At 65.5% G+C, this 99,328-nt stretch carries 73 protein-coding genes and 4 pseudogenes; 34 read left to right on the plus strand and 43 right to left on the minus strand.

Annotation, left to right across the window (positions count from 1 at the left end; all coding sequences use genetic code 11):
- Positions 1-2,416, plus strand: a 2,416-nt coding sequence (locus EYW47_RS32060; protein WP_205710193.1) for a type VI secretion system Vgr family protein, incomplete at its 5' end; no start/stop codon positions are given.
- A gap of 1 nt (position 2,417) precedes the next feature.
- The gene (locus EYW47_RS32065; protein WP_133198833.1) at positions 2,418-3,059 is read left to right on the plus strand and encodes a hypothetical protein; all 642 of its coding nucleotides are present in this window, start codon (positions 2,418-2,420) and stop codon (positions 3,057-3,059) included.
- 129 nt (positions 3,060-3,188) lie between these two features.
- On the opposite strand, the pseudogene EYW47_RS42185 reads toward EYW47_RS32065, so the two are convergent.
- The 13 genes and pseudogenes from EYW47_RS42185 to aroQ all read right to left on the minus strand — a co-directional run bounded on the left by EYW47_RS42185 (position 3,189) and on the right by aroQ (position 19,832).
- A pseudogene (locus tag EYW47_RS42185) lies at positions 3,189-6,064 on the minus strand (CHAT domain-containing protein).
- A gap of 136 nt (positions 6,065-6,200) precedes the next feature.
- On the minus strand, positions 6,201-7,316 hold the full coding sequence (locus tag EYW47_RS32075) for a diguanylate cyclase (protein ID WP_133198834.1): 1,116 nt from the start codon (positions 7,314-7,316) through the stop codon (positions 6,201-6,203).
- A 95-nt stretch (positions 7,317-7,411) separates the two neighbouring features.
- Positions 7,412-8,455: a chemotaxis response regulator protein-glutamate methylesterase gene (gene cheB / locus EYW47_RS32080; RefSeq protein ID WP_133198835.1), complete on the minus strand. Its 1,044-nt coding sequence runs from the start codon at positions 8,453-8,455 to the stop codon at positions 7,412-7,414.
- Positions 8,455-10,932: a hybrid sensor histidine kinase/response regulator gene (locus tag EYW47_RS32085; RefSeq protein ID WP_133198836.1), complete on the minus strand. Its 2,478-nt coding sequence runs from the start codon at positions 10,930-10,932 to the stop codon at positions 8,455-8,457. The genes cheB and EYW47_RS32085 overlap by 1 nt, the downstream gene beginning before the upstream one ends.
- Positions 10,929-11,687: a chemotaxis protein CheW gene (locus EYW47_RS32090; RefSeq protein ID WP_133198898.1), complete on the minus strand. Its 759-nt coding sequence runs from the start codon at positions 11,685-11,687 to the stop codon at positions 10,929-10,931. Before EYW47_RS32090 ends, EYW47_RS32085 begins: the two co-directional genes overlap by 4 nt.
- Positions 11,688-11,712: 25 nt before the next feature.
- Positions 11,713-13,443, minus strand: a complete 1,731-nt coding sequence (locus tag EYW47_RS32095) for a CheR family methyltransferase (RefSeq protein WP_240764011.1) — start codon at positions 13,441-13,443, stop codon at positions 11,713-11,715.
- Positions 13,440-14,060 carry a chemotaxis protein CheW gene (locus EYW47_RS32100; RefSeq protein WP_133198837.1) on the minus strand — a complete coding sequence of 207 codons (621 nt, stop codon included), beginning with the start codon at positions 14,058-14,060 and terminating at the stop codon, positions 13,440-13,442. The genes EYW47_RS32095 and EYW47_RS32100 overlap by 4 nt, the downstream gene beginning before the upstream one ends.
- 133 nt (positions 14,061-14,193) lie before the next feature.
- A pseudogene (locus EYW47_RS32105) lies at positions 14,194-15,339 on the minus strand (methyl-accepting chemotaxis protein); the annotation flags it as partial.
- Positions 15,340-15,348: 9 nt separating this feature from the next.
- Positions 15,349-15,867 (minus strand): annotated as a pseudogene (locus EYW47_RS42740) (MCP four helix bundle domain-containing protein); the annotation flags it as partial.
- 266 nt (positions 15,868-16,133) lie between these two features.
- Entirely contained in the window at positions 16,134-16,808 is a 675-nt protein-coding gene (locus EYW47_RS32110) for a TetR/AcrR family transcriptional regulator (RefSeq protein ID WP_133198839.1), read from the minus strand.
- 235 nt (positions 16,809-17,043) lie between these two features.
- Entirely contained in the window at positions 17,044-18,432 is a 1,389-nt protein-coding gene (locus EYW47_RS32115; protein ID WP_133198840.1) for an MFS transporter, read from the minus strand.
- 60 nt (positions 18,433-18,492) lie between these two features.
- Positions 18,493-19,380, minus strand: a complete 888-nt coding sequence (locus tag EYW47_RS32120; RefSeq protein WP_133198841.1) for a shikimate dehydrogenase — start codon at positions 19,378-19,380, stop codon at positions 18,493-18,495.
- The gene (aroQ, locus tag EYW47_RS32125) at positions 19,377-19,832 is read right to left on the minus strand and encodes a type II 3-dehydroquinate dehydratase (RefSeq protein ID WP_133198842.1); all 456 of its coding nucleotides are present in this window, start codon (positions 19,830-19,832) and stop codon (positions 19,377-19,379) included. The genes EYW47_RS32120 and aroQ overlap by 4 nt, the downstream gene beginning before the upstream one ends.
- 361 nt (positions 19,833-20,193) lie before the next feature.
- On the opposite strand from aroQ, the gene EYW47_RS32130 reads away from it, so the two are divergent.
- The 3 genes from EYW47_RS32130 (at position 20,194) to EYW47_RS32140 (ending at position 25,386) form a co-directional block, all read left to right on the plus strand.
- Positions 20,194-22,131 (plus strand): bifunctional sugar phosphate isomerase/epimerase/4-hydroxyphenylpyruvate dioxygenase family protein, encoded by a 1,938-nt coding sequence (locus EYW47_RS32130; protein WP_133198843.1) that lies wholly within the window; start codon positions 20,194-20,196, stop codon positions 22,129-22,131.
- A gap of 158 nt (positions 22,132-22,289) precedes the next feature.
- Entirely contained in the window at positions 22,290-23,468 is a 1,179-nt protein-coding gene (locus tag EYW47_RS32135) for a porin (protein ID WP_133198844.1), read from the plus strand.
- 334 nt (positions 23,469-23,802) lie between these two features.
- Positions 23,803-25,386, plus strand: coding sequence for an inorganic phosphate transporter (locus EYW47_RS32140; RefSeq protein ID WP_133198845.1), 1,584 nt, complete (start codon positions 23,803-23,805; stop codon positions 25,384-25,386).
- Here the strand turns inward: EYW47_RS32140 and EYW47_RS42515 are convergent.
- The 5 genes from EYW47_RS42515 to badH all read right to left on the minus strand — a co-directional run bounded on the left by EYW47_RS42515 (position 25,322) and on the right by badH (position 30,209).
- A complete protein-coding gene (locus EYW47_RS42515; protein ID WP_133198846.1) occupies positions 25,322-25,687 on the minus strand; it encodes an enoyl-CoA hydratase-related protein in 366 nt (121 codons plus the stop codon). The two genes, EYW47_RS32140 and EYW47_RS42515, sit on opposite strands and share 65 nt — an antisense overlap.
- A gap of 30 nt (positions 25,688-25,717) precedes the next feature.
- A complete protein-coding gene (gene aliA / locus EYW47_RS32150; RefSeq protein ID WP_133198900.1) occupies positions 25,718-27,373 on the minus strand; it encodes a cyclohexanecarboxylate-CoA ligase in 1,656 nt (551 codons plus the stop codon).
- 29 nt (positions 27,374-27,402) lie between these two features.
- A complete protein-coding gene (gene aliB / locus EYW47_RS32155; RefSeq protein ID WP_133198847.1) occupies positions 27,403-28,554 on the minus strand; it encodes a cyclohexanecarboxyl-CoA dehydrogenase in 1,152 nt (383 codons plus the stop codon).
- Between the two features lie 74 nt (positions 28,555-28,628).
- A complete protein-coding gene (gene badI, locus EYW47_RS32160; protein ID WP_133198848.1) occupies positions 28,629-29,411 on the minus strand; it encodes a 2-ketocyclohexanecarboxyl-CoA hydrolase in 783 nt (260 codons plus the stop codon).
- 30 nt (positions 29,412-29,441) lie between these two features.
- A complete protein-coding gene (badH, locus tag EYW47_RS32165) occupies positions 29,442-30,209 on the minus strand; it encodes a 2-hydroxycyclohexanecarboxyl-CoA dehydrogenase (protein WP_133198849.1) in 768 nt (255 codons plus the stop codon).
- A 239-nt stretch (positions 30,210-30,448) separates the two neighbouring features.
- Here badH and EYW47_RS32170 point away from each other — a divergent pair, with 239 nt between their 5' ends.
- Positions 30,449-30,865, plus strand: coding sequence for a MarR family winged helix-turn-helix transcriptional regulator (locus tag EYW47_RS32170; protein ID WP_133198850.1), 417 nt, complete (start codon positions 30,449-30,451; stop codon positions 30,863-30,865).
- A 19-nt stretch (positions 30,866-30,884) separates the two neighbouring features.
- Here the strand turns inward: EYW47_RS32170 and EYW47_RS32175 are convergent, their stop codons facing one another.
- The 3 genes from EYW47_RS32175 to EYW47_RS32185 all read right to left on the minus strand — a co-directional run bounded on the left by EYW47_RS32175 (position 30,885) and on the right by EYW47_RS32185 (position 35,505).
- Positions 30,885-32,120 (minus strand): J domain-containing protein, encoded by a 1,236-nt coding sequence (locus EYW47_RS32175; protein WP_133198851.1) that lies wholly within the window; start codon positions 32,118-32,120, stop codon positions 30,885-30,887.
- A 117-nt stretch (positions 32,121-32,237) separates the two neighbouring features.
- Complete coding sequence (locus EYW47_RS32180) at positions 32,238-34,151, minus strand: cobaltochelatase CobT-related protein (protein WP_165976735.1); 1,914 nt, start codon at positions 34,149-34,151, stop codon at positions 32,238-32,240.
- A 16-nt stretch (positions 34,152-34,167) separates the two neighbouring features.
- A complete protein-coding gene (locus EYW47_RS32185) occupies positions 34,168-35,505 on the minus strand; it encodes an AAA family ATPase (protein ID WP_133198853.1) in 1,338 nt (445 codons plus the stop codon).
- A gap of 368 nt (positions 35,506-35,873) precedes the next feature.
- On the opposite strand from EYW47_RS32185, the gene EYW47_RS32195 reads away from it, so the two are divergent.
- Complete coding sequence (locus EYW47_RS32195; protein WP_133198855.1) at positions 35,874-36,974, plus strand: porin; 1,101 nt, start codon at positions 35,874-35,876, stop codon at positions 36,972-36,974.
- A 334-nt stretch (positions 36,975-37,308) separates the two neighbouring features.
- Complete coding sequence (ilvD, locus tag EYW47_RS32200; RefSeq protein ID WP_133198856.1) at positions 37,309-39,168, plus strand: dihydroxy-acid dehydratase; 1,860 nt, start codon at positions 37,309-37,311, stop codon at positions 39,166-39,168.
- A gap of 138 nt (positions 39,169-39,306) precedes the next feature.
- On the opposite strand, the gene EYW47_RS32205 is transcribed toward ilvD, so the two are convergent.
- From EYW47_RS32205 to EYW47_RS42745, 5 genes and pseudogenes are all read right to left on the minus strand, one after another.
- Positions 39,307-40,494 carry a pyridoxal phosphate-dependent aminotransferase gene (locus EYW47_RS32205; protein ID WP_205710194.1) on the minus strand — a complete coding sequence of 396 codons (1,188 nt, stop codon included), beginning with the start codon at positions 40,492-40,494 and terminating at the stop codon, positions 39,307-39,309.
- 58 nt (positions 40,495-40,552) lie between these two features.
- Positions 40,553-41,956 (minus strand): amidase family protein, encoded by a 1,404-nt coding sequence (locus EYW47_RS32210; protein ID WP_133198858.1) that lies wholly within the window; start codon positions 41,954-41,956, stop codon positions 40,553-40,555.
- Positions 41,953-43,356, minus strand: a complete 1,404-nt coding sequence (locus EYW47_RS32215) for an aspartate aminotransferase family protein (RefSeq protein ID WP_133198859.1) — start codon at positions 43,354-43,356, stop codon at positions 41,953-41,955. Before EYW47_RS32215 ends, EYW47_RS32210 begins: the two co-directional genes overlap by 4 nt.
- Positions 43,357-43,417: 61 nt before the next feature.
- Positions 43,418-44,821 carry a tryptophan 2,3-dioxygenase gene (locus EYW47_RS32220; RefSeq protein WP_133198860.1) on the minus strand — a complete coding sequence of 468 codons (1,404 nt, stop codon included), beginning with the start codon at positions 44,819-44,821 and terminating at the stop codon, positions 43,418-43,420.
- Between the two features lie 142 nt (positions 44,822-44,963).
- Positions 44,964-45,416: pseudogene (locus EYW47_RS42745) on the minus strand (beta-ketoacyl synthase N-terminal-like domain-containing protein); the annotation flags it as partial.
- 351 nt (positions 45,417-45,767) lie between these two features.
- Between EYW47_RS42745 and EYW47_RS32230 the strand changes: the two are divergent.
- Entirely contained in the window at positions 45,768-46,001 is a 234-nt protein-coding gene (locus EYW47_RS32230; RefSeq protein ID WP_133198861.1) for a hypothetical protein, read from the plus strand.
- Between the two features lie 516 nt (positions 46,002-46,517).
- Here EYW47_RS32230 and EYW47_RS32235 read toward each other — a convergent pair.
- From EYW47_RS32235 to EYW47_RS32255, 5 genes are all read right to left on the minus strand, one after another.
- Positions 46,518-47,213, minus strand: a complete 696-nt coding sequence (locus EYW47_RS32235; RefSeq protein WP_133198862.1) for a dienelactone hydrolase family protein — start codon at positions 47,211-47,213, stop codon at positions 46,518-46,520.
- Between the two features lie 175 nt (positions 47,214-47,388).
- On the minus strand, positions 47,389-48,078 hold the full coding sequence (locus tag EYW47_RS32240) for an alpha/beta fold hydrolase (protein ID WP_133198863.1): 690 nt from the start codon (positions 48,076-48,078) through the stop codon (positions 47,389-47,391).
- Between the two features lie 43 nt (positions 48,079-48,121).
- Entirely contained in the window at positions 48,122-48,811 is a 690-nt protein-coding gene (locus EYW47_RS32245) for a dienelactone hydrolase family protein (protein WP_133198864.1), read from the minus strand.
- Positions 48,812-49,005: 194 nt separating this feature from the next.
- Entirely contained in the window at positions 49,006-51,879 is a 2,874-nt protein-coding gene (locus tag EYW47_RS32250; protein ID WP_133198865.1) for an ATP-binding protein, read from the minus strand.
- A gap of 162 nt (positions 51,880-52,041) precedes the next feature.
- Positions 52,042-52,683 (minus strand): cysteine hydrolase family protein, encoded by a 642-nt coding sequence (locus EYW47_RS32255; RefSeq protein ID WP_133198866.1) that lies wholly within the window; start codon positions 52,681-52,683, stop codon positions 52,042-52,044.
- A 149-nt stretch (positions 52,684-52,832) separates the two neighbouring features.
- On the opposite strand from EYW47_RS32255, the gene EYW47_RS32260 reads away from it, so the two are divergent.
- From EYW47_RS32260 to EYW47_RS32275, 4 genes are all read left to right on the plus strand, one after another.
- A complete protein-coding gene (locus EYW47_RS32260; protein WP_133198867.1) occupies positions 52,833-53,390 on the plus strand; it encodes a winged helix-turn-helix transcriptional regulator in 558 nt (185 codons plus the stop codon).
- A 197-nt stretch (positions 53,391-53,587) separates the two neighbouring features.
- Positions 53,588-53,893: a hypothetical protein gene (locus tag EYW47_RS32265; RefSeq protein WP_165976736.1), complete on the plus strand. Its 306-nt coding sequence runs from the start codon at positions 53,588-53,590 to the stop codon at positions 53,891-53,893.
- Positions 53,894-54,420: 527 nt separating this feature from the next.
- Positions 54,421-54,990 (plus strand): YdeI/OmpD-associated family protein, encoded by a 570-nt coding sequence (locus tag EYW47_RS32270; RefSeq protein ID WP_133198868.1) that lies wholly within the window; start codon positions 54,421-54,423, stop codon positions 54,988-54,990.
- Positions 54,991-55,559: 569 nt separating this feature from the next.
- Positions 55,560-56,135, plus strand: a complete 576-nt coding sequence (locus EYW47_RS32275; RefSeq protein WP_165976737.1) for a cytochrome b — start codon at positions 55,560-55,562, stop codon at positions 56,133-56,135.
- A 102-nt stretch (positions 56,136-56,237) separates the two neighbouring features.
- On the opposite strand, the gene EYW47_RS32280 is transcribed toward EYW47_RS32275, so the two are convergent.
- Positions 56,238-57,146, minus strand: coding sequence for a LysR family transcriptional regulator (locus EYW47_RS32280; protein WP_133198870.1), 909 nt, complete (start codon positions 57,144-57,146; stop codon positions 56,238-56,240).
- 139 nt (positions 57,147-57,285) lie between these two features.
- On the opposite strand from EYW47_RS32280, the gene metE reads away from it, so the two are divergent.
- Positions 57,286-59,571 (plus strand): 5-methyltetrahydropteroyltriglutamate--homocysteine S-methyltransferase, encoded by a 2,286-nt coding sequence (metE, locus tag EYW47_RS32285; protein WP_133198871.1) that lies wholly within the window; start codon positions 57,286-57,288, stop codon positions 59,569-59,571.
- Between the two features lie 70 nt (positions 59,572-59,641).
- Here the strand turns inward: metE and EYW47_RS32290 are convergent, their stop codons facing one another.
- Together EYW47_RS32290 and EYW47_RS32295 are read right to left on the minus strand one after the other, a co-directional pair.
- Positions 59,642-60,568: an alpha/beta hydrolase gene (locus EYW47_RS32290; RefSeq protein ID WP_205710195.1), complete on the minus strand. Its 927-nt coding sequence runs from the start codon at positions 60,566-60,568 to the stop codon at positions 59,642-59,644.
- Positions 60,569-60,609: 41 nt separating this feature from the next.
- Positions 60,610-62,193 (minus strand): BCCT family transporter, encoded by a 1,584-nt coding sequence (locus EYW47_RS32295; RefSeq protein WP_276322974.1) that lies wholly within the window; start codon positions 62,191-62,193, stop codon positions 60,610-60,612.
- Positions 62,194-62,462: 269 nt separating this feature from the next.
- Here EYW47_RS32295 and EYW47_RS32300 point away from each other — a divergent pair, with 269 nt between their 5' ends.
- On the plus strand, positions 62,463-63,338 hold the full coding sequence (locus EYW47_RS32300; protein ID WP_133198873.1) for an AraC family transcriptional regulator: 876 nt from the start codon (positions 62,463-62,465) through the stop codon (positions 63,336-63,338).
- 91 nt (positions 63,339-63,429) lie between these two features.
- Here the strand turns inward: EYW47_RS32300 and EYW47_RS41105 are convergent, their stop codons facing one another.
- Together EYW47_RS41105 and EYW47_RS32305 are read right to left on the minus strand one after the other, a co-directional pair.
- Positions 63,430-63,588 carry a hypothetical protein gene (locus EYW47_RS41105; protein ID WP_165976734.1) on the minus strand — a complete coding sequence of 53 codons (159 nt, stop codon included), beginning with the start codon at positions 63,586-63,588 and terminating at the stop codon, positions 63,430-63,432.
- 58 nt (positions 63,589-63,646) lie between these two features.
- Positions 63,647-63,958, minus strand: a complete 312-nt coding sequence (locus EYW47_RS32305; protein ID WP_165976738.1) for a cupin domain-containing protein — start codon at positions 63,956-63,958, stop codon at positions 63,647-63,649.
- Between the two features lie 403 nt (positions 63,959-64,361).
- Between EYW47_RS32305 and EYW47_RS32315 the strand changes: the two genes are divergently transcribed.
- The 8 genes from EYW47_RS32315 to EYW47_RS32350 all read left to right on the plus strand — a co-directional run bounded on the left by EYW47_RS32315 (position 64,362) and on the right by EYW47_RS32350 (position 78,969).
- Positions 64,362-64,835: a VOC family protein gene (locus tag EYW47_RS32315; RefSeq protein WP_133198874.1), complete on the plus strand. Its 474-nt coding sequence runs from the start codon at positions 64,362-64,364 to the stop codon at positions 64,833-64,835.
- 381 nt (positions 64,836-65,216) lie between these two features.
- Positions 65,217-66,860, plus strand: coding sequence for a methyl-accepting chemotaxis protein (locus tag EYW47_RS32320; protein WP_133198875.1), 1,644 nt, complete (start codon positions 65,217-65,219; stop codon positions 66,858-66,860).
- A 502-nt stretch (positions 66,861-67,362) separates the two neighbouring features.
- Positions 67,363-68,715: an efflux RND transporter periplasmic adaptor subunit gene (locus EYW47_RS32325; RefSeq protein ID WP_133198876.1), complete on the plus strand. Its 1,353-nt coding sequence runs from the start codon at positions 67,363-67,365 to the stop codon at positions 68,713-68,715.
- 18 nt (positions 68,716-68,733) lie between these two features.
- Entirely contained in the window at positions 68,734-71,910 is a 3,177-nt protein-coding gene (locus EYW47_RS32330; protein WP_133198877.1) for an efflux RND transporter permease subunit, read from the plus strand.
- Positions 71,907-75,221 (plus strand): efflux RND transporter permease subunit, encoded by a 3,315-nt coding sequence (locus EYW47_RS32335; RefSeq protein WP_133198878.1) that lies wholly within the window; start codon positions 71,907-71,909, stop codon positions 75,219-75,221. Before EYW47_RS32330 ends, EYW47_RS32335 begins: the two co-directional genes overlap by 4 nt.
- Complete coding sequence (locus EYW47_RS32340) at positions 75,218-76,864, plus strand: efflux transporter outer membrane subunit (RefSeq protein WP_133198879.1); 1,647 nt, start codon at positions 75,218-75,220, stop codon at positions 76,862-76,864. The genes EYW47_RS32335 and EYW47_RS32340 overlap by 4 nt, the downstream gene beginning before the upstream one ends.
- A 344-nt stretch (positions 76,865-77,208) precedes the next feature.
- A complete protein-coding gene (locus EYW47_RS32345) occupies positions 77,209-77,658 on the plus strand; it encodes a YMGG-like glycine zipper-containing protein (protein ID WP_133198880.1) in 450 nt (149 codons plus the stop codon).
- Between the two features lie 111 nt (positions 77,659-77,769).
- Complete coding sequence (locus EYW47_RS32350; protein ID WP_133198881.1) at positions 77,770-78,969, plus strand: BamA/TamA family outer membrane protein; 1,200 nt, start codon at positions 77,770-77,772, stop codon at positions 78,967-78,969.
- 81 nt (positions 78,970-79,050) lie between these two features.
- Here the strand turns inward: EYW47_RS32350 and nfsB are convergent, their stop codons facing one another.
- Positions 79,051-79,704 (minus strand): oxygen-insensitive NAD(P)H nitroreductase, encoded by a 654-nt coding sequence (gene nfsB / locus EYW47_RS32355; RefSeq protein WP_133198882.1) that lies wholly within the window; start codon positions 79,702-79,704, stop codon positions 79,051-79,053.
- A gap of 271 nt (positions 79,705-79,975) precedes the next feature.
- Here nfsB and EYW47_RS32360 point away from each other — a divergent pair, with 271 nt between their 5' ends.
- From EYW47_RS32360 to EYW47_RS32375, 4 genes are all read left to right on the plus strand, one after another.
- Positions 79,976-80,395, plus strand: a complete 420-nt coding sequence (locus tag EYW47_RS32360) for a secondary thiamine-phosphate synthase enzyme YjbQ (RefSeq protein ID WP_133198883.1) — start codon at positions 79,976-79,978, stop codon at positions 80,393-80,395.
- Positions 80,396-80,555: 160 nt separating this feature from the next.
- Entirely contained in the window at positions 80,556-81,269 is a 714-nt protein-coding gene (locus EYW47_RS32365) for a dienelactone hydrolase family protein (protein ID WP_133198884.1), read from the plus strand.
- A 218-nt stretch (positions 81,270-81,487) separates the two neighbouring features.
- Positions 81,488-82,786 (plus strand): TAXI family TRAP transporter solute-binding subunit, encoded by a 1,299-nt coding sequence (locus EYW47_RS32370; RefSeq protein ID WP_133198905.1) that lies wholly within the window; start codon positions 81,488-81,490, stop codon positions 82,784-82,786.
- 290 nt (positions 82,787-83,076) lie between these two features.
- Positions 83,077-83,781 (plus strand): glutathione S-transferase N-terminal domain-containing protein, encoded by a 705-nt coding sequence (locus tag EYW47_RS32375; RefSeq protein ID WP_133198885.1) that lies wholly within the window; start codon positions 83,077-83,079, stop codon positions 83,779-83,781.
- 95 nt (positions 83,782-83,876) lie between these two features.
- On the opposite strand, the gene EYW47_RS32380 is transcribed toward EYW47_RS32375, so the two are convergent.
- Together EYW47_RS32380 and EYW47_RS32385 are read right to left on the minus strand one after the other, a co-directional pair.
- Positions 83,877-84,560, minus strand: coding sequence for a DUF4410 domain-containing protein (locus EYW47_RS32380; protein ID WP_165976739.1), 684 nt, complete (start codon positions 84,558-84,560; stop codon positions 83,877-83,879).
- Positions 84,561-84,683: 123 nt separating this feature from the next.
- Positions 84,684-85,322 (minus strand): HAD family hydrolase, encoded by a 639-nt coding sequence (locus tag EYW47_RS32385; protein WP_133198887.1) that lies wholly within the window; start codon positions 85,320-85,322, stop codon positions 84,684-84,686.
- 182 nt (positions 85,323-85,504) lie between these two features.
- On the opposite strand from EYW47_RS32385, the gene EYW47_RS32390 reads away from it, so the two are divergent.
- Positions 85,505-85,783, plus strand: a complete 279-nt coding sequence (locus EYW47_RS32390) for a hypothetical protein (RefSeq protein ID WP_133198888.1) — start codon at positions 85,505-85,507, stop codon at positions 85,781-85,783.
- A gap of 80 nt (positions 85,784-85,863) precedes the next feature.
- Here the strand turns inward: EYW47_RS32390 and peaD are convergent, their stop codons facing one another.
- The 4 genes from peaD to peaA all read right to left on the minus strand — a co-directional run bounded on the left by peaD (position 85,864) and on the right by peaA (position 90,465).
- Positions 85,864-86,994 (minus strand): quinohemoprotein amine dehydrogenase subunit beta, encoded by a 1,131-nt coding sequence (peaD, locus tag EYW47_RS32395; protein ID WP_133198889.1) that lies wholly within the window; start codon positions 86,992-86,994, stop codon positions 85,864-85,866.
- Positions 86,995-87,023: 29 nt separating this feature from the next.
- Positions 87,024-87,347 carry a quinohemoprotein amine dehydrogenase subunit gamma gene (gene qhpC, locus EYW47_RS32400; protein ID WP_028221350.1) on the minus strand — a complete coding sequence of 108 codons (324 nt, stop codon included), beginning with the start codon at positions 87,345-87,347 and terminating at the stop codon, positions 87,024-87,026.
- Position 87,348: 1 nt separating this feature from the next.
- The gene (peaB, locus tag EYW47_RS32405; RefSeq protein WP_133198890.1) at positions 87,349-88,797 is read right to left on the minus strand and encodes a quinohemoprotein amine dehydrogenase maturation protein; all 1,449 of its coding nucleotides are present in this window, start codon (positions 88,795-88,797) and stop codon (positions 87,349-87,351) included.
- Positions 88,798-88,869: 72 nt separating this feature from the next.
- A complete protein-coding gene (gene peaA / locus EYW47_RS32410) occupies positions 88,870-90,465 on the minus strand; it encodes a quinohemoprotein amine dehydrogenase subunit alpha (RefSeq protein WP_205710196.1) in 1,596 nt (531 codons plus the stop codon).
- 401 nt (positions 90,466-90,866) lie between these two features.
- Between peaA and EYW47_RS32415 the strand changes: the two genes are divergently transcribed.
- From EYW47_RS32415 to qhpG, 6 genes are all read left to right on the plus strand, one after another.
- Positions 90,867-92,360 (plus strand): aldehyde dehydrogenase family protein, encoded by a 1,494-nt coding sequence (locus EYW47_RS32415; protein ID WP_133198891.1) that lies wholly within the window; start codon positions 90,867-90,869, stop codon positions 92,358-92,360.
- Between the two features lie 80 nt (positions 92,361-92,440).
- Entirely contained in the window at positions 92,441-92,764 is a 324-nt protein-coding gene (locus EYW47_RS32420) for a high-potential iron-sulfur protein (protein WP_133198892.1), read from the plus strand.
- Between the two features lie 303 nt (positions 92,765-93,067).
- Positions 93,068-95,014, plus strand: coding sequence for a sigma-54-dependent Fis family transcriptional regulator (locus EYW47_RS32425; RefSeq protein WP_205710197.1), 1,947 nt, complete (start codon positions 93,068-93,070; stop codon positions 95,012-95,014).
- A 34-nt stretch (positions 95,015-95,048) separates the two neighbouring features.
- Positions 95,049-96,788: an ABC transporter ATP-binding protein gene (locus EYW47_RS32430; RefSeq protein WP_133198894.1), complete on the plus strand. Its 1,740-nt coding sequence runs from the start codon at positions 95,049-95,051 to the stop codon at positions 96,786-96,788.
- On the plus strand, positions 96,778-97,491 hold the full coding sequence (gene qhpE / locus EYW47_RS32435; protein ID WP_133198895.1) for a subtilisin-like serine protease QhpE: 714 nt from the start codon (positions 96,778-96,780) through the stop codon (positions 97,489-97,491). Before EYW47_RS32430 ends, qhpE begins: the two co-directional genes overlap by 11 nt.
- Positions 97,488-98,804, plus strand: a complete 1,317-nt coding sequence (gene qhpG, locus EYW47_RS32440; protein WP_133198896.1) for a flavin-dependent monooxygenase QhpG — start codon at positions 97,488-97,490, stop codon at positions 98,802-98,804. Before qhpE ends, qhpG begins: the two co-directional genes overlap by 4 nt.
- Positions 98,805-99,328 lie beyond the last annotated feature (524 nt).

A 99,328-nucleotide genomic window follows, 5' to 3' on the forward strand; every position in this document is an offset into this window, starting at 1 on the left:
GCAAGGCGACCAGATGGGCACGGTCATGCATGGCCGCTGCGGGCAGCAGGTGCTCGTGGAATATGTCAACGGCGATCCAGACCGGCCCATCGTCGTGGCGTTCGTGCCGGATCGCGATAACACGCCAGCCTGGAAACTGCCCGAGAATCAGGCGCTCTCGGGGTTGGTCACGCGCAGCCTCGGGCACGGCACCACGACCAACCATCTCGCGCTGGACGACACCGAGAACCGGCAGCAGGCCCAGCTCGCAAGCGACCATGCGAAATCGAGTCTGAGCCTGGGCTATATCACGCGCGTCGAGGGCAATGCGGGGCGTCAGGACGCCAGAGGCGAAGGGTTCGAGCTCCGCAGCGACAAGCCAGGCGCACTGAGGTCGCCTGGGCTGCTACTGACGACCGAGGCGCGGCCCGCCGCACGCGGCAGGGTCACGGAGATGGGCGAGACCAGTGCGCGGCTCACAGGCGCGCGTGACGTCCACGAGGGCATCGCACAGCAGGCGCAGCGGGACGACGCGCAGGACGCAATGGGCGATCAGGCCGAAGTCACGGAGGCTATGAAGCGCGCCAATGCAGAACTACGCGGCAAGGGCAGCGGCAGCGCGGATGAGTTTCCCGAGTTCGAAGCGCCGCACCTGACGCTATCCAGCGCGGCGGGTATCCAGTCGACAGCGGCGGAGAGCACGCATATTGCGAGCGATAAAGATACGGCGCTGACTGCGGGCAGGCACGTATCCATCGCGACGGGTAAATCGTTCTTCGCATCGGCGCGCGAGAAGATCGCCGTCTACGCACAGAAGGCAATCACGCTGATCACGCCCGGGAGGGTGCGCGTCGAGTCCCGCACAGCCGACATGGAAATGATCGCGCAGGAAGTGCTCAAGCTCATCTGTCGCGGCGGCTGGATCAAGCTGGCGTCGCCCCAGGGGATCGAACTGCACGGCGGCAATTCAGTCGTGCGGATCTCGAACGAGGGGATCACCGGCTATACCGGCGGGCCCTTCCGGATCCATGCAGCAGACCATGCGACGGATGACCCGGTGAGCAGGCCCATCGATCTACCGGCTACGCCTGAGAACCCCGGCAAGCTCGCCGCCCATCATGTGCTGGTCGAAAATGGGGGTGGATTCGCCGTTCCAAATCAGCCGTACCGCATCACGCTGGACGATGGGCAGGTTATCCAGGGTCTCACGAACGAACTGGGTGAATTGCAGATGGCGACGAGTAACGTCGTGTCGTTCGGCATGGTCGAATTCATGTCCGAGAGCATCCCGGATGACGTGATCGGCATGACAAAGATATCTGTCTACCGGGACGGAAATCTGCCGCCTCCGCCACCACCACCCGTCCCCGCGCAGCGTACCGCGCAGATCGGCGGCACAACTATCAACACACCTAATGAAGGCGCGACCACGCAGGGACAGCCCGCTCGCTATATAACGTGTGACCCGATGAATTTCGGGTTACGGCGCTATCGCATCCTGAATGACGCGAAGACTGAACAATCGCCCGCAGACCGAAGGCGGTCGAGTATTGAATATCCAGTTGCCAGGCGGTACACAGCAACGGTAAAGCCGAAGCTGATGGATATCAACTGGATCGACCTGGATGGCAAATCGTCAAAGGAGATGACGAAGGTGCTCGTGTCTGCGGTGCAGGACGCCCTGTGCGTCGCCCTCCAGGATGGCCCGTTTGGTCTGCCTGCTGGAACTTCAACCGACGTTAAGTCTGGTGCAATGCCAGCTGTAAAGATCGTCTCACCGGAAGATGTCCCTAAGTACGGCATGCAATCAACAGATGAGGGGGGGTTTATTGCGACCTATTGGTTTGTGGCTGTTGCCCAGTTTCGCATCAAGAACATCATCGACAGGTTGAGGAGTGACCATAACGATTTCTGGATCACGCAGCTCGCCGTAACGCTGTATCACGAGGCGAGGCATTGTCAGCAGAAATACTGGATTATTTCCCTCTTCAATACCAATCCAGACGACTATCAAAAATTTCCGAACATGGAGAAGTACTACAAGCAGACCGTAGACGAGCATGTCTATGCCATCGCGTCAAAGCACCCCTTCCCGAAGGACGAGCGGGTGCGCATTGAAATGCATCGCATGCTGGTATTCGAATACTACTGGTCAATTGTCAACCGACCCAAGGTTGCGGCCTATGATTTTGTTGCCAAGGACCTCGACGTTGTACAGGATGAGGTATGCAAAATGCGAAACGTCAAACCGGAGGTCGCGCAAAAGATGGCGCTCTATAACCCTGGATACCGAAGCCATTTCCATGAAGAGGATGCGTATGCGTCTGAAAAGATTGTGCGCGATTACTGGTTCAAGCCTGATACTCAGTTTCTGTGGAACCCCGGCACTTGCACAGACGACTATGTCAACACCCTTAAAGTTGTTGGAGCAATCTGAGATGAATCGAACCGTTACCGATGTTCAGCGCCATACCATCTTCCGCATGCTGGATGAAGTCATGGTAATCATGCGTGACGACAAGCCATTCAATCCGGACAGTGGCGTATTCGGGAGAGTGGATTCTACGCATACGCTGCCGGGATACCCCGGGGCCAGGTATTCGTTCGATCACGCTGATTTGCCGACAGCAACGATAGAGCTCGTGACTGCTTCCAATCCCCTCGACTATTCCGAAGACCGCATGACGGTGCCAGTCGTCCCAACATATTTCAAGCTGGATTTCAGCCCGTCAATCTATGGCATCACCGAGGACATGCTCAAGAAACGGCTCGATCTTGCCGATTACTGGATTGATCGGGATGGAGTAAGGCAAGAAGGGAACGAAACGCCGCCTCCAGGGCCTGGCTTGCTGCTAAAACCCTACCGATACCGCGCGAAGGCGCATGCGGATAGTCGATTCCCCGTCGATGTCGAGATTGTCTATGGCCTTCCGACAGGAGATGAACCGAAAAGCCAACTATTTTTCCTCACCATCGAGCGCGCCTATGCGCTCGTCACGCCTGAGGACCGCAAGAGAATGCGCGAGGAAAAGGAGCAACGCGTGCGCGAGCTGTACGGCAAACCAGAGGCCACCAAATGACCCAGCGCCTCGAACAAACGATTTCGCAGATCAATCGCGCTGCATCGGTGGCCCGCACAAATGTGCCTCGTATAGAAACCGGAATAAGCCCGTAGTTCTCTACATCCGCGTCGAACACACCACCTTGCCTCAGCGCGCAGCGTCCCCCGCCAGCTCATAGGCACCCCAGTAATACGGATGCCGATACACCTGCCCATCCTTGCCGGCAAGCATGTCACGTTCGGCCTGCGCAAGCGCGCCGGCTTTCGAAAGCGCGGGATTAGCCGCATAAGCCTCGAACACGCCCGCGGTGATCCGCGCCGCCGACTGCGACTCCACGGCCCACTGCGTAACAAGCAGCGAGCGCGCGACAGCGCGGAGATGGCGTCGCCCGCGTTCCCCGTCGCGAGCCCCGTATTGCAGGCCGAGAGCACGACCCAGTCGGCGTTCAGGCGCAGCGTCACAATGTCGTCCGCGGTGAGAATCGAGTCGGCGAGTCCATGCCCTTCGTAGGCAAGCGCCAGCCCGGACTTGCGCCAGCCCGGCACTTCGCCCGGCGAGATTCCGTGCGTGGCGAACAGCACCACGCGCTCGTTCGCCAAGTCCGCGTTCATGACCGCGCTGCGCGTGGCGCGCGTGCCCCATAGCACGCTGTCTTGCGGTGCGCCGAGCGCCGCAGCAATCGAGCGCGCTTCGGCCAGCGTTTCGGGAAGCGGCGCCACATGGTGGTAGTCGAACGCGCGCGTGCCGGCGTCGAGCGGGAACGCGCGCGACGCAGCCAGCGTAGCGGCCGGCGCACCCTGCTCCGCCGGATCGGCGTCGAGGCCGTCGAAGCTCGGATCCGCGAACGCCAGCAGCGGCCTTTGCGCATGCGGCGCCGGATACGTGCGCGCGAGCACGAGCGCCGCCGCGCTCGGTATGCGCACCGGCATGGTCTTCTCGATCCACCACGACGCGCCGCTCAGGCTCGCTGCCGGCTGCGTCACCAGCACGTCGAACGGCACGCTCGCGAGCAAGCCGCTGGTGGCCAGATAGACCGTGTCCGCGCCTGCGAATTCGGCTTCGATCGGTGCGATCAGCGCGCTGTACAACGCGGCTGCCGCGTTCAGATCGAAGCCCGCCAGTTCGCCTGGCCGCGTGGGCGGCACGCCCGCGTCGAAGCTCGCGCGCAAGGCCGCGATTTGCGTCTTGAGCGTCTCATGTGTCACCGCGAGCCGGATTGCGCGGAAAGCGCCGCCCGGATGCACCACGAACGCATAGCTCGCGTCCCGGCCCGCATAGAGATCGACGTAGACCTCACCCGCATGGAGCACCGCGCCCACCTCGCGCGGCGCAGGGATGGCCGGCGACACCAGTTGCCGATAAAGCGGGAACTGCGCGGCGATCTGCTTGCGCAGCGCCGCCAGTTGCGCGTTGGCCTCGCGTTGCGCGCGATCTTCGCGCGCGAGTTCGGTGGGTGTGTCAGGCGGGGCGGACTCGTCACCGTTGTCTTGCTCAGAAAGTCCGGCGTCGGCGCGCGCGAGCGCAAGCCGCGCCGTGTTCTGCCTGTAGCGCAACGCCTGCTCGCGCTCCACGAGCTCGCGCAATGCCGGCGTGCCGGCGGCAAGACGCGCTGCACCGTCGTTCATGGCGTCTTGCGTCGCGTCCATCTGAAAGTGCTCGGCAATGCTAAAGGCCAGCGCGGTGTCGTCGCCGCCGCGCTCGACCAGATAGCGCATCGACATTTCGAGCGCGCCATCCTCGACGTAGGCGCCGCGCGAAGTGGCGTCGTTCCAGCCCCCCTGCATGCCGACGATCGGGGAGACATAGGCGATCACGTCCGCCTCCTTCGCGGGCGTGACGGGATCCTGCAGGCGGTAGAGCATCTGCATCGCGGTGGGATACTTGTAGAACGGGCCCTGCGCGCCCTGGACGCGCAGCTCGTAAGCAATCAAAGGCTCGATGCGTTTGCTGGCCGCCTGCCATTGTCCGCGTGCGGCGAGGCTCAGCGACTCGCGATCATTAGCGCTGCTCCCCTGCTCGGCAAACGGATTGAGCGACATGATCCGCTCATAGGCATCGGCGTCGCCGCGATAGTCGCCGATACGGCCCATGGCGAGCGCGATAAGCAGACGCTGGCGCAGGCAATCGCCGTATTCGGCCGTGATCTTCGCGGGGTCCACGCGCTCCTCACCGGCGAGCGCTGCGTCGATGGCGCTGAGCGCGCCGTCGTAATCGTTGTTCGACTCACGCGCGATCGCAAGGCCGCGTTCGAGCCGCGCGCGCTGGATCACGCTGGCCCGCATATCCGGGCGATGTTCCGCGTCCCAGCTCAGTTCATTCGCATAACTGAGCGCCTCGGCGGGCCGGTTGTTCTGCGCGAGAATACGGATCAACTCGACGGCACTGTCGTAAAGCTCGTTCACCGCCGCCTGGTGGCGCTTTTCGCTGAGCGTGGGATCGTTGAGGTTGTGCCAGGCGAGGTCGGTAATTTGCTGGTACTTGAGCAGCGCGAGGTCATTGCGGTTCGCGGCAAGCCGCTCCTTCTCTGCTTGCGCCGCGAAAAAAGCGTAGGCGGGTTCGCGCGGCAGGGTTTCGAGCTCCGCAGGTGTGGTCTGCCGCGCAAACGTGCGAGCGAGCGCAAGATAGCGGTCACACTTCCTGTAGTTGTGTGATAGCGCATAAAGGAAAGCGAGATTGGAGGCCGCGAGCGAGCGCCGCCCGGCGCCGATCTTCGAGTCGTCCACGATCTGCTCGCGCACGCGCACCGAATCGGCAATCATGCCGGCCCGAAAGTACTCCGTCGAAAGCGAGTCGAGCAAGGCATAGCGTTTTTCGCCGTCCTCGATACCCGCCAGCCTGGCGTGGATCGCGCGTTCATGCTCGCCCACCGTCTTCCATGGCGTTGCCGTGGAAGACCCGGCAGCCTGGGTACTATGGGACGTTTGCGTACGTGCAGGCGAGCACGCAACGCATGCCAGGCCAGCAAGGCAAAGCGCGGCGGCAATCAAGACAGCATTGACGAGATTCAGCGTGCGGTGCGCCATCGCGCCTGCCCTCCCGAGCGCGCCCGCATCGAACCCGGACGTCGCGTGCGGTGCGCGATCCCGACGATTCAAACACTGCCGCAGCGGCGCTTCAAGCCGCCTCTGTGCGCTTGCGCACAGATGGCCGGCCTACCCCTCACTCCCGCCCCGTCACCGCCGTCGAGTACGCCACGCGATTGCGCCCTTCGCGCTTGGCCCGGTAGAGCGCCGCGTCGGCCGCTTCGATCAGCGCGGTTTCCGCAAGCGTTTCGGTAGGCGTGAGCGTCGCCGCGCCCACGCTGATCGTGAGATGCTCGCTCACCGCCGAGCCCATGTGCGGCAGCCCGAGCCCCGCCACATCGCGGCGCATCTTCTCGGCCAGCAGGCGCGCGAGCGCGCTGCCCGCGCCCGGCAGCACGACAGCGAACTCCTCGCCGCCGAAGCGCGCCACGAGGTCGCGCGGCTGGTTCACCTCGCGGCGGATCGTGGTGGCCACCGAGCGCAGCACGTTGTCGCCGGCCACATGGCCGTAGGTGTCGTTATAGGGCTTGAAGTAGTCCACGTCGATCATCAGCAGCGAGACTTCGGTGTTCTCGCGCTGCGCGCGTCGCCATTCCGCGCCGAGGAATTCGTCGAAATAGCGGCGGTTCGAGAGACCCGTGAGGCCGTCCGACTGCGTGAGGCGGCGCAGCTCCAGGTTCACCTTGAGCAGTTCCTGCTGCGAGCGGCGCAGCGCGCGATAGGCCTCGTCGCGCTGGAGCATGTTTACATAGGAGCGCGAATGATATCTGACGCGTGCGATGAGCTCCATGCTGTCCGGCAGCTTGACGAGATAGTCGTTCGCGCCCGAGGCGAAGGCCGCGCTCTTGATCGACGGCTCCTCCTTGGTGGAGAGCACGATGATGGGCACGTCGCGCGTGGCGTCGTTGGCGCGGTAGGCGCGCACCAGCGTGAGGCCGTCGGTGCCCGGCATCACGAGGTCCTGCAGGATCACGGTCGGGCGCACCTGCTCCGCCATGCGCACGGCCTGGTCGGGATGTGCGCAGTAATGGAAGTCGATGTCGCGCTCGCTCGCCAGCGCTCGCCGCACGGCCTCGGCGACGATTGCCTGATCGTCCACCAGCAGCACCATCATCGGCGCCTCGGCGCCGGGCAGCGGCTGCGCGAGCGCGGTGCGCACGGCGGCAAGCGCGGCTTCGAGCGAGGCCTCGTCGGGCCCGCCTTCGGTCAACGCGGTTTCGGCTGCGGTTGATGGGTTCGGCTTCTCAGTCATGGTTTCTGTCGCTTTTACGGTCGCTGTTTCAAATGCTTGACGTCCAGGTGCTTGACGTCTATCAGGCGCTATTACGGTCTTTTCGCAGGCGCTCTTTAAGGTGCGGGCGGGCTCGTCATGCCCAGCATGCCGTGCGCGCCCACGCGGCTCACGAGTTCGCCGGCAATCGCGGAGAGCGGCAGGATCGCGCGCGCGGCGCCCAGCGCGGCGGCCGCCTTCGGCATGCCGTAGACGGCGCACGTCGCCTCGTCCTGGGCAATCGTGTAGTAGCCCTTAGCACGCATCGCCTTCAGGCCGATGGCGCCATCGCGCCCCATGCCGGTGAGCAGCACGCCGATCGCCTCGCCCGGCCAATGCTCGACGACGCTATGAAAAAACGTGTCCACGGACGGACGATACGGCGTCTCGGCCGGCTCGAGCGTGTAGGCGAGGCGCCCGGAGGCCGTCATGCGCAGATGGTCGTTGGTCGCCGCGAGCAGCGCCTCACCCGCCACTGCCCGGTCGCCTTCGCGCGCGACGCGCACCTTGAGCGCTGTTTGTCCGTCGAGCCAGTCCGCCATGCCGAGCGCGAACGACTGGTCCACGTGCTGCACGATCACGATGCCCGCGCTCAAGCTGGCCGGCAGCTCGCCCAGCACCGCCGCGAGCGCCGTGGGACCGCCCGCCGAGGCGCCGATCGCCACCAGCGGCGTGCGTGCGTCGGGGGCCGCCGCGAACGCCTCGGGCGCGCGCACCGCCTCGACCGTGCCGTTCACGCGGCCGATCTGGTCGATCTTCGCGAGCAGCAGGTCCATCGTGCTGCGCGCCGCGGGACCCGCGAGCGTGGGCGTGTCGACCGCGTCGAGCGCGCCCGCGCCCATCGCCTCATACACGCGCCACGCGTTCGCGCCCACACTGCTCGTGACGATCAGGATCGGGCACGGCGAGCGCGCCATGATGCGCCGCGTGGCCTCCACGCCGTCGATCCTCGGCATCACGAGATCCATCAGGATCACGTCGGGCGGCTGGGCGGCGCAGAAGTCCACGGCCTGCTCGCCATCGGCGGCCACCCACAGCACGCGATGCCCGGGCCGCGCCGCGATGGCGTGGCGCAGGGCCTCCACGGCGAGGGGCATGTCGTTCGCGATACCGATGTTCATCAGGTCGCCTCTCCGATCAGGTCGTTCACTGCGTCGAGCAGCGCTTCGTCGTGGAAGCTGCCCTTGGTGAGGTAATAGTCGGCGCCGGCGTCGAGGCCACGGCGCCGGTCGTCCTCGCGGTCCTTGTACGAGACGATCATGACCGGCACGCCGCGCTGCTGCGGATCGTTGCGGATCATCGTGACGAGCTCGATGCCATCCATGCGCGGCATGTCCACGTCGGTGATGACGAGGTCGTAGTGGCCGGTGCGCAGGGTGTTCCAGCCGTCCATGCCGTCCACGGCGACGCTCACCTGGTAGCCGCGTTTTTCGAGCAGCTTGCGCTCCAGCTCCCGCACGGTCAAGGAATCCTCGACCACGAGGATGCGCTTGCGTTCGCGCGCGGCCGCCTGGGTGCCGCGCGCCACGCCCGCGAGCTGGCCTTCGCGCACGAGGCGCGCGACCGAGGCCACGAGATCCTCCACATCGACGATCAGCGCCACGGCGCCGTCTTCGAGCAGCGCGGCGGCGGCCACGTCGCGCACCTTGCCAAGGCGCGCGTCGAGCGGCTGCACGGCAAGCGTGCGCTCGCCCGCGAAGCGGTCCACCACGATGCCGCAGAGCGCCACTTCGTGGTCGGCGCCATGGCCCGCACCGATGAGCACGACGCACACGTCGCCCGAGCTCGCCTGCGCCCCGCTCGCGCCGAGCAACTGGCGCGCGGTGACGAGCCCGACGGGCCGCCCTTCGTAGATGATGTGCTGCTGGCCTTCGAGCATCTCGATGGCTTCGCGCGGCACACGCAGCGCGCGCCGCACGTGCGCGAGCGGGAACGCATAGGCCTCGCCTGCCACCTCGACGATCAGGCTGCGCAGCACCGAAAGCGTGAGCGGCAATTGCAGCACGAAGCGCGTGCCGCGCCCCGCCGCGCTTTCGATGCGCACGGTGCCGCGCACGGTCTTGGCGAAGTTCTGCACGGCGTCCAGACCCACGCCGCGCCCCGAGACGTCGGTCACGCGCTCGCGCATCGTGAAGCCAGGCAGCAGCAGGAACTCGAGCAGCTCGGGCTCGGACATGGCCGCCACGGCCTCGGGCTGCGCGAGGCCGCGCGCGACGATCGCGCGCCTGAGCGCCGCCAGATCGACGCCCGCGCCGTCGTCGGCCACAGCGATCAGCAGCTTGCCCGCGCTGTGGCGCGCTTCGAGCGTGAGGCGCGCTTCTTCGGGCTTGCCGGCGCGGCGCCGCCGCTCGGGGTCTTCGACGCCGTGATCGAGCGCGTTGCGCAGCAGGTGGCCGAGCGGCGCGTCGAGCATTTCGAGGATGTCGCGGTCGACTTGAGTCGTCTCGCCCTCGATGACGAGGCGCACGCGCTTGCCGAGCGAGCGCGCGAGATCGCGCACGATGCGCGGATACGCGTGCGCCGCGTCGCCGAACGGGCGCATGCGGCATTGCAGGGCTTCGTCGTAGAGCCGCTGCGCGAGCTGCGTGCCGCGCCGGTCGATGCGGTCGAGATCGTCGAAGCGCTCGCCAAGCTGGCGCTCGAGCGCGGCAAGCTGCTCGCGGATGCCCGCGAGCGAGGCGCGCGCCTCGGCGCCGAGCGTTTGCTCGTGGCGCTCGTGGAACTGGCCGAGCGCGGCGAGCACCTCGCCCTGCGCGCGGCGCACCCGCAGCAAGGTGTTGGCGAACGGACGCATGCGGCGCGACTCCACCAGCGATTCACCCGCCAGGCCCAACACGCGGTCGAGCGTGCCGGCGCGCACGCGCAGCATGCGGTCGCGGTCATGGGTGGCGTGGGTCGCGGAGGGTTGTGTGAACGCAGGCGGGGAAACGGGGGCGTCGGTGGCGGCTTCGGTGGCGGCTTCTGTGCCAGCGTCGCCACCGATCTCGCGGGCTAGTCCGCCGCCAGCGTCTGCGGAGGCGGATTCGCCGTACGCCGTGCCTTCGCTCCACGCCGGCGAACCCAAACCCGGCGTGCCCGCAAGGCTCGCGGCCAGCAGCGCCTCTGCGTCCGGCAATCCGGATGGCGCCGGATCGTGCGCGCCGTGCGTGCCGCGCGCGCGCCCACCCGCCGCGCCCCGCCCCGCCTGCGCGTGTGCAGGGGCAACGGAATGCGCAGCGGCGCCAGCCAGCCGCTCGACAAAATCGTCGACGGCCTCGCGCGCGAGCGGCGGCGCCGACGCATCCCCCGCCGCCAGCAGCAGATCGATGCCCACCAGCAGCGCGTCGATGCGCGCCGCATCGATCGTCACGGCGCCGTGCTGTGCGGCGACGAAGCAATCCTCCATCGCGCTCGCCACGTCCACGGCCTCGGGCAGCCCGACGATGCGCGCCGCCCCCTTGAGCGAATGCGTCGCGCGCATGCAGGCCTCGAGCGTGGGCGCGTCGGCGGGCGTGGACTCGAGCGCGAGCAGGCCCGCCGAGAGCGTGCGCGTCTGCGTCTGCGCCTCCTCGCGAAAGAGGTCGAGCAGCGACCGGCGGCTCAGTTCGTCGTCGCTCATCGCAGGCTCCGGGTCAGCGCGCCGAATAGCGCATCGGGATCGAGCACGCCCACCGAGCGCCCGCGCCAGGCGAACACGCCGCGCACATGGCGGCCCGCCGCGTGCGCGAGCGTGGCGGGCGCGCTCAGCAAGTCGTCCTTGCCGAAGTAGGCCACGCCTTCGACATCGTCGACGGGAAACGCCGTCGTCTCGCCGCCCCACTCGGCCACGAGCAGGCGCGGCGTGGCGGCCCGCGCGCCCGCTGCGCCCGCTGCGCCCGCGCCAGGCGTAGCGAATCTCGCTGCTGCGGCCGCCGTTGCGTCCGCGGTTACATCGATACGCAGCAGCTCGGCGAGCGAAGCCGCGAGCGTGAGCACGCCGCGCACGTTCACGACGCCGAGCACCGCGGGGCTGCGCCGGTGCGGCAACGAATGAATCGCGCGCGCCTCGCCCACATAACGCAGCGCCTGCGCGCCAAGCGCGAGCCACTCGGCCCCCACGCGGAACACCAGCGAGCCCTCCTGGCGTGCCGCGCCCGCTTGCGCGGCACGGCCGCCCTCGGGTTCGGGCGCGCGCGCCGCGCGCTGCGCGGGACGATCGAGCATGCGCGCGGCGGCCGCCTCGAAGACGGGGCAGTTCAGGCAGCGCACATATTGTGCGAGACGTTCGCACGAGCCGTCGCCGCGCGTGCCGATGCGGTTCCAGCAATCGTCGAGCGGCGCGGCGCCCGCGCCCGATTCGTGAATCGCGTCGTGTTCGTGCTCAATTGCGTGCATGGCGTTCAGGTGCGAAAAAGTCGCGTCACGCATCTACACCTCCGTGGCCCGGGCTGCGCTGCGCCGCGCGTTCGGCGCGACGCATCAGGCGACGCGCGCCATCCGCGTCGCCCTGCACTTCGAGCAGCGCGGCCAGGTGCGTGAGCGCCTCGTAATGGCCGGGCTCCAGATACAGCGCCTTGCGATAGTGCTCGAGCGCAAGCGCGGCGCGGCCCTGGGCATCGGCGATCAGGCCGAGCAGATACCACGCCTCGGCGTCATGCGGCGACGCCTGCGCGACTTGCACGGCGGCGCGGGCGGCTTCGTCGAGCGCGCCGGCGTCGGCAAGGCGGCGCGCGGACGCCAGCGTAGCGGCGCCTGGCGTGGCAACGCCTGGCGTGGCCGCGCCTGGTGTAGCTGCGCCCGGGAGTGTGGCGATCGGCGGAGCGACGCCCAGCGTAGCTGCGCGCGGGAGCGTGGCGCCTCGCGGAGCAACGCCCGGCGGAGCAACGCCCTGCGTAGCTACGCCCGGCGTAACGGTGGCGCGCCCCGCTGAACCTGGCGCTACGGCACCGTGAATAGTGGCCCCCTCCACCAACGCGCCTCGCAACTGCGTGGGTGCGGCTGCACCGTTGGCCGACGCGCGCACGGTGGCCGAAGGCGCCCATAGCCCGGGGGAAGGCGCGCCGGCTGTCGCCACGCCGAGGCTGCTGCCCGCGCGCGCGGGCGCCGCAAGCGGCACGGCAGGCAACGGCCACCGCGCGTCTGACGCCACCTGTGCCGCCCCCACTGTGGGCATCGTCACACCCGGCAAACCATGCGCCCACGCGGACCGCAAGGTATCCGAAACATGCGAGCCGCGCGCGGCGCCCACGTCCGGCGCGGTGAAACCGAACGCGAGCGGAATCTGCGCCGACATCCACTCATGGCGCATCAGGAGCCCCGTCTCTGCCGGCCCGACAAAGATCATGCCGCCATCGGCAAGCCGCGCGCGCAGCAGGCCGATCGCGCGGTCCTGCGCTTCTCGATCGAAATAGATCAGCACGTTGCGGCAGAAGATGAAGTCGTAGCGCACGGGATGCGCCGCGAGCCAGTCGAACAGGTTCGCACGCTCGAACGACACGGCGCGCCGCACGGCGTCGGCGAGCTGCCAGCCGTCCGGCGTCGCATGGAAATAGCGCTCGCGAAACGCCAGCGCGTCGCCGCGAAACGCGTTGCGGCCATAGACGCCGCGCGCCGCGGCCTCGATCGAGGCCGCGCTGATGTCGATGGCGTCGATGCCGAATTGCTCGTGCGCGAGGCCCGCGTCGATGAGCGCCATCGCCGCCGAATAAGGCTCCTCGCCGGTCGAGCACGGCACGCTGAGCACGCGCACGAGCTCGCCGGGCTGCGCCGCAAGGCGCTGTGCACCGCCGCGCGCGAGCGCCGCAAACGCCTCGCGCTCGCGGAAGAACCAGGTTTCGGGCACGACGAGCGCGTCGATGAGCGCCTGGCGCTCAGTGGTGTCGGTCGTGAGGCGCGCCCAGTAGGCGTCGCGCACCGCTTCGGGCAGGGCCGCGCCGCCTGCCCACTGCGCCGGCATCGCCGCTGCGCGCGATGCACGCGCGCCGTGCCGCTCGGGCGCGCCGTCCTGCGCGCCCGGCGCCACGACGAGGGCCGCGCGCGCGGCCACCGCACGAGCGAGCGCGTGGGCGCCCAGCGATTCGGCATCGATGCCGGTCTCCTGCACGAGCCAGGCGGCGAAGCGCGGGTCCACGTACTGTTGGGCGGCCATCATGGCGTGCGCCCTGCCGGTATCGAATCGCTCTGCATGGACTCGCCGGGCGCGGCCGCCTCGCGCCAGGTGGGCGGATCGGGAAAGAGCAGCGCGCGCACCCGCTCGTCGAGCAGTTGCTCGACCTTCACCCATTGCACGAAGCCGTGCGCGTCGCTCGCCACGGGGCCGAGCCAGCGCGCCTCGGGCGTCGCAATGCCGCTATCGGCGAACGCTGCGGGCGCGAGCGTCTGGGTGCGTGTCGCGCATTCGAGCAGCAGCGCGATGCGGCGCGGCCGCGCGCCATGTTCGGCCGATGCCGCAGCCATGGCCGCCGTCGTGCCCACAGTCGTGCCCGCGGTCGTGCCCGCAGTCGTGCCCAGCGTCTTGTCCAAAGCCGCCGGCGCTTTATCGTTCACGAGCACGAGCCGCGTCGACATGAGCGCGCGCGCCGGCCTGCCGAGCGCGAGCATCGCCATGTCGACGACCGGCACCGGTGCGCCCTCGTGATCGATCACGCCCGCGATATACGGCGGCGTGCCCGCGAACGCGCGCACCGGCTGCAACGGCAGCACGCGCACGATCTCGCGGGCATCGAGCGCGTAACGTTCGCCGTCCAGCTCGAACACGAGAAACAGCATCGCGGCTCCGTTCAGTGGACCGACAAGCGGAAAACCGACAAGCGGCGGCCCGCAAAGCGGCCTCCGCCGCGGCGCGCACCTGCGCCGATCGCGCCAAGCGCGCCGCTCATGCCCCTCAAGCCTCCCACGCCCCTCACGCCTCGATCCTGAAACGCGACACGCCAGTGCGCAGCTCGTTGGCCACGAGCGTGAGGTTGTCGATGGCCTGCGAGGACTGGCGCAGCGACTCCGCGGTCTGCTGCGCCGCTTCGGAAAGCTGCGTGAGCGCCTGGGTGATCTGCTCGGCGCTGGTGGCCTGCGCCTGCATGCCGTCGTTGACCACCTGGAAGCGCGGCGCGAGCGTCTGCACCGCGCCGATGATCTGCGAAAGCTGCGCGCCCACTTCCTGCACGTCGTGCATGCCGCGGCGCACTTCCTCGGCGAACTTGTCCATGCCCATCACGCCCGCCGAGACCGCCGACTGGATCTCCTTGACGGTCTGCTCGATGTCGTAGGTCGCCACCGCCGTCTGGTCGGCTAGGCGCCGGATCTCGGTGGCCACCACGGCGAAGCCGCGCCCGTACTCGCCGGCCTTTTCCGCCTCGATGGCGGCGTTCAGCGAAAGCAGGTTGGTCTGGTCGGCGACCTTGGTGATGGTCGCCACGACCTGATTGATGCTGACGGCCTTCTCGTTGAGGATCGCGAGCTTGGCGTTGACCGAGCCCGCGGCCTCCATCACGCCGCGCATGGTGTTCTCCATATGCGTGAGGCCGCTCTGGCTGGTGGTGGCGAGCACCGCCGACTGCTCGGCCACGGTCGCCACCTCGCCCATCGTGCGCACGAGATCGCGCGCGGTCGCGAAGATCTCGCGCGAGGTCGCGCCAATCTCGGTCGTGGTAGCCGCGGTCTCGCTCGCCGTGGCCTGCTGCTCCTTCGAGGTGGCCGCCACCTCGGCCACCGAGGTCGTCACTTGCAGCGACGACTTCTGGGCCTGGGCAACGAGGCTCGCGAGCTCGTCGCTCATGCGGTTGAAGCCGTCTTCGAGCACGCCGAACTCGTCGCGGCGGTTCAGGTGCAGACGCTGCGAAAGGTTGCCCATGCGCATCGAATCGTGCACCTCGACGAGGCGCGTCATCGGCCGCGTGATCGCGCGGTGCAGCGCATAGCCGGTCACGAGCGCCGCGAGCAGCACGACGCCGAGCGCCGTGGCCAGCGTGATCTCCGTGCCCGTGACCGAGCCGCGGATGGTCTGCGCGGAGTCGTCGGCCTGGCCGCGGTTTTCGTCGACGAGCGCGTTGGCCGCGTCTTCCACGTCGTGCCACGCCGCGCCGAGCTGCAAGAACGCCGCCTGCGCGGTGGCGCGCTGCCCGGGCAACTGCCGCGCGACGGCCATCAACTGTGGCAGATAGCGCGCATAGGCATCGTGAAAGCGTTGATAGCGCGCGCGGTCGTCGCTGCGAAACACCGTGCTCTCGTATTGCTTGGCGTCCTGGTCGGCCTGGCTCAGGGCGACGGGCAATGAGCCAATCACGCGCGCGATGCCCGCTGCATCGGGCTCGACAAAAGCGGCGCGCTCGACCACGTTGTAGGTCTGTCTTGCGGAGGCGCGCAGCGAGGTCGCATAGAACAGGCCCGGCACGGAATCGCGCGTGAGGCTCAAGGCCTCGTCGTCGATGGCGCGCAGGCGGCTATAGGAGATCGCGGCCATCACGAGCATCAGCACGAACAGCAAGCCGAAGCTCAAAACGATGCGCGTTCCGAGGGTGTAGCGGCCATGGGTCTGGCGCGGGAGTCCGGCTGAGCCGGAACGGGGCATGGCTGTGCTCATTACGCGTGGCCTTAACCGGTTGGCGAGAGAAGACGCCCTGCGCCCGCGCAACGTGCGCGAGCGTACAGACGACGCAGCAAAAGCCCGTCAGCCGGGCTTCCGGGGCGTAGTGTAATGCGTCCGGGCACTTTTATGGGATGAGGGAAGAACAGGATGTGCCGCCGTGCGAGCGGCCCGACGGGAATTTCGGGATTGTTTTACGTGGTCGCGAGGGGTGGCTGGCGCCTGCGGATACCGGCAGCGGACGCCGCCGGCGCTCGCGAAGCTCAGCCGGTCTTGCGCGCGAACCGCACCACGGCGTCGACCACCATTTCGCGGTGACGCGCGCGCAGCCGGGGATGCGAGGGATCGCGCCCGAACGCCGCGCCAAAGGTGTGGCGGTTGCTCACGCGATGAAAGCACATCGAGCTGATCAGCAAGTGCAGGTCGATGGGATCGATGTCGTCGCGGAACACGCCCGCGCTCACGCCGCGCGCGAGCAGGTCCTCGATGGTGCGGATCACGCTGGCGTTGCGGCTGCGGAACGTCTTGAGCCGCTCGAGGTACTTCGCGCCATGAATGTTCTCGATCGTCACGAGGCGCACGAAGTCGCGATGGCGGTCGTGATAGTCGAAGGTGAATTCGACGAGGCGCTTCAAGCCCTCCTCGGGATCGAGCTCGTCGATATGCAGGTCCTGCTCCAGCGCCCGGATGTCGCCGTACACCTTGTCGAGCACCGCTTCGTACAGCCCTTCCTTGCTGCCGAAGTAGTAATAGAGCATGCGCTTGGTGGTGTGGGTGCGCTCGGCGATCTGGTCGACGCGCGCGCCCGCGAGACCCATGGCCGAAAACTCGGCGGTCGCGACTTCGAGAATGTTGCGCTTGGTCTGCTCCGGATCGTACTTGCGCCGGCTTTCGGATTGAGCGTCGTTGCTTTCGGCCGAAGCCGCCGGTCTTGCCATTTTTTTGTGGAGCGCGAGTGGGAAGGAATGCCGCCGATTCTAGCATGGGCGCTGGCACGCTCCGCCGGGCCAGACGCCCGGGCCGGCGGGGCTTCAGGCTGCCCCGGGATCGCGCCCAACCCGGCACTGATCGCCCGGCGAAGCCACTGGCCGGCTGACTCGCCCACCCGCCAAACCGGCGAATCGGCGAATCGGCGAATCGGCGAATCGGCGAATCGATGGTCCAGCCGCCGCCTTACAGCTCGATGCGCTTGATGTCGCCCACCACGAAGATGTACGACGCGGCGCCGACCAGCGCGATCGTGCCGATGAACGCGAGCGCCCAGACGAACGAGCCCGTCGCGCCCACGATCAGCCCGACCACAAGCGGCGTGATGATGCCGGCGAGGTTGGCCGCCAGGTTGAAGATGCCGCCCGTGAGGCCCAGCATGCCGGCCGGCGCGATATCGGAAACGAGCGTCCAGCCGAGCGCGGCCATGCCCTGCGCGAAGAACGCCACCGAGAGGATCGCGATCACGGCCACGTTGCTCTGGACGAAGTTCGCGAGAATGATGGTCGAGGCGAGCAGCAGCCCGGCGATGATCGGCAGCTTGCGCGCCACGTTGGCCGAGAGACCCCGGCGCAGCATCCAGTCCGAGAACGTGCCGCCGAACATCACGCCGATCGAAGCGGCAATGAACGGCATGATCGCGAAGAAGCCGATCTTGAGCCAGCCCATGTGGCGCTCGGTGGCGAGGTAGGTCGGGAACCACGTGAGGAAGAACACGAGCGTGGAGTTGCCCGCGAACTGGCCGAGGCAGATGCCCGCGAGCTGACGCTTGCGCAGCAGCTTGCCGGCCATGCGCCAGTCGAAGCCCTTTTTGCCTTCGCTTTTGCCTTCGCTCTTGCCATCGGCCGCTTGCGCCTTGTCCGCACCGGCCTTCGTGTCGTGCTTCGCGAGGCCGCCGCCCGCCTCGATATAGTCGAGCTCCGCGCGGTTGGCGCCCGGATGATCGTGCGGCTCGCGGTAGAAGCACCACCAGACGAGGCCGAACACGATGCCCACGCCGCCCACCACGTAGAACAGCGAACGCCAGCCATAAGCGCCCATCAGCGCGAACAGGAAGGGGCTGAAGAACGCGAGGCCGACGTACTCGCCCACGGTGTACGTACCGGTCGCGAACGCGCGTTCCTGTTGCGGAAACCATGTCGCCACCACGCGGCTATTGGTGGGGAAGCACGGCGATTCGGCCACGCCGAGCCCCAGCCGGCACACGAGGAGCGCGCCCACGCTGCCGACGAACCCCTGCACGAGCGTGCACATCGACCACAGCGTCATGGCGAGGTAGTACGTGAGCTTGCTGCCGAAGCGGTCGAGAAACACGCCACCCGGAATCTGCGCAACCACGTAACTCCACGAGAACGCCGAAAAGATCAGCCCCATGAGCGCCGCGTTGATGCCCAGCTCCCTGGTGAGCTGCGGCGCCGCGATGCCGAGCACCGTGCGGTCCAGATAGTTGATCATCGTGCCGACGGCCAGCAGGCCGAGGATGCGATAACGCGCCTTCGAGCGCCGCAGCGCGCCTTCTGCGGGCGTCGCGGCAAGGGTAGGCGCGTCGCGCCCCGTCGATACGGGTGGTGCCATGTCTCTCTCCTGACTTCCTGACTTCCTGACTTCCTGACTGATTCTGGCCGAAACGGCTATTTATTCGCCGGCGTCCTGCGCCAGCATCGATTGCAGATGCGCATACATGCGCTCGGCGTCCGGCTCGAGGCCGGTGAAGAGCCGGAATGCATCCACGGCCTGATAGACCGCCATCCCGCCGCCGCTCAAGATGCGGCAGCCGCGCGCTTGCGCTGCCTCGAGCAGCGCGGTGCGGATCGGGAAATAGACGATGTCGGCCACCCACAGGCGCTCATGCAGATACTCGGCGGGCAGCGGCAAGCCGGGCAGCTTCGCCATGCCGGTGGGCGTGGCGTGAATGAGGCCCGTGGCGGCGGCCAGCGTTGCCTGCAAGTCGCCGCCCGCGCTCACGCGCGCCGCGGGAAAACGCGCCTGCAATTCGTCGGCGAGCGCCTGGGCACGCGGTGGGTCCACGTCGAACAGCGTGAGTGCATGTGCACCCATCTGCAGCGCGGCATGCGCAACCGCCGCGCCCGCGCCGCCCGCACCCAGCTGCACGACCGATTCGAGCGACACGTCGGGCAGGCCGCGCTTGAACGCGCTGGCGAACCCAGACCAGTCGGTGTTGTGGCCGATGCGCTTGCCATCGCGGAACAGCACCGTGTTCACGGCGCCCAGCGCCCGCGCGTCGTCCGAAAGTTCGTCGAGCAAGGGAATCACGGCCTGCTTGCACGGATAGGTGATGTTCAGGCCGTCGAAGCCCATGCGCTGCGCCGCGAGCAGCAACTCGGGCAGCGCGTCGACGGCGAGGCCGAGCGCATCGAGGTCGATACGCCGGTACACATAGTTGAAGTCGAGCTCGCGCCCTTCCTTCTCGTGCATTGCGGGCGTGAGCGAGCCGCCGATACCCTTGCCGATCAGCCCGCACAGGAACGAGCGCGGCTTCGTTGCGGTGTTTTGCTGGCTCATTTCGACACCTTCCCTGCCAGCAGCGTGGCCATGCGTTCGAGCGCGAGCACATAGCCCTGGGTGCCGCAGCCAACGATGATGCCCTCGGCGACAGGCGAAACGAACGAATGGTGCCGGAACGCCTCGCGCTTGTGGACGTTCGAAATATGGACCTCGATCACGGGCTTGGCGATGGCCGAAAGCGCATCGGCAATGGCCACTGAAGTGTGCGTGTAGGCGGCCGGATTGATGACGATGCCGTCGACGCGCGTACGCGCTTCGTGCAGCCAGTCGATCAGCTGATGCTCGGCGTTCGACTGGCGGAAGTCGACTTCGAGCCGCAGCCGCTCTGCAGCTTCGCGGCACAGGCGCGCCACGTCGTCCAGCGTTTCGGACCCATATACCGCGGGTTCCCGCGTTCCCAGCAGATTCAGATTCGGCCCGTTCAGGACCAGTACCGACGGCAATTGCATCAGGCGCTCCACATTACGTAACAACTCGAAAACGACGCGACAACTACGTTTCAGGCGCGGCATTTGCGGCGCATTTGCCCTGCACCGCGGCCAATGCGCTCACCCCACGCATGGCCGCCAGTGTGCCGCGCACGCACGCTCAGGTCACCCTGGGGTTTCCGAGAATTTGTACTAACTAGTTAGTTTTATTATCCTTGCAACACTCCGGCGGCGCTTGCGTGTTCAGCTTGCTTTCCCGCTGAACGCACAGCGCGTGTCCCACCGGCACACGCAAGCCTGCGCCGCCGGCCCACTGGTTATCGCTCAACCGTTGCCGCGCCACGCCATGTCCAAGCCGCCTCTAGCTTCAGCTCTCGCCCCGTTGTCCCGCTCGATCGCGACCGTCTCGATCAGCGGCACGCTCGCGGAAAAACTCGCCGCGATCAGCGCCGCGGGTTTCGCGGGGGTGGAGATCTTCGAAAACGATCTGCTCTATTTCGAAGGCTCGCCCGCCGACGTGCGCCGCATGGCCGCCGACCTTGGCCTTGCCATCGTGCTGTACCAGCCGTTTCGCGACTTCGAGGGCGTGAGCGTCGGGCGGCTGGCCCGCAATCTCGAGCGCGTGAAGCGCAAGTTCGAGTTGATGCACGAGCTGGGCACGGACCGCCTGCTGGTGTGCAGCAGCGTCTCGCCCGACACGATCGACGACGACGCGCTCGCCATCGATCAACTGGGCGAGCTCGCGCAAGCCGCCGCACGGGCTGGCGTGGTGACGTGCTACGAAGCGCTGGCCTGGGGCCGCCACGTGCGCACGTACCGCCACGCCTGGAAGCTCGTGAACGCCGTGAATCACCCGAACCTCACGCTCGCGCTCGACAGCTTCCACACGCTCTCGCTCGACGACACGCCCGATGCGATCGCTACGATTCCGGGCGAGCGCATCGGTTTCGTGCAGATCGCCGACGCGCCGAAGCTGAACATGGACGTGCTCGAATGGAGCCGCCATTACCGCTGCTTTCCGGGCCAGGGCGACTTCGCGCTCGCGGACTTCACGGCGCAGGTCGTGAAAAGCGGCTATACGGGCCCGCTCTCGCTGGAAATCTTCAACGACGGCTTTCGCGGCGCACCGCCCGCTGCCACCGCGGCGGACGGCAATCGCTCGCTGCTGCTGCTGCAAGAGTTGACACGCGAAGCGTTGACGCGCGAAGTGCCTGGCAGTACCAACGCGCAAACCGCGCCGCTCTACAACCCGCCTGCCGCGCCGGCTCACGCGGGATGGCAATTCCTCGAGTTCGCAGTGGACGACGCCGCGCGGCAGCGCGTAGCCAACTGGCTCGAAAAGCTCCATTTCCGCCGCGCGGGGCAGCACCGCTCGAAGGACGTGACGCTCTACCAGCACGGCTCGGCGGCCATCGTGCTGAACGCCGAGCCCGATTCGTTCGCCGATGCGTTCTTCCAGCGCCACGGGCTTTCGCTGTGCGCTTCCGCCTTGCGCGTGGACGACGCGCGTCTCGCGCTCGAACGCGCGGCGGGTTTCGGCTATCAGCCGTTCTCGGGCCGCCTCGGTCCCAACGAGCGCGTGGTGCCGGCCGTCCAGGCACCGGACGGCAGTCTTAACTATTTCGTTAACGAACAACCGGGCGAGCCGACGCTCTTCGAAGCCGACTTCGTGCTCACCGATGTGGACGGCCCCACGGAGGTCGGCCCCATCACGGGCATCGATCACGTGAGCCTTTCGCTGCCGGCCGGTTCGTTCGATGCATGGGTGCTGTTCCTGAAAGCGGTGTTCGGCTTGCAGGCGAGCGCCGCCGTCCTGCTGCCCGATCCCTACGGCCTCGTGCGCAGCCGTGCGCTCTTCAGCGCCGACCGCGGCCTGCGCATGGTGCTCAACGCCTCGGTCGACCCGCACACCGCCACCGCCGAGAGCGTGCGCGCCTATCACGGCACCGGCCTGAATCACGTGGCGTTCGGCACCGGCGACATCTTCCGCGCCGTCACGGAATTCGAGGCGGCGGGTGTGCCGTTGCTGCGCGTGCCGGCCAACTACTACGACGATCTCGATGTTCGCCACGCACTGTCCGCCGAGTTCCTCGACGCACTGCGCCAGCACAACCTCCTCTACGACCGCGACGAACAAGGCGGCGAGTTCCTGCACGCCTACACCGAAACGCTCGACCAGCGCTTCTTCCTGGAACTGGTGGAGCGGCGCGGCGGCTACGACGGCTATGGCGCGCCGAACGCCGCGGTGCGCCTCGCCGCGCAAGCACGCCAGCGCTCGCGCGCCGAGCGTCAGGACGACGAACAAGACAAGAGCCTATAAGGGCCCCAGAAGCATCCCTGGCGATATCGACCGGGCAACGCGCAGCGACACGGAGCAGTCCGTGCCGCCCGCAGCGCGCGCTCGTGCAAAGCGCTGCGCCGATCAGCGATACGCCAGCAATCAATAAGCAATCCTGCAATTATTGGAGATTTACGACGATGAAGAAGACTGGCTTCGGCCCGGGTATTTTCATAGCCGCTGGCGCCGCATTGATCGCGGGCCCGGCGTTCGCGCAGTCCAGCGTCACGCTCTACGGCGCTGTCGACGACGCAATTACTTACGTCAACAACCAGAACGGTCACTCGAACGTGTACCTGCGTCAGGGCAACGTCTATGCCTCGAAGTTCGGCCTGCAAGGCAAGGAAGACCTGGGCGGCGGCACGCTCGCGATCTTCGACCTGCAAAACGGCTTCGATCCGAATAGCGGAGCGCTCCAGACCAATGGTCTGATTTTCAACCGCCAGGCCTATGTGGGTTTGCAGAACCTCAGCGTGGGCCAGCTCACGCTCGGCCGCCAATACACGCCCTACTACCAGTTCGTGGGCCCGCTCACGGGCAGCAACTGGCTCACGGGCGCGACCGGCGCGCACCCCGGCGATATCGACGGGCTCGACACCACCGTGCGCATCAACAACTCGGCGATCTACACCTCGCCTAGCTGGTACGGCGTGCAGGCGAGCGCCATGTACGCGTTTGGCGGCATTGCGGGCAGCACCGGCAAGGGCCAGACATGGAGCACCGCGCTGCGTTATGCGAACGGCCCGGTCTCGCTCGCGGCAGGCTACCTGCGCATGGACAACGCAGCGCTCACGAGCGGCTTCGACACCTCCTCGACCGCGAGCTTCGGCAAGTCGTCGCTGAACACGGGCTATGTTTCGGCGCGCGCCGTGCAGCACGTGGCCGTGGCAGGCAACTACACGATCGGCAATGTGATGCTGGGCGCATCGTATTCCAACGTCGAATACCTCGCGGGCGGCAAGTCGCTGTTCGGCACCACGGCGGTCTTCAACACCTGGGCGGCGCTCGCCACCTATCGCTTCTCGCCCGCGTTCGACGTGGGCGGCGGCTTTGCCTACACGCTGGCCTCGAAGGCCAACGGCGTCACGAGTGCCGCGCGCTATCAGCAGGTCTCGCTCAAGGAGACGTATCACCTCTCCAAGAGGACCTCGCTTTACGCGCTGCAAGGCTATCAGCATGCGAGCGGCCAGACGCTCGGCGCGAGCGGCTCGGGCGATATCGTCGAAGCCAGCCCCTCGGTAGGCGACTCGCAAAACAGCACGCCGTCGAGCACGCACTCGCAGTTCGTCGGCATGGCGGGCATTGCGTTGCTGTTCTAGACAGGCCGCCGAGGTGGGGCCGCTCGGGTCGGGCCTGACGAGGCGCAGCGCGGCCGACGAGATCCGGCCGCGCCTGACGTGTCAATCCGACGCAATTCGCCGCGCACCCGCGTCACACGGGCGCCGCGGCGCCGAAGCAGCCCGCCACTGTGTCATCCCGGCTACGGCGATTCGGCCATTGTGCGACACTGGCGCGTCTCGATCGAGCCGCCCCGGTTCTGGCGCGCCCGACGCGCCCGCCGCCATCGGCGCCTTCGACTGGCGGCGTCATGGCAGATGACGCCTTCAAGGCGCAGCGCGCGAGGCTTACGAGCCCAACCCTCAGCGCACATTCATGCCGGACGTCCCCTTATCCCAGCTACGCGCGGCGCAACCGCGCCGCCGCGGCCTCGCCGCCGCGCTCTTCTTCCTCGTCATCGCGGCGGGCGCGGCCTATGTCATCAATCATCTCGTCGTCGACCTGCGCACGGTGCAAGGCGTCTCCGCGCTGCCGTTCGTCCTGCTCGTCATCGCGCTCGTCATCGCGCTCGGCTTCGAGTTCGTGAACGGCTTTCACGACACCGCCAACGCCGTCGCCACAGTCATCTACACGAACTCGCTCGAACCGCACACCGCCGTGATCTGGTCGGGCGCATGGAATTTTCTCGGCGTGCTCGTCTCGAGCGGCGCGGTCGCGTTCGGCATCCTGCAACTGCTGCCCGTCGAGCTGATCCTCCAGGTGGGCAGCCACGCGGGTTTCGCCATGGTGTTCGCACTCCTGATCGCGGCCATCCTCTGGAATCTCGGCACCTGGTATCTCGGGCTACCTTCGTCGAGCTCGCATGCGCTGGTTGGCTCGATCATCGGCGTGGGCATCATGAACCAGTGGCTCAGCGGCCCCTCCGGAACCTCGGGCGTCGACTGGACCCAGGCGCTGGGCGTGGGCAAGGCCCTGCTGTTTTCGCCCGTGGTGGGCTTCGTGCTCTCCGCGCTCCTGCTGCTCGCGATGAAGCGCTTCGTGCATGCGCCGCGCCTCTACCGCGAGCCTGAGCCGGACAAACCGCCGCCGCTCTGGATCCGCGCGCTGCTCATTCTCACCTGCACGGGCGTCTCGTTCGCGCACGGCTCCAACGACGGGCAGAAAGGCATGGGCCTCATCATGCTGATCCTGATTGGCGTGGTGCCCACCGCCTACGCGCTCAACAAGGCCGTCACGCCCGAGCAGACCGTGACGTTCGTGGCCGCCGCGCGCGCGGCTTCGACCACGCTCGCGCACTACGCGCTCGCCACGCCGCCCGACAATCCGCGCGCGGAAGTCGAGGCCTACGTCAGCACGCAGCGGCTGCAACCCGCCACGCTGCCCGCGCTGCGCGCGCTCACCGACACCATCGGCGACCAGGTGAGCCTCTCGGGCTCGATGGCGCAGGTGCCGCAAGCAATCGTCGACAACGTGCGCAACAACATGTACGTCGCCTCAGAGGCAATCCGGCTGATGGAGAAAGCGCATACGCCCGCCTTCTCCGCCGCCGACGCCGCCACGCTGGAGGACTTTCGCAAGCAGATGGACCACGCCACCAAGTTCATCCCCACGTGGGTCAAGGTGGCGGTGGCCATCGCGCTCGGGCTGGGGACGATGGTGGGCTGGAAGCGCGTCGTCGTGACCGTTGGCGAGAAGATCGGCAAGCAGCATCTGACCTATGGGCAGGGCGCCTCCGCCGAGGCCGTGGCCATGCTGACCATCGGCATGGCCGACGTCTACGGCCTGCCCGTTTCGACCACCCATGTGCTGGCCTCGGGCGTGGCGGGCACCATGGCCGCCAATGGCTCGGGCCTGCAATGGTCGACCGTGCGCAATCTCGCGCTCGCATGGCTGCTCACGCTGCCCGCCTCGATCGCGCTTGCCGCTCTTCTATTCTGGGTGTTTCGTCAGTTTTTCTGAGCGAATTCCCGGCTACACGCGGCGCATGAATCAGCGATGCGTGAACACCGGGTCGCGCTTCTCGCGGAAGGCCGCCATGCCTTCCTTCGCATCCTCGCTCGCAAACCGCGCCCGCCGCGAACGCCTTCTCACTGCCGCCGATGACGATCGCACCAATGCTCTCGTCGGCGTCAAAACGTAGTAGCGCTTCGCCCAGCGCGTCCATCAGCGCATCGTCGAGGGCATTCGGCTGCTTGGGCCGATTGAGCGCGATCGTGCCTACCCGCCCTTCCACGCCGGTCAAAACCGGTTGCCCCTCCATCTTCGTTGCTCCTCCTGGCGTTTAAATTAATCAGGTTTGCTGATCATTCACTTCCTTCAGCAGATCGCGCAGCTTGAACTTCTGGATCTTGCCCGCCGGCGTGACCGGCATTGCGTCGAGCAGCACGAGGCGCTCTGGCCAGTATTGCGTGGCCACGCCTTGCGCCTTTAAAAACGCCGTGAGCGATGGCAAATCAACCGACTCACCAGGCGTGGGCACGACCACGGCGCAGGCGCGCTCACCGAGCCGCGCGTCGGGCCACGCCACGATGGCCACCTGCGAGATGCCGGGGTGCCGGTACAGCAGCGCCTCGATCTCCACCACGGGAATGTTCTCGCCGCCACGGATGATCACGTCCTTGCTGCGCCCGCTGATACGGATATAGCCTTGTGCATCGATGCTCGCGAGGTCGCCCGTGTCGAACCAGCCCTGCGCATCAGTCGCATTCAGGTGCGCGCGCTTCAGATAGCCACCGAACGCCGAGCAAGCACGCACGAACAGACGCCCCGCAACGCCGGCCGGCAGCGCCTCGCCGTTCTCGTCGACCACCCTCGCCTCCACGCCCGGCAGCGGCGCGCCGTCGGTGGCGGCTGAGCGCTCGTCCGCGTCGTCGAGGCGCGTGAGCGTGACCGCGCCCATCTCCGTCATGCCCCAGGCGGAAACGATCTTCGCGCCCAGCGCCGCTCGCGCGCGCTCGACGAGCGCACCCGGAATCGGCGCGCCCGCGCACAGGAACGTGCGCAGCGTTGGCACGGTCGTGCCGCTCTCCTTCACCGCATTGGCCAGGTCGGACAGAAACGCCGTGGATGCCATCGTGAACGTGATGCCCTCCCCGGCGATGAGCTCAAGCGCCGCCCGTGGCTGCCAGATGTCCTGCAGCACCGCGTGCGCGCGCAGCAGGATCGGCATCATCAGTCCATACATGAAGCCGGTCTGATGCGCCATCGGCGAAGCCATCAGCACGACGTCGTCGCGGCCGAGGCGCATGGACCGCGCATACGGCACGATGTTCGAGAAGAGCGTGTTGGCAGTGTGCATCACGCCCTTCGGCTCGCCCGTCGTGCCCGAGGTGTAGAGCAGTTGCGTGACGTCGTCGGGGCCGGGACGATGACGCGCGAGGATCTCGCTTGCGTCCGGCCCACTCTCCCATCGCGGGCCCGAGAGCAGTGTCTCGAAGCTGTTGGCCGCCGTGCCGCCATCGATCACGATCACGTGCCGCAACGCGGGCAAGACGGGTTGCAGCGCGCTCAGCATCTGCTCGTAATCGGTGCCCCGAAAGCGCCTGGGCACCACCATCACCTTGCTTTCGCCGTGCGCGAGCATGAACGACAGCTCACGCTCGCGAAAGATCGGCATGAGCGGATTGAGCACCGCGCCAATGCGCGAGCACGCGAGATAAAGCACCGTGAACTGCCAGCAATTCGGCAACTGAATCGACACCACGTCGCCGCGGGTCACGTCAAGGCGCGCGAGCCCCACGGCGACGCGGTCGGCCAGCGCCGCCAGCTCGCGGTACGTGAAGCGCGTGGTCGTGCCGTCCTCCACGCGCCGTGCGATAAGCGCGATCTTGTCCGGACACTCGGCCACACAGGCGTCCAGCTCGTCGTTGATGGTGCGCCCCGGCCACCAGCGGCGCGTCGTTACGCGCGCGCGCATCTGCTCGATCAATACCGCGTCGAACGCCATCGCATGCCCCCGTGCAAGAGAAGTGCCGCTCATGCGGGAACGGCGTCGCGCCCGGCGTTCGCACGCGCCACGATGGTCTTCATGATCTGCGCCGTGCCGTCGCCGATCTGGAAGCCGAGGACGTCGCGCAGGCGCTGCTCCAGCAGCCCGCGATCGTAACCGCCGTGGCCGAACGAGAGCAGGCATTGATGCACGACGTCGTAGGCGAGCTTGGGCCCCCACCATTTGCACATGGCCGCCTGCGCCGTGTGCGGCAAGCCGCGGTCCTTGAGCCAGAGCGTTTGCAGGCACAGCAGGCGCGCGGCCTCCACCTGGGTCGCGTACTCGGCAAGCGGATGCGAGACGCCCTGAAACGCCGCAAGCGGCTTGCCGAACGCCTCGCGCTGCGCAACGTACTCCCACGTCTCCTCGAGGCTCACGCTCGCAACCGCGAGCACCTGCAAGCCGATCAGCGCGCGCGAGAAGTCGAAGCCCTGCATCACCTGCACGAAGCCCTTGCCCTCGTCGCCTAGCCGATGATCCACGGGCACGCGCACGTTCTCGAAGAAGATCGAGCCGCGCCCGATGGCGCGCTGGCCATGACAATCGAAACGGTTGCGCGTGATGCCGGGCAAATCCATCGGCACGAGCACAGCGGAAACGCCGCGTGCGCCGTCCTCCACGCGGCCCGTGCGGGCGAACACCACGGCGGCGTCGGCCTGGTCGGCCGCCGAGATCGACGTCTTCTCGCCGTTGAGCACGTAGTGGTCGCCCACGCGCTCCATCTTGAGGCGCAGGTTCGCCGCGTCCGAGCCGCCGCGCGGCTCGGTCAGCGCGATCGCGAGCAGCGCGCGCCCCTGCGTCAGACGCTCGAGCCACGGACGCGCGATCTCGGGCGCCGCGTGCTGCGCCAGGATCTGACCGTTGAGCGAAGCGAGCAGGTTGATATAGGAAAGGCTCAGGTCGGCGCGGGCGATCTCTTCGTGGATCACGCCCGCCGCGAGGCAGCCGAGCCCCTGGCCGCCACAGGCTTCGGGCAGCTCCGGCGCGATGAATCCCATCTCGCCCATTTCGCGCATCAAGCCGCGGTCGAGCACGCGTGTTTGATCGCGTTCCTGAAAGCCCGGCGCGACGCGTCCCTGCGCGAAACGCCGCGCGTGCTCGCCGAGGGCGACGAGGTCATCGTCGATATAGGGATTCATGTCCACTCCTGGTGCTGGGTCGTTCTATTCGTTCGTCATACTAAACGTTACCAATACGCATTTACTTTGCGCATTTACTTCGCGTATTTGCGGAACTCGGGCTTGCGCTTCTCATTGAACGCCCGCACGCCCTCGCGCGACTCCTCCGTGTCGTAATAGAGCTTGAGCGCATACATGCCCATGCCCGCGATGCCGGCCTGGTGCGCGGTGTCCATGTTGAACGAGCGCTTGGCGATGGCGATGGCCGTCGGGCTCTTTTCCATGATCTCGTCGCACCACTTCTGCACTTCGGCGTCCAGTTGCTCGTGCGGCACGACCGCATTCACGAGTCCCATCGCCAGCGCCTCGGCGGCGGGATAGCGGCGGCACAGATACCAGATCTCGCGCGCCTTTTTCTCGCCCACCACACGCGCGAGAAAGGCCGTGCCGTAGCCGGGGTCCACCGAGCCGACCTTCGGGCCCGCCTGCGCGAATACGGCCTTCTCCGAGGCAATCGTGAAATCGCAGATCGTGCACAGCACGTTTCCGCCGCCCACCGCGTAGCCCTGCACACGCGCGATCACGGGCTTGGGCACGTCGCGGATGGCGGTGTGCAGTTCCTCCATCGGCAGCCCGATGGTGCCGCGCCCGTCGTATTGACCCTCATGGGCGGACTGGTCGCCGCCGGTGCAGAACGCCTTGTCGCCAGCGCCCGCCAGCACGATCACGCCAATCTCGCGCGAATAGCCCGCCTTGTTGATCGCGTGAATCAGCTCGTCGCAGGTGCGTGCGCGAAACGCATTCATCTTCTCCTGGCGATTGATGGTGATCCATGCCGCGCCGTTGCGCACTTCGTAAAGAATGTCTTCGTAGTTCATGATCGAATCCTGGGTTGTGCTGACAATCAATCAGCCGGCCATGGTCAGTCCGCCGGACACGCTCAGCACCTGCCCGGTGATGTAGCCCGCGTCGTCGCTGGCGAAAAAGACGATTGCGCCCGGCAGGTCCTCGGGCTGGCCAATGCGGCCCAGCGGAATCGAGCGCTGGAACGCTTCGAGCAGCTTCTCGGGATTGCCCGCGCCCTCCTTGTAATCGGCAAAGAGCGCGGTGTCGGTCGGGCCCGGGCAGACCACGTTCACGGTGATGCCGTGGCGCGCGTGCTCGCGTGCGATGGTCTTGGAGAACGACACGAGGCCGCCCTTGCATGCCGCGTAGACGGCCTCGCCCGACGAGCCCACGCGCGCCGCATCGGAAGCGATATTGACGATGCGCCCGCGCTTGCGCTCGACCATGCCGGGCAGCACGGCATGGTGCAGGTGCAGCGCGCCCATGAGATTGATCGCGATGAGCCGCTCCCACTGCGCGGGCTGCGTTTTCGTGAATGGCTTGAAGACGTCCCAGCCCGCGTTGTTCACGAGCACGTCCACGGGGCCGAGTTGCGCCTCGGCTTGCGCGAGCGCCGCATCCACCTCCGCTCGATTCGTGATGTCACAGCGCAGCGCGAGCGCCTGGCCGTCTTGCGCCTCGATCGACGCGCTCACTTTCTGCGCCGCTTCGAGCGAGAGATCGAGCACCGCCACGCGCGCACCCTGCGCCGCAAAGCGCCGGCAAGTCGCGCTGCCAATGCCGCCTCCGCCTCCCGTCACGACCACCGTGCAGCCTTCGAACTTCTTCATCGTGCTCCTCCATTCGTACCAGGGTTACCATTGAGCCTGTTGGCGGTCGCGCACCTTTTCTGGCCGCCCGAATTACGTCAATATATTGACGTATACTAGGCAGCACATCGATCGAAAACAAGCGCAGCCACACTAGGAGAAACCCTTTGCCAAAGCCTTCAAAAAACCACGATAAAGAAGACATTGCGCGCTTCGAGCTGGCCAATCGGCTGTTCTTCCGTCTCTACCAATCTGCCAACATGTTGCATAAAACGGGAACAAGGGCTGTGGAAGAGGAAGGGCTGACCACGCAGCAGTGGGCCGTGCTCGGCGCACTTTCGCGCGAGGAGGCTCAGGAAGGCATGAGCGTGGGCGAGTTGGCGCGCTATCTGATGGTGAGCCGGCAGAACCTCTCGGGCCTGATCAGCAGGATGGAGCGCGACGGCCATTTGAGCGCCACCCCGGACGCCCTCGACCGCCGCTCGCGCCGCGTGCGCATGAGCGAGTCGGGCCGCACGCTATGGCTGCACCAGGCCACGCCCAAGATCCAGGCGTATTACGAAGAGGTGCTAGGCAATTTTTCCGTCGACGACATGACGCACACGCTGCACTATCTGCTCAAGCTGCTGGACAACATGAAGCGCATCGACGAGCGCGGCACGGAGGAAGAAGAATAAGCGCGCGTGGGGGGCACGCTCAAAGGCGCGCGGCGAGATCTGCCTCGATCCGCCTGCGCAAATCGCGCACGACCTTTGCCGCCGGCAGGAGCCACCACGTGGGCGCCTGCACGCCGAAGTCCCAGGCGATGCGTGTCTCGCCCGCGCTCACGGCACGCGCTCGGCAGCGGAAGGTCACGGCCTGATGCGCCTCACCCGCGCTCTCGCCGTGGTGCGCCATCGAGTAGCGCAGGACCGCGCGCAGTTCGAAGCCCGCATCGCCGGGCAGGTGCTCGCCAGTTTCGATACGCCATTCGGCGCCATGGCGGCCCGTGCCGCGCAGCGCGGCGCCCACGCGCTGCCACGTTTCGTGAGCGGGCAGCGGCATGCCATGCTCGCGCCCCGCGCGATCGGCCCGATAGAAGGTCCGCTGCGCCCATGCATATCCGCCCACCAGCACCACGCCCGCGGCAATCAGCAGTCCTTGCAAGATTTCGCCGAGCCAGCGCCATGAGCCGCTTGTATCGAATACGCTAAAGACGATCTTGTGTGTCACCACAAAGAGGACGATGAACATCACGACAATGCCGCTCAACGTCATCAGCCAGCCACGCGCGGGATCGTCGAATCGCGAGAAAAAGAAGTCGCGCACGGGGTGTCGTTCGAGCGGCGCGAAGCTTGCGCTGCCATTGCCGCCATTGCCTTGGTTGCCGCCATTGCTACCATTGCTGCCATTGCCGGAGACGGGGCTTGCGGCAGCGGTTGCCTGGGCCTGCCGGAAGGCCTGCGCCTCATCGCGCCGCGCGGCGGCGCTTGCGCGCTCGCGCACGGCTTCTTCACGCAGGTGCACGAGCTCGCCGATCAGGCGTTCGCGCTCGGTCTGCAGGCGCGCAAACTCGGCCAGGCCGCGCAGCCTGGCGCTCTGCAACGCGTCGAGCTCGCCCTGCAGGCGCTCGCGGCGCAGTTGCAGGTCGCGCAACTGCTCGCGCACGCGCACGAGGTGCGCATCGCCCAGGGCCACGCGGCTCGCGGGCGCCTCGTGATGCGCGGACCAGTAGTCCTCCAGCACCTCGCGCGCTTCCTTGATCTTCTTGAACTGCTCGGAGGCCCAGTGCAGCGACGCGGGGCTCGGATGCCGCCACTTGTCGGGATGGAAGATCTGGGCGAGCTGCCGGTAGTTGTGCTTGATTTCGGCCGCGCTGGCGCCAGGCTCGAGATCGAGCCGGTAGTAGAGGCGATCGTAGTCTTCGTGGGTCCTCGGATCGGGGGCGCTCATGACCGAAGTGTCGATAGGGGGTTCAGTCGGGGTTCAGTCGATAAGCCGCATTCGTAGCGGCTTTGTCAGACAAGGTATAACACGTCGGCCCCAGCGGCAAGAATCGCGCCGGCCGCCTCACCTCCGGCGCGACGGTTGCCTCCCCGCCGGCGCGAGCATCCGGCTCAGCGTCGCGAACGCCACGGCGGGCAGCTCGTGGAGCTTGCGCACGACCACGGCCTGCGGATAGAACGCCTCTACGGCATCGTCCTGAATGCCGATGCCGACCAGCTCGATGCCCAGCTCGCCCACCTCGGCCACGCACGCACGCAAGTCGCTGCGCAAGACAGCGGGGTCGCCATCGCTCGTGGATGGATAGCCGTCCGAGAGCACGAACAGCAGGCGCCGCCGCGCCTTGCGCGCCATGAGCCGCGCGGCGGCCCAGGCGAGCGCTTCGCCATCGGGATTCTCGTGACCGCACTCGATGGCCGCGAGGCCGCTCGCGGCGTTCGAATCGCGCGCGTCGAAGCGCTTGAAGACCCGCAGATCGAGCCGCTCCATGAAGCGGTTGTAGCCGCGCAGGTCCGCGCCCGCCGCGCGAGCGCGCTCGAACTGAGCGCGCATGTCGGGCGACTCGACCGAGCTGTAGCCAAGCACTTCGCAGTCGAAGCCGAGTTGCATGAGCGCGTCGGTGAGCGCCGCCGCGCACAGTCGCGCGAGCTCGATCTTGCGCCCCGCCATCGAGCCGCTCAGGTCGAGCAGCAGCGTCATGGCGGCGGCGCGGCCGCTCGCGTGCGTGGTCACGCGAAACGGCGTGCGATAGCCGCGCGAGGCGGCCAGGCGAGCGAGCGCGGCACGGTCGATCTCGCCGCGCTCCTGCTCGCGCTTCCAGTGCGTGAGCTCGTCGGCTTTCAGCACGCGCTCGAGGTGCGTCTTGAGCGCGCCAGTCTCCGCGCGCGCCAGCGCGCGCAGCTTGCGCCACGCCGTGGCGTCGCCGCTGCCGGTGAGGTCGGTCACGACGTCGAAGGCTGTGGTGAGCGGGATCGACCGGGCCGGCTTCGGGAACGGCGCCTCGCCGCCGACCGCGCGCGGCGGCGCGGCATCGGTCTCGGAGAGCGTGGCGCCGGGCGCGGAGGTGGCGTCGCCGAGCGCTTCGCCGGCCGCTTCCAGCGCCTGCGCGCCGGGCTGGCGCTGCGCCTCGGCGGCCGCCCCGGCAGCGGCGGCATCCAGCATCAGCGCGAAATCCGGGTCGTCGTGCGCGCCGAAGTCGTCGAGCGCGCGCGCGAGCGTTTCGTCCTCGATCGCGTCGAGCGGGCGCGCCGACTGCATCATATTGTTCGCGCCGCGCGAGGCGAGCGAGCGCACGCCCGCCACGATGGCCTGCGCGGCCCGCACGCTCTCGCCGGTCGAGCGGCTCGCGCGCGCCGCCGCGAGCGGCCCGTCCGCGCCTTCCAATACGCGCAGCGCGGCCGCGAGCGTTGCCGCGTCGCGCTCGCCCGCACGAGCGGGCTCGCCCCACAGCGTGCGCTCGATGGCCCACATGAGCCGCTCGGGCCACGAGAGCGCGCCCCAGCGCCGCGAGGCGTCGCTAGCGAGTTGCGCGCGCAGCCGCGCGACGTAGCGGCGCGCGCCCGGGTAAGCGGCCACGAGCCGGGCAAGCACACGCCGGTCTTCGACGGCCTGCGCAATGCGCCCCGTCACGCCCGCCTGGGCGAGGTCGAGCCGAGGCTGTGCGCTATGGCGCCAGCGCGCCGCCAGCAGGTCGAGGTAGCCGATCAGCAAGTCTTCATCGGCTTCGGTTGATTCGGTTGATTCGGTTGATTCGGTTGATTCGGTTGATTCGGTTGATTCGGTTGATTCGGTGGATCCGCCGGCCTGGGCGGCCCGAGCGGCTTGCGTTGATTGTTCCGCGTGCGAAGGCAAGACGAAGCGCGCATGCTCCACGCGCGGCCCACCGGCGCCAATCGACACCGCAAGACGCGGTTCGCCGGTCAATACGCGCGCGAGCTTGCCGAGGCGCGCTTCGAGATCGTCGAGGCGGGTGGCATCCATGACGACTGGCTCGCCTCTAGCTCTCGCCGCTTGCAAGCGCGCTCGCGTCCGGATCGGCGTCGAAGATCGCGTGATGGCGGATGATGCTGCGGATGAGCGCCGCATCATCCGCGCTGACTTTCGCGTAGATCGACGGGCCGGCGGCGCGCTCGGCGTCGCCGGTACGCAACATCAGCTCGGCCCAATCGATCAGGCGCCGCGTGGAGAACGCGCTCGCCAAATCCTCGCGTGCGAACGCGGCGCGGCAGTCGGCGGCAATGGCGGCGAGCGTCTGCGCGAGCGCTGGCGTGAGCCGCGGCAAGGTCCGCCGCAATACTTCGGCTTCCTCATCTTTCGACAAATAGTCGAACAGGTACACGCGCCAGCGGTCGAGAAAGGCTTCGTTGAGCAGATTCGCGCCCTGATACAAGTGACGGTACGCACTCATTGCGCCCGCCGCGTTCGCCGTGGCGAAGAGGCGAAACGCGGGATGCGGCGTCACGATCTCGTTGCCGCGCTCCTTGAGCAGGAGCTTGCCGTTCGGCTCGAGCACGGCGGTCAGCACGGCGAGGATCGAAGGCTCGGCGAAATCGAGTTCGTCGATGATGAGCCAAATGCCCTCGCGCATCGCCACGGGCAGCACGCCGTCCACCCATACCGTCTCGCCGCCCTTCACGGTCCAAAAACCCACGAAGTCGCCGATGGTGGTCTGCCCGTTCATGTTCGCGCGCAGCACGCCATGGCCCGTGCGCGCGGCCACCTGCTCGATGAAGCTCGTCTTGCCCGAGCCCGTGTGGCCGATCAGCATCACGCGGCGATTCTCGACGATGTCGAGAGCGACGTCGTCGGTGCGGGCCGTGAAGAGATACGCGTCGTTGATGCGCGGCACCAGCGCTTGCGAGGCCGGCAAGCCCGCCTGAGCGACCGGCATGTCCACATTACCGATGCGCACGGTCGCGCCCGAGAGCCGTGCTTCGCTGCCCGCTACGTCGCCCTCTTCGCGGCCCTCGCCGCCGCCTTCGCTGTCGCCACCGCCTTCGCGCGCCGCCCGCTCAGCGGCCGCCGCGCGCCGCAGCTCGGCGGAGAAACGGCTGCCCGCCTCGGCGGCACGCGCCTCGTCCTCGCGGCCCGCCTCGGACACAAAGCCCTCGCGGCGCCATTTCAGCAGCTTCGCTTCGAGGTTATCGAGGTCGACGACGGTGTCGATGTCCACCTCGCCGATGGCGTCGCCGTCGCCGCCGCGGCCGTGCTCGATGCGGAACATGTTCGCGCGCTCGGAGAGCGACACGCGCCACCATTCGCGCGCCTCGCCCGAGCCGCGCGTGTAGACGCCCTCGGGGCCGTCGTTGTGAACTGCGAGAGGGGTGGCGTTCATCGGCAAAAGACCACGCGCGAGCGCGAATAAAAGGATTAACCGCTCATGTTACCCGCTGTCCTGCCGCTGCCTGCCCCCAGGGGCGGCACGCAAGAACGCCTGCCGCCACGCCTCGCGGCCGCAGGCCGCCAACGCCAATACCAGCTCCAGCACCAACGCCAATACCAGCACCAGCACCAGCACCAGCACCAACGCATGTTGTAGCGGTGCGACACCCGGACAAATTTGTTGCAGAAGTTTTAATGATTCGAAATATTATCGCCATCTTCGCGCGCAGGGCTGGATCTGCGTACTCGAAAGTTTCACGAGATGACACCAGCGCACGCACCCACGCGGCGCCGGCGAATGATTAAAACAATGGGGATCACATGAAGAAGACCACCGCGGCGCTCGGCGCCGCCCTGCTTGCAATTTCCGCGCAATCGGCATTCGCGCAAAGCTCGGTCACGCTGTACGGCATCGTCGACACGAGCATCCGCTACCTGACGAACGCCAATGCGAACAACGACAATCAAGTGCAAATGGGCGTCGGCCCGATCACCGGCAGCCGCTGGGGCCTGAAAGGCTCGGAAGACCTGGGTGGCGGCCTCTCGACAGTGTTCCGCCTCGAAAGCGGCTTTAACCTCTGGAACGGCCAGATGGCCAGCCAGAACACGCTGTTCAACCGGATGGCGTATGTCGGCTTGCAGAGCAACCAGTACGGCGCGCTCACGTTCGGCCGCCAGAACACCCCGCTGTTCGACCAGCTCGGCAACGTCTATGACCCGCTGACCGTCGGCAACTTCGACCAGGACGGCTGGCTGCCGGGCGCGCTCGGCTACGGCCTGCGCCAGAACAATTCGGTCAAGTACGACGGCCACTTCGGCGGCCTCGAAGTCGAAGGCATGTACAGCTTCGGCGGCGTGCCGGGCAGCACCGGCGCGAACAACATGTACGGCTTCACCGCCTCGTACACCTACGGCCCGGCCTCGCTCGACGCTGGCTACCAGCAGAACAGCGACCTGCACAACAACAAGTACCGCGTCGTGAACGTGAGCGGCGTCTACCAGATCGGCCCCGTCAAGGCGATGGCCGGCTGGCTGTGGGGCCAGGACAATACCGGCATCGTCGACATGTACATGGCCGCAACCGGCTCGCCGGCTGCCAACTTCTCGACGCCCGTGACGAACACCAACCGCATCGACAACGGCTTCTACGCCGGCGCCGTGTGGCAGGTCAACGCGCCGCTGACGCTGACGGCCGCCTACTACTACGACCACGCCCGCAACGCATTGAACGGGGACGACGTGACGCTGAGCACCAGCGTGCGCTACACGGCGGTCCTGCTGGCCGAATATGCGCTCTCCAAGCGCACCGAAGTGTATGGCACGGTCGACTTCACGCGTGGCACGGGCGCGGCGGCAACCGCCGACTTCCCGGGCCGCAACAACCAGACCGGCGTTGCCGTCGGCCTGCGCAACATCTTCTGATGGCGCACGCGGCCCCTCGTTCGGGCCGCACATCAGCAAGATCGGCAAGATCGACACGAACCGCACGCGCTTTCAGCGTGCGGTTTTTTTATTGATCGGCGAATTCATCGACCACTGCGAAAACACGCGGCGCCGCTCGCGTGAAAATGGCCGACAACGTGGCCAAAAACGCCCTGAAACCCGGGGGCGGCACGCCATGGCGGGCGGTGTGGGATAATTACCGTTTGCCCAGAGTGCAGCTCAAGAGGTTGTTCGCACGGGCGCGCAGGGGGCCGTCAATCCCGTGGCCCGCTACCCAATCGGCACTTTCTGTAATCACTCTCACGCAACCACGATGCCCGCATACCGTTCCAAGACCTCCACCGCCGGCCGCAACATGGCAGGTGCGCGCTCCCTGTGGCGCGCCACCGGCATGAAAGACGAAGACTTTTCCAAGCCGATCATCGCGGTGGTCAACTCGTTCACCCAGTTCGTGCCCGGCCACGTCCACCTGAAGGACCTCGGCCAACTCGTTGCGCGCGAAATCGAAGCCGCGGGCGGCGTGGCCAAGGAATTCAACACCATCGCCGTGGACGACGGCATCGCCATGGGTCACGACGGCATGCTGTATTCGCTGCCGAGCCGCGACATCATCGCGGATTCGGTGGAATACATGGTCAACGCGCACTGCGCCGACGCCATGGTCTGCATCTCCAACTGCGACAAGATCACCCCGGGCATGCTGATGGCCGCCATGCGCCTGAACATCCCCGTGATCTTCGTCTCCGGCGGCCCGATGGAAGCCGGCAAGACGCGCCTCGCCAACCCCGTCACCAAGGCCATCGAAGTCAAGAAGCTCGACCTGATCGACGCCATGGTGATCGCGGCGGACAGCAAGTATTCGGACGCCGAAGTGGCCGAAGTCGAGCGCTCCGCCTGCCCGACCTGCGGCTCGTGCTCGGGCATGTTCACGGCCAACTCCATGAACTGCCTGACCGAGGCGCTGGGCCTCTCGCTGCCCGGCAACGGCACGGTGGTGGCCACGCACGCGGACCGCGAGCAGCTGTTCAAGCGCGCCGGTTGCCGTATCGTCGAGCTCGCGCGCCAGTACTACGAGCAGGAAGACGAGCGCGTGCTGCCGCGCTCGGTGGGCTTCAAGGCGTTCGAGAACGCCATGACGCTGGACATCGCCATGGGCGGCTCGACCAACACCATCCTGCATTTGCTGGCGATCGCGCAGGAAGCGGGCATCGAGTTCACCATGGCCGACATCGACCGCCTTTCGCGCGTCGTGCCGCAGCTGTGCAAGGTGGCGCCCAACACCAACAAGTACCACATCGAAGACGTGCATCGCGCGGGTGGCATCATGGCGATCCTCGGCGAGCTCGATCGTGCCGGCAAGCTGCACACCGACGTGCCGACCGTGCATGCGCCCTCGCTCAAGGACGCGCTCGCGCAGTGGGATATCGCCCTCACCCAGGACGATGCCGTGAAGACGTTCTACATGGCCGGTCCGGCGGGCGTCCCCACGCAAGTGGCGTTCAGCCAGAACACGCGCTGGCCGAGCCTCGACGCCGATCGCGCCGAGGGCTGCATCCGCTCGAACGAGCATGCGTTCTCGCAGGAAGGCGGCCTCGCGGTGCTCACGGGCAATATCGCGCTGGACGGCTGCGTGGTGAAGACCGCGGGCGTGGATGACAGCATTCTCGTGTTCGAAGGCACGGCCCATGTGACCGAGTCGCAAGACGAGGCGGTGGAGAACATTCTCGCCGACAAGGTCAAGGCCGGCGATGTGGTGATCGTGCGTTACGAAGGGCCCAAGGGCGGGCCGGGCATGCAGGAAATGCTCTACCCGACGAGCTATATCAAGTCGAAGGGCCTGGGCAAGGCTTGTGCGCTGCTCACCGATGGGCGTTTCTCGGGCGGCACGTCGGGGCTTTCCATCGGCCACTGCTCGCCGGAGGCGGCGGCAGGTGGCGCGATCGGTCTCGTGCGCAATGGCGACAAGATTCGCATCGACATTCCGAATCGCACGATCAATGTGCTCGTTTCCGATGAGGAACTGGCGCGTCGTCGCGAAGAGCAGAACGCCAAGGGGTGGAAGCCGGTGAAGGCGCGCCCGCGCAAGGTGTCGGCTGCGCTCAAGGCCTATGCCAAGCTCGTGATGTCGGCGGATAAGGGCGCGGTGCGCGATCTTTCGCTGCTCGACGATTAAGACCGGCGCGCGCTTTGCGCACGGGTCTCAGGAAGCCGCTCTTCGGAGCGGCTTTTTTTTGGGTTCTTCCCGCGTTGCCGGGGACTCAATGAGCGTTATGGCCGGCACGGATGGCCAATGCGCCCAGAACACCCTGGATCACCACCCGAGTCCCGCGCGATGAAGGCGCTCGATAGCGCGATCGAGGACGTCGGATGAATGCCCAAGGTGAATCCGGACGTAAGCGATACGATCGCTCGATCCGGGACGACGCAACGGAGTCGTCATGCTGCCACGGCCAGGCAGCACCCCCGCTTCGAGGCAAGCGCGTCGATAAGCTTCCTCGTCGTCGCCTTGAACGAAGCGCGGCGGAACCCGGAATCGCATGTAAGAGGTGCAGGTTCCCGCGTGAACGGCGTCGTGAGGAAACCCGAGGTCGTCGGTGAGCCGCCGCGCCACCCTGCTCCGGTTGCTCGCGTAATGATGACGAAGCTGATCCAGGTAGGAGTCCGCCTCGGGGGCAGGCAGCCACTCGGCCATTGCGGCCTGAAGCGGTATCGCTGTGCCATAGCTGCGCCGGTGCGCGACGTCGACGAGCCCGGCCAGCGTGTCCGGATGCGCGGTCAGCGCACCAATCCCCCAGCCGTTGCATCGGAATTGCTTTCCCAAGGTCCGCACCGCCAGCCAGAGCGGTGCGCAGGCGTGCGCCGCCCTGTCGACAAGCACGCGCAGCGCATTCGTCGGCGCGCGCCCGGGCGCATGAAGCGCAAAGTAGGCGTCATCGATCAGAATCGCGGTCTCCCGCTCGAATGCCGCTTCGATCAGCCGCGCCGTTATCTGCGGCGACCACTCGGCGCCGGTCGGATTGTGCTGTGGATTGAGCACGAGCAGCGTGCCGGGCGCCATCGCGCGCACCAGTTCGTCCGGATCGGGCTGCCAGCCCCGCTCGGCCGTGACGCTGTATTGACGGATGTCGAACGGCAGCGAAGCGAGGATGCCCACATAGTCCCAACCGGGATCGGGCACGAGCGCGGTGCAGCGCGCGCCGTGGCGTGCGTGGAACAGTTGCGCGAAGTCCGACATCGCCGCGCGTGTGCCGGCCTGACTGACGGCGACGTCGTACGTCCCGGCTGACGGTAGATCGTGCGTCCGGGCGATATACGCGCGCAGCGCCCGGCGCAGCGCGGGAAGCCCATACGGCGCCAGCGTATAGCCATGCGCGTATGCCGGCACCTTGCTCAGCGCCTCGACAAGACCGGGCGCGGGCGGCGTCCATGTCTCGCCGAGGCTCAGATACACCAGTTCGTCAACGCGCGCATATCCGGCGAGAAGCTGCGCATCGGTCAACGGATTCGGCAGTGCGCCGGTATCGAGCACATCGTCGGGTGATTGCATGGGCGGCCCTTCAAGGACGATTGACGGATTCGAGCAGCCGCGAGCATTGCCGCGCGAGATCCAGCAGCCGGGTATCGGCGTGCGGCTGCCCGTCGAACTGGAGACCGACGGGCAGCCCGTGCCGGGTCTTGCCGGCCGGCAGGGTCACGGAAGGCGCGCCGAGCACCGCGGCCGGAGCCGTGTTGCGGATGCAGGCGAGGAAAGTCGGCATCGACGCGCCATCAAGCACCACGTGCTCGCCAACGTCGATCGACGGCGACGGGAGAATGGTGGACGGCAAGACGACGGCGTCGACGTCGTGGAGCCGGTGGGCCGCCGTTGCAGCGGCGCGCAGGCGCGCCTGCGCGGCCAGCGCATGGCGATAGGCTTCACGCGGAAATGGCGCGTCCAGCAACGGCGCGAGCACGCCGCGCACGTCGGGTGACGCGACCTCGCGAATCACGTCCTCGAAGGTGTCGGTGGAACCGCTGTCGGCCAGATACGCGGCAACGGCGGCCGGCGTCTCGGCCAACGGCACGGCGGTCGCGACGTCGAGAAGAGCGGCGCTCGGGCCGCCCAGGATCTCGTCCCCCACACTCACGAGCACGCATCCGGCACGCTCGAGCAAAGCCAGCGCGTTGGCGGCGACGCGCGCGACATCGGGATCAAGGCTATGCCATGCGTGATCGGGAACGGCAAGCCGTATCGGGCGACCAGCGTCGCGGGCCATTCGCCTGTCACCATCGGCAGCGGCAAGGATCGAGTCCAGCAGCACAATGTCGTCGGGATCGCGAGCCATGAGTCCAACGGTATCGCGCGACGGCGAGATCCGCAGCACGCCCGCATGCGGATAGCGCCCGGTCGTTGGGCGAAAGCCAACGATCCCGCAAAACGCCGCCGGAATGCGCGCCGAGCCGCCCGTGTCGGTGCCGAGCCCGGCCGGCGCAAAGCCAGCCGCCACCGCCGTCGCCGTTCCGGAGCTGCTGCCGCCGGCCAGATAATCCGTGTTCACCGGATTGCGCGCGGTAGGCGCACCCACGCAGATTCCAGTGACCCCATACGCGAGCTCATGCATGCTCGTCTTGCCAAGCAGCATCGCGCCCGCCGCCGCGAGGCGCCGCCACACCGCCGAGTCGGACGCCGGCATATGCGCGTGCAGACGCGGCGTGCCGCCTGTCGTGCGGATCCCGGCGACGTCGATGTTGTCCTTCACGACGAGCGGCATCCCATGCAGCGGCCCGGCCGGCGAGGTGCGGTCCGCCTCGCGCGCGGCGTCCAGCGCCTGTTCGTGGGCCCGCGTGATATACGCGCCGAGATCGCCGCGCGCGCGTTCATGAGCAATCAGGTCGGTCACGTACTCCACGGCGCTCAGGCGGCCGGCCCGAAGCGCGCGCGCCGCTTCGCACAGCGACCAGCTCGCGGCTTCGGCGCTCATGCGTGCGCGCTCACTGGAACGAGAAGCTCCGGATGATTCCGGGAGATATACGGCACGAGCATCGCGAGCGTGCTGCCGTAAGCGTCGACGAACGCATCGACCGTGGTCGTCTCCGTCATCACGTGTTGGCACAGCAAACCGTGGCGCGCGGTGACGAAGCCCTCGTTGAGCATCTGCAAATGAACGAGCGAACGCAGCTCGTCGCGGCCTTTACGCACGCGCGCGGTGTCGGCCGCGTTGCGCGGAGCCTCGCGCGTGAAATGGAAATAGGTCATCCCGCCCTCGCCGATCGCACGCCCCACGACGCCGACCGACGCCGCGGCGGCCGTCAGGCCGGTTCGCAGGCGCTCGCCGAGCGCGGTGAGGTGCTTGAAATCGGATGCGTCGAGATGCTTCATCGCGGCGATGCCGGCGGCAAGCGACAGGTTGTTCGCGCAATAGGCGCCCGCGTGATAGACGGGATCGGGCCCGAACGGATCGAAGATCTTCATGATGTCGGCGCGCCCGCCGAAGACCCCGATAGGCAAACCACCGCCAACGATCTTGCTGAACGTGCTCAGGTCCGGCGTGACGCCATGCTTGACCTGCCACGGGCCCACGCGAATGCTCGCGCATTCGTCGAACATGAGCACGGCGCCGTGGTCCGTGCAAAGCTTTCGCAGCGTCGCGAGATACGCGCGATCGGCCGGCACCGCGCCGCCGACGCCGAGCACCGGCTCGACGATTACGCCGGCCACCTTGCCGCGCAGCTCGTTCATCACGCGGGTGGCCGTGTCGGCATCGTTGTACGGAATGGCCACCACCGTTTCCAGCACGCTCGGCGGCACGCCGTGCGCGAGATAGCCGGCGGGCAAGCCGCCGACGGCCTGGTCGTAAGTCTGGCCGTTGGTGATGAACGCGTTCACGTTTGTCCAGTCGTGCGTGCCGTGATAACCACCGTCGATCTTGAGCACGATGTCTCGGCCCGTGTACGCGCGCGCCGTGCGGATCGCCCACATCGTCGCTTCCGTGCCCGAGTTGCAGTACCGCACGCGCTCCATCGACGGAACCAGTGCTTTCAGCAGCTCCGCGTGCTCGTACTGGAGCCTGGTCGGACCGCCCGGCAACGTGCCCAGCGCGACCTGCTCCCTGACCGCTGCGATCAGCGCCGGATGGTCGTGACCATGCGCCAGCGCGCCGTAGTTGGTCAGGAAATCCTCTCGCCAGACGCCGTCGACGTCCTTCAGCCGCGTCCCGGCGCCGCGCTCGAAGTACAGGGGAAACGGCCGATACGACGTCATCGTGCGCGTGTCGCCGCCGGGCAGCGAAGCTGCCGCCGTGGCAAAGGCGGCAGCCGAATGCGGCGCGCCCGAACGGTAGCGCTCGATGATGCCGACGGCAATGGGGTCGTTGGAAGCCATGGAGATGCTCTCCTCGTCATGAAGCCGGATGACCGGTCGAAAGGGAAAACGACGCGTGAAATCAGAATGGCGCGGGCGCGCTGGACAGCAACGTCCTCGCTGTCCAGAGCTCGGGAAAGAAACGGTGTTCGGCCGAGCGGCGCAACCATGCGACGCCGTCGGTTCCGCCCGTTCCGGACTTCGAGCCGATCATGCGCTCGACCGTCAGCAGGTGCAGCGCGCGCCATCGTCCGAAGCCTTCGGCGACGTCCATCAGCGCCTCGGCCAGGCGGAACAGCGCATTCGATGGGCCCTGCGTTCGATAGACATCGGCCCATGCTTCCGAAACGACGTCCGCGTTCCGTCGTGCGGGATCCGCGGCATCGCGGTCCAGCAGCTCGTGCCTGACCAGAAGAGACAGCGCCTCGTCGTATACGCTGCTGTCATGGAACGCGCGATACACGTCCTCGGCAATGCCCGGCACCGATGCGTATCGGGCGGCGAGCGTCTCCGACTTTCTGCCGAGCACGAACTCGACCATCCGGAACATGTACGAATCGATGCCAGACGCGCCGCCGAGTTGCTCGCGAAACGTGTTGAACTCGGTCGGCGCGAGCGTTCCCAATACGTCCCACATCCGCGACAACACGTCGAGCGTGGCAGTGATCCTGTGCAAGCCCCAGACCGCTTCGTCGATGTGATCGGACGCGAGCTCCATCCGCACGGCGCGCGCCTGCTCGTGCATCAGCTTGAACAGCAGTTCCTTTGCCTGTCCGCTTAGATAGAACACCATCTCGGACGGATGATCGGTGCGCGGCTGTTGCAGCGACAGCAGCACGTCGATGCTCTGATAGTCGACGTATTCGCCGCGCCCGCGTCCACGCTGCTGAGCCAGTGCGTACAGGCGCGCATACGTTTCCGGAACGGGATGATCGGGATCGTTGTAGCGATCGCCGAAGCGCTGCTGGTATTCGGCGAACATCGGTGGGCTTGCGTGCAGGAACAGGATGTCGTGCAGCGCCATGCGCCGGATTGCAAACAACGGCTCAGGGGAACGGGACACCGGAAACTCGGGATTGAGCGCGGCGGGCTCCGCGCAGCGCGGATGGAACTGCCCGATCATGCACCCGAGCGGCACCGCATAGCCCTTCACCCTGCGTTGTGCTTCGTCGAGCAGCACCCAGCGGTGAGCGGGCATCTCCTCGAAGACCGTGACGAGCCCCGCAATCGACGCCTTGTCTACCGGCCATTGCATTGCGGAGAACTTGTCGATCTGCTGCCGCATCAGTTTGCATAACCCGGCAAGCCCGCTCGAATCGTCGTAGGCTGCAGTCTGCATCAGCAGCGTTCCGGCATTCATCGCCGGACGAACGAACGGGCAGACGTGTCCCGCTCGACCCAGCTTCTCGTGACCACGAGACAGATAGTCATCCAGCCATGCTTGCGTTTCCGGATGGGCATGCGGTGCGGATGTCCACGTTTCCATGTGCTCTCCCGTCCCTCGTGTAAGCAACAACGATTCAGTGAAGGCCTGATAGCGGGCGACGGTCGCCAATATTCGAGCTCACGTCCACGCAAACGTTTGACCGGCGGTTCGAGAACGAGGCCGAGATCGCCTGCAATCCTCATCAATCCGCCGCGCTTCCAACGGCTCGCCGTCGCGCCCGATCTCCCCATACCAGGCAGCCATCCGGCCCGAGTCGTCCTCGACGAATCGCGCTTCGCCGAGCGGCGGAGTTCACTCCGCCCGCATTGGCGACCTCGCTGTGTGCCGCCAGCAGGCTTGCGCGCGCGAGGTGAATAGCAGCCAGCGAGGAGCTGCAGACCGTGTCCACGGACAGCGCCGGCCCGTGCCGGTCGAAATAGCGAGCGATCCGCCTGACAGCAATCGATGTGGCACTACCGGCCGCAAAACGCGGCCTCGTTTCGAAGCCCGCACTTTGCACACGCAGCAATACCTCATAGTCGTGATGCATTTGGCCGACGAACACGCCTGTTCGAGAGCCAGCGAGACTTTGCTCGGCGATAGCGGCACGCCCGAGCGGCTCGCATGTGCTCTCCGGTGGCAGCAGCTCTTGTTGGTCGAGTAAATGCTCTGTCTGTAAGCCAGAGAAATGAAACTGTGTCGAAAATTATTTCTGTGCGCAAAATTTTCGATGGTGCGTACGGTGATATTTCTCGCCGATATTTTCCGGATTCGTTAATAGTGCCACTCATTATTTCGCGCCATATGTATTATCATGACTGAAACGTCATAGATCGCTATTTATTTCCGGTCACTGCGGCCTGAATCTACCGCGCAATCCTCTACCTGTTATACCTGACCAGGTTGGCAGGTAGTCACGTCCGAGCGATAACGGTGATTATGGACATACGTTTAATCAATATTTCACCGGTCGAATTCTGGGTGCAAGTCACGAGGTTTTGCGCCAATGCCGGCTCGTGGCCTGCACGGAAGAATAAAGCACGCGCTGTGGCGTATCGCAAAGTTCCGCGAAAAGCTCAAGCATACTTTTGGCGAGGCGATCCTCCAGTATTTGCACGAGCAGGCCGACAAGGCGGACTACAAAGCAAAGGCCGGTCACATCGAGAATTTTCGATACGTTTCCGCAACCGCCCGCTTGATTCGATTGCGTGCAACGAGGTTCTTACCGTATTTCCGGTGAAAAATTATCAAAATGGAAACACTTGGCACTACTATTTCGCAAATTCATGTGGTGTAACACAGCAATACGGACATCTATGCGGTCGCCTGTAGATGTCGACAGCCATTCGCCAGCGCAGCGTAATGATTGCGTCAGATACGTGTCGGTTCACGCGTTGACGATCCTGTCCGGTGACCGATCAGGCTGATACGTTGTGCTACCGCTGCGGATCATATTTCCCTGATCGTCAAAATCGATTTCGATTGGCGGCCCACCGTTTTTAGTGGCACTGAGTGTCGTGTGCTTTTCAGTCGCCGACACGACTTTCTGTTCGGACGTGCTTCCTGCTTGAGTGTCCGGTTGACTGTATAGCAATGTCCACGTGTCACCGACACGGTAGACAGGGGCAACAGTCGTGGGCGTACGTGGAGTAGTTGCCGGTTCCTGGGCCGCGATTCGCTCGTACCTCGGTGCAGTTTGGAGTCCTATCGCACATACTTTATGCGAGCTGCTCGCCGACAAGGCGAGCAGCCAGGATCATCGGAGCTCGCGGTTCAGGAAATCGCGGGTTCGAGCGTTGGCCAGGGCGGCGGCAGCGGCATCGTAGTGAGCGCCATTGTTGCGAGAGAACGCGTGACGCTGGCCCGGGTAGCTGTAGATCGCGACATTCGGTTTGCCAGCGAGAGCCGCCTTGATTGCCTCTTGAGCCGGCTTGGAGATGAACTCGTCTTCCTCCCCCAGGTGCATCAACAGTGGCCCATGAAGGCCGCCCGCCTCACCGAGGTACTTTTCGGTGTCGCCGCCGTGGTAGGCCACGGCGGCGTCAACCTCGGAGCGAACCGCTGTCAGGAAGGCCATCAGGGCGCCAAGGCAATAGCCGAGCACGGCGACCTTTCCGGTGCACTCGGGTAGCGCGGCCGTGGTCGTGACGGTAGCTTCGATATCCCTCACGCCGGCGTCCCGATCGTAAGCCTGGTACAGACTCAGCCCATGCTGCCAGTCAGGTTCTGATCTGACGTCGAGGTCGACGCCAGGCTCTTGTCGCCAGTAGAGATCGGGTGCCACCGCGATGAAGCCCAACCCGGCCAGTTCATCGCAATGCTTGCGGATATCGGCGTTGACCCCGAACACTTCCTGCAGGACGACGACAGCCGGCGCGGGTAGATCGGCCGGCCGCGCAATATAGGCTCCGAAGGCGCCGTCCCGGCCCTCGATGACGATATGACTTTCCATCGCTTTCTCCTTCGACGACCCCATTTCCCGGATCCCCGCCGATGTCGCCGGGGCTGGCGCACATCGTCTGCGCGGAAGGTCGGGCTCTCTAGTCCTGATCCATTCAGTACATGCAGTGCTTCGGCGCGAGTGCCGGGGGCGGGGGCGGATGACCAGAAGCCTTGCCCAGGAGCACCTATCCCTGCCTGGCGGCGACCGCGGCGCAGGCCTTGCGGATCACGTCGAGAACCGCATGCGGCTGCGAGAGCATCGGGACGTGGCTGGCCTCGAGCTCGACGGTCGTGGCGCCCATGCGCCTGGCGGCGAACCGCTCCAGGTCCGGATGGACGGTTCTGTCCTCCGTGGCCACGATCGACCAACTCGGCTTCGTACGCCAGGCGATGCCTTCGTGCTTCTGGTTGAAGAGGTCGAGCGCCGGCGCGAAGTGGGTCGCATAGACGACCTTCTGCTCTTCCGGCGACAGATCCTGAGCGAACGCGGCAGGGCCGGAATGCTTCAGCCAAACGCGGCCGTTGGCCACCTCGATGTGGTTGAAGACTTCGGTCTTCGGGAATTTGTCCTGCTGGCTCTGCGAGGTCTCGGTCTCATCGGGGCCCAGGGCGGCGATATACACCAGAGCGGCGACCTTGGGGTCCATGCCGGCGTGGGTGATGACCGTTCCGCCGTAGGAGTGGCCGACCAGCACCACCGGGCCTTCGACCCGCGCGATCGTGCGCACGGTCGCGTCGACATCGCCTTTCAGCGTATCCAGGCCATATTGCGCAGCCATCACGTCGTGACCCTCCGCCTGCAGCGCTGGGATCAGCTTCTGAAAACAGGAACCATCGGCCCAGATGCCGTGGGCGAAAACGATACTCGGCTTCATAGTGCTCTCCTAAGGTGAGTGCTTCTCAGGGCTTGCGGACCGCTCACTCAAAAAGATGCTGGTTGAGGAATTCAACGGTTCGCACGTTGGCTTTCGCGGCCGCCTTGGCGTCGAAATGCGCGCCGTTATGGCGCGCGAACGCGTGCGAGCAGCCGGCATAAGTCCGAATCTCGACGCCGAGCGGCGTGAGGCTATCGCGCATCGCCTTCTGCGCGGCGGGGCCGATGTACTCGTCCTGATCGCCCAGGTGCATCAGCAGCGGCCCTCGCACCGCCCGCGCCTCGCCGAGGAATTCGTCCGTTCTTCCGCCGTAATAGCCGACGCCCGCATCGACGCCGACACGCGCAGCGACCAGATACGCAAGCAGCCCACCGAGGCAGAACCCGACCACGCCGACGCGCCCCGTGCACCAGGTCATGGCGCGCGCCTGCTCGATCGTCGCTTGCAGGTCGGAAACGGCCTGGTCGAGGTCGAGCGCCTCGTATAACGCGAGCGCCTGCGGCCAGTCGGTCTTGTCGGACAGCTCGACGCGTGGCTGTTGGCGCCAATACAGGTCGGGGCTCACGGCGATGAACCCCTTCGATGCGAGCTCGTCGCAGGTCATGCGAAGGTCGGCATTCACGCCGAACGCTTCCTGCACGACAACCACGGCAGGCGCCGGCACCGAACGGGGCTCCGCCAGATAGGCGTAAAAGGTCCCGTCGGGCACAATGACTTCGACGCTCGACGCCATGGCCGGCTCCCTTCGCACGGGCGCCGCGATCGTCCTGCGGACGCACGACACGCCACACGGTTTGAGGATGCGCTGACTGATCGCACGACGTAGGCTAGCCGCTGGCGGATGCGGGCGTGAGTGAATCGTGGTGAATTGCGGTCAATCCCCGCCGCTGGCGCAGGCGAGCTACGCCGGAATCGTGGCCGACTCGACTATCTGTCCATCAACGCTCGGGCCTCTATGAGGTCAGGCGTTTCAAATCCCTCTGTGAACCACTCAACAGTGCGCGCGAGCAACGCGTGGGATGCGTGAACGGGCTCGTCGCGGTGCAGCTTCGCGAGGCTCGAAGCCGTGCGAAGCTGCCAGGCGCACGCGCCCTGACGCAGGGCGAGTTGAAGTGATCGTTGAAAGAAATCTTCGGCGGCCGGCGCCGCGCTCGTACCAAACTGGGCGAGCAATAGCTCGCCTTTGGTGCGCAGCAACTCGGGCAGACACCACCGCTCATCGTTTCGCGACGATTGCTCGAGTGCCTCATCAACTGCACGCTGCGCCGCATGCAGTTCACCAATGCTTCCGAGAGCGGCACCGAACTCGCAGAGTGCAGCAGTGTGATATAGCGCGAACCCGGCGTTGCGAAGCTCGTTGATGGCTTGCGAAAGGAGTTCGATTCCCTCTTTTTTGCGGCCAACCTTGATATGAAGAATGCCGCTGAAGCAACGGCCCATGCTCTGCCATAGCCGCAATTCGTGCCTGGCGGAGTGCTCGAGCAACAACTGGATGTTGCGCTGGGCGGTCTCGAAGTCGCCGACGAGCAGCGCGATAGCGCACGCAGACTGACCGAGCGCGTAGCACAGCGACAAAGAATGCTGGTGGGCCAATGCCTCTTCGACGCTTGCCTGGGCTTCGCGAAACGCCTGATCGGGGTACCCTTGCACCCAGAGAATCCGCGAAAAAAAGGCTCTGCCGGCAACGAGCTGATCGAACTGAAAGCGCAGGATCTGCGTTTTATGGCTTGCAGTAGGCGGCCGGCTTAGCATCCTCTCGAAGTGCGTCCGCGCCTCGCCCTGTTCACCCAGGAAATAGAGCGATGTCCCCACCAGCCGGTCGCCGACGAACCATGCCAGAGAATCGTGCGCCTTCGCGGCAAGCTGCGCAAACTGCTTCGCAAGGGTCAGCCCGGTTTCGTGGTTATCGCCGGTGACCGTGTCGACCCAAAGCCCCCAAAGAGCACGCAAGCGATAGTCCGTGTTGTCGAGGCGCTCGGCAATCTGCAATACCCGGGTCCATACCGCCCTCGCTTCCGGACCGGGTCCGATCGAATACAAGGCGACACCGAGTGCAGTCCGGAGTTGCATTTCGATCCACTCGTCGACGCTATTCGCGGCTGCCATGGCCTCGATTGCGCGGTAAATGCGGATCCGGCACTCGTTCATCAGCGAGAGCTTCAGCCAAAGCGGAACCGACGCAATCGAGAGCTGGATACTGAGATTCAGATCGCCTCCCGCGGTGAAGGCCCAGTCGAGCGCTGCGCGGACATTGTCTGCAACATTGCCCTGCACACCGCGTTGAATGTCGTCCAACGGTTTTTGATCGGCTTCCTCCGTGCGCTGCAGAAGCTGCAGATACCAGGTCGCGTGCTGCCTCGCCACTTTTTCGATTTCGCCGAGATCGAGAAGGCGTTTGCGTGCGTACGCAACGGTCGTATCAAGAAGTCGGTAGCGGGTGATGCCGCTGTTGATATCAGCAAAGACCAGCGACTTGTCGACGAGATTGGCCAGGATGCCGAGCATCTCTGCGGAGCTGATGGAATCGTTCGCTGCTACCCTGACGGCCGCCTCCATATCGAAGTAACCCGCGAAGATGCCCAATCTCCGGAAGACGATCCGCTCGACTTCCGGGAGCAGGTCGTAACTCCAGTCGAGCGTGACCATCAACGTCTGCTGACGCGCTGGCGCGTCGCGCCGCCCGCCTGTCAGCAGCGCAAAGCGGTCAGTCAGCAGCGACGACACACCCTGCACGCCAAACGCATCAACGCGGCCCGCCGCGAGCTCTATGGCGAGCGGATTGCCGTCGAGCCTTCGGCAAATATCCGCGGCAATGGGCGCAACCGGATCGCTAAGCTGGAACGCGCTGAGACGCTCGGATGTGCGCTCCACGAAGAGTTCGATCGACGCGTAGCCCATGGCGCTCGACGCCGTCAGTGCATCCGACACCGTCGGGGTGCTCAACGGCGGGAGACGATGCAGGACCTCGCCCGCGACCTTGATCGGCTCGCGGCTCGTGGCAAGGATCTGCAGGTCGGGCACCCCTTCGAGCAGGACAGCGGCCATCGACGCAACCGCGTCGATCAGGTGCTCGCAACTGTCGAGCACGATCAGCATGTGCTTGCCGGCGAGCCACTCGACGAGGCTTGGAATCGGATTGTCCGACCGGACGCCGCTGCCGAGCGCCGTGGCCAGTGCGCTTGGCACTAGCGCCGCTCCGGTTAGCGGTGCGAGATCGACAAAGCTCACCAGCCCGCTCGCTTCGGCCCGACGTTTGTGTGCAACGGCCACTGCGACGGTTGTCTTGCCGATTCCGCCGGGCCCGACGATCGTCACAATACGCCCGTCGAGAAGCTTCGAGGAAATCGTCTCGATTGCGTTCTCGCGACCGATGAGGCGTCTGAGGCGGGACGGGATGCGCAATGCCGGCAAGAGTTCGTTTGTGGGTAACGCAGACGACGGCGCGCGCCCGATGTAATCGATGGCGGCGACGAAGCAATAGCCCCGGCCCGGCACGTTCACCACGTAGCGATGCTCGTGCCCATCGTCCTGCAGGGCTTTGCGCAGCGCCGCCACGTGGGTTTTCAGATTGCACTCCTCAACGACAGTGCGCGGCCAGATCCGGTCAATCAAATCGCGCTTGTCCACCGTTTCACCGTGGCGCTCGACAAGCGCGATCAGGACGTCGAGCGCGCGACTGCCTATCGCGACAGATTCGCCGCCCTTCAATAGTTCGCGCTGTGCCGGAAGCAGCAAGAACGGGCCAAACGCGATGCCGTCATTCGGGGAGAGAGCATTGGGGTGCACGTCGAACTCCGCCATGGTCACTGGAGACAGCGCATTCGCCCTTGAAAGGTCAGGATCGGTCGTCCGGATGAGAGACTGCTTCACTGCCGATGTGAGCGTTGACGCGTTGGCGCGTCGTCATATTTCGGCCAACGAAACGGCGATTGATTCACGAGCCATGAATCCACCTCCAGATCCTCAGACTGACAGCTTCTCGACGATTTCGTCAGTCGAAACAATGGCGCACGCATAAGCCGGCATGTTGAACTGAAGCGAGGCGTCCATCTCGGCTTGTCCAAAGCTGCCAATGGCATCTTTCACGAGCGTGACTTCGTAGCCTAGCTCTGCCGCAAAGCGAACGGTGGATTCAATGCATGTGTTAGCGCGCATGCCAATCACGATGACTTTGCGCAGACCATGCTTCTTGAGCTGAAAGTCAAGATCCGTGTTGGCGAACCCGCTTGAGAGCCAGTGTTCCTGCGCGACGATCTCACCAGGGCGCGGCTCGAAATCAGGGTGAAAACTTCCCCCCCAAGTCCCGTCAGCAAAGACACGTCCCTTGTCGGCGGCGGCGCCGATGGGCGGTATGGTCTTCCAATGATTGTGCAGATCGCATTCGCGCCAACGATGGTGAGGGGCAATGAAGACTTGCACACCAGCCGTTCGAGCGGCAGCGAGGACCTGCCGCATATGCTCTACGACATTGTTCGCCTCCAGTGTCGCGCGGCAGAGTTCGTAGAGCTTGCCTCCCTCTGACAGGAAGTCGTTATAGGGATCGACGATGAGCAGCCCCGTCAAATCAGGCTCGTAAGTCAGCCCAGACGCGGATTGATTTGCCATTTTGAGGAGCCCTCTGGTACGTTGAATGTGTGACTACAATATTTGAAGTTACACAACTTGTAAAGGGTAAAGACTTGACCGATGAACGTTAGCGATCTTGGTTCGCTGCGCCGGCTGGTTCAGAATGTGGGGTTTATTGAGGGATCGAGATGAAACAACAGGATACTGGCGAGACGCTTTGTCCCCTCGCTCGTGCGGCTGCCATCATTGCGGATCGCTGGACCATCTTGATTCTGCGCGAGCTGAGAATGGGCAACGATCGCTTCGATGGCATTCAGGCGCAGACCGGGATGTCGCCCAACTTGCTTACCCAGCGCCTCAAAACCATGGAGGACAACGACCTCATCGAGCGCCGGCTCTATCACGAGCGACCCAAGCGGTACGCCTACTGCATCACAGACAATGCGCGCGAGCTTGACGGGGTGATGCTGACCCTTCGCTTGTGGGGAATGCGGCACTGCGGGCTCGATCCAGAGGCTGAAAGCGCTGTGACGATGACGCATCGCCGGACCGGCGCGACCATCGACGCAGACTGGCAACCCGAAGAAGCCGACCTGCCCTTCAGCTTTAGCCAGGTTGAAACCCGGATCAATCCATCGTGGGCGGCCGAACGAGCCGCTCGCGCGGAGGCCTTTGCTGTAGAGCGGAAAAACCAGGTTTCCAAACGTGCCCCACGAAAGCGCAATGCCATTTCCGTCAGGGATTGACCTTTGATGCCGGGTCTTGTCTGTTGGGGATCCGCAGGACACGACCCGTTCGAGTCAGTCCCGACTCGCGAAATCACACCTCCGCTACACGATGACCATCTCGACGCAGGAGTAACGTCGTATCGACAGAACTCCGCGTTTGTAAGGTTGCTGTGCAACACTTCGATGTCACCCTTTCGTCGACGCAGGTGAATGCGATGGATCAGCCACGTACTGTCATTACCGATCCCATTCTTTTCGCCGACTCGGCGGTGTGGTTTTCCGCCTATGGATTCGGCTGGGGATACCGCGCCTTCGCGCTGCCATTTGAAGTCGTCTGCGAAGAGCTCGGCGCTCGCAATGAGACCGTACAGCAGGTGCGACTCGCGTTCGAGTTGAACAAACGCCGACTTCTAACGACCGTGCAACAATATCGAGCAGCATCTGCAACCGGCGAGCGCATCACGCTCTCGGTCGAAGATCTGCAGCGCGTCACGCCCGAATTCGACTACTTCGGAGCATAAATTTCGGCAGACTGCGCTTGGCCGGCCTCTGTCTGCCGGCGATCGGCCGCACGCGCCCCCTTGCCGATATTCATCAACGCGACGGCAACGGCCGCTGTCTGGAGCCGAGCAGTCGATCGATACTGCCACGCTCGGCCATATAGCCGGCCATAGCCGCCATTAGAGAATGTCAGGCGCTTTCTGTGAGTGGAGAGGACCCGCTTTCGTGGATACCCTCTATCCTGCGAATAAGGAAGTGTGGATCATGTCTAAATTAATGATCAGCCGGTGGCGCAATTGCACGCCCCTGAAACCTCGCTAAATTGCAGGCCAGGGGCAGAATCCAATAGCGAAGAAAAGCGGACGTGCACCAAACGTCCAGAACCCAGGCACTGCTGACATTCGAGTGTCCGTGTGAAAACCGTGCCGAGAGTACACGCTGAATTGTCGATAAATCGGGTATTCCCAAATCCGCGCAAATCGGTAATCTGCGAGGTTTCAGTGAACGAAAAAGTCTCGCTGCCTGAATGCAACCATTCGGATCCTCCATGACTGAGCCTCGTCTGACATTCCTTGACCAGAATGAATGGGAAAACTGGTTGACGCAAAACGGCGGTACCTCGACCGGGATATGGTTGCGCCTTGCCAAAAAGGGCGCCGGGCAGCCAACCTTGACTTACGAACAGGCGCTGGAAAGTGCCCTTTGTCACGGCTGGATCGACGGTCAAAAGCAGACTGAAAGTGAAGAACACTGGTTGCAACGCTTCACTCGACGCTCCGCAAAAAGTATCTGGTCCGTGCTCAACAAAGATCGGGCCGAAGCGCTGATCGCCGCAGGCAGAATGCTTCCTTCGGGCATGCGAGAAATCGAGAAAGCCAAAAAGGATGGCCGCTGGGAGGCAGCCTATACGTCGCCCAGCAACTCGGTCGTGCCGGACGACCTGCAAGCCGCACTGGATGCCAATCCCAAGGCCAGCGCGTTCTTTGCGACGCTGAACGGCCGAAACCGCTACGCCATCCTGTTTCGGATACAGAATGCCAAAAAGGCCGCAACACGGGTGCGCAAGATCGAGGAGTTCATCGACATGCTGAATCGCGGCGAAACCATTCATCCCTAGACGAGGAAGCTCGACCGCCGACGAAAGTCGCCGGACGACGCCGCGCTCAGGGCGGGCAACCCGCAGCGCTCTCCACGCCTCAGCGCTGGCGAGCGTCGATTAATGCTGGCTTACGGTTTATTTATCTCTTTGGCCGCGATTCGCGCGTGACCGGCCGTTACGAAAATCCGGCCGAGCGTCGGATTCTGGCCGCAGCCGCTTGCGCTCGCCGTCCCCGGTAATCCAGGACGAACTTTCTTGGGCTCTTCGCGGACTACCGGCCAGCGCCTCGCGCATCGCAAAGGACCTCAACGCAAGCTCAATGAAAAAGGTCCTGAAGCAAAACGTAAATGCAAATAGCAGTCATTCTCATCTTTATTGACGAGATGAGATCCAGCCGGTACGATGCGCCACAGATCGACGGGGCGATGCCACGCTAATCACACGCGGTTCGGGTGATGAGTGAGCCATGCACGGAACGCACGCCGAAGTTTCGACATGGCCTGACGAACCTGGACTAGAAGATGCGCGCGAACCGGATGCCGCCAGCGGCAATGCAATGCTGTCCTCACTCGGGCGAGGCGCCCACCTTGGCCGCACCCGACAATCGTTCGGGCAGGCCCGGCCTGGACCGGCTAAAGCTGGCGAGCCGCCCCGCCCTCGACCGCTACGACGGCGTGGCGCGATTTTTCCATTGGACGTTTGCCGCCTGCATCGTCTATGCGAGCGTGGCGGGCTATACGCTCACCCGCATCGCCAGCGGCCCCGTGCATCATTTCCTGTCCCAACTGAACATGTCGATCGGGACGGTGCTCATCGTCCTGTTTCCGTTTCGAGCGGGCTGGAAGCTGGTTCGTACCGAACCTCGCGCGATGCGGGGTGTGTCGGTCCGGCAGCAATCGCTGGCGCACGGCGTACATGGCGTGCTTTATCTCACGATGTTTGCCGTGCTCACGAGCGGCTTCCTGATGGTCCCAAACGGCTATTCGTTCCTTGGCCTCTTTGAGATTCACACGCCGTTTCAACGAGGCCCGCTAACCGACGAACTATTCACCGTGCACCGCGCAAGTTGCGCGCTGCTGGCAGGACTGGTCGTGCTGCATGTGCTCGCGGTCATCAAGCACCAGTTGATCGCGCGGAACGATGTGTTGCGCAGGATGCTTTAAGCCCGGACGCTGCGCCGGGCCTTATTTGCTCTGCTATCCTACTTATTGAATCCAGTGGCTACGACGTAACTGGCGACGACGCGGCGACAAAGCGCTCCTGGATCACCCCCGCACGCGCGGCGCCACCCAGCTCGACTCCCTCGCGAACTGCACGAACGATCTCAGATAATCAACCGCCCCATCGGCCTCCCGCGTGCCCAGAAAAATCTGCTTGGCAATGCCCTCCTTGCCGAGCTTCACGATCGCAAGCGGCATGCGCTCGGCGTACTCCTCCGCGAGCCACCTCGGCAAGGCCGCCACGCCGCGGCTGCTCGCCACCATCTGCAGCATGATGTCGGTGGTCTCGATGGTCTTGTGGCGACGCGGCACGATACCCGCCGGCCGCAGAAACTGGTTGTAGATGTCGAGCCGGTCCGTATCCACCGGATAGGTGATGAGCGTCTCGTCCACGAGCTGTTCGGGCTTCACATACCGCGCGTTCGCGAGCCGGTGGCTCTCGCTCACCACCAGCACCTGCTCATAATCGAACACAGGATCGAAGCGCAGCCCCGGCCGGTTCAGCGGATCGGGCGTCACGAGCACGTCCACGTCGTAGCCGAACAACGCGCCAATGCCGCCGAATTGAAAGCGCTGCTTGACGTCCACGTCGACATCGGGCCAGCGCGCGAGATACGGCGACACCACCTTGAGCAGCCACTGATAGCACGGATGGCATTCCATGCCGATGCGCAGCGTGCCGCGCTCGCCCGCCGCATATTGCTTCATGCGCTCCTCGGCCAGCTCGAATTGCGGCAGCAGCCGCTCGGCGAGCGAGAGCAGATACTGGCCCGCCTGCGTGAGCCGCAGGCTGCGCCCCTCGCGGTCCCAGATCGGCGTGCCCAACTGCTGCTCGATTTTCTTGACCGTGTGACTGAGCGCCGATTGCGTGAGAAAAAGCGCGCCCGCCGCCGCGGTGAGCGATCCCTGGCGCGCGACTTCGCGCACGATGACGAGGTGGATGCGTTCGAGCATGTTCCGGGGTCCCGATGCAATCAATGAAGAAAACTAATGGGTGGATGAAATAATGCCATTTTATTTCATCAGCTGATAGCTCTATCATCGCTGCCACTTCAGCTGGTTTTTTGCACTTTTCTCCTGGATGGCAGCACAGATGGTCACCACACACAACCTCGGCTTCCCGCGCATTGGCGCGCAACGCGAACTCAAGTTCGGCCTCGAACGCTACTGGAAGGGCGAGTCCTCGCGCGACGAGCTCAAGGCGCTCGGCGCACAACTGCGCGCGCGTCACTGGGACAACCAGAAGGCACTCGATTTCGTGCCCGTCGGCGACTTCGCGTTCTACGACCAGGTGCTCGACATGAGCTTCACGCTCGGCAATCTGCCCGAGCGCGTGCAGGGCTTTCATGGCGACAAGCTCGACAACTATTTCCGCGTGGCGCGAGGCCGTTCGGCGCAAGGCGCCGAAGACCATGCGGACTGCTGCGGAGGCGTCGCCGCCGGTGAAATGACGAAGTGGTTCGACACGAACTATCACTACATCGTCCCCGAGTTTACGGTCGACACGCAGTTCAATCTCGATACCTCGCGTCTCATCGAACAACTGCGCGAAGCACGCGCGCAGGGCGTGAAGGCCAAGCCCGTGATCATCGGCCCCATCACCTATCTGTGGCTGGGCAAGGCCAAGGACGACTCGGACAAGCTCGCCCTGCTGCCGCGCATCATGCCGGTGTACCGCGCGCTGCTCGACTATTTCCGCATCATGGACGTCGAGTGGGTACAGATCGACGAGCCCGTTCTTGCAACCGAGCTCGACCCGGCGTGGCGCAAGGCGTTCGAGACGGCCTATGAGGGCTTCGAAGACCGCCGCGTCAAGCTGCTGCTCACGACCTACTTCGGCCAGCTTCAGGAAAATCTCGACCTCGCTTGCAGTTTGGCGGTCGACGGCCTGCACATCGACGCCATCAACGCCCGCGAAGAACTCGCGCTGGCCGCGCAGAAGCTGCCCGCGCAAAGCGTGCTCTCGGTTGGCGCGATCAACGGCCGCAATATCTGGAAGACCGACCTGAACGTCACGCTCGAATGGCTCGCACCGCTGGCGCAGCAACTGGGCGAGCGTCTGTGGCTGGCGCCCTCGTGCTCGCTGCTGCACGTGCCCGTCGACCTCGCGAGCGAAGAAAAGCTCGATGTCGAAATCCGCTCGTGGCTCGCGTTCGCCCTGCAAAAGCTCGACGAGCTGAACGTGCTCGCCACCGCGCTCAATGACGGCCGCGACAAGGTTGCCGGCGCACTGGCCGCCAACGCCGCCGCCGTCGAAGCACGCCGCCACTCGCCGCGCGTGAACAACCCGGCGGTGAAGGCCGCGCTCGCACGCGTGGACGCAACGCTCGGCAATCGCCAGCAGTCCTATGCACAACGTGCGCCGAAACAGGCCGCGCTGCTAAACCTGCCCACGTATCCAACCACGACGATCGGCTCTTTCCCGCAGACCGCGGAAATCCGCCAGGCGCGCAGCCAGTTCAAGAGCGGCGCGCTCGACAACACGGGCTACCATGCCGCAATGCGCGCCGAGATCGAGCGCAGCGTGCGCGAACAGGAAAAGCTGGGCCTCGACGTACTCGTGCACGGCGAAGCCGAGCGCAACGACATGGTCGAATACTTTGGCGAGCAGCTCGACGGTTATGCATTCAGCCAGTTCGGCTGGGTGCAGTCATATGGCTCGCGCTGCGTGAAGCCGCCCATTCTGTTCGGCGACATCAGCCGTCCGAAGGCCATGACGGTCGAGTGGATCGCCTACGCGCAGTCGCTCACGAGCAAGCCGATGAAGGGCATGCTCACCGGTCCGGTGACGATCCTCAACTGGTCGTTCGTGCGCGACGACCAGCCGCGTTCAGTGTCGTGCTACCAGTTGGCGCTGGCGATCCGCGAGGAAGTGCTCGATCTCGAGAAGGCTGGCGTGCGCGTGATCCAGATCGACGAAGCCGCGCTGCGCGAAGGCTTGCCGCTGCGGCGCGCGCAATGGGGCGAGTATCTGCGCTGGGCTGTCGAATCGTTCCGCATCACGGCGAACGGCGTGGGCGACGAAACGCAGATTCATACGCACATGTGCTATTCGGAGTTCAACGACATCATCGCGTCGATTGCCGATATGGACGCCGACGTCATCACGATCGAGACCTCGCGCTCGGACATGGAGCTGCTCGACGCGTTCGACAACTTCAGGTATCCGAACGAAATCGGGCCGGGTGTGTACGACATCCACTCGCCGAACATCCCGACTGAGGAGCACATCGTGCAACTCATGCGCAAGGCCGCCGAGCGCATTCCGGCTGAGCGCCTGTGGGTGAATCCGGACTGCGGGCTGAAGACGCGCCAGTGGCAGGAAGTCATTCCCGCGCTCACCAATATGGTCGCGGCAGCGAGGACGCTGCGCCATTGACCGGCGCTTGAATGAAGCGAGTGAGCGCCTTCCCCTGGAAGGCGCTCACGGCAACGTGCTGCTTCTTGTCCTAACCTCTCGGGCTTCCAAGCATCGCCGCTATCGCCGTGACAAAGGCCTCGTACAGCCGGGCGGTCTCGGGGCAGCGCTCCATCGCCCGCATGCAGCCATGCAGCAATCCACGGCCGAGATGAAACTGCGCTGGAACGCCCGCCGCGCGCAAGCGCTCGACGTACCGCTGTCCGTCGTCTCGCAACGGGTCGAACTCGGCTACCGCCACGAACGCCGGCGGCAAGCCGCCGAGCGACGGCGCCGCCAGCGGCGCGAGACGCAGGTCGTTGTGGCTGGCCGAATCGGGCGCGTAGACGCGCAGGAAATACTCCACATCGGCAGTGCTCAGCAACGGCGCGTCGGCGTTTTCGCGGAAGGACGGAAGACTGTGATCCGTGCCCAGCCCGGGGTAAATCAGCGCTTGCCCACGCGGCGCCACACCGCCCATCCGCGCGATCTCCAGGCACAACGCCGCCGCCAGATTACCGCCCGCGCTGTCGCCGGCCACCACCACGCGGGATGCATCGACTCCCCAGGCGTCGCCCTGCGTCTGCAGATGCCGCCACGCCGCCAGGCAGTCGTCGAACGCGGCCGGAAATACGTGTTCAGGCGCCAGGCGGTAATCCACCGCAACGACCACCGCGGACAAATCGCGCGCCAGCGGCGCCGTGATGAACTCATGCGAATCCAGACCGCCCACCACCCAGCCGCCGCCGTGCAGATACAACACACATGGCCAGCCCTGCGTGGGCGCCTCGACCAACGGACGATAGATGCGAACCGGAATGTGCCGGTCCGGCCCGGCGATGGCATGCTCTTCAATGACAAGGCGAGCGTCGCGCTCAGGCGTGAAGTATCGGCACAGCGCATCGTAGGCATCGCGCATGGCCTTCACGCTGTCGTCCGCGGCGACAAAGCGGCCGCTCGTCTCCACGAACTCGCGCATCGCGTCGCTGAGTGGGTAGTGTTTTTGCATGATGCCCTCGCTCAGCTGACCAGTTGCTTGTCGGCCGCCACCGTGTCCGCCACTGCGTTGCGCTCTTCGATCAGGTGCCCCGGCACGTGGCCGTAGTCCTCGCGCAGCCACTTGAGCAGGCCATACGCCTTGAGCAGCAGCACGACAAGGAACGGAATGGCCGTCACGATCACCGCCGTCTTCATGGTATTGAGCGGCGCTTTGGTAAAGATCATCGCCAGCGGCACCAGCGTGAGCATGATGCACCAGAAGAGCCGGTCGCCAGGCGCGGGGTCCTCGCCTTCGGCCAGATCGCGGGTGCAGGTGGCCGACACCGCATAGCCCACGGCGTCCATGTGCGCCGCGAGGAAGATCGCCATCACGAAAAGGAAGAACGTCATCACAATGCGGCCGGCCGGCAGTTGGTCGAGCAGCATGCTGATCGCCAGTTCGCCGCCCTGGTGGCTCAACACGCCAGGCACGTTGACCACGCCGGTCATGAAATTGTGCAGGCTGTAGTTCTCCAGCACGCCGAATACGAACCACACGCCAACGCAGCCGGCCAGCAGCATCGCAAGGATAACTTCCCGAATGGTGCGTCCGCGCGAGACGCGGGTCACGAACAGCGCCACGCCCGGCGCATAGGAGATCCACCACAGCCAGTAGAACACCGTCCATTCGCGGGTGAATTTGCCGTCGCCCATGGGATCGGTGAACAGGCTCATGTCGACGAAGTGGGTCAACATCAGCCCCAGGCTCGAGAGCGTATTGCTGGTGATGAACTGGGTCGGACCAGCAAAATAGATGTAGAACGTCAACGCCACGACGCCCCAGCACACCATCTGGCTGAGCCGCTTCATGCCGCCGTCCATGCCAACCCACGAACTGATCGTGAACAGCACCGACACCGCGAGGATGATGATCAACTGGGTCGTGAACGTATCCGGAATGCCGGTCAGCGTGGCCAGAAGCCTGGAGAACGTCGTGGCGGTGAGCACCAGCGAAATGGTCAGGGCTCCGAACATGCAGAGCATGAACAGCAAGTCGATCAACCGGCCGACGGGACCGCTCGCGCGGCAGCCCGTAATCGCCTCGATCACGGAGGCGAGGCCCAGCCCCTTGTTCTTGCGCACGTGGAAGTGATAGCACATGGCCACGGCGCCAACCGCGTAGATCGCCCAGGCGCTCAATCCGGAATGGAAGAACGAATAGGCGACGCTGAATTTGAGCGCCTGCTGCGACTCGGGCGGCAGGTTCAATCCCGGCGTTTGATAGTAGTACGCCCAGTCGAGAAAGCCCCAGTACAGCGACGAGGACCCCAAACCGGAGAGGATGAACATGAAAATCCAGGAGAGCGTCGAGTACTCCGGTGCGCCCTCGCCCAGCCGGATCTTGCCGTACTTGCTGAAGGCCAGCCCAATCACGAAGATCGACGAACAAAATGCAAACAGCAGAACCGGCGATGCAAAGATCGTGGTGCACCAGTACAGAACCTGCTCCGCGCCAGAGATCGATTGTTTGGGAAAGGCCGCCAGCCCTCCCACCGACAAGAAGATGATCGACAGGCTGATCAGGGTGAGCGGCATATCGCGCCGGCTGGATCGGGTATTGCCCAAGGTGTCTCCTTTATTCGAGGCTTCCGGCGTGTCTTGCTGCCTTGTGGGTGTCCGCAGGAATTCGGAGGCTAGTATCCCGCAAGACATTTCGGCTATAGACACGCGATCCGTGAATCCTTAAAACACGAATCGTGAAGAATGCGCGGCGCAGAGCCGTGCGCCAGAGGGCAATCTCCGCCCGAACCCATGGGCATGACGCCTCGCTCGAACCGCCCCTGAAGTCGTGCTAGCTTAGGGCCTGTTCACGCTCCCCGCACCGCCTGCCCCCCATGCCCGAAGCCGCCCCGCCGCCCCTGACCGACGCCCCGGGTCTCTCCCGCGCGCTCGCCCGCCACTACCCGCGTGGCCTGCACATCGAGCCGCACTCGCATTCCTGGGCCCAGGTCCTCTATGCCGTTTCGGGCGTCATGTGGGTCGAGGCGGGCCGCGAGGCGCTCGTCGTGCCGCCGCAGCGCGCGGTCTGGCTGCCGCCGGGCACGACGCACGCGATCCATATGATGAGCGCCGTCGAGATGCGCAATCTCTATTTCCACGAGCGCGACATCGGCCACCTGAGCAAGCAATGTGAGGTGTTCCAGATCGACGGCTTGCTGCGCGAGCTCATCAAGACCATCGCCGAGCGCGAGCACGAACGCGACGAGGCCTGGCTCGCCGCCGCTTCGCAGCTCGCGGCGATGGAGCTCGCTCACGCGAAGCGCTCGTCGCTGCGCATCCCGCTGCCGGATGCCACCGGCACGGCGGGTGGATCGGGCGTCTCGGGCACGAGCGGCACAGCCGGTGCCGCAGACCGGCGCCTCGCCATGCTGTGCCGCGCGGTGATCGACAATCCGTCGAACGAGATCGCCTTCGAGCAGCACGCCGCGCAGGTGGGCGCGAGCGTGCGCACGCTCGCGCGCCTCTTCACGCGCGAGCTGGGCATGGGCTTCGCGCAATGGCGACGCCAGGTGCAGCTCGCGATTGCGGTGTCGCGGCTCGCGGAAGGCCAGTCCGTGAGCGCCGCGGCACGCGAGCTCGGCTATCTGCCCAGCAGCTTCAGCGACATGTTCCGGCGCGAACTGGGCGTGCCGCCCAGCGAATACGGCCCGGAGGAAACGCTCGGGCACGCATATGGCCATGGCGGCCCCGAGCCGGAAAACCGCACGTAAGCGCACATAAGCGCACGTCGCACGCAATGCAGAGGACGATCGTCCGCCTCGGCGATGATGGCTGCTGCGGTTTCAAATCGGCTGCAAAGCGTCACCAGACTCCGTAGAACACTCCGGCGTTCTTGTACTGATGCGTGCCGCGCTCGACGGCCTGATTCGATGCCGTCGTACGCCGGCGCAAGCGGCAGAACCAGTCGAGCAAACGCATGCGCTCGCGCACGCTCTCGCTGGAAAAAGCCGCACGGGACATGCAAATCGGAGTGCGGCAGTCAGCTGACTACCTATCCCGCCGAGGCCGACGCCAAGACCTATACACTGCCTTGCGTTTCAACTACGAGGATGCGCGCTTCTCCGCGCGGATGAGCGACATGCTCGGTCCCAACAGATGCGTAAAAGATATCCCCGGCCTCAAGGATCACTGATTGCTCAATGCCCGCTTCGCGATAGCGCATTTCGACCTGACCATCCAGTACAACAAAGACCTCTTCGCCGTCGTTGACGTGCCATCGATAAGGCTGATCTGTCCAGTGCAGCCTTGTCGTAATGCCCCCCATGTTAGCAATATCGAGTGCACCCCAAGGACGCGTGGCAGTGAAGGTCTTGCTACGAATAATTTTCATGGTGATCCGGTCGGCCGCTACCCATGCGAAATGAGCTTTCAGAATATCATGGCGACGCCGCAGCACATGCGCCGCGCCGATGCCGGTTACGCTGCTCTATCCGCACCGGCAGCATCTTTCCCGCCGCTTTCAGGTATTTGCCGACTGGCTCGTGAATCTCGTGAAACGCGAGTGCTGCACGCAAGGCAAAGACGACTGAGCCACGCGCATGCGCATGCCGATAGGGCGCCTGTCGCGTGGCCGCTACGCGATAAGTCAATCGGGGTCATACCCGCGGCAGCTAATTTCGTAAATGAGCGGGATTTTTCGTCCTGAAGTGTCTATTTTGATAGTCTTCGTTCGTCGTTCGAATGCACCTCGTGGCTCGCCCGCGCATTTGATCCAAATTTATTGGAGATACGTCATGACGATTCAAAAGATCACGCCTTTTCTCTGGTATTCCACGCAAGCCGAAGAAGCTGCGGCTTTCTATACGAAAATCTTTCCGGACTCGCGCATTGTCCGGGTCACGCCGGTACCAAGTGCCGGCTCCACCAAGGTCGTCGACTTCGTGCTGTTTGGGCAGCCGTTCTTTGCCATGAGCTCCGGGCAGCCCGAAGCGTTCAACCTCTCGATCTCCCTCATGGTCAATTGCGCCGATCAGGCCGAGCTCGACCGTTATTGGAATGCGCTACTCGAGGGAGGCGGCGCACCGCTCGAGTGCGGCTGGCTCAAAGACCGCTTCGGCATAGCGTGGCAGATCGTTCCCGACGATCTCATGCGCATGATGGCCGACTCCGACCCGCTCAAGGCCGCTCGTGTGGCCAACGCCATGATGTCGATGGTGAAGTTCGATGTGGCCGCACTGAGAGCGGCTTATGCGGGCACGGCGGGCTAAATGCGCCGCTGCCCGGCACTGGAAACCGCTCAGTAACCCAAAGCGGCTCACCCCTGGGCGTTCATCGCCCGGCGCATGGCCGCTGAGCACGATGCGCGCCTCGAAATAATCGATGTCTCTCGTGATCGATGCGAGCACACCCGTTTCCCGGGTGGCTCCTCGATCTGGTCACAGCCAATCGGCTTGGTCCCCGACGCCAATAATAACTATTAAGGGACGCTATAAAGCGCACTCGACTGCCGCCGTTTACCCCAGAGTAAGGAGTCGTTCGTCGGCAGCCTCCACAAAGGGATGCGCCGATATTCAAGCCGGCAGTCCGCTTAAAGCTACCCATAACACGCTATTCGAGAGCTGCAAGCGGTGATTCCATCTGAGGGACCCATGAAATTCTCGAATTTGCCCATTGCAGTCAAGCTATACAGCGCGTTTGGCCTGGTCGTCAGCGTCCTTGTGATACTGGGTGTGGTTTTCTATTCGTTCTTTACATCAGTGACCGAAGCGAACCGGTGGAACATTCATACCTGGCAGGTCATCGATGAAACACGCGCATTAACAGAAAGTCTCGTCAATATGGAAACCGGCCTGCGCGGCTACGCGATAGTCGGCGACTCAACCATGCTGGAGCCCTATGAAAAGGGCACCGATGCCTTCAAGCAGCACCTTGGAGAGGCACGGTCGCTCACTAGCGACAACGCGAAACAGCAGGAGCGGCTGAATCGACTGGAGGCACAGGAGGCCAGTTGGGCATCCAGCTTCGCCGCGGACCTGCTTTCCAGGAGAAAGGCCGTCAATGCAGGCCAGCTTACGCTCGACGCCTTGATTGGCGGGTTCAAGCAGGACTCGGGCAAAGCCCAAATGGACGCCATGCGCGCGACGATCCAGGAGATAGCGGGCAACGAGGCGTCGCTCCTCACGGTTCGCGCCGCGGAAGTCGAATCCCTGCAGACCCGCACCCAGGCCGCGCTCGTCATTGGCACGCTCGTGGCGGCGGTGATCGGCGCACTGCTGGCCGGGTGGATTGCACGTCTCATCGCGCGGCCGATACGCGAGGCCGTTCATCTCGCGCAGAGCATCGCCAAAGGCGATCTGACCTCCACCGTCACGGCCACGAGCAAGGACGAATCGGGCGCGTTGTTACAAGCGCTGTCCAGCATGCAGACCCGCCTGGTCGAGGTGGTGTCGGGCATCAAGTCGTCGGCCGACTCCATCATGACGGCGGCCAACGAGGTCGCGGCCGGCAATGCGGACCTGTCTTCGCGCACGGAGGAGCAGGCGGCTTCGCTTGAAGAGACGGCATCGAGCATGGAGGAGTTGACCTCGACAGTCCGGCAGAACGCCGACAATGCGCGACAGGCGAGCCAGTTGGCATCGAGCGCGTCGGCGGTGGCGGTCAAAGGCAATGAGGTCGTGAACCGCGTGGTGGCGACCATGGGGACCATCAGTCGGAGCTCGGACAAGATCGGCGAGATCACGGGCATCATCGAAGGCATTGCTTTCCAGACCAACATCCTCGCGTTGAATGCCTCGGTTGAAGCCGCTCGCGCGGGCGAGCAGGGACGCGGTTTCGCCGTCGTTGCGGGCGAGGTGCGCAGCCTCGCGCAGCGGGCGTCGACCGCCGCCAAGGAAATCCGGGACCTCATCCATGCTTCGGTCGAGGAAATCCGCGGCGGAACGGCCGAAGCCGGCGAGGCGGGCAAGACCATGTCCGACGTCGCTCAAGCGATCAACCGTGTCACGGAAATCATTGCCGAGATTGCGGCGGCGTCCCATGAGCAGACGCGCGGCATCGAGCAGGTCAGTCAGGCGGTCATGCAGATGGATCAGGTCACACAGCAAAACTCGGCGCTGGTCGAAGAGGCGGCTGCCGCGGCACAGTCGCTCGACCATCAGGGCGCGGAGCTTGGGCGGATTGTGGCGGTTTTCCGCCTCGCTACTGGCACGCTTGCCGCGCGCCCGCTCCAGACGCGCTCGAACCCTTCCACCACCGCCCCTTCCTGGCGCGCGCTCGAGCCGATGAGCGCCTGATCCCACGAAACGCAAACCCACGGACCGTCGCAACGGCGGTCCGGCTGCTGGGGTGCATTTGGGGTGCATTGCACAGGCGCACTCCGAAGATCGCACTCAACGTGAATCCGAACTGGCAGCAGGCTGCGGCGCGCCCATTTCGACGATCCCTCTCCCGCATGTTTCCGGCGTTTTCCATCGCTTACCGCTATGCCGCACGAGCCTGCCATATGTAACGTCGAATGACGAAAGCCGGCCCATGTAACGCGGATAAATCTTTCAATTACCTGACGTTTCGAAATTAGCGCGCGAGTTGGTTAGACTGCAAGTTTCCAGCTTTCGCGGTCCGGCCCTGGTAGCGGGATCGCGCCCGGCAACGGCTGCAAACAACAACCACGAATATGCGTATGCGAACCGACGACAACCGGCACGGCGCCCGAGCGGCCCAGCCGAAGTGTTCCGCACATGGCACCCGCGCGAGCACGCGCGCTGCACGGATCGTCGGCACCTCTGAGAGACTGGTATGAGCGACACGCCAAACCACCCCACTGCCCCGCAAGCCCCCACACCGCCCAACGCACCCGGCGCTGCGCCGCCACGCAAGCGGCGCGGGCGCTGGATCTTCGCGCTGATCGTACTGGTGTTGATCGCGCTCGTGGTCATGCACGTGCTGCGCGGCAAGAAGCCCGTGCGCGCCGCGGCCCCGCAAGTCGTGACCGTGGCGCCCGCCACGCTCGGCGCGATGCCGGTGACGCTCGACGCGCTCGGCACGGTCACGCCGGTCGCCACCGTCACGGTGCTGCCGCAACTGAGCGGCTATCTCACCGAAGTCGGCTACCGCGAAGGCCAGAACGTCGTGAAAGGCCAGTTCCTCGCGCAGATCGATCCGCGCCAGTACGAGATCAGCAAGGAGCAGGCCGAGGCGCAGCTCGCCAAGGACCGCGCCTCGCTCGCGCAGGCGCGCTCCGACCTCGAGCGCTTCACGCAGCTCCACGCGAAGCAGTCGATCGCCGAGCAGACCTATACCGACCAGAAGTTCCTCGTCGCCCAGGACGAGGCGGCCGTGAAGTCCGACCTTGCCAACATCAAGCAATTCGAGCTCGACCTCATCTACTGCCGTATCACTGCGCCCGTGTCCGGGCGCGTGGGCCTGCGCCTCGTCGACCCGGGCAACTACGTGACGGCGTCGAGCTCCACCGGCATCGCCGTCATCACGCAGATGAAGCCCACCACGGTGCAGTTCACGGTGCCGCAAAATTCGCTCTCGGACGTGCTGCAGCGTGTCAACGCGGGAGCGCAGCTGCCGATCACGGTCTACAGCAGCGACAACACCAGGGAGCTCGCCACCGGCACGCTTTACGCGATCAGCAACCAGATGGCCACGGCCACCGGCACGGTCACGCTGCGCGCGAGCGTGCCCAACGACGACGAGGCGCTGTTCCCCAACGAGTTCGTGAACGTGCGGCTGCTCGTGGACACGATGGATAACGCCGTGCTCGTGCCCACGCCCGCCGTGCAGACCGGCGCGCCCGGCGACTATGTGTATCTCGTGAACGCCGACAACACGGTGTCCGTGCACAAGGTCACGCTGGGCCCGAGCGACGGCCAGCACACGGTGATCGTCGCGGGCCTCGCGGCGGGTCAGCGCGTGGTGACCGACGGACTCGACCGCCTCAACGACGGCGCGAAAATCCAGCCCTCGGAGGGCAAGCCCGGTGCCGCCGGCGCGGCCAGTGGCGCCCATGGCGCGAGCGCGGCACGCATGGGCAACGCCTCGCATGCCCACGCAAGGCCGCTGCCGCCTGCCTCCGGGGCGAGCGCCGCGGGCGCCGCCGCGCAACCCGCCTCTCAACCCACCGGCGCGCAGGCGTCCTGATCCGCAGCCCTTGCGCCGATGAATATCTCGCGTCTCTTCATTCTGCGGCCCGTAGCGACTTCGTTGCTGATGATCGCGATGGTGCTGGTCGGCCTCGTGGCGATGAAGTTCCTGCCGGTGTCGTCGCTGCCTTCGGTCGACTACCCGACCATTCAGGTGCAGACCTTCTACCCCGGGGCAAGCCCGAACGTCATGGCCACCACGGTCACGGCGCCGCTCGAAGTGCAATTGGGCGAGATACCGGGCCTGCAGCAGATGGTCTCGTACAGCTCCGAGGGCGCCTCGGTCATCACGCTGCAGTTCGACCTCTCGCTGAACCTCGACGTGGCCGAGCAGAACGTGCAGCAGGCCATCAACGCGGCCAACAGCTACCTGCCGAGCGGCCTGCCCGCGCCGCCCACCTACGCGAAGGTCAATCCCGCCGACCAGCCCATTCTCACGCTCGCGGTGACCTCGAACTCGATGTCGCTCACGCAGTTGCAGGACGCCGCCAACAACCGGCTCGCCACGAAGATCTCCGAAGTGCCGGGCGTGGGCCTCGTGAGCACGGCGGGCGGCAACGTGCCCGCCGTGCGCGTGGAAGCCGACCCGCAGAAGCTCGCCGCCTACGGCCTGAATCTCGACGACTTGCGCACGCTGCTCGCCAACGTGAACATCAGCGCGCCGAAGGGCAACTTCGACGGCCCCGAGCTCGACTACACGATCAACTCCAACGACCAGATCTCGGACCCGAAGGACTACGAAGACACGGTCATCGCCTACCAGAACGGCTCGCCCGTCTTCATGCGCGACGTCGCGCGCGTGTCCACGGCGGCCCAGGATGTCGAGCGCGGCGCGTGGTACAACAAAACGCCCGCGATCGTGCTGAACGTGCAGCGCCAGCCGGGCGCGAACGTGATCGCCACGGTCAACCAGATCATGCGCCAGCTCCCGCAGCTCGAAGCCACGCTGCCCGCCGGCATGAAGGTCACGGTGGTCTCCAACAGCGTGGGCGTGATCCAGTCCTCGGTCAGCGACGCGGCGTTCGAGCTCGTGCTCGCCGTGGCGCTGGTGGTGGCCGTGATCTTCGTGTTCCTGCGCAATCTGCCCGCCACGATCATTCCGAGCATCTCGGTGCCGGTCTCGTTGATCGGCACGCTCGCGCTCATGTACGAGCTCGGCTACTCGATCGACAATCTCTCGCTGATGGCGCTCATCATCGCGACCGGCTTCGTGGTGGACGACTCGATCGTGATGATCGAGAACATCGTGCGCTATCTGGAAGAAGGCGACAAACCACTACAGGCTGCACTCAAAGGCGCGGGACAGATCGGCTTCACGATTCTTTCGCTGACGATCTCGCTCATCGCCGTGCTGATTCCGCTGCTCTTCATGGGCGGCGTGATCGGCCGGCTCTTCAGCGAATTCGCGGTCACGCTCGCGGTCACCATCGTGCTCTCCGCGGTGGTGTCGCTCACGGTCGTGCCCATGATGTGCGCGCGCATCCTGCGCGCCCAGGCCGAGCGGCATCCGAGCCGCTTCGAGCGCATCAGCGAGGGCCTCTTCAACAAGACGCTCGACGCCTATGAGCGCGGCCTGCGCTGGGTGCTCGACCACCAGACGCTCACGCTCGTCGTGGCCGTGGTGACGGTGGCGCTCACGGGGCTGCTCTACGTGGTGATACCCAAGGGCCTCTTCCCCGTGCAGGACGTGGGCGTGATTCAGGGCATCAGCGTGGCCGACAACTCGGTCTCGTACCAGGCGATGGTGCGCCGCCAGTCGGCGCTCGCCGAGCAAATTCTCAAGGACCCCGATGTAGTTTCGCTCACCTCGTACGTGGGCATCGACGGCATCAACAACACGCTCAACAACGGGCGCTTCCTCATCAACCTGAAGCCGCACGACGACCGCTCCGAAACCGCCGGGCAGATCGCGCGGCGCATCCAGCAGTCGGTGGCGCAGGTGCCCGGTATCCGCCTTTATCTGCAACCGGAGCAGGATCTCACGCTCGACACCACGGTCTCGCGCAACCAGTACAACTTCGTGCTGCGCGGCCCGAGCCAGGACGCCTTCGAGCAATACGTGCCAGCGCTCGTGGCACGCATGAAGCAGATCCCCTCGATCGCCGACGTCACGAGCGACCTGAACACCGACGGCCTCTCCGTGAACGTGCAGGTGAACCGCCAGCTCGCGGCGCGCTACGGCATCACGGCGGCGACCATCGACAACGCGCTCTATGACGCGCTCGGCCAGCGCATCGTCTCGACCATCTTCCAGCAGTCGGACCAGTACCGCGTGATTCTCGTGGCCAAGCCCGAGTCGCTGCCCACGGTCGAGTCGATCGGCGACATCTATCTGCCGAGCCAGACCGCGGAGGCGGGCCAGGTGCCGCTCAAGGGCATCGCGACCATCACCATCACGCGCTCGCCGCTGATGATCAGCCACCTCGCGCAGTTCCCCTCGGTGACGATCTCGTTCAATCTCGCCGATGGCGCGTCGCTCTCCGCGGCCGTGCGCGACATCCGCAACGCCGAGGCCGCCGTGAAGCTGCCGCCTTCGATCACCTCGTCGTTCCAGGGCGCGGCGCAGGCTTTCGAGGACTCGCTCTCGAGCGAGGTCTATCTGCTGATTGCGGCCATCGTGGCCGTGTATATCGTGCTGGGCGTGCTCTATGAGAGCTATATCCATCCGGTGACGATTCTCTCGACGCTGCCCTCCGCCGGGATCGGCGCGCTGCTCGCGCTGATGATCGCCGGCGACGACCTCGACGTGATCGGCATCATTGGCATCGTGCTCTTGATCGGCATTGTGAAAAAGAACGCCATCATGATGGTGGACTTCGCGCTCGAAGCCGAACGCGTGCACGGCAAGCCGCCGCGCGAGGCGATCTTCGAGGCCTCGCTGCTGCGCTTCAGGCCGATCCTCATGACCACGCTCGCCGCCATGCTCGGCGCGCTGCCCATGCTGCTCGGCACCGGCACGGGCTCGGAGCTGCGCCGCCCGCTCGGCCTCGCGATCATCGGCGGCCTCACGGTCTCGCAGATGCTCACGCTCTTCACGACGCCCGTGATCTATCTGTTCTTCGACCGGCTCGCCGAGCGCTTCGGCCGCAAGCGCAATCGTGATCAAGCCAGCGGCACGGATGGCGATGCCGGCCCCGGTCCCGGCCCTGATCGTGGCGCCGGCGCACCGCCCGCGCCCGAGGGCACGCCGTGAACCTCTCGGCGCTCTTCATCCGGCGGCCGGTCGCGACCTCGCTTCTCGCGATCGCGATCCTGCTCGCCGGCACGCTCGCCTTTTTCCGGCTGCCGGTGGCGCCGCTGCCCAACATCGCCTATCCGGTGATCGTGGTGCAGGCGAACATGGCGGGCGCGAGCCCCGAAACGATGGCCTCCACGGTGGCCGAGCCGCTCGAGCGGCGTCTGGGCACCATCGCCGACGTAAGCCAGCTCACCTCGATCAACAATGTGGGGTCCTCACTGATCGTGGTGGTGTTCGGCCTGAACCGCGACATCAACGGCGCGGCCCGCGACGTGGAAGCGGCCATCCAGGCCGCCCGCGCCGATCTGCCCACCACGCTGCGCAGCAACCCGACCTACCGCCAGTACAACCCCGCGAGCGCGCCGATCATGGTGCTCGCGCTCACCTCCGAGACGCTCACCAAGGCGCAGCTCTACGACTCGGCCGATTCCGTGATCATGCAGCAGCTCTCGCAGGTCGACGGCGTGGGCCAGATCACGCTGGGCGGCGGCGCGCTGCCCTCGGTGCGCGTGGAGCTGGAGCCCAGCAAGCTCAATAGCTACGGCATCGGGCTCGAAGACGTGCGCGCCGCCATTGGCGCGGCCAATGCGGACAGCGCGAAAGGCCACATCGACCAGGGCGCCCAGCGCTTCGTGGTGACCTCGAACGACCAGATCAGCAACGCCGCGCCCTACCGCGACGTGATCATCGCCTACCGCAACGGCGCGCCCGTGTATCTGCGCGACGTGGGCACGGTGAACGACTCGAACGAAAACATCCGCAACGCCGGCCTCTTCAACGGCAAGTCGGCGGTGCTCGTGATCGTCTATCCGATGCCGGGCAGCAACGTCGTGAAAACCGTGCAGCAGATCCAGGCGCGCCTGCCCTCGATCGAGGCGGCGCTGCCCGGCACGATCAAGGTGCACGTGGCGATCGACCGCTCGGAGTCGGTGCGCGCCTCGGTGGCCGACACCGAGCGCACGCTCTTCATTGCCGTGCTGCTCGTGATTGGCGTGGTGTTCGTGTTCCTGCTCTCGCCGCGCGCCACGCTCATTCCCGCCGTGGCGCTGCCGCTGTCCATCGTGGGCTCGTTCGGGCCGATGTACCTGCTCGGCTACAGCATCGACTCGCTCTCGCTGATGGCGCTCACCATCGGCACCGGCTTCGTGGTGGACGACGCCGTGGTGGTGCTCGAAAACATCGTGCGTCATATCGAGGCCGGGGTCGACCCGAAGGAGGCCGCGCTGCGCGGCGCGGGCGAAGTGGGCTTCACGGTGCTCTCGATGAGCCTCTCGCTGATTGCCGTGTTCCTGCCGATCCTGCTGATGCCGGGCATCGTCGGCCTGCTGTTTCACGAGTTCGCGATGACGCTCTCGATCGCGATCGTCATCTCGCTCGTGGTCTCGCTCACGGTGACGCCCACCATGTGCGCCTTTGTGCTCGCGCGCGAGCGCAAGGAGCACAAGCCTTCGCGCGCGGGCCAGTGGATCAATGCGCAGTTCGAGCACTTCAAGCAGTTCTATTCGCGCACGCTCGATGTCGCGCTCAATCATGCGCGGCTCACGATCTTCATTTTGTTCGCTCTGCTGATTGGCAATGTGTTTCTCGCACGCCTGCTCTCCGGCACGTTCTTTCCCGAGCAGGACACGGGCATTCTGATCGGCCAGATCATCGCCGACCAGAGCATCTCGTTCACGGCGATGGAGCAGAAACTCGCGCAATTGCAGGACATCGTGCAGAAAGACCCCGCCGTGGCTTCGGTCGCGGGCTTCACGGGCGGCCGGGCGCTCAACTCGGCCACCGTCTTCATCCAGCTCAAGCCGCTCGCGCAACGCAAGCTCTCCGCCACCGAAGTCGTGAACCGCCTGCGGCCCAAGCTCAATGCGGTCTCGGGCGCGCGCCTGTTCCTGCAGGCTCAGCAGGACTTGCAGATCGGCGGGCGGCAGGCGGCGGCGGAATACCAGTACACCCTCACGAGCGACGACGCCGATGCGCTCTTCAAATGGGTGCCCAAGCTCATCACCGAGCTGAACAAGTACCACACCACGCTCACCGACGTGAACTCGGACCTGCAGCAAAACGGCCTGCAGGCCTATATCACCGTGAACCGCGCGACGGCCAAGCGCTACGGATTCGACCCGAACCAGATCGACAGCGTGCTCTATGACGCCTTCGGCCAGCGCACCGTCTCGACCATCTACAACCCCATCAACCAGTATTTCGTGGTGATGGAGGTAGCCCCGCAATACTGGCAATATCCGCAGTCGTTCAACCACATCTATCTGAGCACGGCGGCGGGCAACGCGAGCGGCGCCGCTTCCACGCAGATGTCGGGCAGCACGATTTCCGGCGTCACGCCCTTTAGCGCGATCACCGCCAGCAGCAGCACGGCCAGCAACACCAACGCGCGCAACGCGAACGCCGTGGCCAACCAGCAGAACAACTCGATCGCCAACAGCAAGGGCGGCAGTTCGAGCGGCAGCGCGGACAGCACCGCCGCCGAGACCATGGTGCCCGTGACCGCGTTGATGAACTGGACCACGAGCCACACAGCCACCCAGGTCAATCACCAGAGCGGCCAGGTGGCCGGCACGATCTCGTTCAATCTGCCCCAGGGCGGCTCGCTCTCCGAGGCCGGCAAGATCATCGAGCAGGCGCAGCGCGCCATCGGCATGCCGGCCTCGATCCACGGTGAGTTCGCGGGGGCGGCGCAAGCCTATGCGCAGTCGATGGGCACCGTGCCGCTGCTCATTCTCGCGGCGCTCGCCGTCGTCTATATCGTGCTGGGCGTGCTCTACGAGAACACCATCCACCCGCTCACGATTCTCTCGACGCTGCCTTCGGCCGGCATCGGCGCTATTCTGGCCATGCTGATCTTCGGCACGCCGTTCTCGGTGATCGCGATGATCGGCATCATCCTGCTGATCGGTATCGTGAAGAAGAACGGCATCATGATGGTGGACGTCGCCATTCAGTTGCAGCGCAACGCTGGCAAGAATGCGCGCGACGCCATTCACGAGGCCGCCGTGGTGCGGCTGCGGCCGATCATGATGACGACCTTCGCCGCCGTGCTAGGCGCCGTACCGCTCGCCGTGGGCATCGGCCAGGGCGCCTCGCTGCGCCAGCCGCTCGGCGTGACCGTGATGGGCGGCCTGCTGCTCTCGCAGCTCTTCACCCTGTACACCACGCCCGTGATTTATCTGTTCCTCGACCGCCTGCGCGCACGACTCGCACGCTGGGCCACACGCCTGCCCTGGAACCGCCAGGCCGATGAGAGCGCACCATGAAGACGATTCAACGCCCGGGGCGGCGCAATGCCCCGCTTGACCATTCACGCAAAAGCGCGCCAGTCGTGCCGTACCTAGGTGCGGCCAGCAGATTGCTGCCGCTTGCGTTCGCGGCGTCCATCACGTTGCTCGCGAGCGGCTGCATGGTGGGCCCCGACTACCATCGCCCGCAGGTGGCGGTGCCCACGCAATGGAAGGAGTTGCCCGGCTGGACCCAGGCTGAGCCCGCCGCCGCCGAAAGCCCGAAAGGGGACTGGTGGACGGCCTTCCAGGACCCGCTGCTCGACGAGCTCGAACCGCTCGTGGCCGTCTCCAACCAGACCGTGCGGCAGAGCTACGCGAATTACCAGCAGGCGCTGGCCGAGGTGCGCGTCGCGCGCGCAAGCCTCTTTCCCACACTGGGCGTGACCGGATCCGCCACGCGCGAGCGCTCGTCCAGCTCGTCGCTGAGCGGCATCAGCGGCAGTCGAGCGGCCATCGTCAACTCGGGCTCGCTCGAAGGCAACGTCAGCTGGGAACCCGACTTCTGGGGCAAGGTGCGCCGCCAGGTCGAGGAGCAGTCGGCCACCGCGCAGGCGAGCGAAGCGACGCTCGCGAATGCTCAGCTATCCGAACAGATTGCGCTCGCCAACGCAGTGATCGACTTGCGCGTGACCGACGCCGATATCGATCTGCTCACGCAGACCGTGGCTGCCTACACGGCTTCGCTGCGCGTGGTGGGCAACCAGGACAGCGCGGGCACGGTGCCGCCCTCCGACCTCATCACGGCGCGCACGCAACTGGAGAACACGCAGGCCAGCCTGATCGCGCTGGGTGTCGCGCGGGCGCAATATGAGCATGCGATCGCGGTGCTGGTGGGGCGCAACCCCGAGGACGTGACGATCCCGCACAACGCCCGGCTCCCGATCCTGCCGGCGATACCCGCGGGCGTGCCCTCCACGCTGCTGCAGCGGCGCCCCGACATCGCCACCGCGGAGCGCCAGATGGCCTCGGCGAACGCGGCCATTGGCGTGGCCGTGGCCGCCTACTACCCGGACATCTCGCTCTCCGCGCTCGACGGCTTCTCGCAAGCGCCGCTTTCGGGCCTGCTGCATATCAGCAACTACGTATGGTCGCTCGGGGCGAGCGCAACGGAGACGATCTTCGACGGCGGCGCACGTAGCGGCGACGTCGCGGCAGCGCGCGCGAGCTACGACGCAGCGGTGGCGAACTATCGCGGCACCGTGCTCACGGCGTTCCAGAATGTCGAGAACGATCTCTCGGGCCTGCGCATTCTCGCGCAGCAGAACGAGCGGCTGGACGCCGCGGTGCGCGACGCTATCCGCGGCGCGCAGATCGCGCTGAACGAGTATGAGGCGGGCACGGTCGATTACACGACCGTGGTGACGGCGCAAGCCACGCAACTGAGCACGCAGCAAAGCGCGCTCAGCGTGCAACAACAGCGGCTGCTCGACTCGGCGGCGTTGATCGGCGATCTGGGCGGCGGCTGGTCGGGCGTGCTGCACGACCCGCACCATCCCGATCGTGCCGCTGCAAACACTGTGGCGAGTCAAAATCCAGGCGCGAGCGCGGACGCAGCCGCCGCGCCGAACCCCACCAACGACACGACAAGTCACCCGCAAAGCTCAGCGCCGAGTCCCTGACGGCAAGCGTCTGGGTGCAAGGCGCTCGCGCAAGACCGGTGTCCGCGCAACGGCGTGGCTACCCCATGACGCTCCTGCCAGGGGTTCGCAAACATTCGTTCCGGGTCCTGTGCAGCGCGCGCAAAAGATGCGCCGCGCATGAGTCTTGATGCGCTCACGTCAACCCACGAAATGTCTGTGGCAAGCGCCATCGATGCGTTCGACGATTGCGCTATGCTGCCTCGTCGGTCTCTGAATGCACCGATTCAGCGCGCATCTCACCTCGCACGCGCGCTGGCCGACACCACTACGACATTGCCGCGCGCACGACGCGCGGCGCAATACACCGTCCCCAGGAGCGCCTCATGAAGCGTCTTACCGTTTCTCTGTTGTTGAGCGTCTCGACGCTCGCGTTCGCCCAGCAACCCGCCGTCTATCCCGCTCACGGACAATCGCCGCAAAAGCAGCAGCAAGATGAAGGCGCGTGTTACGCGTGGGCCAAGCAAAGCACCGGGATCAACCCGGCAGTGGCCGCGCAACCGGCCCCGCCCCCGACCCAGCCGACTGGCCAGCGGGTGGCCGGCGCGGCGCGTGGCGCCGCAGCAGGCGCGATCATCGGCGACGTGAGCGGCAACAGCGCCGGCCACGGCGCAGCGGTGGGCGCAACCGCCGGCGCGGTCGCGGGCGGCGTGCGTGCGCGCCGCGAGCATGCGGCCCAGGCACAAGCCCAGCAGCAGGCGCAAGGCGCCGAGCTCTCCACGTACTGGCGCGCGTTCGGCGCATGCATGCAAGGCAAGGGCTACACTGTTCAGTAAGCAAACGGCCCGCGCGCCGCATGGCGCGCGGCGCTCATACAGTCGCGTAGTGCAGTTCGTCGCCGCGGGCATCGCCAACCCATCAGCAAGCCAACGGAGATCGTCGCAACGATGACATGCAAATGGCCTGCGAAACCCGCCATTTTCGCGCCAGTTCTCGCACTCGCTCTCGTGGCGCAGGCCGCGCACGGCGCGGACAAGGCTTCGTGGCTCGACCCATATCGCGACCCGCAGGACGGCAGCTTCGACATGAGCAACGCCTTGCTCAATCACAAAGGCGTGCTCCCGGTGCCCGACATCATCACCGAACCGGCCGTGGGCTACGGACTCGGGCTCGGCCTGCTCTACTTCTCGGCGCCCAGCCGCACGCATGCCGACAAGGCCGAAAGCGCCAACGCCTCCAGCGACGCCGCCGCGCAAGACAGTGCCGGCGACGCCTCCCGCAGGACGACACCGCCCAACATCACCGGCCTGGGCGGCTTCATGACCGGCACGCACAGCTGGGGCGTGGGCCTCTTGCACTTCCACACGTGGGACGACGACCGCATCCGCTACATGGGGGCCGTCGGCAAGGTCAATCTGCACCTGAACTACTACGGCCCGCAGGGCAATGCGAACGCCTATCAGCTCAGCGGCGTGGCCGTGGTCCAGCAGGTGTTATTCAGGATTGCCAATAGTCCGTGGTACGTCGGCCCGCGCTATACGTTCTTCGATTCCGCTACCCGCTTCGGCCCGCTGCTGCCCAATAGCATCCAGAACTTCGAGCGCGACGTGCGCGTTGGCAAGGGCGGAATCGTGGTGGACTACGACACGCGCGACAACATGTTCTACCCGAGCCGCGGCACCTACGCGGAGTTCGAGGCCGACTTCGCGCGCGGCGGCTTCGGCAGTTCGAACGCGTTCGACATGCAAACCCTCAAGGCCTATCACTGGATAGAGCTCTTGCCACGCTGGGTGCTCGGCCTGCGCATGGACACCGGGTTTTCGCAGGGCGATATTCCGTTTTTCGCGCAGCCCTATGTGAGCTTGCGCGGTGTCTCCGACGCCAAATTCCAGGATCGCAACCAGCTCACGGGCGAAGTCGAGCTACGCTGGAACATCACGCCGCGCTGGGCGCTGCTGGGCTTCGGCGGCGCCGGCAAAGCCTACGGCAATCTGCATTCGTTCAGCGAAGCGCCCACGGCCTTCGGCTTCGGCACCGGCTTTCGCTATCTGGTTGCACGCAAGCTCGGCCTTTCGATGGGCATCGACGTCGCACATGGGCCGGGGCAGAACGCGTTCTATATCCAGGTTGGCAGCGCGTGGCGGTGAGTGCGCGCCTGTGCGGCGTCGCTACACCGCGCCATGCCCCGCGCGCCGAACCGTGCGGCCCTGCGCGCGCGGCACCGGCGCTTACGCCAGCTCTGTGAAGACCGCCGCCGTGGACAGGCGAGACTTCGGCAGCTTCGCGTTGAAATCGTCGGCGCTGCGGTAGCCGAGGCCGATCACGACCAGCGAAGTGAGACCCTTCGCGGCGAGCCCCAGTTCTTCGTCGAGCACCTTCACGTCAAAGCCTTCCATCGGACAGGCGTCGATCTCGAGCGTCGATGCGCCAATCAACAGTGTGCCGAGTGCGAGGTAAGCCTGTTTCTCCATCCACGCGGGCAGATCGGCGCGCTCGCGGTGCAGGTTGACATAGAAGGCACGCGTGTTCTGCTGGCCCACCATAGCCTCGGCATTCGCGAAGCGGCCATCGGCCTCTTCCTGCGCGAGCACGGCGTTCAGATGGGCTTCGTTCATATCGGTGCGTACGCACAGAACCAGGACGTGCGAGGCGCGCATGACCTTCGGCTCGTTGTAGGCGTAGCCCGGCTGCATGGACTTCGCAACGCGCGCACGGGCGACATCGGTCTCGGCCACCACGAAGTGCCACGGCTGCGAGTTCACCGAAGAGGGGCTGAAGCGGATCAGTTCCTTCAGTTCGTCGATGACGGCGGCGGGAATCTTGCGTGCGGGATCGAAAGCTTTGGTGGCGTGGCGGGCTTTTGCGAAGCGGGTGAGGTTCAACTGCATTCTCCATGTCGACCGGTGTTAGTGCTTCAGCACTTACATCGGTCCCATGCAAGGCTGTCTAGCGTCGGCCGCCGCAGCGGCGGCAAGGCCGGTATCCTACCAGCATGTGCAGCAGGGCGTGCAGACGCGAATTCTCCCGAAATTCGCTTTAGCTGTGCACTAGCACAGCTAAAGCGGGCGGCGCCGCGCTCATCCCCCTGCTTTGTGCCTTACCGGGTTTGCCCCTTTCAAGGCGGCAAGCCACATCGACACTGGAGGACCCACCATGCGCCAGGCCATTCATCATCTGCACGTCCATGCGCGCTCGCGCGGGCTGGTCGAGTTCACCCTGCAAGTGCGCGCATTCGTGCGCGATACCGGCATCGGCACCGGGCTGCTGACGCTGTTCTGCCGCCACACCTCGGCGTCGCTGCTGATCCAGGAGAACGCCGATCCCTCGGTGCGCCGCGACCTCGAACGCTATTTCGACGAACTCGCACCCGAAGACCCCCAGCGCTACGAGCACGACACCGAAGGCCCCGACGACATGCCCGCGCATCTGCGCACCGCGCTCACGCACACACAGCTTTCGATTCCCGTCGAGCGCGGCGAGCCGGTGCTGGGCACCTGGCAGGGCATCTACCTGTTCGAGCACCGCCGGCACGCGCAGGCGCGCGACATCGTCCTGCATTTGATTGGCGAGTGAGCCGGAGCCGCAGTTGGCCGCTCACCCAGCGCAACGCAAGCATTGCGCCTCGGGCAGGCGAGCAAAGCACGCACGCAGGCGCTATGCTACGGGCTGCACGCTTCGCGCCAGCCCGCACGAACCCGCTGCAACCGATCAACCGAAACATCGAGGAACACCCATGAAAGACTCCTCCGGCTCCATGATCAGCTTCAACCGCCCCGACGGCAAAACGCTCGAGGGCTATCTCGCCAAGCCCGCAAAAACCGATGGCGCGCCCGCCATCGTCGTGATCCAGGAATGGTGGGGCTTGAACGACCAGATCCGCGGCGTGGCCGAGCGCCTGGCCCTTGCGGGCTACTACGCGCTCGTGCCCGACCTCTACCGGGGCAAGAGCACCGTCGAGGAAGAAGAGGCGAATCACTTGATGACGGGCCTCGATTTCGCCGACGCCGCCTCGCAGGACATCCGCGGCGCCGTCGACTACCTGAAGACGCTGACCGACCGCGTCGGCGTGACGGGCTATTGCATGGGCGGCGCGCTCACGCTGCTCGCCGCGAACATGATCCCCGGCCTTGCAGGCGCCGTGGTGTGGTACGGCTTCCCGCCGCTCGAATATCTCGACGCGAGCAAGATCACCGCGCCGGTGCTCGGCCATTGGGGCACGCAGGACGCCTTCTTCAAGAGCGAGACCGTTGACGAGCTCGAAAAGAAACTGCGCGATGGCGGCGTGAATGTCGAATTTCACCGCTATCTCGCCTACCACGGTTTCGCGAACGAAACTGCCGTGGGCCCGGGCCGCATCGCGCACACGCAGTTCGATCCGGTCTGGTCGGAGCGCGCGTGGGACCGCACGCTCACGTTCTGGGGCCGCACGCTGTGGACGCAGCGCTAAGCGCAGCCGCTTTGTGCGCCTCACCTTCGCGCTGAGATGAAGACAAGGCGCACGCCTTCATGGCGTGCGCCGCCAACCCGTTCTATCTGCTGGTATCGCGAGCCTGTCCACGATATGCAGATCGTGGCGCGCCGCGATCCTTAAATTGGCAACACCTGGACAAGTAGCCAACGATGCCCAAACACAAACCCGCACTGCAGCGCAGCCAGAAAGCGCCCATGACCCGGGCGAAGCGGCGTTTCCTGATCATTGCCGCAATCATTCTGTTAGCTTCGCTTGCCTGGGGGGTAGCGATCGTGGTCGAGCCCGCGTTCCAGCGCACCATCGTCATGACCAGCGGCGCGGACAACGGGATCTATCGCGGCTTTGCGGATCGCTATGCACCGGTACTAAAGCGCGCGGGCATCAAACTCGAGATCCACAGCTCTTCCGGCTCGGTAGAGAATTATGAGCGGCTGCGGGACCCACACAGCGCCTACCAGGTCGGGTTCATCCAGTCGGGCACCACCAGTCCGAAAGATACCGACAATCTGCACACGATTGCTGCCGTGTCGTACGAACCGATCTGGGTGTTCTATCGCGGCGACACCACGGTCGACCGGCTCTCGCAACTGCGCGGCAAGCGGATCTCGATGGGCGTGCCCGGCAGTGGCCTGCTCAATGTTGCACAGGTATTGCTCGGCTATAGCGACGTCACGAGCCAGAACTCCACGCTGCTGCAAATGGATGCGCCCGCGGCTTATCAAGCACTCGAGAGCGGCCGGATCGACGCAGCCTTCTTCATTGGCAGGCCCGACGCCGAAATGCAGAAGACCCTGCTCAACAGCAATCTGAAGTTGATGAGTTTCTCGCAGGCCGATGCGCTGGTGCAGAAATACCCATCGCTTTCAAAAATTGTTTTGCCGCGTGCGTCGACGAATGTCGCTGAAGACCTGCCGCGCACCGACGTCACGCTGCTCGCGGCAACCGCGCTGCTGGTATCGAAAGATACGTTGCATCCGGCGCTCATCTATTTGCTGCTCGACGCGGCCCACACCGTCCACGGCGGCGAAGATTACTTCACGCCGCACGGCACGTTTCCGAACCTGAATACGGAAGAATTCCCGATCTCCGACGAAAGCGTTCGCTACTTCAAATCTGGCCAGCCGTTCCTGTACCGCAATTTGCCGTTCTGGCTCGCAAGCCTGATTGAGCGACGGCTGCTGATCCTCGTGCCATTCGCGGCGCTCCTGTTCGGTTTGCTTCAAGCCTTGCCGCGCCTGCTCGAAGCGCGGATGAAGAAGCGCCTCGTGGTCTGGTATCGCGAGATCAAGGCGCTGGAAGATGAAGTGTGGAACAGCCGCGAGCCGACGCGCTCACAGATTGCGCAATGGAGCGAAGAGATCGAAAGCATCGACGCGAACGCGAGCCGGATACGGATTCCATATCGTTACTTTCAGGACGTCTATGCCCTCAAGCAGGCAATTGGTGTCGTGCGGGACCGGATAGCGCATGCCGCGCACAGAGCGCAGGGATAGCGGTACGTCCGCGCACGCGCTAATTTTTTATCCGTGCTTCATCCGCATCGTGGACTTTTACTTCGATATCCCTGGCAAATTCACACGGGTCACCCGCGGTCACCCGCCGGTCACCACTATCGACGCCTGGCGCGGCTGATGCAGTCGAGGCAAGCCAGCCGCATTTCCACTAAACTGTTCCGCCTGAGCGCCGCCCGCGCGGTGCGGCCCGCATGGCGGGGCATGCCGTATGCCATGCCCCGCTATGCCCGCGCGCCGGGCACTATCCGCACCCCGTTACAGGACTTCGCATGAACGATCTCTCCGCCTTCCCCATTTCCGGCAAATGGCCCGCGCAACATCCCGAGCGCATCCAGCTCTATTCGCTGCCCACGCCCAACGGCGTCAAGGTGTCGATCATGCTCGAAGAAACGGGGCTGCCCTACGAGCCGCATCTGGTCCGCTTCGACACCAACGACCAGATGTCGCCGGAATTCCTCTCGCTCAATCCCAACAACAAGATTCCCGCGATCATCGATCCCAACGGCCCCGATGGCGCGCCGCTCCCGCTCTTCGAATCGGGTGCGATCCTGATCTACCTCGCCGACAAGAGCGGCCAGCTCCTCGCGCGCGAAGGCCGCGAGCGCTATGAGGCGATCCAGTGGCTCATGTTCCAGATGGGCGGCATCGGGCCGATGTTCGGTCAGGTGGGCTTCTTCAACAAGTTCGCCGGCAAGGACTACGAAGACAAGCGCCCGCGCGAGCGCTATGTGGCCGAGTCGCGGCGCCTGCTCAACGTGCTCGACCAGCAGCTCGCGGGCCGCAAGTGGATCATGGGCGAGCACTACACGATCGCCGACATCGCCACGTTCCCGTGGGTGCGCAATCTCATCGGCTTCTACGAGGCGGGCGATCTGGTCGGCTTCAACGACTTCCGTCACGTCGCGCGCGCGCTCGACGCCTTCCTCGCACGTCCAGCCGTCAAGCGCGGGCTCGAGATTCCTGCGCGCGGCTGATACGCGCAACGAGTGTCACGGACGCTCAGCGGGTCTCGTGGGCGGTGCCCGGTGAACACTCGATGGGTATTTCGGCGGACACCTCAACGCTCATTTCAATGCGCGGGTTTCACGCGCGCCACTACGGCGTCCGAGACCTCGCCCGCCGCGCGCTCGACGCTCATGCGTTGCTCGCCGCGCGCGAGCACGAATTTCGCGGCAGCCACGTAGGGATTGAGCGCGATGGCCGCGCCGGCCCCCGGCTTGGTCTGGCTCGAATGCGTTTCGACCACCTGATACAACGGCGCGGGCGCCTGCTTCGAGAGATCGTCGACGGCAACCGCCAGATCGATTTCGCTCGCGCCCGCGCCGAAGCCCACCATCGAGCGCCGTAGACGATTGCCTTCATCGACGTCGAGGAACACACCGCGCACGAGCCAGCCCTGCGGGGGCGGCGCGGCGCCGGCGGGCAAGCGCCGCGCATCGATGCCCGCCTTGCGCAGGTCGGCGACCAGCGTCTGCGCCATCTGGTCGACGATCTTGCGCGCGCGCGCCTGCGGGTCGTCGCGGTGCGCAAACGGCCTCGGCAGCAGGCCACCCGCGAAGCGCCGCGCGCTGTCCACCGGATTCTGGTCGGTCGTGACGTTGGCCGCGTCCAGCTCGAAATCGCTCACGTAGACCACGGGGGCCTGCACAGGCACCGTCGCTGGCGCATTCGGCACCGGATTCGCGCCCGCCTGCGCGAACGCCGCTGGCGCCCCCAAGCCAAGCCCTATGCCAACGCATATCGCGGCGAACACGCACACTCCCCGGCACACTCTCATCGCAGACTCACTCTTGAACGGACCGCGCCCATGATAATCGCCACGCGCCGCGCGCTCTTGCTGGGTGGCCGCCGCACGGCTTGATTCGCCTTCATGGCTTCAGCCGTCGATCACGCCAAAACGCTGCAGGTCTTGCGCGAGCGTTTCGACATCGACGAAGCGGCACGCGTGCAGGCCAGCGTCGAGCGCGCCCTGCACGTTCGCCTCGCCATCGTCGATGAAGAGCGTTTCGCGCGGCGCGGCGCCCAGTTGCGCGAGACAGCCGAGATAGGCCTGCGCCGCGGGCTTCACCGCCCCAAACGATGCAGACGCATAGACGCGCGCGCCGAACAGTTCCGCGACCGGCGGATTCAGATAATCGAGGTGGTCGGTGACGAGGCGGCAGTTGTTGGTCAACACGGCGATACGGCAGCGCCGCGCCGTACGCCCGGCCAGTGTGATGGCCGCCTCGTTGGGCGTGATGGATGCGCGCCGCGCCGCCAGCCAGGTCTCGCGGTCCATGTTGCAGCCGAGCAGCTCGCCGAGCGCACGCAGATAGACCTCGGGGGCGAGCTCGCCCGCGTCGGCGCGCGCTTCGAGCCCCGAGCCCCAGATCGCCTCGCGCACGGCCTCGGGCGTCGTGCCGGTCAGGGCCGCGAGCCGTGCGGCGCGCGTCTCGCGGTCGTAATGGGAGAGCACGCCCTCCATGTCGAAGAGGACCAGGTCGATTGCCGCTGCCGTCGCCGCCGCCGCTGTCATGTGCCGCTCCCGCCTCGCGAACTCCGCAGCCGATCATACTGCCACGCGGCTGGCGCGAGCACGGCGTTCGCGCGCCAATGTCCGCGCGCGCACGTTACTCGTGGTTTGCCCGCGCCGCCACTGTGCATGTGCACGGGATCCTGCCCCGAAAACGCCCGGCGATTCCGGTTACACTGCAGCCCATGGAACAATGCCGTTACTGCGCAAAGACGCGCGACGAGTGGGATTGCCATGGGCCGGCCTGCCGCGGCGCGATTGCGCGTGCGCTGAGGCGCCAGCGCCAGGGGCTGCCGATGGTGGCCAACGTGATCCGCAACGAAATTCCCGAGAATGCCAGCACTGGCGAGGTCATCCACGTCCTCTCGCGCCAGCGCATGCGCGCGCGCCGCGGCAACGAGGAGCGGCGCGAGCGCAAGGCGCTCGAAAGCGCCGACGAAACGGGCGGCACAACCCAGCGCTAGACCAGCCGCCCGACGGCCCTCACCTGTCTTGCGGCGCGGGCCTGGCGCCCGCGCCATCTCCCCCGCTCTCCGCGCATGAATCAGCGCGTGAAAATCTGCGCCGTCGTGATCGCCATGTCGCCGCCGGGCACGGTGATCTCCTTGAGCTTCTCGAGCGAATCCGCGTCGTACACGGCAACGGTGTTGAACGTGCCCGCCAGATAGATCTTGTTGCCCGCCTTATCCAGAGACAAGCAGTAGTACGAATGATCGAGCGGCACGCTCTTCAGCAGTTTTTCGTCCTTGACATCGTACTTCGCGAGCCGGTTGAGCACCCCGTACATGATATTGGGATCCTTGGGCGAGATGCCCCCCGAAAAATAGATCTCAGTGAACGGCGCAAAGTCCTTGAGCGTCGTCTTGCCCGTGGCGAGGTCGATGTCGATGTACCCGTACATGGTCTGCGCCTTGTCCGGGTCCTTCTTTTCATCCGGGAAGCGGTCGGCCGTATAGAGCAGATTGAACGTGTGCTGCGGGCGCTGCTGGGGCCACACGTAGAGCACGTCGGGCTCGCCATGCAGCGGGCGTTTCCAGTCGCGCAGGGGCGCCGCCACGTCGACTTTGCCTGTGTGGACGTTCATGCGGTAGACCGCCGGGCCGATGATGAAAAGCGAGCCGTCGTCGGCGGCCTGCATCATGGTGGTCTGCCGCGGCGCCGGGAACGTGCGCACCGGCTTCGCGTCCAGCCCGCCATCGGCCGCCCACACCTGCAGGCGCGGCGCCTGAACTTCGTAGCTGTCGCGATTCATCTTCGTCGGATTGACGATACTGTAGATCTCCTTTCCGTCCGGGCTCAGCGCGATCGAGAACATCGCCCGCGCGCGCTCGTCCCACGACTGCGAAAGCGCCGCATGAAACACCGTCTTGCAGGAGTCCAGATCGATGCCGTAGAGGTCGCCGTAGTGATTGTTGAGCACATAGGCGCGCTTCTTGTCCGGGCTGATCTGCATCGTGCCCGGCCCATACGCGTCAGGCAGCGAGCAGGTCTTGTAGACCGTTTCGGTTGCCGTGTCGATCACGCTCAGATTGTTCGGATAGTTCGTGACCGCAAGATACTCGTGGCCGCTTTCGAGCGGTGTGTCCGGCGCCGCCGCCGCAAGCGTGGAGAGCGTCGTGAAGGCGCCCAGCGCGGCGGCGAGCGCGGCCCGGTAGGTGTGCTTCCTCAATGCCATGACATGTCCCTTTAATCGATCCGTATAATTTAGTTATCCTTCGGGAAGACGCTGCCGAGATGGCGCCAGTCCTTGCCCGAATCGGCGGCCGTCTTGTTCCAGTCCTGGTACGTGCTCATCATGTCCGGCACCTGCGCGGGCCACCAGCACGGATCGGAGCAGCCATACAGGTCGGCTTCCATCGGCTGGCACAGCGAGGCCACGCCGCCGAACACGTCCACTTCCCAGCCGGGGTCGGTGGTGGCCGTGCAGCCCGCCACCGACGTCATCGCGACGACTTCCTCCAGGCGGTCCTCAGCCGCCGCCTGCTCGAGCTGCTTCGCCTTGTTGTTGAGCGGCTTCAAATGTTTCATGTCAGTGTGCCTTGCGAGGAGTGATGTGGTTGTCGATGAACGCCGGGTTGGCCGCCATGATGCGGGCATAGATTTCGATGCCGAAATCGACCCAGTCGCGCATCAGATCGCAGTAGTGGTAAGTGGGATGCTGCGGGTCGCCGTAGCGCGCATAGCTCTCGTGATAGCAGCCGCCCGAGCACAGGTTGCGGATGCGGCAGCTCTCGCAGCCCGTGCCGCTGCGGTCGAGCCGCTCGGAGAGAAAGTCCGTGAGCCGCTCCGTGTCCACGCCCGCATGCACGTTGCCGAAAGTGGGCAGCGTCGACCCCGTGAAGCGGTGGCACAGGTTCAGGTCGCCCTTGTGATCGACGGCGAGCATCTTCAGGCCCGCGCCGCAAGGCAGCGACTTCTTGTGCCCTTCGTGGATGTCGGTGATGAGCTGGTGCAGATTCGAAAAGCCGATGTTGCGGTTCTCCAGCGCGGCACGCAGATAGCGGCGCCCCAGCGCCTTCATGTTCTCGAATACGCGCGTGAGCTCTTCAGGCTGCATATTGAAGGTGTCGAGCTGGCCCGACGTCACGGGCGCGAAGCCCACCTCCGCAAAGCCCAGCTCATTGATGAGGTGGTCCCAGATGCCCGCGATATCGGTCACGCCGCTCGTGAGCGTGACGCGCGCGCCCACGGGCCGGCTGCGATAGCGCTTGAGCAGCATCTCCGCCTTGCGGCGGACCACGTCATACGTTCCCGCACCGCCCACGGTGCGGCGGTTGAGATCGTGGATCGAGCGTGGCCCGTCCATGCTCACCGAAAGGCCGAAGCGATGCGCGTCGAGCCAGTCGACGATCTCCTCTGTGAGCAGCGTCGCGTTGGTCGTCATCACGAAGTCGACTTGCTTGCCGAGCGCGCCGAAGCGCAGCTCGCAATACTCGACCATGCACTCGATCAGCTTGCGGTTGCTGAGCGGCTCGCCGCCGAAGAACACCACGGTATAGCGCGATTCGTCGGGCGATTCCTTGAGCAGCATCTCCACGGACGCCTTCGCGGTCTCCATGTCCATGCGGCGCCCTGCGGAAGGCGTATCGAGATCCTCCTTGTAGCAGTACGTACAACTCAGATTGCAGCCCGTATTCACGTTGAGCACGACGGTGTTGATCGCCGTGCGCTCCACGCGCTTCACGGCAATATCGGGTGAGAGTGGCGAGCCGTCGCTCACCACTTCGAGCGCGAGCAGCTCGCGCAGCGTCTCGCTCACCTCGTTCGCCTTGTTCACATCGTGCGCCGCGGACTTGCCCGCGAGCCGCGCGAACAATTCCTCCGCCGTGCAACTGCTCTCGCGCAGCGCGTCGATAATCTCCGCCGTCACCTTGTCGGCGGCGAACAGCGAACTGCTCGGGATATGGAACATCAGGCGCTCGTGGTCCACCTGCACCTCGTGCATATTGCGCTCCACCAAGTTCAACATGGCGCTCATCTCACTCTCCTTGCATTCGATCCAGACTGGCTTCGGCCTTTAAATGGCCTTGATTCTCGTGAGCGTCATGCATCAAGGAATCGGCGGATTGTTCCAGCGCTGCACCCCGACGATCATGTGCGCCTTGCCCGATACGCTCTGGCCGCCATCGTTCACGGTCGCGATTACGTTGAGATTGCCGGTGTTGTTCGTGGACATGCGGCGTGCCGGATTCGGGCCTGCGTCGCCGGGCGTGAAGATGCCGGTCGAGGCCTGCATCGCGCCCGCGAACTTCACGTCGTGGTCTTCCTTCGCCTGGTCGTTGAACGGCTCGACCGACCATTGCGCCGGCACCACGCCGATACGGAACGGCTTGCCCGCCGCATCCACGCCCCACGCCTGCGCGTCGAAGCGGCCCTCGACCTTCGGCACCGATCCGCCGTTGCCGCCGATACGCGCCACCGCGTATTCGGGCACGACCTTCACTTCCTTGATCTGCTGATAGACGGAGAAGTCCGCGAGTTGCGCACCGCCCACGCTCACCGCGCGCGGGCCCACCGCGCTATCGGCGCCTGCCTTCACGCGCACGCGGATCGCCTGGGGCGAGCGCGAGACCACCGATGTCACCACCACACCAGGCCCGAAGTCGGGCGTGCCCTGGAGGTTGGTGCCCACCACGGTCACCTCGGCTTGCGTGCCGGCCTTGATGTACTCGGGCTGCACGGCAAGAATGCGCGCCGTGCCGGCCTTCGCCGCCGTGAAGTCGAGACCGCGCTCGGTGTGCGCGTCGTCGAACATGCGGCCCTTCATCTCGCCATCCGTGGCCGCCAGCACCTGGCGCATTTCAACGCCCTGCACCTTGATGCTCGCGCGCCACTCATAGCCGTCGTAGAGCATCGCCGAGCCGTTGCCGTCGAGCGCGCTGCCGTCGGCATAACGGCCCTTGAGCGATACCTTGAACGTGTCGTTGGCGCCGCCCGTCACGCTCATCACGCCGTACGCGTCGCCGCGTCCGGGCATGTGGCCGCTGAAGGTCCAGTTGCCCACGAACGTCGACGCAGCCGGACGGCTCTTTTGCCAGTCCGCCCAGTCCTTGCTGTCATAGGGGTATTGCTTCGCCAGCATCGGCGCAATGTCCTTGAGCGCCACTTGCAGCCACTCGCGGTCGCGGCCCATCGCCGAGTATTCGATCGACGGCCATTGCCCGAGGTGGAAATTCACGAGCTTGTCCCACTCCTCGACCGGGCGCCGCTGCAATACGGGCCGCGCCGCCGAGTGGCAACGCGCGCACATCTGCTTGAATTCCTCGGTGCCGATGGTCTCCTGCGTATTCAGACGCTGTTCGAGCGCATAACGCGCGTCGGCCGTTTCCGTGGGCGCAAGGCCCTGGCGGTCGGACAAATACTTCACGAGGATCTGCCGGTCCGCGTCGCTGATGACGAGGCCATGCATGGTCTGCATGCGCGCGATCGTCATGAGCCAGCCCTCGGGCGTCTTGCGCTGATGGCTGATGCGGCTCCACGAATCTTTCGATTCGGCGGTATGGCACGCCGCGCAGGTGTGGCTGATGATCGTGAGCGCGTCGTGCTGCTGCTGTGCCTGCGCGTGCGCCGCCGTCGCGAACGCGAGCGGCGCGGCCAACCCCGCGATGCTCAACAAGGTACTGCGTCGAATGAAATTCTTGAACAAGGCCTCGCTCCTTTACCGGGTTCCATGTCGCCGTTCGTCTATCTCTCGTGTATCAGGCGGCTCGATTATTCGCGGGGAGATAAAGCATGGGTCATGCCAATCGCGCAAAACGCCGTGCGCGAGCGATTTGAGCCCCTGAAACAAGGGTTTTTCTGTAACGCGAGAATCGGGTAAATACCGATGCAAAAAATAATTCGCTTGCGCAGGTCGGCGCTCCAATGCATCGGCGACGCATTCGGCCGCGTGCCATTCTCGTCTCGCGTCTCATGCGAATTCTCAAAATGAGACACGTTGTGCGCGACATTGCCGTTGCCTCGATATGCGGCGCAGGGCTTGCAGCGACTGGTATGGAAGCTGCTTAGCGCTCGTCCTCTGCCAACCCAAAGAGCGAGGATCATCTCATGCAGGCTCCGCTGTCTCTACTCCCGCAAACCCAGGCGTTCATCGAGCGCGCACCGACCATGCTGATCGGCGACGCATGGGTGCATGCCGCCAGCGGCGCGACGCTAGCCGTGCACAACCCGGCCACGGGCGCACATCTCGCCGACGTGCCGAAGTCCGGCGCGGAAGATGTGGACCGCGCCGTGCGCGCGGCGCGCCAGGCCTTCGACGATTCCGCGTGGAGCCGCATGCGCCCACGCGAGCGCCAGAATCTGCTGTGGCGTCTCGCCGATCTCGTCGAGCGCGACGCGCAGATGCTCGCCGAGCTCGAATGCGTGAACAACGGCAAGAGCGCCCAGGTGGCGCGCGTGATGGACGTGCAGCTCTCCATCGACTTCCTGCGCTACATGGCCGGCTTTGCGACAAAGATCGAAGGCTCGACCGTCGATGTCTCCATGCCGCTCATGCCCGAGGGCCAGTTTCATGGCTACACGCGCCGCGAAGCGGTGGGCGTGGTGGGCGCGATCGTCGCGTGGAATTTTCCGCTGCTGCTCGCCTGCTGGAAGCTCGGCCCCGCGCTCGCCACGGGCTGCACGGTCGTGCTCAAGCCCGCCGACGAAACACCGCTCTCCGCGCTCAGGCTCGCGGAGCTCGCGCTCGAAGCGGGCTACCCGCCGGGCGTCTTCAACGTGGTGACGGGCACCGGCGCCGAAGCGGGCGCCGCGCTCTCGCATCATCCAGACGTGGACAAGCTCACGTTCACGGGCTCGACCGAAGTCGGCAAGCTCATCGGCAAGGCGGCCATGGAGTCGATGACGCGCATCACGCTGGAACTGGGCGGCAAGTCGCCCACCATCGTGCTCGACGACGCGGACCCGGCCGCCGCCGCCGCGGGCGCCGCCACGGCCATCTTCTTCAATCAGGGCCAGGTGTGCTGCGCGGGCTCGCGCCTGTATGTGCAGCGCAAGCGCTTCGACAACATCGTCGGCGACATTGCCTCGATCGCGAGCCGCATGAAGCTCGGCAACGGGCTCGATCCGAGCGTCGAGATGGGACCGCTGATCTCGCAGAAGCAGCAGCAGCGCGTGATGGGCTACATCGAGCGCGGACGCGCGGCGGGCGCGCAGCTCGCCTGCGGCGGCGAGCAGTACGGCCCGGGCTACTTCGTGAAGCCCACCGTGATCGTCGATGCCGATCAGAAAGGTCCGCTCGTGCAGGAGGAGATTTTCGGGCCGGTGCTCGTGGCGATTCCGTTCGACACGATCGAGGACGCGCTGCGCCTCGCCAACGACACGCGCTACGGCCTGGGCGCGAGCATCTGGACCAACAACCTGGCGGCGGCGCACCGCATGATCCCGAAGATCAAGTCCGGCTCGGTGTGGGTCAACTGCCATAGCGCGCTCGATCCTTCGCTGCCGTTCGGCGGCTACCGCATGTCGGGCCTCGGCCGCGAAATGGGCGCCGCCGCCATCGAGCACTACACCGAGATCAAGAGCGTGCTCATGAGCATCTGACGATTGCACGCCACCGCTCGCGCGCGACGCACCGCCAGCGGTGGCCCGCAACCCGTATTTTCCCCACAGAACGAAGCACCATGAATCAGACGACATTCTCCCGCCGCGCATTCGTGATTACCACGATTGGCGCGGCCACTACCTTCGTGCTTCAGCGCAACGCGCGCGCCGAAGCGCCCCTGCTCACCGAAAGCGATGCGCCAGCAAAGGCGCTCGGCTATCACGCCGATGCCGCGCGCATGGACAAGGCACAGTTCGCACGCTACGCACCAGGCCAGGACTGCGGCAACTGCTCGTTCTACCAGGGCAAGCCTGGCGACGCCGCGGGCGCGTGCCCGCTCTTCGGCGGCAAGCGCGTTGCGACCGCCGGCTGGTGCAACGCGTACAACCAACGCGCTGGCTAGCACCGCGAACCGTCCTTCGCGAAGCGTCAGCGAGACACCGTGCGCCGCGCCGGACGTGAACGAACGATCATGCGCGGCGCATGCATCGCAGCGTGCTTGCACTCCCCTTTGCGCCCTGACCGGCGTGCATGCCTCGCGGCAACAACACGGCAACGCCCTTGGGGAAACACCCCATGCAGCCCGGCGATATGCGTTGTTCACCGGATGGATTCGCCCCGGCATCTGTGCGAGATTAGGCGGGCTTTTTCTCACGCGCGGCACCGATGCAGGTGGCGAACCGCTTTCACTCTTAAGGGGGACAGCTTGCAAGACTTCTTTCCTCCCGGCGCGGCGATTCCGGACCGGTTGCAAACCACCCATCTGATCCGCGAGCGCCTGCGCGCCGAAGGTCATCTGCCCGAAGGCTATCTGCGCAGCGAGATCGACGCCTCGTGGCGCCGCTCGCTCGCGCACGGCGTGCGCGGGCACGACGACGCGCTCGTGAGCCTGCGCGAATTCGGCAACCTCGACGACCTGCACGCGGCCAACCGCATGCTGCTCGACGCCGCTTCGCCCGAGCTCGATTTCCTCGAAGAGCGCTGCGGACGCGAGGGTCTCGTGATCCTCGCCGATGCCGATGCGACGATCCTGCGCGTGGAAGGCGACGCGGCCGCGCTTGCCGACCTCGGCATCTTCGACGTCTCCCCGGGCGCGACCTGGACCGAGTCGCTGCGCGGCACAAATGCGCTCGGCACGGCGCTCGTCGAAGGCCGTCCCGTGGCGATCGACAGCGGCGAGCATTTCATCGGCCGCCTGAGCCGTTTTTCGTGCTGCTCGCTGCCGATCACCGATCCGCACGGCAACGTGATCGGCGTACTCGACCTCACGCGCGACGGCCAGTTGCCGATCCTGCACGACACGCCTTCGATGCTCATTGGCGCGGCCGCGAATCACATCGAAACGCGCCTGTTCGAAGCGTTCTTTCCCGAGCTTTTCGTGCTGGCGTTTCATCCGCGCCGCCCGTATCTCGACTCGACGTGGAGCGGCGTGCTCGCCGTGCGCGACGACGGCGAGATCGTCGCGGCCAATGCGCAGGCTTGCGACCTGCTTCGTCTGTCGCGCAGCGAGCTCGCGGGCCGGCGCTGCGAAGGCCCGCGCGAGCTGCCGTTCACCGCGCTGCTCGATACGGCTGGCGCGCTGCGCGTGGCCGCGCTGCCGGGCGAGTACGCGTTTCGCGTGTTGCGCGCGCCACGCCGTGCCGCAACGCGCTTCGACGGCGCCCGCTCTGTGCAAGCACTCGCGCCCAACGCTGCCGCCCACACGCGCGCGCAAACTGCGAACATAGACGGCCTCGCGAAACTCGCGGGCCGCCAGAGCCGACTGCTACGCGCGCTGCAAATGGCGCGTCAGGGCCTCAACAATGGGTTGCCCGTGCTCGTGCAGGGCGAGACCGGCACCGGCAAGGAAGTGATCGCGCGCGGCCTGCACGACGCCAGCGCACGCGCGGGCAAGCCGTTCGTCGCCGTGAATTGCGCCTCGATACCCGAGGGCCTCATCGAATCGGAGCTGTTCGGCTATCGCGACGGCGCGTTCACGGGCGCGCGCAAGGGCGGCATGACCGGGCGCCTGATGCAGGCCAACGGCGGCACGCTCTTTCTCGACGAAATCGGCGACATGCCGCTGCACTTGCAGGCGCGCCTGCTGCGCGTGCTCCAGGAGCGCAAGGTGGCGCCGCTTGGCGCGGGCGAGGAGCAGCCCATCGACATCGCCGTGATCTGCGCGACGCACCGCAATCTGCAGACGATGGTGCGCGAAAAGAGCTTCCGCGAAGACCTCTATTACCGCATCCACGGCGTGAGCGTGCATCTGCCCGCGCTGCGCGAGCGCGACGACGTGGACCTGATCGTCGAATCGCTGCTAGCGCGCCTGGGTGCTTCGCAAGTGGGCATCAGCGCCGAGCTTGCCGACGTGTTCCGCACACACTCGTGGCCCGGCAATATCCGTCAACTGGAAATGGTGTTGCGCACCGCGCTGGCCGTGCGCGCCGACGACGAATACGAACTCGGCCTCGACCACCTCTGCGACGGCTTCATCGACGGCGGGTGCCCCACCACGCCCGGCACGGGCTCGCGCGGCTTGATCCGCAAGCACGAGGACGAGCTGATACGCGAAAGCCTCGCGCGCCACGAGGGCAACGTCGCGGCCGCCGCGCAGACGCTCGGCATCAGCCGCGCGACGCTCTATCGCAAGCTCAAGCGGTTGCGTCCATGATGCACCTTTGATTCGTTCGACATACTAATCGATCATGCTGAGCCTGCTGCTACGTTTCATCAGGACCGACGACCGCGCGCGGCTGCGCGAGTCGGTGGCCTGGCTGTATGGTTTCGTGCGCCCGCACAGGCTTGCGATTGCGGGCCTGCTCGCGCTTTCGGTCGGCGCGTCCTTTGTCGCGCTCGTGCAGCCGTGGATCACGAAAGAGATGATCGACCGCGGCCTGATCGGCCGTAACTACCCCGTGCTGCTCGCGCTCGCGGCCGCGATGGTGCTCGCCGGCATCGCGGGCACGCTGCTCGGCGGCGTCAACCGCTATCTGCACACGCGGCTCTCCGGCCGTGTGCTGTTCGCGCTGCGCGGCGCCGTGTACACGCATCTGCAAAAGCTGCCGCCCTCGTTCTACGGCAGGCGGCGCATCGGCGACCTGCTCTCGCGGCTCGATGGCGATGTCGCCGAGATCCAGCGCTTCGCGCTCGATGCGCTCTTCTCCGCCGTGTCCAGCGTGATCGGGCTGATCGGCTCCGTGGCGCTGCTGCTCACGCTCTCGGCCAAGCTTTCCCTGCTCGTCGCGGTGCTGATTCCGTTCGAGGCATTGTGGCTGCGCCACATGCGCCGCAAGGTCGAGCGCGACGCGCGCAGCCTGCGCGAGAGCGCCGCCGATCTCTCGTCGTTTCTCGTCGAGACACTGCCCGCGATGAAATTCATTCAGGCATCGGGCCAGCAGGACGCCGAGCGCCGCCGCCTCGACGGTCTGGGCGACCGCTACATGGAGCGGCTGCTCAAACTTCAGCTCACCGAATTTTTCACGCAGTCGGTGCCGGGCCTCTTCACTTCGCTTTCGCGCACGGGCGCGTTCCTGCTCGGCGGCTACTGGGTCGTCAAGGGCACGTGGCAGCTCGGCTCGCTGATTGCGTTCACGACCTACCTGGGCATGGCGGTCGGCCCCGTGAAGAGCCTGCTCGGCCTCTACGTCGCGCTGCAACGCATGACCGTGAGCCTCGCGCGCGTGGTCGAGCTGCAACGCGAGCCTGTCATGGTGACCCCGCCTGCGCAGCCCGCGCCCTCGCCTGCCGGCAGCGATCTCGCGTTCGAAGATGTCTGGTTCGCCCACGACGCGCGCACGCAAGGTATCCTGCGCGGCGTCTCGGCCGTGTTGCCCGCAGGCAGCAAGGTCGCGCTGAGCGGCGCCTCGGGCGTGGGCAAGTCCACGCTCATCGACCTCATGCAGCGCTTCTACGATCCGCAGCAAGGGACGCTGCGCCTCGGTGGCGTGGATCTGCGCGAACTCGATCTCGCCGAGCTGCGCCGCCGCATTGCGGTCGTGAGCCAGGACATCGTGCTGTTTCACGGCAGCCTCGCCGACAACGTGCGCTACAGCGCACCGCACGCAAGCCGCGCGCAGATCGTGGAGGCGGTGCGCGCCGCACAGCTCGACGAGCTCGTGGCGACGCTGCCCGAGGGCATCGACAGTCTCGTCGGCGAGCGCGGGCAGCAGCTTTCGGGCGGCCAAAAACAGCGCATCGCGATCGCCCGTGCATTGCTGCAAGACCCGTCGATACTCGTGCTCGACGAGGCGACCTCGGCTGTCGATGAAGCCACCGAGCGCCAGGTCATCGCGCAGATCGACGCGCTCTTTCACGCGCGCACGCGCGTGCTCATCAGCCATCGCGCGTCCACACTCGCGCACGCCGATCTGCATTTCGATCTCGTCGAAGGACGCCTGCAACGCCGCGCCAATGCGTATGAGGAGTGTGCCGCCCATGTCTCATGAACTGCGCGTCGGCATCGTGGATAGCGGCTATGGCGCCGGGCAGGCGGCGTCGGTGGACGCCGCGCTCGGCTTCGCGCTGGGCGAGGATCTGTGCGTGCATGAGCGCGCCGCTACGCCGGACAAACTCGGCCACGGCAGTGCAGTGCTCGCGCACATCATGCACGCCGCGCCCGGCGCGCGGTTCTGCGTCGCGCAAGTCTTTCACGAGCACCCCGTAACGAGCGCCGCGCAGATCGCCGCTGCCGTGCGCTGGCTGATCGCGCAGCGCGTGCGCATCATCAATCTGAGCCTGGGCGTGCGCGCCGATCGCAGCGCATTGCGCGAAGCGTGCGCAGAGGCCGTGGACGCCGGCATCGTGGTCTGCGCGTCGAGCCCCGCGCAAGGCGCGGGCGTGTTTCCCGCCAGCTATCCGGGCGTCATTCGCGTGACCGGCGACGCGCGCTGCGCCGCGCATCAGTGGTCCTGGCTCGACACGGCGCAAGCCGATTTCGGCGCCGTGGTGAAGGGACAGGCTCAAGGCATGCCTGGCATGTCTAACGAACGTGGTGCGCCCGCCGGCGCGAGCATCGCCACCGCCGCGCTCAGCGGCCACATCGCGGCCCGGCTCATGCTCGACCCCGCGGCTGACCGCGATGCGCTGCTCGCGCATCTGCGCGCGCATGCGGCCTACATCGGCGCCGAACGGCGCTCGCTCGCCTCATGAAGGCCCCGCAGATTGTCGTGCTCGGTGCGGGGCCCGCAGGCGCGGCCGTGGCGCGCGCGCTGGCCATACTCGGCTACGCGGTGACCGTGGTGAGCGACCGGCGCCGCTTCGACGCCGTGGAAGGCCTGTCGCTGCGCGTGCTCGAGGGCCTGCGCCGCGCGGGCCTGTTCCGTGCCTCCGCGTGCGCCGAAGGACCGTGCGCGCGCACCACGCTCTGGAACGGCGTCACGCAGACGGTCAACGCCGAGTTTCTGGTCGACCGGCACGCTTTCGACGCCGCGCTGCGCGCAGACTTGCACGAAGCGGGCGTTGAAGTGGTTGAAGCGACGGTGCGTTCGGTGCAATCGACGCCGCACACGCATGACCTGATGATCGAGACCGCCGATGGACCGCTCTCGCTGAACGCCGACTTTCTCGTCGAAGCACGCGGCCGGCTCGCGCCGCTCATGCGCGACGCCACGCGCGGCCCGCAAACGCTGAGCCTCCTCAACGTCTGGCAAGGTGCGCCGGGGGCCGCCGCCTCGGCCGTGGAAAGCCTGCAGGACGGCTGGGCCTGGATGGCGCGCCTGCCCGACGGCCGCTGCTACTGGCAGATGACACTCGACGTCGCGAGCGCGGAGCTGCCGCAACGCGACGAGCTGCTCGCATTCTGCGCGCGCATGCGGCACTCGCCGCTCGCGAGCGCTTTCTTCGCTGGCGAGGCCGGTGCGCAGGCACGGCTCTATGCGCGCAGCAGCACGGCCACGCTGTGCGGGCGCACCGGCGCGCGCAACTGGCTGCGCGTGGGCGATGCCGCGATGGCCGTCGATCCGCTCTCGGGCAACGGGATCTTCCAGTCGCTCTCGTCGGCGCTGCAGGCGCCCGCCGTGATCCACACGCTCATCAGCCGGCCCGAGCGCGCCGAGCTGGCGCTGCGCTTCCATCAACAGCGCATTGAGCATCTTTTCCTGCGCTTCGCGCGCACGGGGCGCGACTTTTACGCGCTCGAGCAGCGCTTTGGCGCGTCGCCGTTTTGGCAGGCCCGCAGCCGCTGGCCCGACGATGTGCCCACCCATCAGGTTCCCGACTTCGGGCAGCTCACGATCGCTCGTGCGCCGGTGATCGATGGTGATGTGATCGGCGAAGCCGATGTTGTCGTCAGCCCCGATCAGCCGCTGGGCGTCTGGCATCTGCAGGGGGTGCCGCTTGCGCCGATCGTTGAGAAGCTCAAGTGTGAGAGCGCGGAAGAAACGCTCAGGTCGCTCGACGCCGATACCGCCCGCATGATTCGCAAGTGGCTCGCAGCGCAGGGCTATCCGCATGCACTCGTTTGATTCTGTTTTTCTAAGTGTGTGTGTTGTGATTGCCGGGTTTTTGTTGGGTTGTTTTGAGTTTGTGCCTTTCCTTGTTTTCATGTAGGTCTATTGGTGTTGCCCCTGTGCGGGGCGGCACCTACTTTTCTTTGCAGCCGCAAAGAAAAGTAGGCAAAAGAAAGCGGCTCAAACCGCCAGTGTGACGCAGTCCACCACTGCCCGTTCAATCGGAGCGGCTCCGGGGCATCCGTCTCCTCGCACACTCCGCCTCAGTGACAAGGGGCTCATTCTTCCCGCCGCGCGCTACGCGCGGGCGGAAGGGTCTGCAAGAAAAACCGGGCGCGCTGCCTGGCGAATGCGCGAAAGTACTGCCGAGCAAATACGCGAGAGTCCTACGAAACTGAGCACATCCCACTGGTTTTGGTTATGCCCCACGGCGCGCGCAGCGCCGCCGGACGGATGAGCCCTTAGTCACTCCGGGTGACGGCGAGTGGCGACAGACGCCCCGGAGCCACTCCGATTAAAGGTTAGTGGTCCACTGCGTC

This window comes from Paraburkholderia silviterrae (assembly GCF_004353915.1).
Taxonomy (GTDB): Bacteria; Pseudomonadota; Gammaproteobacteria; order Burkholderiales; family Burkholderiaceae; genus Paraburkholderia; species Paraburkholderia silviterrae.

Coding starts and splice junctions, on each gene's coding strand:
- EYW47_RS32065 (WP_133198833.1), top strand. CDS start 2,418: ATGAATCGAACCGTTACCGATGTTCAGCGCCATACCATCTTCCGCATG.
- EYW47_RS32075 (WP_133198834.1), bottom strand. CDS start 7,316: ATGACTGAGAAGCCGAACCCATCAACCGCAGCCGAAACCGCGTTGACC.
- cheB (WP_133198835.1), bottom strand. CDS start 8,455: ATGAACATCGGTATCGCGAACGACATGCCCCTCGCCGTGGAGGCCCTG.
- EYW47_RS32085 (WP_133198836.1), bottom strand. CDS start 10,932: ATGAGCGACGACGAACTGAGCCGCCGGTCGCTGCTCGACCTCTTTCGC.
- EYW47_RS32090 (WP_133198898.1), bottom strand. CDS start 11,687: ATGCACGCAATTGAGCACGAACACGACGCGATTCACGAATCGGGCGCG.
- EYW47_RS32095 (WP_240764011.1), bottom strand. CDS start 13,443: ATGATGGCCGCCCAACAGTACGTGGACCCGCGCTTCGCCGCCTGGCTC.
- EYW47_RS32100 (WP_133198837.1), bottom strand. CDS start 14,060: ATGCTGTTTCTCGTGTTCGAGCTGGACGGCGAACGTTACGCGCTCGAT.
- EYW47_RS32110 (WP_133198839.1), bottom strand. CDS start 16,808: ATGGCAAGACCGGCGGCTTCGGCCGAAAGCAACGACGCTCAATCCGAA.
- EYW47_RS32115 (WP_133198840.1), bottom strand. CDS start 18,432: ATGGCACCACCCGTATCGACGGGGCGCGACGCGCCTACCCTTGCCGCG.
- EYW47_RS32120 (WP_133198841.1), bottom strand. CDS start 19,380: ATGAGCCAGCAAAACACCGCAACGAAGCCGCGCTCGTTCCTGTGCGGG.
- aroQ (WP_133198842.1), bottom strand. CDS start 19,832: ATGCAATTGCCGTCGGTACTGGTCCTGAACGGGCCGAATCTGAATCTG.
- EYW47_RS32135 (WP_133198844.1), top strand. CDS start 22,290: ATGAAGAAGACTGGCTTCGGCCCGGGTATTTTCATAGCCGCTGGCGCC.
- EYW47_RS32140 (WP_133198845.1), top strand. CDS start 23,803: ATGCCGGACGTCCCCTTATCCCAGCTACGCGCGGCGCAACCGCGCCGC.
- EYW47_RS42515 (WP_133198846.1), bottom strand. CDS start 25,687: ATGGAGGGGCAACCGGTTTTGACCGGCGTGGAAGGGCGGGTAGGCACG.
- aliA (WP_133198900.1), bottom strand. CDS start 27,373: ATGGCGTTCGACGCGGTATTGATCGAGCAGATGCGCGCGCGCGTAACG.
- aliB (WP_133198847.1), bottom strand. CDS start 28,554: ATGAATCCCTATATCGACGATGACCTCGTCGCCCTCGGCGAGCACGCG.
- badI (WP_133198848.1), bottom strand. CDS start 29,411: ATGAACTACGAAGACATTCTTTACGAAGTGCGCAACGGCGCGGCATGG.
- badH (WP_133198849.1), bottom strand. CDS start 30,209: ATGAAGAAGTTCGAAGGCTGCACGGTGGTCGTGACGGGAGGCGGAGGC.
- EYW47_RS32170 (WP_133198850.1), top strand. CDS start 30,449: ATGTTGCATAAAACGGGAACAAGGGCTGTGGAAGAGGAAGGGCTGACC.
- EYW47_RS32175 (WP_133198851.1), bottom strand. CDS start 32,120: ATGAGCGCCCCCGATCCGAGGACCCACGAAGACTACGATCGCCTCTAC.
- EYW47_RS32180 (WP_165976735.1), bottom strand. CDS start 34,151: ATGGATGCCACCCGCCTCGACGATCTCGAAGCGCGCCTCGGCAAGCTC.
- EYW47_RS32185 (WP_133198853.1), bottom strand. CDS start 35,505: ATGAACGCCACCCCTCTCGCAGTTCACAACGACGGCCCCGAGGGCGTC.
- EYW47_RS32195 (WP_133198855.1), top strand. CDS start 35,874: ATGAAGAAGACCACCGCGGCGCTCGGCGCCGCCCTGCTTGCAATTTCC.
- ilvD (WP_133198856.1), top strand. CDS start 37,309: ATGCCCGCATACCGTTCCAAGACCTCCACCGCCGGCCGCAACATGGCA.
- EYW47_RS32210 (WP_133198858.1), bottom strand. CDS start 41,956: ATGAGCGCCGAAGCCGCGAGCTGGTCGCTGTGCGAAGCGGCGCGCGCG.
- EYW47_RS32215 (WP_133198859.1), bottom strand. CDS start 43,356: ATGGCTTCCAACGACCCCATTGCCGTCGGCATCATCGAGCGCTACCGT.
- EYW47_RS32220 (WP_133198860.1), bottom strand. CDS start 44,821: ATGGAAACGTGGACATCCGCACCGCATGCCCATCCGGAAACGCAAGCA.
- EYW47_RS32230 (WP_133198861.1), top strand. CDS start 45,768: ATGCCGGCTCGTGGCCTGCACGGAAGAATAAAGCACGCGCTGTGGCGT.
- EYW47_RS32235 (WP_133198862.1), bottom strand. CDS start 47,213: ATGGAAAGTCATATCGTCATCGAGGGCCGGGACGGCGCCTTCGGAGCC.
- EYW47_RS32240 (WP_133198863.1), bottom strand. CDS start 48,078: ATGAAGCCGAGTATCGTTTTCGCCCACGGCATCTGGGCCGATGGTTCC.
- EYW47_RS32245 (WP_133198864.1), bottom strand. CDS start 48,811: ATGGCGTCGAGCGTCGAAGTCATTGTGCCCGACGGGACCTTTTACGCC.
- EYW47_RS32250 (WP_133198865.1), bottom strand. CDS start 51,879: ATGGCGGAGTTCGACGTGCACCCCAATGCTCTCTCCCCGAATGACGGC.
- EYW47_RS32255 (WP_133198866.1), bottom strand. CDS start 52,683: ATGGCAAATCAATCCGCGTCTGGGCTGACTTACGAGCCTGATTTGACG.
- EYW47_RS32260 (WP_133198867.1), top strand. CDS start 52,833: ATGAAACAACAGGATACTGGCGAGACGCTTTGTCCCCTCGCTCGTGCG.
- EYW47_RS32265 (WP_165976736.1), top strand. CDS start 53,588: ATGGATCAGCCACGTACTGTCATTACCGATCCCATTCTTTTCGCCGAC.
- EYW47_RS32270 (WP_133198868.1), top strand. CDS start 54,421: ATGACTGAGCCTCGTCTGACATTCCTTGACCAGAATGAATGGGAAAAC.
- EYW47_RS32280 (WP_133198870.1), bottom strand. CDS start 57,146: ATGCTCGAACGCATCCACCTCGTCATCGTGCGCGAAGTCGCGCGCCAG.
- metE (WP_133198871.1), top strand. CDS start 57,286: ATGGTCACCACACACAACCTCGGCTTCCCGCGCATTGGCGCGCAACGC.
- EYW47_RS32290 (WP_205710195.1), bottom strand. CDS start 60,568: ATGCGCGAGTTCGTGGAGACGAGCGGCCGCTTTGTCGCCGCGGACGAC.
- EYW47_RS32300 (WP_133198873.1), top strand. CDS start 62,463: ATGCCCGAAGCCGCCCCGCCGCCCCTGACCGACGCCCCGGGTCTCTCC.
- EYW47_RS41105 (WP_165976734.1), bottom strand. CDS start 63,588: ATGTCCCGTGCGGCTTTTTCCAGCGAGAGCGTGCGCGAGCGCATGCGT.
- EYW47_RS32305 (WP_165976738.1), bottom strand. CDS start 63,958: ATGAAAATTATTCGTAGCAAGACCTTCACTGCCACGCGTCCTTGGGGT.
- EYW47_RS32315 (WP_133198874.1), top strand. CDS start 64,362: ATGACGATTCAAAAGATCACGCCTTTTCTCTGGTATTCCACGCAAGCC.
- EYW47_RS32320 (WP_133198875.1), top strand. CDS start 65,217: ATGAAATTCTCGAATTTGCCCATTGCAGTCAAGCTATACAGCGCGTTT.
- EYW47_RS32325 (WP_133198876.1), top strand. CDS start 67,363: ATGAGCGACACGCCAAACCACCCCACTGCCCCGCAAGCCCCCACACCG.
- EYW47_RS32330 (WP_133198877.1), top strand. CDS start 68,734: ATGAATATCTCGCGTCTCTTCATTCTGCGGCCCGTAGCGACTTCGTTG.
- EYW47_RS32340 (WP_133198879.1), top strand. CDS start 75,218: ATGAAGACGATTCAACGCCCGGGGCGGCGCAATGCCCCGCTTGACCAT.
- EYW47_RS32345 (WP_133198880.1), top strand. CDS start 77,209: ATGAAGCGTCTTACCGTTTCTCTGTTGTTGAGCGTCTCGACGCTCGCG.
- EYW47_RS32350 (WP_133198881.1), top strand. CDS start 77,770: ATGACATGCAAATGGCCTGCGAAACCCGCCATTTTCGCGCCAGTTCTC.
- EYW47_RS32360 (WP_133198883.1), top strand. CDS start 79,976: ATGCGCCAGGCCATTCATCATCTGCACGTCCATGCGCGCTCGCGCGGG.
- EYW47_RS32365 (WP_133198884.1), top strand. CDS start 80,556: ATGAAAGACTCCTCCGGCTCCATGATCAGCTTCAACCGCCCCGACGGC.
- EYW47_RS32370 (WP_133198905.1), top strand. CDS start 81,488: ATGACCCGGGCGAAGCGGCGTTTCCTGATCATTGCCGCAATCATTCTG.
- EYW47_RS32375 (WP_133198885.1), top strand. CDS start 83,077: ATGAACGATCTCTCCGCCTTCCCCATTTCCGGCAAATGGCCCGCGCAA.
- EYW47_RS32385 (WP_133198887.1), bottom strand. CDS start 85,322: ATGACAGCGGCGGCGGCGACGGCAGCGGCAATCGACCTGGTCCTCTTC.
- EYW47_RS32390 (WP_133198888.1), top strand. CDS start 85,505: ATGGAACAATGCCGTTACTGCGCAAAGACGCGCGACGAGTGGGATTGC.
- peaD (WP_133198889.1), bottom strand. CDS start 86,994: ATGGCATTGAGGAAGCACACCTACCGGGCCGCGCTCGCCGCCGCGCTG.
- qhpC (WP_028221350.1), bottom strand. CDS start 87,347: ATGAAACATTTGAAGCCGCTCAACAACAAGGCGAAGCAGCTCGAGCAG.
- peaB (WP_133198890.1), bottom strand. CDS start 88,797: ATGAGCGCCATGTTGAACTTGGTGGAGCGCAATATGCACGAGGTGCAG.
- EYW47_RS32415 (WP_133198891.1), top strand. CDS start 90,867: ATGCAGGCTCCGCTGTCTCTACTCCCGCAAACCCAGGCGTTCATCGAG.
- EYW47_RS32420 (WP_133198892.1), top strand. CDS start 92,441: ATGAATCAGACGACATTCTCCCGCCGCGCATTCGTGATTACCACGATT.
- EYW47_RS32430 (WP_133198894.1), top strand. CDS start 95,049: ATGCTGAGCCTGCTGCTACGTTTCATCAGGACCGACGACCGCGCGCGG.
- qhpE (WP_133198895.1), top strand. CDS start 96,778: ATGTCTCATGAACTGCGCGTCGGCATCGTGGATAGCGGCTATGGCGCC.
- qhpG (WP_133198896.1), top strand. CDS start 97,488: ATGAAGGCCCCGCAGATTGTCGTGCTCGGTGCGGGGCCCGCAGGCGCG.